The sequence below is a fragment of the Corynebacterium sp. MSK044 genome (assembly GCF_030232825.1).
Classification (GTDB): Bacteria; Actinomycetota; Actinomycetes; order Mycobacteriales; family Mycobacteriaceae; genus Corynebacterium.
This window is the reverse complement of record NZ_JASPJJ010000009.1, coordinates 1-82272: the sequence shown is the minus strand read 5'-3', so window position 1 is coordinate 82272 and position 82272 is coordinate 1. Positions and strand designations below refer to the sequence as shown.

Sequence of the window (82272 nt, the reverse complement as noted above, 5' to 3'; positions counted from 1 at the left end):
ACACGGCGAAGCAGAAGCCCTTCATACCCCCAACAACCTCACCCACGGAGTTGACAACCTATATAGGAACACCCCCCCTGCTCCCCGGGGTCTTCCGCTATCTGAGAACCTTGCTTCACACGGGTTCTCTCATTCTTCACTGCCCGGGGGCAGGGGAACCGTATATTGCTTACGGTGTGAGACCCCTACAGCTCGGGCCATTCACCCGCCCCTTTAAGGGCGGCGACGTGACGTGCGACCGTGGCCCGCGAGAACCCCGTTTCCGCTGGTGCTGTTGCAAAGTTCGGGCGACAAGAAGACCTGCGTGAAATAATCACAGCCATGGGCATCTTCTCCGGTCGTCATTTCCCCGTGAAATCATCCTGTGGGCGGTCCGGTGGTACTGCCGCTACGGGCTCAGCTACCGCGATCTGGAAGAAATGATGACCGAACGCGGCGTACCGGTCGATCACAGCACCATCTACCGCTGGGTCCAGAAATATGCTCCTAAGCTGGACAAGCAGACCCGGTGGTACCGACAAGTCCCGGATTGGCAGGCCCGGTCCTGGCGGGTGGACGAGACCTATATCCGGGTCGGGGGAAAGTGGTGCTACCTCTATCGGGCCATCACCGCGGGTGGGCATACCCTGGATTTTTACCTGTCCCCAAAGCGTAATGTCGCCGCAGCGAAGCGTTTCCTGGCCAAGGCCCTGAGGTCGAACACGATAACCGGGTTCCCGCGGGTGATCAACACCGATAAAGCACCCTCCCTGGCCAGGGCAATCGCCGAGTTGAAGTCAGAGGGAATCTGCCCGCAGACCGTGGAACACCGGCAGGTGAAATACCTCAATAACGTCATTGAAGGAGATCATGGGCGGCTGAAACGGATCCTCGGACCGAAGGGGGCGTTCAAAAACCGGACCTCGGCGTACCGGACGTTGAAAGGGATGGAAGCGATGCACTCATTACGGAAAGGCCAGGGCGCGATGTTTGCCTACGAGCAACCGAACCCGGATGCGGTGATCGTCAGCCGGGTGTTCGAGGCTGCCTGAGAACGCCGACCCGCAGCGAGCATCAGAGGATGAAGACTGGGTCGTCACGGCTCTCCGCCTGAAGTTTGCAACAGCACCAAGGCGCCGTTCGGACGTCGTAGGGGAATAGCGGTGGTGCAGCTCTAGGTGCACTGACATTTCACGGTGCATTTCACACGCCGCTTTGTTGCACATCACCCGTGCTGTTTTACAGTGCAGTGCAGCGGTGCTTTTACTGGCGTTTCTGCTGCGCAATTCACTGCACTATGTAGTGGACGCGACATTTCATTAACACGTAGGTTCCACTGTGTATTGGGCACCCATTTCATCGACACGTTTACTGCGCAATCAAATGCCCTGTCACTTTAATGACATGTGAATCGGGCAATAAAGTGGCTCGCCATTCTATTGACACCTTTACTGCGCAACAGAATGACAACGACATTCTGCCGGCCCTTTTGCGGGCGTCTCTTCTGCGCAGCACATGCGCCGCCGTACACACCGACGTACTGCGCACTATCTCCGCCACTTAACAGGCCAATTCACTGCGCAACGTAGTGACACTGGCCCCGCCTAGCCGAGATTTCTTCGCTTTTCGCCGAATCTCAGCGGTTTGCCCGCCGCCGATGACCGACGGACGCCGACGGCACCCTATACGGCCCTCAGAAGGCCGTACAGGGCAGGGGAGAGCGCCCCTACAGCTCCATGCCGCCGTCGTGGTCACGCTGCTGCTGTTGCTGCTGGCGGCGCTTCTCAATGCGCTCACGTGCGCGCTGCTGCGCCCCGTCCTTCTTGCCTGAGGTCTGCGACTCCCTGAACAGCGTGTAACGCTCAAGCAGCTCCGGGCTACGATGCAGTTCTTGCACCAGGAACTTCTTATCCAAGTGCTCCAACTGCTGTCCTGACTTCACCGCTTCTTCGATGATGATGGCGGCTTCGTCTTCGGCATCCGCGTGCGCGTTGCGGCGGATCTGATCAGCCTCATCGTGAGCATCCTTGCGCGTTACTGCAGCGTCGCGTGTGGCCTCGTCGCGGACGCTCGTGGCTTCATCTCGTGCTTTGTTGCGGATCGTCTCGGCGTCGCGCTCAGCCTGCTTATGGGCCTCGTCGGCCTTGCGAGTTATCGACTCCGCTTCGTTGCGGGCCGTGGCTGTAATCGCGCTCGCCTTGGCCCGTGCAGTCTCTTCGGCTCGTTCGAGCAGCTCGTCTGCTTGCGCTTCGGCAAGGCCCATGGTCTGTTCGGCGTCCTGGTCGGCTTTCTCGCGTGATTCACGAAGTACGCGCTCAGCAACAGCGCGGGCCTGTTCTTCGGCGTGCTGCAGCACACTTTGCGCTTTCTCGTTGGCTTCTTGGGCCTGCTTGAGTTCTTTTGCTGCCTGCTCGCGATCACGCTCGATCGCGTCCATGTCGCGCTGCACGGAGCGCTTCTTGACTTCCACTTCACGTTCGCGGTTCTTGAGATCCCGCTCTCGGTCTTACTGCTCGGTGTAGCGGTCGAGGTTCAGCGACTCGTCGTGTCGTTCAGAGACTTCCAGCTCGACCGGATAACCCAACGAGTGCATGTGTTCACGAAGCCCTCGCTGTGCATCGATGAACTTCTGTTGGCCCGATATCTGCTTGCCCTTCTTCGGGTCGTCTTTGTACCGCACCGTGGGGTCTGTGTTGTACGCGATGCCAGGGCGGCAACGCAGCGTACCGGGCTTGTCCGGATGGGGGGAGAGAGGGTGTCCGCCTGAAACTGGATGTGTGGCGTCGATTCGTCGAAGTTCATGTCCCCGCCGGCGACTGCGTCGATGCCGCCGGGAATGAAGTTCTCGGCGAGCCAACGCATTGACTCTTCGGGGTACTTCTTTGCTTCTTCGTAGTCGCGGGCGACATAGCGCGGACGTTTCACTTCGCGCCCGTCCACCTCACTGGTGTAGTAGTCGGGGATCTCCTTGCACATCGACTTCGGCGGATACACGACGAACAGCGACGTCTCGAAACTGTTCTTCTGCACGCGCACTCCGTCCATCCGAGGCGTCTACGGCCGCCACAGGGCCGTACAGCCGCTGCCACAAAGATGAACCAATCGAGTCGCGGCGCTATGAATTTGTGTCAGCAGCTGCCGCTGGATCTGCTGCAGCGCGGGCGCTGCGAAACACACGTCGCTGGCGGTGTATCTCACATGCGCTGTCGCGCATATGTCCGCCGCGAGCGTGATACGTCTGCACCGATAGTGTGCTTGTTGTACGGGCCGATATGGAGTGTGTTACTTCAGGCCCGTGTCTCAACCCCCGCAGCAGCATCAACACCGCCTTGCGGCGGATAGCTCGCTGCGGGATTTTCACCACCCTGCAATGACCGCCTGACGGCGGTGTCACGGTGCAGGGTGTGGCTGTGCGCACCACTTAGACGATGTCGGTCTTGCCGTTCGGTTAGACACCTTGCGCTCGCAAGCTCGCTGCAGGTGTCTCGATGACGCGGGAAGACGCCGCAAGCGGCGTTTCCACCCGTCATCGGCCCTTACTTTAAGACCGACATACAACGACTGACGCCGTATGTGGTGCGCACAGCGTGGCGACCTGCAGATTTTGTGTAGGCACCATGTGCGCTTCGCGCATCAACGGGCCGTTTCGGGTAAGGGTCGAAGACCACGTAAAGACCCGAAACACGTAGGTCGCAGCCCCCTTCTGTGTCAAAACCCCTATATGTTTGTCGTTATAGGGGTAGAAGGGGGAAAAGGGCATAAGGGGGTGCGACGCCTCCGCTGCGCTCCGGCGCTCGGCATAGCCGAGGCACTGCACCGGGTATTACTGCTCGCTGGCGCTCGCATAACCCGGTGCCCGGCGCTGACGCGCCGCCCCCTACAGCCCCAGACTCAGACCTCGCTCGCTCGGTCTGGCTGGTGCTGTCTTGCCCTCCGCTGCGCTCCGGTCAAGATGCCCAATAGTGCAGCTGGCGCTGCACCTTGTGTGATGACCCATGCTTTACGTCACGACACATCGATGCTGGCAATCCGATATATCCCGTCGATATGTATTCGGATATGCCAGCATCGATGTGTCGTGTTTGGGTCATCACGAAACGCTCCATCACGGCAAGCCTGCCGAGATGGATATTGGCGTATCTCACGACGCGTCCATTATGCGGCATGCGCCGCATACCATCTGCCGTCGCGGTTGCATCTTCAGCAGCACAGCTGCTGAAATCTGCTCTGTCCACGCTGCTGTCTTTGCTGCACCCACGGCCCCGTCTTCGGCATATTTCAAGTCCACACAAGACTATGCCGGCCAGAACCGCGCATAACAGCAGCGCGACATACCGCCAGCCATGTGGCGGATGATCCAGGCGACGGGGCAGACGTGTATATGCCCCGTCGCCGATACCGGCGCAAGCATCGTGACAGTGTCACGTGTAGCGGTGCCGCAGCCACCCGCACACACGCGAAAACCCCGCCCTTGCGAGCGGGGTGTGTGGCGACATCAAACGTGACGGCTGTAGGTCGTCACGCCGCGTGGCCGTACACACATGAGGTGATTGCGTGTACGGCTAAAGGGTTAGTCGGGTACAACTTCTAGATGCCGCTTCGGCTTACTGCCCTCGGTGCTCTCAGGCGTGTCGCCGTCACCGTTCTCAGGTGTATCGCTGTCCCCTTCGGTGCTGGCGGACTTGTCACCGTCCCCTTCGGTGCTGGCGGACTTGTCACCGTCGAGATTCACCTCGAACTCTTCGGCATACTTGCGCAACTGCGCAAGGCGCTCCTTTGTCGCTTTGTGTGCACGGCGCGCCTCGTTCACGGTATCTTTTGCTTGCTGCTCATCGCGCAGCGCTGCTGCGTAATCGTCTCTGAAAGACATGGTTTGTTCTCCTTGGTTGAATGAACTGTTTATTTGGACTCGGGGCACGACGGTGGAGCGCGCGTGTGTAGTAGCACGGCCATCACCCATCAGCCCTCGCACTCAGTTCAAGACCCAGCCTGACTAGCTGAGCTAAGCGGCGGGATCTCGTCGTAGGCGGGTTTGTCCGCATTAGTGCTTCACACCGCCCAGCACCGTGACGAGCTGCTGGCGCTGCTCATCTGTCAGTTGGGGCGCTGCATTCACGACGGCATCGACGAAGCCGTCGAATAGCTGCGGGGCAGGGCGGCGTGCGGCCGTGAGGTAGGCGTCGAGATCGTCTTGGCGAATCCGATAGGCGGTGCCGAAACGGTGGAATGAAAGACGGCCCTCTTTAATAGCTTTTCGCAACGTGGACTCGGAGCCGACGCCGAGATCGGCGAGTTCCTGCAGCGTGTAAAAGCGTGGCGCGACGGCGGTAGTCGTGTCCTTTTCGGACATAGAAAAACGCTCCTGGGCAGATTGATCTGTCCCGGAGCGGGGTGCTTTACCGGCTTGCTATTCAGGCGGCTTGGAGTGCCGTGCTCGACTCGCTAGAACGGTGGTCTGCCGTCCCATCGCTTTACGGGAGCGCTTACTCCCTACCTGACCGCTTTTGTGGTTGGCAATGCCGTTGCCGACCGGTCTATCTCGTCGGAGGAACCGCGCCTATCACGGTCGAGAGGCTGTCTCTTTATGAATTATCCTCGGGGTTATCCCCCGTATGCGGCTGGCTAAACCAAAAACGAATTAAAACGCCACATACGGTCTGGGGGCTATCGTACGGAACTTATGCGTCGCGCACAATAGCCTGCGACCTAATCTTTACGAATCGAACCGAGCACGTTTCTACACGCCTCGTGGCACGGCTGGGGTGTTGTGGTGGGGCAGCTGTTGTGTGGCGGCATGGTGACACGCAAGGGGCGCGCCTTTTTATGACCTGTGACACGTCTGTAGCGCGCTCGTTTCGTAGTTTTGACCTCGTTTCGTAATTTGCCGATCAAAATACGAAAAAATTACGAAACGCTCTACCTGCGGTTTCGTAGAACTACGAAAATCGGAAAACCAAATTACGAAACACGCGATAACGCTGTGACCTGCACAGACACGTCACATTTCGGGGATGTTTCGTAATTTTGCGGCATTTCGACCCAAACCTTTTAAGGGAGAGACACAGACACCACATTACGGGCACATGTCTACGACATAGACCGTCCTCATTGAGGGCACGCTGCAGGGGTTGCGGCTATGTGACACGGCCGGGATACTGCCACGCTGCAACACGTCCGTGGCGCGCCGTTGTGTGACACGCAACACAGGTGTTGTGTGTTCGTTTCGTAGTTTTGACCTCGTTTCGTAATTTGCCGATCAAAATACGAAAAAATTACGAAACGCTCTACCTGCGGTTTCGTGATTTCCGCAAACGAAAAGAACAAAACTACGAAACACGCGATAACGCTGTGACCTGCACAGACACGTCACATTTCGGCGGTGTTTCGTAATTTTGCGGTATTTCGACCCAAACCTTTTAAGAGAGAGACACAGACACGCATTGCAGGCACATGTCTACGACACAGAGCGTCCTCGTTGAGGGCACGCTGCAGGGGTTGCAGCTATGTGACACGGGACACAATCGCAATCAAGGTGTCTCTTCTTATTTAGATTTTCTTCAAAAAGTGGAAAAATTACGAAACGAAAACCATTTACGCTGCTCAACGTATGTTTTTGCGTTTCGTAGTTTTGTTCGTTTCGTTTACGAGATTACGAAATGACCCGCAAATACCTACCGTGACCTGCGGTGATGTGTTTCGTATTTTTCTGCGTAATTTCACGTCGCCCGAAGCAGACACCCTGCCGTGTGCTTGCTGCAGGGCTGCGGCCGTCCCTCCATGTGGAGCGTCAGTGTCGATGCTGTAACTTAAACGTACATACATTTGTGGCGCTCTCGTTACGTGTCTGTGCATTGCCGAGCTCTTTACTGTTGTGTGTGGGCGCGCAGCCGTAGTGTCCGTGCCACTCCGAGTAGGGCGCGTCGTACCCCAAACCCATGTTCAATTAAATTCCAATCCAGAGAGGTCTTGCACTGTTGCGGTGCGGTTGTCTTCTTTCTCACCGTATTGGACCCTGCGAAATTAATTGGATACGATAGGCCCATGTTGATTTCAGGTTCCGTTTTCATGCGGCCGCTCACCAGCCGCTAAGGCGGTTTTCTCCCTCCCGCAGGTTAGAAACCGCTCCGGTCCTTTAGCCGGGCGGCCATTTGCCATGCCCGGCTCCGTTTCAACTCCACGGAGCACACCTGATGTCTACATACGGATACGGCCGTCACGAACATGGCCAAAATTTTCTCACAGACCACAAGATCATCAACTCCATCGTCGATCTTGTAAAACAAACCTCCGGCCCCATCATTGAGATCGGGCCAGGAAGCGGTGCCCTCACTCACCCGATATCCCACTTGGGGAGGGCAATAACGGCAGTTGAGGTAGACGCAAAACTAGCTGCCAAACTCACAAAAAAGACCACCTCGGCGTCGGTCGAAGTGGTCCATGATGATTTCCTCAACTTCCCGTTACCCGCCACTCCCTGCGTCATTGTGGGAAACATTCCCTTTCACCTCACCACTGCCATTCTTCGAAAGTTGTTGCATGCGCCGGCATGGACTGCCGCTGTACTCCTCATGCAGTGGGAAGTCGCTCGCCGCCGGGCCGGGGTAGGTGCAAGCACGATGATGACAGCTCAGTGGTCCCCATGGTTCACGTTTCACCTTGGTTCCCGAGTACCAAGGTCTGCTTTCCGGCCACAGCCAAACGTTGACGGGGGGATCTTAGTGATCCGCCGGGTGGGTGACCCGAAGATCCCGATAGAGCAACGCAAAGCCTTTCAGGCGATGGTGCACACCGTTTTCACCGCCCGGGGACGCGGGATAGGGGAAATTCTCCGAAGGGCAGGGTTGTTTTCATCACGTTCAGAGACACAATCATGGTTGCGCTCGCGAGGAATCGACCCCGCAACCCTACCTCCCAGATTGCACACCAGCGACTGGATCGATCTCTTCCAGGTGACTGGTTCCTCTTCACCGCGCCATCGGCCCATTTCACAATCGGGAAGTAGTCAACGCCCTCCTCAACGGAAAAATCGAGGCCGGCGGCGGTAATCCCCCCACCACCAAAACCGAAATCCACCAGTAGTAGTGAACGACCCATGTTCGTCTACCGTGAGCCGCGTTATGGCAGTGACGTGTTCTCGTCGGGCACAGTCATAGTTCCCGGCGTTGCCAGCGACAGGGTTCTACACCCAGCAGCGGGACCGATCAAAATCACCCGCACGGGGAACGACCCTGCTGGTGGTTTCGATTTTGATGAAAGCGAGGAGACATAGCCCCTCGCCAACTCCCCGTAGCTGGCGAACAGTAGCTCCTGGCGCTGGCGCTCGTTGGTGAGTTTGCGTGCCACATCGAAAGCCTTATCGACTTCCCGGTCCAAGTTGTTGTGAGCCTTGAGCAGAATTGGGTCCATCGATAACGGGTTGTAGTGCTCCGCGAGTGACCGCTGGGGGTGCCGCTCGCGTGCCCGCAGCACCAACTGTCCAGCGTCGATGATTCGCTGCTGCGCCTTCTCATCTAGTTCACACAGAGCTGGTCCGCAGTTGTAGCTCCCGATGTACTCCGAAAAACGGAAAAAATAAATAGTGGGGATACATCAACCTTCCACTTTCCATTCTTCCGGCTCAGAGTATTGAGGGGTCTGGGACCGGGTCCGTAAACCCTTTATGTTTTTCGCGCACAGCGGTTTTTAGCGACGCACCCTATAGGTTTTCCGCAGAACCTATATGTGTTTCTGTGCACCCCCATATGTTGTCTGTTTCTAGCGGTATTTCGTTGTACTTTGCGCATCGAATAGTTATTTATCGACGACACTCCGTCGAATTTAAGTTCAATGTGTAGCTAACGTGTAGTCAGGGTGTACCGCGTCGCGCTCGACTTCCCACGCGAAGCTAGCCCCAGCGATGCGTCCCTGGAACCCGGACATGAACTGGCCGGGCTGGATATGGGCCCGCGCATTCACACCGGGCAGATGACCGGCACGCCGTCGTCGTCGAGGATGCGGGCGCTAATGCCGTAGACCTCGTTGAGGAGCTCAGGGTTGAGCACCGCGGCCGGGGTATCCAGTGCCACGACACGGCCCGCTTTGACCACGAGCAGCTCGTCGCAGAAACGTGCGGCGAGGTTGAGGTCGTGGATTGCAACCAGGGCAAGCCTGTCGGTTCCCACCACTTCATCGCGGATGATGTCAAGCAGGTGCACCTGGTGGCGCAGGTCGAGGGCGGACGTGGGTTCGTCGAGAAGCAAGACGCTCGGGGTGCGCACGAGCATCTGCGCGACGCTGACCAACTGGCGCTGGCCGCCAGACATGTCGGAGACCATGCGGTCGGCGAGGTGCGTGATGTTGAGTCGCTCCATGATGTCCGCCGTTGCCGCGACTGGATCAGTATCGACCGCGCCGCGGCGCTTCGCGGAAACCATGATGGACTCGAACGCGGTGAGTGACGCGGTGGTCAGCATGTCTTGGGGCACGTAGCCGATGGCGGTGGTGCGAGACTTGCCGGTGACTTCGCACCCATCGACGACGATGGAGCAGGTGCCTTGCGACGGCTTCTTAATCCCCGCGATGGTTTTCACCAGCGTGGACTTGCCGGCGGCGTTTGGGCCGATGAGCCCTACGACTTTGCCTTCTTCCAGCGGGCCGAAGGTCATGTCGTCGATGATCGTGGCACGGCCGTAGCCGACGGTGAGGTGCTCAGCGGAAATTACCACGGTTAGCCCCTCTTTCGTGCGCGGGTGAAGATGAGGAAGACGAAGAACGGCACGCCGACCAGCGAGGTGATGATGCCGATGGGGATCGCGAGCCCTGGGATGATGGAGAGCGATACCGCATAAGCCACGCTGAGCAGCATCGCGCCCGCGGCTGCCGCGCCGGGAAGGAAGAACTTCTGGTCCTCGCCCACCAGCATGCGGGCGACGTGGGGGCCGACAAGGCCGATGAAGCCGATGATGCCGGTGAACGCGACCGCCGAGGCGGACAGGAAGGATGCCACAAGCAAGGTAGTGAGGCGCAGGCGTTTGACGTCGATGCCGAGGGCGGCAGCGCGATCGTCGCCAAGCCGTAGTGCCGTTAGGCGCCAGGAGTTGACCACGCAGAAGGGGATCGCTGCGGCGACCACCACAGCGAGGATGACGTTCGCGGTCCAGTTCGCGCGCTGCATCGAACCCATGGTCCAGAACACGATCTGTTGGAGTGCTTCGATGTTGGCGCTGTACTGCAGCAGCGAGAGCAGGGCCTGGAAGAAGAAACTCAGCGCGATTCCGAGGAGGATCATCGATTCGGCGGTGGCGCCGCGCCACACGGACGCGACTGCCACGATAGCGACGGCGAGAAGTGCTGCGATCGCCGCGGTGAGCGCCAGGTTAAACTGCGGGTTCGGGATGAGCGTCCAGCCCATCACAATGGCGATCGCCGCACCGAACGCGGCTGCCGCCGAGATACCGAGGGTGAAGGGCTCGGCAAGGGGGTTGTCCAAGATGGTCTGCATCTGCCCGCCAGCGAGGCCGAGCGCGGCGCCGCACAGCAGTGCCATCACCGCAGCGGGCAAGCGCAGGGTGCGAATGACCACGCGGGTCTGATCCTCCACCGACTCGGGGTGGAAAACGGCGTTGTAGACGTCGGCAAGTGCGATGTCGATGGGGCCGACGACGACGGCGACGAGGAAGCTCGCGAAGGCCGCGATGACCAGCCCCACGATAGCGAACGCTTTGTTGCGCCCGCGCTTGTGGTAGCTCGTAATCGCGGCCTGGCGAGCATCCACGTTTGCGGCGGGCTGCGCGGATACTCGAGTTGTCATGGGTTAGCTCTCGTCCGGGTTCGCAGGATCGTAGAAAAACACGCCGCTGTACTCGAACGGCATCCACTCCTTGTGGAACTCGATGAAGTCCTTGGTGGGGTGGTAGTCAGCGAACTCCTCCGGGTGGATCCACTTGGCAAAGGCTTCAAGCGCGAAGACGTTGAACGGGTTGTCGTAGAACTGGTGGTACACGGCGAAATAGTTGCCGGTCTGCGGCGCTTCGAGCAGCTCGAAGCCGGGCAGTTGCAGCGGGCCGCTGCTAGTTTCTTTCGCCAGCTTGACATCAGACTGGTAGCCCATCTCCACGTGACGGAAGAGGTCGGTCTTGTTCGGTTCGCGCGCCCACTCGCCGCCGGTGACAATGATTTTCTCCGGGTCGAGCTCAATCATCTTCTCTGGGGTGATGGTCTTAGTTTCCGGGCCGAGGACTTCTGGGCCGAGGTTGTGGCCGCCGGCCGCGGTGACCAAGGTGCCCAGGTGCACGTTGCCTGCGATGGCGCAGCACTCGTTGTATCCGGCTGCGGTCCACAGCAGTACGTCAGGCTTCTCGGCAATCTTCGCTGCACGCTCGGAGATTTCCTTGACCTTCGCGTCGTAGAACTCGTTGTATTTCGCGGCGCGTTCGCTCTGGCCGAGCAGGTCACCCAGAAGCTGCATGGATACGGTGGTGTTTTCCAGCGGCTTCTGGCGGAAGTCGATGTAGGCGTAGGTAATGCCGGCGGCATCCATGTCTGCGATCATGCCGGCCTCTTCGGCGGCCTTCTTCTGGTCGAGCGTCATAATGACCACGTCCGGGTCCTGCGCGAGCAGGTTCTCAACGGTGACGTCGCCCTTCTGGATCATCCCGATCGCCGGCAGATCCTTCGCTTCCGGCTGCAGTTCGAGGAGCTTATCGCGGAACGCGCCCGCGTTCTTCACCAGGTCTTGGCCGTACGCAACTATGTTGTCCAGCGGGTTCTCCTGCAGCAGGGCGGTGGCGTAGGCTGCGCGGCCCTCAGCCAGCACGATGCGGTCCGGCATCTCCGCGAACTCGATGGTGCGGCCCGCCGCATCCTTCACCGTCAGCGCTGCGTCCGCAGTGCGTGCCGACGTGGCAACCTCAGAGGATGCCGTGCTGGCGGTGGTGCTGCCGGAGTCGGAGCAGGCGGCCAGGCCGATCGTGGTGGCGAGTGCAACCACGGTTGCGCCGATCTTTTGTGAAAGCTTCAAAACTTCCCCTTTAGTTAAGTAAGCCTAAGCTTAGTTACAGGAACGATGGGAAGACTAAGGTAAGGCTAGGCAAATGTCAACGGTCTGAGTCGTGCATCATGCCACTTGCCCCATAACCATCCCCATGTACCCCATATTTTCGCGGTTCGGCTGCCTACCCAACGCGGGGGCGACATGCGTGGCGAAGCTGTCCAAGATCTTCCCGTTGACGTCCATGCCCAGCCCGGTGGGGATGGTGTTAACGAGAATGTAACCGTGCAACGAGATACCGCCGAGTTCAAATTTAACGTGCAGTTACGCTTCGGGGCTACCCACGCAAAACTCGTTGCCTTCTGGATCCTGCATAACGGTCCAAACAAGTCCCGGTGCCTCATGACGGCCGAGTTCAGTGGCACCCAACATCCTGAGGCGCTCCACTAGGGCTTCGCGTTCAGTGCCGCCGCCGTCGATGTGAATGCGGTTTTTACCGGGGGTGGGGTCGGCAACGCGCGGAAAACCCAGCGCCGGGGTGGAGCCGACCATGACAAAGTCTCCGTAGTCGGCGACAATCTCGCACCCTGTCGCGGAGGGCCAGAATTCGGCGAGCCGAGAGGGATCGTTGCAGTCGAAGGTTATCTGGCGGATAGCGAAAGTTGAGTCACGCATAGTCCGCACCGTATCCGTGCTTCACACTCCACGTCTCGCTTCGTCTTCTTTGAGAATTCGTGGGATGCCCCGAGCCGCCGCACGTTCTCCCCTCAGACATCTGAGCGGGGGGCACGGCTTTTCGGCTGTTGAGGTTCTTTGGTACGAGCCTGCAGGAGTGGTGTTACGGCAGCCGGGGCTTACGCCTCATCGCCTTCAACTCCGAGCGCCGCTTTTTCGCTTCGAGACGGCGCCGCACTGAGCCGCGCGTCGGCTTCGTTTTCCGCCGCGGGGGAGGCGGTGGGGCGAGCGCCTCACGCAATAGGGAGGCCATGCGCTCTCGCGCCTCGGCGCGGTTACGGACTTGCGAGCGCTGCGTCGACGCGCTCACGGTGAGCACAGTGCCGTGCAGGCGGTGTTCGAGGTTGTGGAGGGCGCGGCGGCGTTGGGCGTCGGAAAGCGATGCGCATTCCGCGATGTCGATGGAGAGCTGCACCTTGCTGTCGGTGGTGTTGACGCCCTGGCCGCCGGGGCCCGACGCTTTCGCAAACCGCTCCGTCAGGTCGGCGGCGACGATGACCAGACCCCCAGGGATCCCTGGGCCGGGCGCGATGGTCAGGTCGTTCATACCGCCCAGCTTAGTTAGAGTTGTTTCCGGATCAGACCCGCCGTGCGAGATCAGGGTAGTGTACGACCACTCCGTCACCGTTGACCTCCAACTCGACGTCGACTCCCCTTGTTCCGCTTTCGTATCGGACAGTTTCAGCATCGACGGAGCTGTAGTACTGGTCTGATGTGATCACCTGGAGAGACGGGATATCAATCCAAGCCATGATCAGCTGCGTTTTCGGAACCTGAGTCTCAAGCAGCGTCAAGCGACGAATAGGCATTGTGTTGGTGAGAGGGCACAGACCGAGATCGCAATCGAGTGCGGCGGACCAAAACTCGCCGAGTTTTGAGACACTTGCAATGCCTTGGCGAGCTCATGATTGCTGTATCCGGTAAACACACCGGGTTTCTTCGAAGATATTCGTGCCTAGTCGAGCAGGGTGCGGTACTGTTTGCGTGCCTTCAGGGAGTGAATGATCGTTTCGGTGCCGTCATCCCAGATGAGTACGACAATCTCGAGTAGTCTCATTGAGCCGTCGAATCCGAGGCGCAGTTCCCTTTGAGGGTGTTCCTCATCGAGTGGGGTCTTAAAAACGCAGCCTGAAGTCGCGGCAGTAACGGAGTCGTCTGGCTTGATGCCGTGTTTCGTGGCGCTTCGGCGTACGTCCATTTCTAAATAGCATTCTTTAGCGCTTCGCGGATTGCCTGAGAGCGTGACCATCCGTTTTCAGCCGCAAACTTGTCGAGGTCCGATATCTCGCCGGGGGAAAGCCGAATGGAGATAACCTTCGCAGCATCTTCGTTTCGAGGTTTCCTTCCACGTCGACGAAGTGTCTCTACGTCGTAGCCTTTCTCGGCTTCGGTTACCCACGCATCGATTTGCTCTTCGCTGACTAGCTTCCCGTTGATAGTTTTCATGCATCTAATCGTAATACGGAAAAGGGCTTGGCGGCTAGGGGGAGGTTATATTCTTTCGACAATCCGTGGAGTTCAAGTTCAACGTCTAGGGCCGTGGCAAGACGGTAGGTCGCTTTTTCGATTCGACGCTTTGGGGCACTACCTGGGTTCCCAGTGGTCTTCTTAGATTGAGCGGTTCAGATTTTCTACCCTAAAGCTCGTTTGAGCGTGCTATCCGTTGGTGCGCCTCCGATGCTGCTGTTCATAAGGTGGCGGGCTACAAAGGCGTAGATCAGGCCGAGAAGGGTGCAGCCCCCTGGTTTCTGGTGTACGCGCTAGCCCTGCTCGGGGTAGCGCACGAGGAGATCGTTGCCGATGACTGCGCCGTCGTTGAGCGTTGCCTCGCTCACCTTCGCACCGGCTGCACCCAGGCCCAGAATGTGGCCAACCTCGTCACCGTGGGCGATGAGGTGGTCGGCGACGATACGCCGGTGGCAGCGCCACCACACCGCCTCGGCGCACATGATCGCGGTGGGGGTTTCGGCGGCGTTCGCCCGTAGCTGCGAGATCGCGTCGGAGAACTCCTCGCCCAGCGCATGGTCGGCGTAATTGTGGAAGCTGCGGTTACGCCAGTTGCCGTTAACCTCAAACGGCACCGAGTGAGACACGTTGCGCCGCCCGGTGAGGCCCTCGCTTCTGCTGTAAGTGATGCCACATGTGGGAAGGTGTTCGGCAAGGTGGTCGCCGTTGAACCACGGGTACTTCCTGGACCCGGGTAGCTTGCGCACATCCACGATGGATGCCACACCGGCAGCCTTGATCATTTCAGCGAAGTCCTCGAACTCGAGGTTGGAGTGGCCCACGGTGAAGATGCGCATGTCGCCAATGCTACGCGCCAAGCGGTTACACCCACATCGGCGTACAGGTATCGTGCACTGACAGGTGGTCGGACTGGTAGGCGGGGGTAGCAGGCAGTATGTTTGATGCATTCGCACCTGCCTTTAGTGGCATAGATCCGGCTTACCGCTGAATGTCGGGGCCGGGACCGATTGCTTGAATCTCAACGGGTCACCAGGGCGCCGACGAAACCCTGACCTTCCTGTTTGCAGGTCAAAATCCATGAACTCTTTGTTAAAGGAGCCATCTCCGTGCTCGTTGTTGCACCTGTGGTGCTCACGGAACAGCCCGGTGAGGTTTTCGATGCCGGTGTTGGTGTCGAAAAGCATCGCGGCATCGTCATCCGCGAGGTCGTCCAACGTCAGCGCAAGCACCATGGACGCTGCGCCGTCGTTCGACTTCTGACAGTGATCCTCGTACTGCTCGAGAATGGCGAAGAACTGGTCAAAGCGCCGTTGCGCCGGCGTGCGGGGATCCATCTCGCCTTGCAGCTCCTACAAGCGCTCCATGTCGTGCCGGACGTCCTCGAATGCGAGGTTGGAGGGGTCTTTGAACAGTGCGCTAAGCGTGCGCAGCGCCGTGGAAATCTCGTTGACGCACCGGGCGATTTCGCTGGTCATGGCCCCTCCTTCCTGTCAAGAGTGCGGTTGTATGAAAGTGATGAACTCAATCTAACAACGCGTCCGACACAGCCATTCGAAAGGAGGGTTAATTTAGCACTTCAATGCCCATTTTGGCGTTGTCGTTGAGCATGAGCTGGCTGCCGAAGGGCAGGCTCGCGTCGGACGAGTACGAGAAATGGTTAGGTGAAACCCGCAGCCGCACCCGCTTTCCTACGTACTCGTCCCAGCCATTGGTGTAGTCCGAGGTTCCGAAATCCCAATGCTGCACGGATCCGAGGCGAGCGAAAGGGTTTTCTTGGGCGACCTGGCTTCCCGCCTTATTTGCCGTGATGTTGACGGGGGAGTCGAAGGCCAGCACGTAGTACACGTTGTCCGGGTCTTCGTCGTTCGGAGCGGGGCGGCCCTTCCGAGCCTGCTCCGTCGACCACGCTTCCACGTTGCCGGTGACGAGCAGGTCACCGTTCGAGTCGAAGGCTACCGGTGCCTCCGCATCCCCGCCAGGCTCTGCAACCTCTGCAGACTCCGCAATCGCGCCCGAATCCGGGTCCACCCACTGCGTGGACGTGACCACCACGGGCTCGGGCACGCCACCTCCGGCGCAACCCGTAACCACCCCGACAGAACTAGCTACAATAAGCGCGCACGCACGAGGAAAACGCATGCTCCCATTCTAAACGGAGCGCGCAGGAATTCTCGGCTACTTCCCAAGCTCCTTGCGTCGCTCGGCGGCAAGTTTCAACCGCTCGGCGCGATCAGAACGTTCCTTCTCTAACAGGTCCTCGAGAATCTCGTCCTCCTCGTCGGAGATGTCGAAGACGATGTACCAAGCGACCGCGAGAATGCCCACCACCGGCCACACCACCCAGGCGTAGTCCAGGTCGAACCCAAGTTGCAGCACAAAAAATACCGCCAAACCGCCGATGAGGGTGGTGTAGATCGCGGTGTCCAGCTTCCGCTTCGCTGCGAGTTTCTCATCCAGCTCGAGCTCAGACGGCATCCGCTTCTCCAGTGGGGCCGGTGCGGCCGGGAGGTCGTCGAAAAGCATGGAAAGCTCCCCGCGCGTGCGTGCGACTGCGGCCTGACCTGTGCGTTCTTCGAACTCCCCGACATCCAGGTAACCGTCTGCGAACAGTGTGCCCAGCCGGTCCAGCGCTTCCGAACGCTCGGCGTCGCCCACGCGGACTTCGTCCATGAATGCTCCCAACTTGCACTTACCCCTGCGGCAAGCTGTTCAATCGTAACCATGGTAGATGGTATCGAATACACGATCGGCGAAGCAGCGGAGGCCCTCGGCGTTTCCACCAAGGCGCTGCGCCACTGGGAGGCGCTCGGCCTCATCACACCCGCGCGCACGTGGGCCGAACATCGACGCAACGTTCTTGTTGGCGCCCCTGACGATCACACCCGCGCGCACGTGGGCCGAACACCGCGTTTACAGCGAGGCGGACCTCGAGCGCGGCGCGGCCATCGCTCTCTACCGTTGGGTCGGCGTGCCGCTTGCGCAGATCGCGCAGCTTCTCGACGCCTCCGGCGCGGCCCTCACCCGCGCCCTCAAGCACCACCAAGAAGCACTCGCTTCTCGACGGCGCACGCTCGACGCCCAACTCACATCTGTCCAGCAACTCATTGACAACGCAACGAAAGGATCGATCGACATGGACGCAATGAAGAAGTACCTCGGCGAAGATATTCCCGCCTACCAGAAGGAGGCTGAGCAGCGCTGGGGTGATACCCCGGAGTGGGCGCAGTCACAGAAAAAGCTCGCTCAAATGGGCGAAGGTGACTTCAAACGCCTGCAGGAAGAACAGGACGCACTCGCCGCGGAACTGATCGCCGCACGCGATTCCGGCGTGGACCCCGGCTCCGAGGAAACCGAAGCACTGGTGGAGTGCCACCGCGCAAGCATCGCCCAGTGGTACGAGGTGACCCCGGCTCGCCAGCTCATCCTCGCGCGCATGTACGTTGACGACGCGCGCTTCCACGAAGCCTACGGCGGCGCGCAGGACTACCTGCTCGAGCTGGTCACCGCCCACGTGGCGGCCGAAGGTGTGGACGTGGGCAACCCGCAGTGGGATTAGCAACGGAGCAGTAACCCCGCCGTGCCCTGTTGCTTCTTTGGATTTACTTACTATCTTTCGCGGAAAGATTCCTTTGCGCAGATGCGCCTTGGAGTTCAAGTTCAGTGTGTAACGCGGGTGTTAGGGTGGGGATTGTTGACTACTACTGACAAGCTCTCCCCGTTGGTGAATTCGCGGAGACGCAAAGTGGTCGGGCATGTGCCCGATGAGGTGAGAGGCGTCATGGAGCATCACACGGCCGTCGTCGTTGGTGGTGGCCAGTCCGGCCTAGCCACGGCATACTACCTGCGGCGCTACGAAGTGGACTTCTTGATCTTGGACAATCAAGAGGAAGCCGGTGGAGCGTGGTTGCACACGTGGCCTTCACTGACGCTTTTTTCGGCCGCGGAGTTCTCCAACCTGCCCGGCTGGCCTATGCCGCGGTACCCGGGGTACCCGCCGGCACGTCATGTCATCGACTATCTGACAAGCTACGAACGACGGCACGACCTCCCGGTTCGGCGCCCAGTGCACGTGCGCAGCGTGTCCCATGAGGAAGGGATGTTCTTCCTAGATACGAGCGCCGGTCAATTCACAGCGGACCACGTTGTCGCGGCCACCGGCACGTGGTCCGCGCCTTTTGTGCCCCACTATCCGGGCACCTTCCGTGGACGTCAGTGGCACTCGTCGACCTACCCCGGCCCCGAACCATTCCGCGGCGCGAAGGTCGCGGTGGTCGGTGGGGCGAACTCGGGTGCCCAGATCGCCGCAGACCTCATTGGGACATCGGAAGTCACATGGTTCACACGTGAGCAACCGCGCTGGATGCCTGACGACGTCGATGGCCGCGATCTCTTTCTCCGCAGCCGCCGCCGGATTCTCGGTGGCGATTCCGGCCCGAACCTCGGGGACCTCGGCGACATTGTCGCGCTTCCTCATCTCCGTGAGCTCCGCAACTCCGGCCAACTCACCGCTACTCCCATCTTCGATAGTTTGAGCGAGCTCGACCACGACCATCTGATCTGGTGCACTGGTTTCCGCCCGGCCCTTGGCCCATTCCGCCACCTCATGCGCGACCGCGAACCAGAAGTGGAGAATCTGCATCTAGTCGGTTACGGCAACTGGACCGGCGACGGATCGGCAACCCTGATGGGTGTCGGGCCCTTTGCCAAACACACTGCCCAGGTAGCCGCGGGCCGTGTCGATGAAGCACGGCAGCATGAGTTTTGAAATGGCGCCAACGTAACTCGACTCAGCGTTTCGCTCGTGCAGCCCGCAGGCCGTTCAAGATCACGATGACTTCGGCGACTTCGTGAACCAACACGACGGCGGCCAGGCCGAGCACACCGCTGATCGCCAGTGGCATCAACACGATGATGATGGCCAGAGACAGCACGATGTTTTGGTTGATGATCCTGCTGCCTCGGCGGGCGTGCTGCAGCGCCTGCGGGATCAGCCGGAGGTCGTGGCCAGTGAAGGCGACGTCAGCGGACTCGATCGCGGCGTCAGAGCCGGTCGCTCCCATCGCTATGCCCACCGTTGCGCCCGCCAGTGCGGGCGCGTCGTTGATGCCGTCGCCAATCATCGCCGTCGGTGTCTTGGAGGAGAATTCGGCGACGATGTTTGCCTTGTCCTCCGGGCGCAGCTCGGCGCGCACGTCGTCGATTCCGGCGATTTCAGCCAGCGCCCGAGCGGTGCGAGTGTTGTCGCCGGTGAGCATGCTCACTTGCACGTCGTTGGCGCGCAGGGTCTGCACGGCTTCGGGCACCTCGGGCCGCAGCTCGTCGCGGACGCCGATCGCTCCGGCGAGGGTGTCATCGACGGTGACCAGGACGCAGGTCTGGCCCTCGGACTCCATGCGCTCGACGTCTGCCTTCAGTGGCCCGGCGTCGATCCACCGGGGGCTGCCCACCAGCAGGCGTCGGCCTTCGACGGTGCCGCCGATGCCATGTCCGGCTTCCTCGCTGATGTCCAGGGCGGCGGGCGCTTCGGGCTCCGCTGCCGCGATCGCCGCGGCGAGGGGGTGCGTCGATTGCTGTTCAACTGCCGCCGCGAAGGCAAGCACTTGAGCCCGATCGAATCCCACTGCCGGGACCACTCCGGTAACCTCGGGCTGGTTGCGGGTAAGGGTTCCGGTCTTGTCCACCGCCAGGTGACGGATGCCGCCGAGCCGCTCGAACGCCGCGCCGGATTTGATGACCACGCCGAACTGGCTGGCCGCGCCGATTGCGGCCACGACCGTCAGCGGCACGGAGATTGCCAGCGCGCACGGCGACGCTGCGACCAGGACCACCAGCGCACGGGTGATCCAAGTCTCTGGGTCACCCAGCAGCGAGCCGATCACGCCGACCAGCACCGCCAGGATCATCACCCCGGGCACTAGGGGTTGGGCAATTCGGTCGGCGATCCGGGCGCGGTCACCCTTCTCCGCCTGCGCCTGCTCGACGAGGTCGACGAGTGTGGTCAGCGAGTTGTCCGTTCCAGCTGCGGTCGTCTCTACTTCCAGCACACCGGCGGAGTTGATCGCACCCGCGGGCACCTCGTCGCCGGGTGCAACCTCCTCCGGAATGGATTCTCCGGTGATCGCTGAGGTGTCAAGGCTGGAACGTCCAGACCGAATGATGCCGTCCGTGGCGATCCGCTCTCCGGGGCGCACGAGCATCAGTTCGCCAGCCACGAGGTCCTTCGCTGCGACCTTGACCGACGTGCCGTCGCGCAGCACCGTCGCGGTCTGCGGTACCAACTTCAACAGTGCCCGCAGTCCGCCCTGTGCCCGGTCCATTGCCTTGTCTTCCAGCGCCTCGGCGATCGAGTACAGGAACGCTAGCGCCGCGGCCTCTCCGACGTAACCGAGGATTACCGCGCCGACCGCGCTGATCGTCATCAGCAAACCAATGCCGAGCTTGCGCTTCGTGACAAGGTTTCGGATAGCGCCGGGCGCGAACGTATACGCCCCTAGCAGCAGGCCGACCCAGAACAGTACTGTCGCGGGTGTCTCTACCCCGGACCAGTCCAGTGCCAGGCCTATGCCGAGGGCTACGCCGGAGAAGATCGGCAGTAGCAACTCGGGGTCCTTCCACCATGGCCGATCGAGTTCTTCGATCTCTGTGGCGGGTTCGTGTGCGCATCCACACGCCGAGCTCATGCGTCCGCTCCCTTCTCGCCGCAGCCGGGCACCGAGCATTCAGGGTCGATGCACGGGGCGTTTTCGTCGACAGCCAACGTCGCGTTCACCAGCGCGTTGAGCGCTGCCGCGAGGTGCGGATCGGCGATTTCGTAGCGTGTCTTGCGACCCTCCGGCTCGGCGACGACGATGCCGCAGTCGCGCAGGCAGGTCAGGTGGTTCGAGACGTTCGAGCGGGTCAGGTCCAGGTCGCGCGAAAGCACGGCCGGGTAGCTCGGGCCGTCGAGTAGTGTCATCAGGATTCTGGAGCGCGTCGGATCCGCCATGGCCCGGCCGAGCCGGTTCATGACGTCGAGGCGTGAAGCAATGGTCAGCATGTGCTGAACAATACATCGTGTGCTGAACTATTCAAAATGCGCTGAACTGACAGTTACGCGAAGGTCCTGCGACCTGCAAGAATTAGTCGATGGGATAGCAGATGACTGATCCTTTGTGGTTCGGCTGCCACCCAACGCGGGAGCGACGTGGGCGGCGAGGTTCTCGAGAAAGTAACTTTGCAACTACATACCGTGGAGTTCAAGTTCAACGTTTAACGCGATACGTTATTGACGCTTCGCGTTATGGGAGGGATAGGGTGAAGCATGATCTAGTCGTTCGCCAACAAGGACACTGAGCGGTTGTGGAATCGAGAAGGGGTACGTTCCATTGATTCCCGAATCCATTCGGTCGCCTTGCGCAAGCTGCGACAACTAGTGGCGGATCTGCTTCCGGTGGACGGCAGCTGGTCCAGAGGAGATCGACATCGTTGACTATCACTGACAAGCTTCCACCAGTACACCCCGGCGAGATCCTCATGGAGGATTTTCTCAAGGAGATGGGGATTACGCAGCACAAGCTTGCTGTTTCTATCGGCGTTCCCCCTCGTCGGATCAACGAGATCGTCCACGGGAAGCGGGCTGTTACTGCCGATACTGCACTCCGTTTAGGGAAGTATTTCGGGATGAGCCCGCAATTCTGGCTCGGATTACAGACCCAGTACGACTTGGATGTGGCAGAGGATAAAATCCTTGCCGAGATTGAGAATATCCAGCCAGTCCAAGCTGCATCAGCCTAGGGTCGGTCTAGGGGATCTGAGGCCGTCGCCGCGTGGACTTGAGCTCTGAGCGCCGCTTCTTCGCTTCAAGGCGGCGCCGCACTGAGCCGCGTGTCGGTTTGGTTTTGCGTCGTGGGGGAGGCGGCGGCGCGAGGGCTTCGCGCAGTAGGCTGGCCATGCGGTTGCGTGCTTCGGCGCGGTTGCGGACCTGCGACCGCTGGGTCGATGCAGTCACGGTAAGTACAGTACCGTCCAGACGGGGCTCGAGGTTGTGTAGGATGCGGCGGCGTTGGGCGTCGTTAATCGATGTGCTTTCGGCGAGATCGAGGGAGAGCTGAACCTTGCTGTCCGTCGTGTTCACGCCCTGACCGCCTGGTCCTGATGATTTCGCGAAACGTTCCGTCAGGTCGGCGGCGGCGATGACCGCACCGTCGGGAACCCCCGGGCCAGGCGCGATGATTAGGTCTTTCATGCTGCCCACCCTACGTTCTGGTGTCGTTGTCGATGCCACGTCGCGAAAAGACCGTGGGGTTTGCGCGCGCATACCCCACGGCGATGATCGTGAGGGCGGCCACCGCGCCGAGCATGGTTTCGGCGGTGCGGGCGAGCAGCATGGGGACGACGGGGGCAGCGTCGACAACCTGCACCATCAGTAGTGCGGTCGGGGTGATGAAGCTGGCGGCGATGGTGTAGTTGCGGGTCACGTACATCTCGGTCAGGTATTGCAGGATGATGATCCATACGACGATCTGCCAGCCCTGCAGTGAGTGCGACAAAAGGAAGCCGGTAATCGCGATGCCGGTCAGGGTGCCAAGGACGCGCTCGATGGCGCGGAAATACTGCATCTTGAACCGGGAGTTCACCAGGGGAGCGGCGGCGGCGACCATGGCCCAGTAGGAGTGGGAGAGCGAATCAAAAAACGCCACCGACATCAGCCCCAACGTGCCGGCAAGTAGCGGGGCGAAGAAGAAACGGCTCGCTTCCACGACAAGACGCTGACGTGGCACGCGCCCGGCGTCGGGGGATCGGGTGGGGATCTCATTCTCTTTTGCATCGCCACCTGGACCTTCGCCAATGAGGTGGGAGACCTGCCCCAAAATGAGGCACACCAGAGCCGCACCGCCGGCGATGGCGAAGGCGAGCAGCGGATGAACTGGATTGCTCAGGGAACCGACAGCGGCGATGGAGAAGATGATGAACACCGAACCCGTCGGCTTCATATCGGTGGCTAGCGCAATCGTTGCCCATATCGATGAGGTGATCGCCGTCACGATCATAAGAATCCACGGGCTGACACCAAACCACGCGATGGTCGCACCGAGAGTCACCATCAGGGTAAGCGCAATGCCAGCGAGGACGTGGTGCTTCAGACGGGTCGCACGTGTGGTGTGGCGACCGTACACGCCGGTGAAGGCCCCGAAGTTAGCGTAAATCGCAAGGTCGAGTCGCCCCAGCGCCAACAGCGTGAACATGGGAATAGCCACGCCAAGTGCGGTACGGAAGGCGGGAATGTGGTCGCGCTGCGCAGGCCCCATCGTGAAGAGTGGACTGAAATGACGCAACCGTGCCCTCCATCCCTATTAATCGTTGTGCTAGCGACACTGTAGTGGGCCGCGCCGCGTTTAGCGAAGTTTTGCTAGTGCCTAGTAGAGGTCGGGGCGTCGGTGAAGGTTGGGGAGGATGCGGCGACGGTGTGCGCAAGAAAGCGATGACCACGCCGTCGGGGATTCCCGGGCCGGGAGCGAGGGTCAGGTCTTTCATACAGCCCACTGCACTTTTGACACGGTAGAAGAGAGTCGAGGCAGGAGGCTAAAATCTAGCGATATGTCATCGAATTTCGAACCGTCTGAGATCCGTGTGGGCGACGCCGAGCGGACAGCCGCGCTTGATCAGCTTGGACAGCATTTTGCCAATGGCTACTTGAACGTTGATGAGTTTGAGGAGCGCACGAGCAAAGCTGCAGTCGCGCGGACGCGCGCGGATGTCGAGTCACTGTTTGGGGATCTGCCTGCATCGGAACAAGTGGGCGAGAAGCAATCAAGCAGCACCGAACTTGATGACATGCTGGAGCGTAAAAAGAAGCTCGACCGTGCGATCGGCTTGTTGTGGTCGGTCACGATGGTGGCGTTCTTCGTGGGACTTTTCGTACTCGACTGGGATTATTTTTGGGTGGTATTGCCTATTGCTGGGTTGGCCACGTGGGGCCTGTACGAGTTCTACGGCATCAGCGATGAAGAAGATGAAGTGCTCGAGGGGATCATCGAGGACGAGGGGCTATCCCGCGCCGAACGTCTGCGCATTGAGCACGAACGGCGCAAAGAGTTGGGGATGTAGTTACACAGGCAGCCCACGGGCGCGCCTGCGCTGACGATTGATCAGTGCTGCGGCGGTGCCGGCGCAGAGCAACAATGTGACGATCCAGACGGACTTCACACCGAACACGACATAGCAGCGGCCGCCGAGCAAAGCGCCGCAGGCGAGGGCCGACCACAGTGCGAAATTCATTAGCCAAGCACTGTGCGGGCCGCCGAAGAGGGCCGCGACGAAACGTTGTGCCATCTTGACTAAGGTGCCCGTCATATATGTCAGGGAGATGGAAACTTCGCCGCCTCGTTCAAACGTGGAGTTCATCGCGCCGACGGTGAACGCGAGGAAGAACACCGACAGTCGTTCGTGGTCTAACAGCAGCATCACGGAGGACACACCAGACATGGCGCACACGAATAGCAGCACTGCTTCGCGTGTCCGGGTGGGCGGGAGGTGCCGTGCACCGAGTTGACTGATCAACGCACCTGCGGCCACGCCCAGCAGGAACGTGATCATGAGTCCGCCCGCGATGGCCACGACATCCCACTGGCTGGCGTTCACCGCAGCGGTCAGGCGCGTGGTGTTGCCGGACATGAATGACAAGAAGTAGCCACCCAGGTACATGAACCCGATCGTGTCCACGAAACCGGTGATGGATGACAGATAGATCGCCAGGGCGTGCTCGCCTCGGCGGTAGTCCCTCATGGCACTCATGGTGTGTGTTGCCTCCTACTGCACCTATCGCTGGCAGGCGCAGAACACGTATCAAGCTCTGACGCGGAGTTGTTCCCGCACGCGGTCAGGGCACAAGCCAACGACGCCACGGCGACGGCGAAACGCTTTGTCATGGGATTGAAGCTAGCACGGGGAGGGGCAACGTCGATAAGCAAATGATCCTTGAGCTGCGCTAAACGTTCGGCCATCGAGAGAATCTATGAAACGCTGAAAATTTTTCACGCAATACGTCGCAATTTTTCGTATCCGCATACTATATTCCTCTACAAAGTAATTTTGATCACGTCTTCGCGCCTTGTGTGCTCTAGCGCATGATGGCAAGGCGTTGACAGAAAAGAGGTAATCGTTTGAGCACCGCAGTCACCTCCGGAGGCGACAACGCTTCCCAGGATTCAACTGTTGAGGCCGGGGATATGAACCGCCTGGAGCGCCTCCTCATGTGGCGGCCTTTCTCCACGATGGCGCGCACACTCATCATCCTGGCTCTCGTGGTCCCGTTGCTGTTTTCGGGCTTGTTCATGTGGGCAATGTGGGATCCGACGGGGTCTGTCCCGCAGACCCGCCTCGCCGTGGTCAACGAAGACAAAGGCGTGGACCGTGGGGAAGGCGCCGGGCTGGAGAAATTCGGCGACGACGTGGCAAAAGGCTTGACCTCCCGCGACTACCTCGACTTCACGCAGGTCTCCGCGGAGGAGGCCCGGGACGGTCTAGTGAAGGGTAAGTACCTGTTCACGGTGACGATCCCGGAGGACTTCTCTAAAAACGTTGTCACCGTGATCGATCCGGAGCCGAAGCAGGCCGAGATCCTCATTGACTACAACGATTACAACGGCACGAACGGTGCTGTCCTGACCTCGGGCCTTGTTCCGAAAATTCAGACTGAGGTTGCTTCGCAGGTGGCCAAGACCTACGCGGAGCAGGTTCTGTCCGGTATCAATCAGCTGGGTGACGGCATTCGCGCCGCAGCTGACGGTTCGAAGCAGCTTGATGACGGCGTGGGGCAGCTCCAGGATGGTGCGGGCCGCGCGGTCGACGGCATCAATCAGCTTGACGACGGCGCGAATCAGCTCCACGACGGCACCGGCCGCCTCGTGAGCGGTACTACTGAGCTGAACGATGGTGCTTACCAGCTCAAGGACGGCCTGAACCAGCTCAGTGATGGTACTGACCAACTGGCAGACGGTGCCCGCCAGATCGATGAGGGCGTGAACAAACTCACGGGCATGCTCATCCCCGTGCTTGAGGGCGTCGAGGGTGCTGCTGGGCAGCTGCGTCCGGTGATTGATACGCTGCGCTCCGTTGGCATGCACGATCAGGCTGACAAGATTGAAAGCTCCCTGGGCCGCATCCTGCCGGGCAGTGACACCAACGTGGTGAACGACCTCCGGCGCTTGAGTGCAGGTACCGGTGAGCTCCATGCCAACCTGTCTGACCCGAACATGCCGTACCGCAACGGTTTGAACCGTCTGGTTGATGGTGCCAGCCGCCTCGCTGACGGTACGGATCAGCTGAAAGATGGCGCGACCCAGCTTAACGACGGCACGAGCCGCCTCGTCGACGGCACCGGCCAGCTCGTCGATGGTGGTGCCCAGCTCGAAGACGGCATCGGTCGCCTGAAAGATGGTTCGAATGAACTGTCCACCAAGCTGGGCGACGGTGCGAAGCAGGCCCCCGCTGTGAAGTCCCTCGACGCATCCTCTGAGCAGATCGCTGTGCCGATCCTGTTCCAGGAAGCAAACCTCCACCCGACGCAGGTTGTTGTGGACCCGGCTGACCCGACCGTGAAGAAGCCATCCAGTGGTTTCTCCATCCTCGGTCTCATTGTGATCAACTTCCTGCTCATGGCGGTTGTCTCCATTCTGCTGCCGCACGCGATTGGTCGTCGCCACAAGGCGTCCGGCCCGGTTGGCCCAGTCATGAACGCGTGGGTCCGCATGTTCGGCATCAACGTCGGTCTGACCGCGCTGCTGACCTTCGTGTCCGCATCCCTGGGCTGGCGCCCGAGCAGCTGGATCGTGGCTATCCTCGCCCTGCTGGTCATCGATGCGGCGGGTACGTCTATCTTCCAGTTCTTCCGCATCCTCTTCGGGCGCGTTGTTGGTGCGCTGTTCAACGTTGGCTTCTTCGCCATGGGTCTGTTCGTGGCTGGCGCCGTTTGGCCGTTGTCCACCCTCCCGGCTCCGCTCGCAGCCCTGAACCCGCTGCACCCGATGAGTCACGCGCGCAACCTGTTTGTCCGCTCCGTGGATGGCATTTACGACGGCACCTTCTGGCTCGCCTTCATCGTCCTCGTCGTGGCCGGTCTGGCGGCAGTAGGCGCGTCGATTGTGATCTACGATGCTCGCCGCAAGGCCTTGCACATCCAGGACCCGAACGAGAACGAGCGTCAGCGTGAAGAGTACGCACGTGAGATCCGCGAGGGTGAGGAGCCGCTGGAGTCGGTGTTCTCCCGCAGCTAGACGCCGCAGCGTCTAGCTGGAAGTGAACCGCAGCTTTCCTTTCGGGGACAGCCGCGGTTTTCTTTGTGCGCTGATGCTGGTTGTTTAGGTGACCAGCAACCAGATTGCTACGCAGTGGACGATGGCTGCGACGATGGTGAGCGTGTGGAAGTGCTCGTGGTAGCCGTAGTAGCGTGCTTGCCGGCCCGGCCATTTGAAGCCATAAATGGCCGCGCCAAGGGTGTACAGCACACCGCCGGCGAAGAGGAGCCACAGCACCGCCGCGTTGCCTGAACGCAGCAGCGTGGGGATGAGCGGAATAACAATCCACCCCAACCCAACGTAAATGACGGGGGAGAGCCACCGTGGGTGGTTGATCCAGAAGAGCTTCAACGCCATATTGGCCAGCGCACCACCCCACGCCACGGTGAGGGTGATGGCAGCCATCTTTGGGGGCAGGGCGATGATGCACAGCGGGGTGTACGTGGAGGCAATGAACACAGCGATCATCGCGTGGTCCGCACGCCGCCATGATTCGACGCCCCGCTGCGTACGCCAGGGGAAACGGTGGTACGTGGCCGACACCGTGAACAAGGCAGTCAGGCCCAGACCATAGATAGTCACGCCGAGTGCTTCCCACCAGGTGCGCGTCATCCAGGAGAAAGTGATCAAAACAGTGGCCGCGATGGTGGCTACTTGCGCCGCGAAAAGGTGCGCCCAGCCGCGCACGAGTGGGCGCTCACCGCGGTCAGCGATCCACCGGATTTCCTGGATTTGGGCATTGCTGGTGACGGTCATGTGGTCCATTTTAGGACGCGGACGCCACCTTCAAGTTCGGCACTCTCACCCAAGCTGCTTGCCCGTGTCCCGTACACCACGAGGTTTCCGTAGGGGCGTTTACTCAACACATCAGCGGTGGCGATCATGCCTACCTCATCAAAGACCTCCGCCATTCCCGCGAGTTCTTCCTGCGCCACCGGGTGTCCTGCGCGGTCACCCACATTGGCCAGGTAGATACCGCCAGGGGCCAAAGCTGTTGCCGCCGCGCGATAGAAAGCAGGCGAGCAAACATGCCTCGGGGCCTCGGAGCCTGCGAAGACATCCCGTATGATCACATCGACGGAAACGGCCGGCTGGGCATCCACGGCCGCGAGGGCATCGCCCGGCCGAAACACAATCTGGGGTGGCATATCAAACGTCGCTGCCATGAGATCACACAAGACGCGATCAATGTCCACCACGATATTGCTTGACTGCGGCCACACATCAGCACAAAACCGCGGCAGGGAACACCCGGCGGCACCGAGGTGGAGGAGGGTGGTGGGGGAAGCGTCGATAAGCGAAAAATGGGCGCGCACAGCGGACGCGATCCATTCCATGTAGTCGAAGCCCAGCACACGTGGCGCGCCGAGCACCACGTAGGAAGACGGCACTCGGTTGAGCTCCACGACAAAAGCCCCGTCACGCAATGGATCGGCGATGATCTCCACCGTGCCAGTATCCACCGTGTAGGCGCCGGCAATCCGTTTCTTCGGTGAACGGGGCTTTCCGCGCGCCATCTACCAGACAGACGCGATGCGCACGGCTACGTGCGCCAGCGGATCCGGGAATGGCTTTCGCGTCCACTTCAGCAGACGATCCTGCATGCTCACCGCGTGGTGCTGGACGTACTTGATCCACGGCTGCTTGGAGTAGAGCACCTTGATAGTCTCATCCGCGATGTCGCCGGGGGTGAGGTTCACGCCCATGTTCTTCACGGACTGCGCATTCACGTTAGCCACCTGGGTGGCGGCCCACAGGGGCATCATGTCGTGGACGCGGATATCGTCCTTGCGCCACTCCACGGACAGAGCCTCCGTGATGCCGTTGACGTAGAACTTCGTGGCTGAATAGGTGGAGATTTCAGGCTGGCCAAAAATGGCGGACGCCGAGGACATGGAGATCAACACCGCGCCCTTCGTCGCCTTCAGGTACGGGTACGCAGCCTGTGCGCCGAAGGTGACACCAAGGCAGTTGATATCCAGGATCTTGCGCACCTTGTCTTCCGGCTGATCAACCAGCAGGCCATCGATGATGATGCCAGCGTTGTTGAACAGGAAGTCCAGGCGGCCACCTGTCTGCGCTGTGAACTCTGCCAGCGCCTCATCCCAGTTAGCGCGATCCGTCACATCGAGGTGGCCCGTGATGAGCTGGCCTTCCGGGATGTCGTCCGTGCCCCACGTGGTTTCCTGCACGTCGTAAGAACCGACGGTCCACCCGAGGTTGAGCAGGCGCTGGGCTGTTGCTTTACCAATACCGGAAGCACCACCGGTGATGAACGCGGCTGGACGCTGCTTCGCATCCGCCACAAAGTCGGCGGGCTTCACATAAGGGACCTCAGTGAGGTCTTCGTGAAAGGGCTTTGCAAATGGATTCCACATGCGTTCAACACTAAAACTAAAAAAGGGGCCGTGTGGGCGAAATCACAAAATAATTGTGACCGTCCGCACAGCCCGATGAAACCCGGTGTGAAGGGGAGTTAGCCCAGGAACGCCTTGTCCGACAGCGTTGCGCCCTTGATGTTGGCAAACTCCTGCAGCAAGTCGCGCACGGTGAGCGTTTTCTTCAGGGCCTCATCAGCCTCGTAGACGATACGCCCCTCGTGCATCATGACCAGCCGGTTGCCCACGCGAAGTGCTTGCTCCATGTTGTGGGTAACCATGAGGGTGGTCAGCCCGCCGTCTTCGACGAGGCGCTGGGTCAGCTCGGTGACCAGGGCGGCGCGGCCGGGGTCGAGGGCGGCGGTGTGCTCGTCGAGAAGCATTATCTTTGGCTGAGTGAACCCGGCCATGAGCAGTGACAATGCTTGGCGTTGACCGCCGGAGAGAAGGCCCACTTTGTGCGTGAGGCGATCCTCCAGGCCGAGCTCGAGTGTGGCCAGTTGCTCCTTGAAGAAGGTGCGGCGCTTCTCCGTGAGCGCGGGCCCGAGACCGCGACCTTTGCCGCGCAGGTAGGCCAGCGAGAGGTTTTCCTCGATGGTCAGGTTCGGCGCAGTGCCGGCGAGCGGGTCCTGGAACACGCGCGCAATCGACGCAGCACGCTGGTGTTCTTTCATGCGCGTGACATCTTTGTTGTCCACGCGCACCGAACCGCTATCCGGGCGCAGACGCCCCGACACGAGGTTGAGCAGCGTCGACTTGCCCGCGCCGTTGGAGCCGATGATGGACACGAAATCGCCCTCAGCGAGAGTCAGGTCCACCCCGTCCAGTGCCACGCGCTCGTTGACGGTGCCAGGGAAGAAGGTCTTATGTACGTGATTAATCTCAAGCATGAGCAGCCTTCTTTTCGCTTATCGACGTCTTCTTCCCCGCCTTACCCATTCCCTTGCCCATCCCCTGGAACTTGGGCAGCAGCAGTGCCAGCACAACGAGGACGGCGGAGACGAGCTTCATGTCATTCGGGTTCAGGCCAACCTGCAGTGCCGCGAAGATGATCAGGCGATAGAGCACAGCACCGACGACAACGGCGAGGATTGCCTGGAGCAGGCGGGACTGGCCGATGACGGCCTGGCCCACGATGACGGACGCAAGACCCACGACGATGAGACCGATACCCATGGAGATATCGGCAAAGCCCTGGTACTGCGCGACAAGGGCGCCGGCAGTACCCACCAGGCCATTGGACAGGGCAAGGGCCAGGATCTTCGTGTTGTCGGTGTTCACACCGAAGGACGTGATCATGGGGTCATTATCGCCCGTGGCACGGATGGCCAAACCCAGGTCCGTTTTGAGGAACCAATACACAAGCAAAGCTAGGACGATGACGATGGCTGCCAGCAACGCAACACCACCCCACGTGCCCATGAGCTTGGCCTCACGCAGGGGAGTGAACACCGTGTCCTGGCGCAGCAGTGGCAGGTTTGCCCCGCCCATGATGCGCAGGTTGATGGACCACAGACCAATCTGGGTGAGGATACCGGCCAGAAGGCCGTCGATACCGCCCTTGGTGTGCAGCAAACCGGTGATGATGCCGGCAGCAAAACCAACGACAAAGCCCATCGCCGTGGCCGCAAAAGGGTTCCAGCCAGCGACGATGAGCACTGCGGCTGTTCCTCCGCCGGTAGTGAAACTTCCGTCGACGGTCAGGTCGGCGAAATTGAGGACCCTGAAAGTGAGGTAGACGCCAAGCGCCATGACCCCATATAGGATGCCTAGTTCAAGCGCGCCGATCATACAGTCTCAGCCTGGTCCTTAATCTCCTGCGGAATGGTAACACCCTGGGCCTTCGCTGCGTCCTCGTTGATGACGTAGCTGTACTTCACAGCCTTCTCAACAGGCATCGTGGCCGGATCCTCGCCGTCGCGCAGGATGCGGATAGCCATCTCGCCGGTCTGCTTGCCCAGCTCCTTGTAGTCAATGCCGATGGTGGCCACGGCGCCACCCTCAACGGTGCCTGCTTCAGCAGCGATTACCGGGATCTGCTTTGCCTCAGCAGCCTGGACGAGGGAGGAGATACCGGAGACAACCATGTTGTCCGTAGGGACGTAGAACGCATCTACATCACCGATAGCTTCAACAGCCTGCGGGATTTCGTTGACGGAGGTCACGGTCTGGGTAACAATCTCCCAGCCGCGCTTCTTGGCCTCTTCCTGAGCAGCTTTCACCTGGATTTCAGAGTTGACCTCACCAGAGGAGTACACGATGCCGAGCTTCTTGGTGTCCGGCACCAGCTTGGACACCAAGTCGAACTGCTCCTCCAGCGGCGTCTCATCAGAAGTGCCCGTGGCGTTGCCACCAGGAGCATCCATGGAGTCCACCAGCTGTGCCTCCACCGGGTCAGTCACGGCGGTGAACAGCACCGGTGCGTCCGTGACGTTCTGCACAACTGCCTGTGCAGCAGGTGTAGCTACTGCCAGGACGGCATCCAGCTTGGCGGTAGCAAACTGCTGGGAGATGGTCAACGCGGTGGCCTGCTCGCCGTTAGCGTTCTGCTCATCCCACGTGACCTCGATGCCGGCCTCTTCGAAGGCTTCCTTGAAGCCTGCAGTTGCGGCGTCGAGAGCTGGGTGCTGAACCAGCTGGTTGATACCGATGGTGTAGGAGCCGTCCTTGCCACCAGCGTTATCGCTGGAATCGCTGGAGCAACCAGCCAGGGCCAGGGTTGCCGCCGCAACAGTGGCGGTCACGGCACGGGAAAATGTGCGTTTGAACATGAGTGAGCCTTCCGGTTCGTGGTCTACCGCCTTCATCGCGGAATGACGTAGACCCTAGCCCAGAACCTGTGTAATTCATGCAAAAATCGAAGAATTTTATACAGTTTTATGGAAAAACTGGGTTTTAGGAGTTATCGCTCCACGTCTTCGTCTTGGCAAAGAAGAACGCCACCACGACGCCCACTGCCAACACGCCGGCGGGCAGCAGGAGGGAGTGGCTCATAGCCACCGCGAGGGGTGCCCGGGCTACTTGTGCCGACATCATCGCCGCGATCGCCGCCGAACCGATCACCGCACCTACCTGTCGCAGCGTGTTGTAAATGCTCGAACCGGCCCCGGCCAGCGCCGGATTGAGGTTCCGCGTGGCAATCATGGACAGCGGACCCCACATCATGGCATTGCCCAGGCCGTAGAACACGGAAATCAGCAGCATCCAGTTCGGATCAATGTCCGGATGCGTGATCAGCGCCGATGCCCCGATACTCGCCGCCGTCACCGCAAGCCCAGAGATAGCGATCGGCTTCGGGTCCCGCGTATTAGTTAATTTGCCTATGCGCGATGACAGCGCCCCCGACACCACCCCCGACGGCAGAATCAGCAACGCTGCCTGAGTGGGTGTCAGCCCTTGGACCTGCTGCACATAGATCATCCACGGAATGGCAAAAGTGGATACCCCAAAGCCGACGCAGGCGATGGTGAGGGAGGCGAGGGTGAAATTATGGTCGTCGAAAAGCGAAAGGGGCACGAGTTGATCGCGCGTGGTGCGTGACTGCCACACCATGAAAACAGCGAGCAACACAAGACCCACGACGATGAGACCGATCGCGCGATAGTCCCAGCTGAGTTCCTCACCTTCCTGGATGCCGAAGATGAGGCAAAACATGCCGGCCGCGGACATGGCCACGCCGAGCCAGTCCAGTCGGCGTGCTGTGAGCGGGAGCGTGGGCACGTTCTTGGCTGCGAGGAACAGGCCGATGATGCCCACAGGCACATTAATGATGAAGATCCACTCCCAGCCGCCCAGATCAACGACGAATCCGCCGAGGAGTGGACCGACGACCGTGGCCACGCCCGCCGTGGCGCCCCACACGCCCATGGCGGTGCCACGCTGCATGGGTGGGAACGTGCGGATCATCACCGACATCGTTTGAGGTGACAGCATTGCTCCGCCGAGCCCCTGGAATGCGCGCGCAATGATGAGGAGTTCCACTGTCCCCGCGAGGCCACAGGCGAGAGACGCCAGAGTGAACACCGCCAGGCCCGCCAGATAGAGAACCTTCGGCCCGAAGCGGTCGCCCAACCTGCCGGTGATGAGCAGCGGCACCGCGTACGCCAGCAGGTAAGAGCTGTTGACCCAGATGACCTCGTTGTAGCTGGCATCCAAATCGGCTGAGATGGCGGGGATGGCCACCGCCACGATCGTCGAATCAACGAGGATGATGAAGAATCCGAGCATCATCGACCACAGCGCCGGCCACGGGTTGTTTGTCTGCGTCACACTCACTCCTTGCTGCCGCTGCTACCTGTCAGCGGGTTCTGACGGGGGAAATGTACCCCCTTTGCGGGCGGGAGTCGAGTGGCGCGAAAGCGCGGGGCCGGAGGCAGCCCCGCACCAGTTTTACGGCAGCAGTGCCTTGATCTGCTTCTGAATCTCCTCCACGAACTGCGGGTTGAAGAAGGCGAAGCCACCGATCAGTGCCGCGATGGCGGCCAGCACACCGAAGAAACCGAGCACGCCCTTGGCTGCAGGGGAGGAGCCTTCGCCCAGGGTGTCCTGCCCGGAGCCTGCGCCGGTGGTCTTCACGGGGAGGAAGACGTCAGTCTTGGCGTCGGTGGTGATGCGCAGGCGGGCGTCTGCAGGAGCATCGGCTGGGACAGCCAGGGTGACGGTAGCCGTGCCGGCTTCACCGAGGCCTGCTTCGCCGAGGTCGGGGTTGATGGGGGAGGAGGCCTCCGCCAGGTTCTTGCCGTCAGCGTCCTCGAGGGCGACGGTGACCGTGGTGGCGGTGTCATCCTGCGTGTAGATGAGGGAGGACAGGTTGATCGTGTTGTCCTCACCGGCCGTTAGTGGTTCATCCAGCTTGACGCCCACTGCGGACTGGCCGCGGGGTGCCTTCTCTTCGTCGCTCTTGAGATACTGGATGAAGGCATCGACGTCCACAAGCCCAATGTTGGTCATCGGGGAGCCCTTCTTGAAAGCGTCGAAGCTGTCGCCGCCACCGAGGAGGAAGGTGGAGCCAGCGATGACGTAGTCTTTCTCCGGAGCCAGCGGCTTGCCGTCAATGATCACCGAGGTGATGCGGTTGCCGTGCTCAGCATCCGGATTGTAGGTGTAGGACACGTTGTTGGACAGGCCGAGCGCCAGGCGCGGGCGGTCAGCGCCCGGCTTCCACTGCTGCTCGAGGGCTTCCTTGAAGTCTGCGCCCTTGATGGTCTTGTAGGAGTTCTCGTTGCCAAACGGCTGGACGGAGAAAGCCTGCTGGTAGGTGACGTCGCCGGCTGCCAAATCGTCGCGCACGCCACCAGCGTTCATTACACCGATGTCGGGCGTGACGTTGGAGTTCGCCGCGATCGACCACTTTGCGGCCTCAGCCAGCAGGTTGTTGAGGGAGGATTCCACACCACGGTTGGAGCCAGAATCTTTACCCTCGTTCTTGCCGCGCGTGAAGGCCTGATCGATGGTGGCAACCTGCTTCTCGCCCTCCGCCTTGGCTTCTTTTTCAGCTGCGTCGACGATGGCGGCGATCTCCGGGTACTTCGTATCGCACGCAAGAATCGTTGCATTATCGACGACCTTCGCCTCATCCACCGTCACCTTCTTCGTCGCACGGTCGATGCTCAGGTCCACGTTGGCAAAGCCCTGAGAGTACTGGCCTGCCTGCAGAACAACCGGGGTGTCAGTGCCAGTCGGGTTGACGTAGGCGTGGGTGTGGCCGAGGAATGCAACGTCGACGTTCTGGAACTTGTCCGGGGTGATGTCACCGGCGTGGACGAGAGCCACAACGACGTCTGCTTCACCGGATTCCTTGAGCTTTGTTGCCACTGCGTTGGTGGTGGCTACCGGATCATTCCAGGTAATGCCGGCGATGCCGTCGGGGCTCACCAGATTCGGCATATCGGCGGTAACGGTGCCGATGAAGGCCACCTTCACGCCGTCGAGTTCCTTCACCTCGTACGCCTTGGTGCCCTTGACGGTCGCAGTGTTTGCAGCCAGGTAAGAGAACTGAGCATTGGGGATCACGCGGTCCGACAGGTCAGCAGCACCCTTGTCGAATTCGTGGTTACCCACCGCGGAGACCTCCAAACCCATGGTGTTGAGGACGTCGATCGTGGGGGCGTCGTCAAGCAGCATTGCTTCAAACGGGCCGGCGCCGATGTTGTCGCCCGAAGAGGTGAAGATGTGCGCGTCGCCGAACAGCTCCGCTTCCTTGTCGATGGCGCACTTCAAACGTTCCGCGCCGGGGACCGAATTCTCAGGCTTGCGGGAGTCCTCTTTGTACTGGAAGCGACCGTGAAAGTCGGTGATGTTGGAAATGGAGATCTTAGCTGTAGTCTCGTCGGCCGACGCAACAGGGACGGTCAGTGCAGTGACGGACAGTGCGCTGATCGTCGCGGCTGCGACGGTGGCACGCAGGGAACGGAAGCTCATGCGGAAAACCTTTGGTCTAGGGGGATTAACAGGTCAACCACAGACGCTAAGAACGCAAAGTATCCCGGGAGTGAATCTGACGTGACACTTCCATGAAAAACCGGCCCGCAGGTTGCGGGCCGGTTGAATCACGTCAGAACGGGGTATTTACACGCCGTCAGTCTCCTGCGGGTCGCCGTCAGCGTCCGCCTTGGTCTCGTGGCGGGTGCCCGGCTTGTGCTCTGGCGGAGCGTAGATGGAGTACAGCTTCGCCGGCACGGAACCTTCATTGGTGAAGTTGTGCCACTTGCCGGACGGCACGAATGCCGCCCAGTCGGGGCCGACAACCTGGTCAACTTCCAGGTCATCCTTGCTCGGGCCGATCATGGCACGGAGCTCACCGGCTTCGAGGCGCAGGAACTGGTCGTGGCCACCGTGGATCTCAGCGCCAATCTCGCCTCCTGGCGGAATGGTCATGACGGTGAGCTGGAGGTACTCGCCGGTCCACAGGGTGTCACGGAAAGCCTCGTTGTCCAGGGTCGCCTTCTCAATGTCGACGACGTATGGGTTCGGTCCTTGGTCGTTATCAGTTGCCATGGTGTCCTCCTTAGGTGACGAATAATCAGGCACCTCCCATGGTAGTCCCGTTTCCACTCTTAGGAGCCGAAAAATATTCTGCAGGTATCGTGCGGGCATGAGCAATGACAACGTCCCTGAGCGCATCAAGCAGGCCGACTCGCGCCTGGCGCACATCACCCGCGCGAACGACACATGGGAAGAGGTGGGGGATCGCCTGGAGGAGGATTGGGCGCAGTTACGCACGCTCATTGAGTACTACGAGTCGCAGTGGGGCGCGGACATGGAGCAGTACCCGCTTGCCCCGTACGGCGTGCTGTCGGAGGACGGCGTGTGGAATGAGATGGGGCGTTTCTACGAGGCAATGAAGGAGATCCGGGACGTGTCCACCCGCATCGTGCGCGAATATGAAGGCGACTACGAAGGCGACGCCTAGAGTACGTTCGCTGCCTCTTCCACGGCGCGCTCGTCGCTGAGCTTCGCCTCCACGTCCGGGGTGACTTGCTCCTCAACAGTGCTCACAGCGTCCTGGTTACCCACTTCTTGTGGCGCGGCCGGCTTAATACCGAAGAACGTGTCCAGCCCCTTCACGTTGAATTGCGTGGCCATGTAGCGCGAGTTGTTCGAGGTGTTCCACTGTGACACCACGAGGTCAAGGTTGTCCAAGGTGGAGCCGGGAACGATATAGCCGCCGTAGAGCTGCGTGAAGTTGTTTTCATTCTGTGTGCCATACCAGCCGCGTTTACCGGCGACCACAGCGTGGGCAGGTGTAATCGCGTTCCAATCGGTCGCGATGGTGGGGGAGATGCGCACTTCAATCGAGGCGGTTCGCTCGTTGAACATCGCCAGCACCCAGTGGCCTTGGATGTAGCGCAGGGACATTTCGCCGGCACGGACGTTGTCGCTCAGAATCGGAACCAGGTCGCCGCCCCACGTTCCGGTGCGCGGGTTGAAACGCTCCCACCGCGCCGGGCTCGCAATATCAGCCTCACGGAACCGCGACAGATACACCGGGTGGTTGCGCTTAAATTCAGAGGACACCACGTAGATGTACCCGTCTGGCCCCATCTCCCAGCTGATCAGGTTGCCCATCCCATCAAGGTGGTTCGCGGGGCTTTTGCTTATCGACGTCCACCTCGCACCCCCGTCCACCGACCTCCAGATCTCCGTCTGCAGCACGTTGCCGATGCCTCGGTTCCACATGCCCTGCATGTATAGAGTCCCGCCTAGGTTGATCACGTCGGAAGGGATGAGGGTGAGGCCGTTGTCGTGGTGGTAATCGACGAGCTGTTGGACCTTGTCGCCGCGGTTAAGCGGAGCGATGAAGCGGATGCGGCCGTTCTCATCGCGCACGGCGCGGACCCCGACGGGGCTGAGCCACTCACCTTGACCGAATCCGGGACCGGTAAAGGAATCGCCGAAGATGACGCCGAATTGTTTGCCTAGTTCTTCCCCGATTCCCAGTGGCACCATGATGCCCAGGTCCACTGCGCCAAGCCCCACGACGTGCTGGTGCCTGCCCAGCAGATCTCCGATGAGCTTGACGGTGAGGCCCTCGCTGATGGTCTTCGGGGTGTTGTTTCGGTGGTGGGGCACGGAGCTGCCCGGGAAACCGGAGCTGCCGGAACTCAACTGCGCGAAACCTGAGCTTTGGGCCTGCGCGGTCGGCATACTCACGGCGCTGGCAGCCAGTGTGACGGTAAGGACGGCTCCCGCCAAGCAGGAAAAAGGGGTGTGCAGGCGCTGAGGCATGGTGGGGACAGCTCGTTTCTATGTGAGGTGCGAGTTTTCTGGAGAGACTCTAGCAAGGACCAACGGTGGCGACCCGTTAATCGGTGGCGCGGTGGCGTCCGGCGTTGGTGCCTCTGTCAGAGTGATCGCGTTGGGCGCGGCGCAGGCGGGCTTTCTCCACCTCGGAGAGTTCTTCTTCCAGTTCTTCAGGTTTTTCTGGCGGGGCGACGGTGGTGGGGGTGTCCACAGTGCGCGCGGCACCCGTCGGCTTGGGCTGGTCTTCTGGGGCGACGGCGGCTGTACTATCCACGGTCACCGCCATCGTCCCATCCCCGAACTCATACACGTGGAACGCCTCGGGGGCGGGTATCTCCGTTACAGGGAGCGAGGGAAGATGCCGCAGTGTCTTGGCTGTGGAGTGGCGGGCAACATCTAAGGTCACAGCCCCATCGATGAGCATGGCACGAGCGAGGATCGGGGCGGGATCGCTGGTGAGTGTTTCCAGTAATACCCGCACCTCGGCACTGTCCTGCTCGCTGAGCGTGCCTAGGACACGGCCATCGCAGGTGACTACGACAGTGTCCTCATGCGTGCTCAGTTCCACCAACCATTGGCCGGGGGACATGCGCAGTATTTCCGCCTCGGTGTATTCACCGGTTGTCACGTCGACCAAGATGTGCTCGTCGGCACTGATTCCTCCCGAAGGCAACACGCCAGCGCCGTCTGCTGGATTGTTCCGGGGCACCACAAACTGGGGAAGGGCGAGGTGCACGGTGACGTCGTAGGTCCCCGTGAACCGGTCGAGTGCAAAGGTCGCTTGCGCAGTGGGGATGAAGCCACACTCGTGGATGACGTCCGTCAGGGCATAGTCAGTGCGGGTTGCCGCGTCGATCTCCCCGATGATGGCGCCGAAGGCGAGTGGCCAGCGCACCCGCCACGTGCCAGTTAGGGGGTATGGTTCAAGCTCCACGGAGGTGGCCAGGTTGTGTTCGGGACCGGCGGCGGTGGAGATGTGCTCAAAAAGAGTTGCCTGAACGGTGTTGCCCACGCGCACGTTCACGCCATTGCCCAAAGCGGCAGGGGTGAGTGGGTATCGAGGGGTGGGCTCCATGAGGAACCACTTTAGTCCGATGTGCCGTGGCCCGGCACAGTCGCAGAGCGCACAAAACTGCCAAAAGTGTTGCAAATGTTTCTAAAGTGACTAAAGTTATTCGAGTTATCGCGTTATTTTCCCAACGCAAAGGAATCTCTTGCAGATGATGCTGATGCTCAAGCGTCCCCGCACGTCCCGTATTGCCGCACTCGCCGGCGCTGGTCTTTTGGTCGCCTCGGCCTTAAGTTGTGGCGTTCCTGCTGCGTCTGCCGCGCCGGGTAACTCGTCGCTGCCACACATCCAGGTTCCCAACCTTGTGAGCCCTCTCGGTCAACCGACGCCGGAGGTTCAGCGCGCCGTCACCGATTTTGCCAACCAGCCGTGGGTGCCGGTGCAGGTGCGCGATGCACTGTTGCAGGGTCTGGCCTTCGCCGCCGGCACTGGTGAAATTGGTGGCCCGCCGCTTCCGGATAGTGCGCCGCATTTCCGTCAGGCTTTCTGGCCAACGGTGTCCCCGCATTGCATGGGGCCGGGGATGAACTCTACGGGAACTGCTATCGCCGTGCCGGGACCTGCTGATTTGCCTGTCCCGGCACCCAAGGCGGGGCAGGCCACGTTCGTCTTCACCGCACTGGGCACGCAGCCGGCTGCACGCGAGCAAGGGCAGATGCACGTGTACTGGGTCAACCTGGGCACTTTCCGCACGGGTGTAACGCCACTCCAGACCAACGGGATTAACCCAACAGGACCGGCAACTCTGTCTGGGGTTGCGGACACTGGGTCCGGCACGATCCTCGCGGTGGTTGCCGGTTCAGTGAATACAGGCGGCAAGAGCTGCGGGTTCGCACCCACGGCACTGGCGGCGAAAGTCAAGTAATGGCCATGAGCAACGGTTACGAGAGGGGAGACACGATGACTGTGGACCTTCACCCGGTGAAGCAAGAGACATTTGACATGAGCTCTAAGACCAACACGGACCCGAAGGGGTATCTCCGTGAGGTGGACACGTTCAAGGTCACGGATTTCGGCCTGTACATGGCGCGCGGGGCGAATCACCCGAAGTTCGGCTACCTCGAGAGTTGGTTGCTGCCCAAGCTGAATCTGCGCGCCAACATTTTCCACTTCCGTGAAGGAGTGGAAGCGGAGCAGGACTACTACTTTGACATCGCGGAGATTGATATCCAGGGCAAAGTGTGGCGCACGCGCGACCTCTACGTTGACCTGGTGATGGTGCAGGGGGAGGCCATCGATGTGCTTGATATTGATGAGCTCGCCGCCGCCACCTCCGCCGGCTTAATCAGCGCGGAAGACGCGGAGAAGGCCATTGACGCCACGCTCAACGCGGTGGAGGGCATCACCCGCCACGACGATGATGCGATGGAGTGGCTCCGAGCCCAGGGCATCGAGTTGACGTGGGCTGACCAAGTGGAACTCATGCCAGTCGCATAGACTGCGCTGAGAAAACCACTCTCCGAAAGGTTGGCTCATGGCCGGAGGCCTACTTGCACTGCTTGACGACGTCGCCCTGATCGCCCGCACCGCCGCCTCCAGCGCGGACGACGTTGCAGCTATGACAGCAAAAACATCGGCCAAAGCTGCCGGTGTTGTTATTGATGATGCTGCCGTTACCCCGCAGTACGTCACAGGGGTGACACCGGCGCGTGAGCTGCCGATGATCTGGAAGATCACCAAGGGCTCGCTGCGCAACAAACTGATCTTCATTCTCCCGGTGGTGCTCCTGCTTAACGCGGTTGCGCCGTGGGCACTCGTCCCCATCCTGATGCTGGGTGGGGCGTATTTGTGTTTTGAGGGGGCGGAGAAGATCGTCGATAAGCTTCTGCATGATGCGGAAGAACAAGCTGACCGTGCCGTCAACCGCGACGCGGAAGATGAGGACACCCTGGTCAAACGTGCCGTGACCACGGACCTGATCCTCTCGACGGAGATCATGATCATTGCCCTCGACGAAGTGGCGGACCAGCCGTTGTGGATGGAGTTCGCCGTGCTTGTTGCCGTGGCCCTGTTCATCACGGCGGCGGTGTACGGCGCGGTGGCGTTGCTGGTGAAGATCGACGATATTGGGCTCGGCATGATCGACCGTGGCCATGCTCCGGCGGTGGGCAGAGGCCTGGTCAAGGGTATGCCGTACGTGTTGCAGGCGATCGGCATCATCGGCACAGTGGCCATGCTGTGGGTCGGTGGGCACCTGATCATCCGTGGGCTGCACGAGGTGATTGGGTGGCACTGGCCGCATGATGTGCTGCAGCGTGGCGCGGAAGCCGTTGGTGGGGGAGCAGCCGGCTGGTTCGTGGACACCGGCGGGTCCCTCGTAGCGGGCCTGATGACAGGTTTTCTTGTGCTCTGCGTTGTGGAAGGCGTGCGAAAGATCGCGCATAAGAGCAAGGCGGAGTAGGGTTTAACCGTTCAAGGCCTGCCCGCGCGTGAGCGGGAGGCACATCCCACGCAAAAGGAGAGCGCGTGTCCCACCCAGAGTTCCGCAATGTAGCCATCGTCGCCCACGTTGACCACGGCAAAACCACCCTCGTCAACGCAATGCTGGAGCAGTCCGGCGTCTTCGGTGATCACGGCGAACACGGCGACCGTGTCATGGACTCCGGTGAGCTTGAATCGGAGCGCGGCATCACGATTTTGGCGAAAAACACCGCCATCCGCCGCCAAGGTGCCGGCAAGGACGGCCGCGACCTGGTGATCAACGTGATTGACACCCCGGGCCACGCCGACTTCGGCGGTGAGGTTGAGCGCGGCCTTTCCATGGTCGACGGTGTTGTCCTGCTTATCGACGCCTCCGAGGGCCCCCTCCCACAAACCCGCTTCGTCCTGGGCAAGGCCCTGGAAGCGAAGAAGCCGGTGATCATCTGCGTGAACAAGACGGACCGCCCGGATGCGCGTATCGACGAAGTCGTGGAAGAAGCCCAGGACCTGCTGCTGGAGCTCGGTGCTGGCTTGGAGGATCCGGAGGCTGCCGAGGCCGCTGAGAACCTGCTGGAGCTGCCGGTGCTCTACACCTCCGGCCGTGCGGGCCGCGCCTCTCTGGAAAACCCGGGTAACGGCTCACTGCCCGACAGCGAAGATCTGCAGCCGCTTTTCGACGTCATCTACGACGTCTTGCCTGAGCCCTCTGCCGACATTGACGCCCCCTTCCAGGCGCAGGTGACCAACCTGGACTCCTCCTCCTTCCTGGGCCGTATCGCGCTGATCCGCGTGTTCCGTGGCTCCGTGAAGAAGGGCGACAACGTTGCCTGGGTCCATTACGACGAGGACGGGGAGCAGCACGTCAAGAACGTCCGCATCGCGGAACTCCTGGTCACCGAGGGGCTTGAGCGTGTTCCGGCGACCGGTGAGGTCGTGGCCGGTGATATCGCCGCCGTGTCTGGCATCGACGAGATCATGATCGGTGACTCCCTGTGTGACCCGAACAACGTGGAACCGCTGGACCGCATCAAGATCGATGACCCGGCGATCTCCATGACCATCGGCGTGAACACCTCCCCGATGGCCGGCCGCGGTGGCGGCGACAAGCTCACCGCCCGCCTGGTCAAGGCGCGTTTGGATCAGGAGCTCATCGGTAACGTGTCCATCAAGGTGCTGCCCACGGATCGTCCGGATGCGTGGGAAGTCCAGGGGCGCGGTGAGATGGCGTTGACGGTGCTGATTGAGACGATGCGTCGTGAAGGCTTCGAGCTCACCGTGGGCAAGCCACAGGTGGTGACGAAGGAGGTCGACGGCAAGACCTACGAGCCGTATGACCACATGATCATCGATACCCCGGCCGAGCACCAGGGCGCCGTCACCCAGCTCATGGCTAACCGCAAGGGCCAGATGACAGCCATGGGCAACGCCGGCTCCGGCGACTGGGTCCGTATGGAATTCGACGTCCCGTCGCGCGGCCTCATCGGCTTCCGCACGACCTTCCTCACCGAGACCCGCGGCGCCGGTATCGCGAACTCTTACTCCATCGAGCACCGCCCGTGGGCCGGCGAGATCAAGGGTCGCCCCACCGGCTCCCTCGTCGCAGACCGTTCCGGCCAGGTCACCGCCTACGCGCTGCAGCAGCTCTCTGACCGCGGTGAGTTCTTCGTCGAGCCCGGCGCGGAAACCTATGAGGGGATGGTCGTCGGCGCGAATAGTCGTGATGAGGATATGGACATCAACATCACGAAGGAGAAGAAGCTCACCAACATGCGCGCGGCGTCCGCCGACACGACGGTGACTCTGGCCAAGGCGAAGACTCTCTCGCTCGAAGAGGCCATTGAGTTCTGTGACGACGACGAATGCGTCGAGGTCACCCCCAACGTCATGCGCGTGCGCAAGCTGATTCTGGGAGCCACGGAACGCGGTCGCGCCCGCTCCCGTGCGAAGCAGTTGAATAAGTAAGCATGAAGGGAGCACTTCGCCTATCGACGATCCCCCTTCTCCTCGTCCTTTCCGCCTGCACCGCTAACCCCGGTCCACCGCCGATTGTGGAGGAGGAGACGACCACCACCTCGACTACTGCGCCCGCCCCGGCGGAGCGTTCTGAGGTCCGCGTGGGGGTCGCGCCACTGCGCAATGGCTTCAACCCGCATCTGGCTGCGGATGAGAATGCCACGGTGAATGACATTGCGGAGCTGACCCTTCCCAGTCCTTTCATGCGTGGCCCGGAGGGGGAGTGGCTGCTCAACACCAATGTGGCGGAGAGCGCTGACCTAGTTCCGGACACGGAGCAGATGACGGTGCGCTACCAGATCAATCCCGCCGCCCAGTGGTCGGATGGCAGCCCGCTCACCGGCGCGGATTTTGTGTACTTGTGGCGCGGCATGGTGTCCACCCCAGGCACGGTCGCCTCAGCTGCGTACCGCGCTATCAGCGACATCCGGGTGAGTGGTTCCGGTAAGACCGTCGACGTGGTGTTCGCGGAGCCGGTGCAGGAGTGGCAGTTCCTGTTCACGCACCTCCTTCCGTCGCACCTGCTGGATTCTGGGGCGAGCGATTTCGCCACTGCCCTTGCCAGCACTATTCCTGCTTCTGCTGGCCGCTACATGGTGAATTCCGTGGATCAGGCCGCGGGCGTCATCGTGTTGAACCGGAATGACAGGTTTTGGGGGGAAGGTCCGGCGGGGATCGATATCCTCACCCTCGCCGCCGCGCGTTCGACGGATCAGGTGGCGGATCGTCTCCGCTCCGGCCAGTACGCCTTTGTGGATCACGTGCCGGGGGAGACCTCCCTGGACACGTACTCTCTCATCCCAGACACCCAGGTGGAGATGCGGGAAGGCCCGCGCGAACTCGGCGTGACCATGTCTGTTGATTCGCCGGTCCTTGGGGAACTCGCCGCGCGTGAAGCTCTGACGTCGCTTATCGACGTCCCCCTTATCTCCCGCATCGCCTCCGGCCGCACCTCCACCCCTGTTGAGTCTTCTCGCGCCGCTTCTGCTGACCCGGCGGAGTCCGCCGCCGCGATTCCTGCGACTCAGAAACGGCCGCTGCGGATTGCTGCGGACCCGCGCGATAGTGAGGCGATGCCCGCGGCGCGCGCCATCGTGGATGTGCTCAATGGCCACGATATTCCCGCGGAGGCTGTTGCTGCGGACATGACCGACATCGCAAAGCGTCTGCCGGGCGGTGAGATTGATGCCGTTGTTGGCTGGTCCCTGCCCACTAGTCCAAGTGCGTGGGCGAGCGCAGTTCAGTGCCCAGCCGAGGACGGCATCGTGGCCGGCAACTTGAGCGGGTTGTGCCTGCCGGAGACGGAAGCCTTGGCGACAGACATCCTTCAAGGTGACACTGACGCTAAGCAGGTGGCTGACCTATTGAAGAAGGAGGCGGTATGGCTGCCACTGCTCCGCGAGGAACACATCGTGGCAATGGGCACTGCCTTGTCTTCCCCCTCCCGCATTGATGAACCTGATGCACGTCTAACCGCAGCCCCTGCTTGGGTACTTAAGAGCCCGGCAGGCAACCTCGAGAAGGAGACCGAACATGTCCCGTGATCTCACAGGTTTCAGAGTCGTGGCTGTCCACGCCCACCCGGATGATGAGTCCCTGTTCACCGGTGGCGCCCTTGCCTCCTTGGCACGCCGTGGTGCAGATGTCCTCGTGGTCACCTGCACACTGGGTGAGGAGGGAGAGGTCATCGGGGAGCGCTACCAACACCTTGTCAATGACCACGCCGACCAACTCGGTGGGTTCCGCATCCACGAGCTGAACGCGGCCCTGGACATCCTGGGTGTGCGTGGGGAATTCCTCGGCGGCGCTGGCATGTACCGCGATTCGGGCATGGCGGGCTCACCCGCAAGCCGGAACCCCAAGGCTTTTGTGAATTCAGGCCAGCGCGCCGTCGACGACCTCGTGGCGGTGTTTGAGCGTGAGCGCCCCCACTTGGTGATCACCTACGACCCCAACGGTGGTTACGGACACCCCGACCACATCCGTGCCCATGAGATCACCCATGCCGCAGCTGAACGCGTGGACATCCCGCGCATCCTGTGGTCAGCGCTTCTGCGCAGCGAGCTTGACGGGATGATCCCCACCCATATCCCCGCCGGCTGGACCCAGCCGAAGCCCGGCGAACTTGACGCCGTCGACACAGTGGACACGTGGGTGGAAATGGACGACGCCACCTACGCCGCCAAAACCGACGCGATGCGCGCCCACGCCACCCAGATCTGGATCGCAGACGGCTCCGTGTCCACCACCAACCCTCACGCCGCTTTCGCCACCGCACCTGATCCCACCGTGGTCACCTACGCACTGTCCAACCTCATCGCCCAACCCATCCTGCGCCGCGAACACTACTGCGTCGGCGCGGGCCTTCCGCTGGAACCCGGCGCGGACATCGCCAGCGGAATCCTCCGATGAACCCCCAGCCACAGCCACGCACCGACTTCACACCCGCAGAAGCTCGCGCTGGCATCACCTGGCTCAGCGTCGGCGCACTGGTGGCGCTGCTGGTGGAGGTCGGTTCCCTCGACGTGCTCTGGGGGATTCCGGCCATTATCGCCGCCTGGGTGTTGGGTGGAGTGGGGACGAAGACGGGGAGACTGTGGTCGCAGAAAAGCATCATTGCTTTCGTACCCACCTTGACGTGGCTGGTGGGCCTCGTACTGCTCTACATCGGGCCCGAAGTGACCCGTGAGCTGCTGCGCACCCACCATATTCAGGCGCTGCTCTTGCCTGTCGCGGGTACGGCGGGAGGCATTTGGCCCTTACTGCGAGCCAAGTGACATACTGGACCCAACCGATTAAAACCGGAGGAGACCCCTTGACCTACATCATCGCTGAACCATGCGTTGACGTGCTCGACCGTTCATGTGTGGAGGAATGCCCCGTCGACTGCATCTATGAGGGCAAGCGCATGCTCTACATTCACCCCGACGAATGCGTGGACTGTGGCGCCTGCGAACCTGCCTGCCCCGTCGAAGCCATCTTCTATGAAGACGACCTTCCCGATGAGTGGAACGACTACTACGACGCCAACGTCGCATTTTTCGACGACCTTGGCTCCCCAGGTGGCGCCGCCGCCGAAGGCCCTTACGACTTCGACCACCCCTTCGTGGCCGCGTTGCCACCGATGAACCAGGAGTAGGACATGGGCCCGCGCCAATCGCTCAGCCAGGTCTTGCCGGACTTCCCGTGGGACACCATCGCCGACGTGAAGGCGCGCGCCGCGTCCCACCCTGACGGCCTCGTGGACCTATCCGTGGGCGGGCCCGTTGACCCCGTCCCGCCGCCTATCCAGCTCGCACTGGCGGAAAACTCAGCCGCGCCGGGGTACCCACAAACCACCGGTACGCCTGAACTGCGGGAGGCGATCGTCTCCGCGCTGACGCGTCGCTTCGGCATTGAAGGGCTGAGCGAGAACGCTGTGTTGCCCACCATCGGGCTAAAAGAAGTCGTGGCGTGGTTGCCCACGATGCTGGGGCGGCGGGGGCAGACCGTTGTGATTCCGGAGGTCGCGTACCCCACCTACGAAGTCGGCGCGCTCATTGCTGGGTGCAACGTTGTGCGTTGCGACGATCCCTCCCAAGCCCCTCGCGACACCGCCCTCGTCTTCCTCAATTCCCCCTCCAACCCGACCGGTGCCGTGGCCTCTGTGGAGCAGCTGCGCGCCTGGGTCGCGTTTGCGCGGGAGACCGGTGCCATCATCGCCTCCGATGAGTGCTACCTGTACCTCGGGTGGTCCGTTGAGCCGGTGTCGTTGCTGCACCCGTCTGTGACGGATGGTGATAACACTGGGCTGTTGGCGCTGCACTCCCTGTCTAAGACGTCCAATATGGCGTCCTACCGGTGCGGCATGGTCTTCGGCGACGAGGCACTGGTGCAGGAGCTTCTGGAGGTACGCAAGCACACCGGCCTCATCGTCCCCGGACCGATCCAACACGCCATGGTTGCTGCACTGGAGTCCGACATGCATGAGGAGATGCAGCGCTCCACCTACGCCATGCGGCGCCTTGAGTTGCTCAAAGCTCTTCCCACGGCTGGCTTCACCGTCGACTATTCGGATGCGGGCCTCTACCTCTGGGCACGCCGCGATGGCATGGATGCTCGCCAGGCCCTCGACTGGCTCGCCGAACGCGGCATCCTCGCTGCCCCCGGTGATTTCTACGGTCCTGCCGGCGCCCAGCATGTCCGTATCGCCCTGACAGCGACCGATGAGCGCATCGCCGCCGCAGCTGCTCGCCTGGGTTCCTAAAACACGCCCAACAAGCGTGGGGTTTCGGCAGGCTGTGTCTCACGGAGTAAGATTGCCGGGAGTTTAACGCGCCCTAAACAACCCGGCTTAAACAACCCGGACTGAGGAGAGATGCATGGTGGATGCGGTTTCGTCGTCGCCCGGGAAAGCGAGGAAAGCGGGGACGATCGTTGATAGTGCCCGCGAGTTCATCAAGTTCGGCATCGTGGGTGGCTCGGGTGTGCTGGTGAACCTGCTCGTGGTGTTCATCGCCACGAAGAGTTTCAGCGTCGGGTGGGGCATCCATGAGAATGATGTATTTTTCAACCTCTTTGGCACCCGGTGGAATATTCGTTGGTACCACGTGATCATGACGATCGCCTTCGTCGTGGCTAACACCTGGAATTACCAGTTGAACCGCTCATGGACGTTTAAGAATGTGCCAAAGCGGTCCTGGTTGCGCGGGTTTTTCCCTTTCCTGACCACGGGCATCGTGGCATTTGTGGTCAGCCAAACGGTGGCGACATTGCTGATGAACCCGACATCGCCGATCGCGCTGCCGGATCACATCTTCGATGGCTCCACCGGCCTGCGCACCAAGTTCTACTGGTCCGCAGGTATCTCGACGTTGGTGGCTATGCCCGTGAACTTCATCATCAACAAGCTCTGGACTTTTGGGCGCCCCAAAGTCATCCGTATTGAAACGGTTGAAACGGTTTAAACGGTCTAAACAGCACGTTCAACGCGCCCCATTCGCTGTGTTTGTTGGGCACCGCGTACCCGTTGGGTGAGCGCCAGATGGGTTGAGGGCCGATCGTGTCCACTCGGCCGCGGCGCACAACACCAGGGTCGTCGTCATTGGTGCCGTTGTGGTAGCGGCAGAGGGGGACGAGGTTAGCAATGTTCGTCTCACCACCATGTTTCCACGCCTTGATGTGGTGGATGTCGCAGTTATCTGCACCATGCCGGCACCCAGGCACCGGACACACCGGCATCACAGCCTTAGCTAGGTCCCGCTGCTTCTGGTTGGCAAAGCGCTGCGTCCGGTAGAGATTCACGGCGCCTTCCTGCGGGTGGAACAGCGCTACCTCAAGCTCGGCACCGTGGTACTTGGCCAGGTAGTGCGCACCGGTGATGGTGGTGCCGTCGGTAAGCCCGAGCACAGTCTCGTCGCCCTCGCCCCGCAAGATGCGCACAAACGACGGCAGCGGAATAACCACCAGCGGACGGGGAGCCGCGGGAGGAACCCCGGAGCCTTCGCCACGCAAGAGCTCCAAGAGAGGGACGACCATCTGCTCCGCGGCCGGCTTCGCCGGATCGATGTGTGAGAGCAGCGCATGCTCCAAGTCCGCCATATCGCGCGCCGGGGCAATCAGCGTCATGCCGCCCATTTCCTCGCGCGGAGTGTGGAATCGCACTTGCGGCTTCGGTTTCGGGGGCTTTGGGCGGGGGATGAGGCGGTCGGCGCGACGTCGTAAGGCCTCATACGTGCAATGCGACGTCAAGAGGGCGCGGCGCAGGCGCATACGCTCACCGAAGGGCTCAATATGCGCAATTCGCTTCTCGACGAACACCAGCTGCTCCACCGTAAACCCACCCGCCAACGCCTCTTCCCGGGCGAGCTTTTGCTGCTTCGGGGTGCGCGTTGGCCCCCAGTAAGCGTGGTGGACTTTGCTGAGGTCGGCGACCTGGCGTGGCGACATCCCAGCGGCGATGGCACGGTCGCGGTCAAAGCCCTCGAGGGCGGTGAGCGCGGCGCCGGAGAGGGCCTCTAGGAGTTCGTCGAATGTCATGCCTCGGACGCTATGCGGAGCGAAGTGGCCCCGCAAGCATCACGTGGCAAGGCTGTGGATAACCGTAGTGACACGTCTACAAAACGGCGTTTTATCCACAGAAACGGGCGCTGGGCTAGTTTTTGTGCAGCTCCTCATTGAGTTCCACGGCCTTGGCGCGGGTGGCTTCGACGGCACCGGTGAGGGAGTTGCGGCGGAACAGGAGACCATCCTTGCCGGACAGCTCCAGGGCTTTTACTTCTGTTCCGTCGCTGAGACGGACTTTGGTGCCGGCGGTGAGGTAGAGGCCGGCTTCGACAACGCAGTCGTTGCCAAGCGAGATACCCACGCCCGCGTTGGCGCCGAGCAGGCAGCGCTGTCCGATGGTGATGGTTTCTTTTCCGCCGCCGCTCAACGTGCCCATGATGGACGCGCCACCGCCGATGTCCGTGCCATCGCCGACAACGACGCCGGCAGAAATGCGACCTTCGACCATGGAAGCGCCGAGGGTGCCGGCGTTGAAGTTCACAAAGCCTTCATGCATGACGGTGGTGCCTTCGGCTAGGTGGGCACCTAGGCGGACGCGGTCAGCATCGCCGATGCGCACACCGGACGGCACAACGTAATCCACCATGCGTGGGAATTTATCCACGGAGTAGACCACTACCGGTCCCTTCGCAGCGAGTCGCCCCCGCGTCATCTGAAAATCGCCGACAGCGCAGGGTCCGTAATTCGTCCACACGACGTTGGACAACAGGCCGAAGATGCCGTCCATGTTCGCGCCGTGGGGGCGGATGAGGCGGTGGGAGAGGAGGTGGAGGCGCAGGTAGACGTCGTAAGCATCGACGGCCGGCTGGGTCAGATCCGCGATCGTTGTTTCCACCGCTACGCGCGCTACACCGCGCTCTTCATCAGGGCCAACCAGCGCGGCGAAACGGGCGTCAGGTTCCTCGAGGCGCTGTGTCCCCGTGGCACTAACCGCCTCCCCAACCTTGGGGGCTGGGTACCAGACGTCGAGGACGGTGCCGTCGTAGGTCAGTGTTGCTATGCCACGGGCGTGTGCAGTAGTCGGGGAAGTCATGCCCACTACTTTAGGGCGCTGCGCTTCTTCGTCAGGAGCGACAAGCCGACCAAAACGGCCGACAGGATGGTGACGGAGATGACTTGGGAGCGGGCGGAGTCGTCGAAAAGCATGAGCACGGTGAGCCCGAGCAAAGCGGCCAGAGTGACCCACGGGACCCACGTGGCGCCGCGCACGCGGACGGCGGACGAGGTTATGCGTGGGTGCAGTTTGATGAAGCTGAGCGTGATCATGATCCACGTGATAATGAGGCAGCCACCGGTGGCGGACATGATGAAGTCGATCATGCCTGGCGGGTTCCACCACTGCAGACCCACAGCGAGGAAGGCGAAGAACACGGAGATGAGCACCGAGTTCATGGGCACATTGTTGGCGTTGGTTTTAGCCATCCACTTCGGGGCGTCACCTTCGAGGGCTTGCTGGTAGGCGAGGCGGGAGGTGCCGTAGATCTGGGCGTTAAACGCAGACAGCAACGCGAGTACGATGACCACTTCCATGAACGCGGCGGCGCCCGGGATGTTGGCCATGTCGAGCACAGCGGTGAAGGGCGAGTCCGCGGCGGAATCCGCGCCATCGATGGAGGCGTAGGGCAGCAGCAGCGTGATCACGGCGACGGAGCCGAGGTAGAACACGGCGATGCGCCAGATGATGGAATTCACGGCGCGCTTGACGTTGTTGGCCGGGTTTTCGGACTCGGCGGCGGCGATGGTGACCACTTCGATGCCACCAAAGGCGAACGCGACGGCGAGAAGACCAGCGGCGATACCTGCGATGCCGTTGGGGGCGAAGCCGGATTCGCGTACATTGTCAAAGCCAACGAACCCGCTCGCTGGCAGTACGCCGAGCCACAAGAGTACGCCGATGATGAGGAAGCCCACGATCACCGCGATCTTGATCATGGCGAACCAGTATTCAAACTCGCCGAACCCCTTGACTTGGGCGAGGTTCACGGCGGTGAGAATGACAACAACGATGAGTCCCGGAATCCACTGCGGCACGTCGAACCAAGAGGCCATCATGGCGGATGCGCCGGTGAGCTCGGCACCGCACGCCATGATCAGCAGGAAGTAATACAACCATCCGAGTAGGAATCCAGCCCAGTGGCCGAAAGCCATGCGCCCGTAGGTGGCAAAAGACCCCGACGAGGGGTGCGCGGCCGCCATCTCGCCGAGCATGCGCATGACAGCGATGACGATGAGCCCGGCGATCGCGTATGCAACAAGAATCGCGGGGCCCGCCGCGCGGATGCCCACACCGACGCCGAGGAACAGGCCGGCACCCACTGCGGTGCCCAAACCCATGAGGGTGAGGTGGCGGGATTTCAGGCCGGTGCCGAGTTCGCTTGTCTGCGCCCCCATTAACCCGCAGTCGTCCCTTCCGGCTTACGCGTCCACAGGAGACCGGCGAGAGTGATGACACCGACGACGACGGCAACGGCGAACATCTGGAAACGCCCGTCCGGATCGGAGAGCATCAGCAGGATGACACCGGCGGTAAGCGCAATCATGATCCAGGGGAGGACGTTGGGTGCCCACATGCGGACATCGGTGATTTCGCCATTGTCGACGAGTTTCGGGTGCAGGCGCACAAACGACAGTGCAACGGCGATCCACAGCACGATGAGGCAGCCACCGACAGCGTTGAGCAGGAAGGCGAGCAGCCCCGGCGGGTTCCAGTACTGGAGTGCCACGGCGACGAAGCCGAAGAACACGGATACGACAACGGCGCGGACGGGAACACCGCGGTTATCGGTCTGGGCGAAGGCCGTGGGGGCGTCTCCACGCACGGCGAGGTTCTGCAGGAAGCGGGAGGAACCGTAGATCTGCGTGTTGCAGGCAGACAGTAGCGCCACGACGATGACGGCTTCCATGATGCCCACGGCACCCGGGATGTTGGCCATTTCGAGGACGGCGGTGAAGGGGGATTCAGCGGCAGAGTCGGCGCCACCGATCTGGTCGAAAGGCAGTAGCAGAATGATCAGGAGGACGGAGCCGATGTAGAACACGGAGATACGCCAGATGATGGAGCGGATCGCGGAGTGCACGCCGGCCTCTGGGTTTTCGGATTCAGCGGCAGCAACGGTGACAAGCTCAATTCCGCCGAAGGCGAATGCCACAGCCAAAAGCGCGGTAGCCACACCGGCCCAGCCGTTTGGCATGAAGCCGACTTCGCTGACGTTGGTCAGGCCAACGAAGCCCCCCGACGGCAGCAGGCCGAGCCACAGTGCCGCGCCGATGGCCAGGAAAGCAACAATGACGAGCACCTTGATCAGCGCGAACCAGAATTCGAATTCGCCGAAGTTCTTCACCGCTGCGAAGTTGATCACGGTGAAGACAGCAATGGCAGCCAGCGCCGGAATCCACGGGGAGATGCCAAACCAGTGGGCGACGATAGCGGAGGCACCGGTGATTTCAACGGCCATGATCATGATCATCATGAACCAGTACAGCCAGCCAATGGCGAAGCCGGCCCAGCGGCCAAAGGCCTGCTCAGCGTAGATGGAGAAGGTGCCGGAGGAGGGGCGTGCGGCAACCATCTCCGCGAGCATCTGCATGAAGCACACGGTGATGAAGCCAGCGACGATGTAGGCAAGGAGGACGGCGGGGCCCGCAGCGGCGATGCCAACGCCGGTGCCGAGGAAGAGTCCGGCACCGATGGCTGAGCCGAGGCCCATCATGGTGAGGTGGCGCGTTTTCAGACCGCGAGCAAGGGCGGTGGAATCGGCGACGGGGGAAATAGGTGTCGACATGTCCAACACTTTAAACCTCGCTGCGCAGAAGCTGACATTGTGCTCCGGTTTAGCGGTGTTGTGGGTGCCCTAGGTACGCCAGCGAAGAACGGGGATAGTGGAATACGGCTCGTTCTGGATGCTCACGCTGTCCGAACCGGCGATGTTGGCAGCGGGGAAATCATTGCCCGTTGTGGGGTCGAAGATGGGAGTCTGTGGTTCCAGGATGACGCCGGCACCAACGCTGCAGTTGTTGCCCAAGCTGATGCCGTTGATGCTGGCGGTGGGGTGGAAGTAGCAGTTGTCGCCGATGCGCATGGGTGCGCGACCAAGATCGGTGGTGCGGGTAGCCATCAGCGCACTGCCACGCTCAAGGGTGCTGTGCGCGCCGACGACGACGAAGGAGGAGATGGTGCCTTCTACCCGCACTGGCCCGAGTGTGCCGGCGTTGTAGGAGACGTAGCCTTCGCGCACGACGGTGGTGCCTTCCGCGAGGTAAGCGCCCAGGCGGACGCGTTCAGCCTCCGCAATAGTGACACCGGTGGGCACCACGTAGTCCACCATGCGGGGCAGCCGTTCGATGCTGTACACGTGGATCGTTCCGCGGGAGCGCAGGTTTGTGCGCACGTATTCAAAATCATCGGGCAGGCACGGGCCCTTGTTGGTCCACGCGACGGGCACGAGCAGGTCCAGTGCGTCCGTCATGTTGATCTCCAGTGGCCGTACTTTGCGGTGGGAGAGCAGGTGGAGGCGCAGGTAGACGTCGAAAGCATCAATCGCAGGGGCGTCTAGGTCGGCGATTTCGGTGAGGATGGGAACCACTTCGACGTGCCTGTCCCGGTCCATGCCCACGAGGTTGAGCAGGCGCGGGGAAAGTTCGTTGGCGCTGACGCGGCGGGTGGAGGGGGTGGAGGCATCGTCGATAAGCGAAACTGCGGGGAACCAGGAATCGAGGACGGTTCCGTCGGCGGCGATGTGAGCAATTCCTAATGCGCGGGCTCCAACTGGCATATGCGTCATCGTACTAGGCTCGCTCGCGTGAATATTTTCGCCGACCCAGTTGAGCTGACCAAGCAGCTTATCGACGTCCCGTCCCCCTCCCACCACGAACACGCCCTCGCCGATGCCCTTGAGGGACCTCTGCGGGAGTTGCCTGGTGTGGAGGTCGTGCGGCGCGGCAATACGCTGGTGGCGCGGACGGACCGGGGGCTGCCGCGGCGGGTGGTGTTGGCGGGGCATATTGATACGGTGCCACTGGCGGACAACGTCCCGCATCACATGGAGGGGGACGTGCTGTGGGGGTGTGGTTCCGTGGACATGAAGTCCGGTATGGCGTGCTACATCCATGCTTTTGCCACGCTGTGTGATGCGGATGAGCTTGCTTTTGATTTGACGTTGATTTGTTATGAGGCGGAAGAGGTGGCCGCGCAGTACAACGGCCTAGCGCTGCTGGAACGCGATTGCCCGGAGCTTTTGGCGGGGGATTTGGCGCTGCTTGGCGAGCCATCGGGCGCCGTCATTGAAGCCGGCTGCCAGGGCAGCATCCGTGTTTTTATCACGGCGCGAGGCACTCGTGCGCATTCCGCGCGGGCTTGGCTGGGGCACAATGCGGCGCATGATCTCGCAGGCGTGCTGGCACGCATCGCAGCCTACGAGCCGCGCACTGTGACTATCGCCGGCTGCGAGTACCAAGAAGGCCTCAACGTCGTTGGTCTGTCAGGTGGCGTGGCCACGAACACCATCCCCGATGAAGCGCAGCTCACCGTGAATTTCCGCTTCGCACCCGACCGCAGCCTGGCAGACGCCAAGGCGCACCTGGAGGAGGTGCTGGCCCTCGAAGAAGGCTTGGAGCTGACCTACGACGACGCCGTTGGCGGCGCACTGCCCGGCCTGGAGAATCCGGTTGCGCAGGGGCTTTTGGCGGCTGTCGGTGGCGTTTACCGCGCCAAGTTCGGATGGACGGATGTAACCCGCTTCTCTAGTCTGGGTATTCCGGCTGTGAACTTTGGCCCAGGCGATCCGGGTTTTGCCCATAAGATCGACGAGCAATGCCCCGTCTCGCAGATTCAGGATGTTGCGAACGCCCTGATGGCATATCTCACCGGGGCCTAAGAGAACAGACAAGCACGACAGTATGAAGGCGAAGAATTTCCGTGGCTCCACACAAAACTCCCCGTCAGTCTTCCGGCCCTGGCCGTGACCGCACGCTCCGCGGCCCCATTTTGGCGCGCGATAGGGACGGGTTTGACCCGTCCACCTATGACCAGCGTCTGCTGGAGATGGGTCGCGCTGACCATGATTGGAAGCACGCTGATCCGTGGCGCGTGATGCGCATTACCTCAGAGTTCATCGCTGGTTTTGATGCGCTGCATGATCTGGATTGGGCAGTCACCGTGTTCGGTTCCGCACGCCTGGGCGAGGGGACCCCGGAGTATGAGCAAGCCCGCCAGCTCGGCACGGCATTGGTTGAGGCGGGCTACGCCGTGATCACCGGTGGCGGTCCTGGCCTCATGGAGGGGCCGAACCGTGGGGCGCATGACGCAGGAGGGACGTCGGTAGGCCTGGGCATTGAACTGCCGTTTGAGCAAGGGCTCAACGAGTGGGTCGATCTGGGGCTGAACTTCCGCTACTTTTTTGCGCGCAAGACCATGTTCCTCAAGTACTCCCAGGCCTTCGTGTCGCTGCCGGGTGGATTCGGCACAATGGATGAGGTTTTTGAGATCCTGTGCATGGTCCAGACGGGCAAGGTGACTAATTTCCCCATCGTCCTCCTCGGCACTGAATTCTGGGGTGGTCTGGTGGATTGGATCCGTTCACAGCTGCTCGGCCGTGGACTCATCTCGGACGGCGATGATCAGCTCTTCCTAGTCACAGATTCGGTGGATGAGGCGGTGGAGTACATCGTGCAGGCCCACTCCACGATGGCGGATCCCCGGAATATCCAGTGACCTCGCCTGCGCTACCGAGGGTGATGGCGATTGTGAACCGCACCCCGGATTCTTTCTACGATCGCGGCGCGACCTATCAGTTCGATGATGCTCTCCGCCGCTGCGCCGAGGTGGTGGAAGCAGGTGCTTCCATCATCGACGTCGGTGGTGTCAAGGCCGGTCCAGGCCAAGAGGTTGACGTCGTGGAGGAAACCGAGCGGGTTGTGCCCCTCATCGCGGCGATTCGTGAGCAGCACCCGGCGGTAGACATCTCGGTGGACACGTGGCGCGCCGCTGTCGCCGATGCGGCGGTGGATGCTGGAGCCACGATCATCAATGACACGTGGGCGGGCTTCGACCCTGAGCTCGTCGAGGTCGCCGGCGCGCGCAAGGTCGGCTACGTGTGCTCTCACACTGGCGGGGCCACGCCGCGCACGCGTCCGCATAGAGTGCTTTACGACGACGTCGTTGCCCACATCATCCACACCACCACCTCCCTGGCCGAACGTGCTGCTTCCTGCGGTGTCCCAGAGGAGAAAGTGTTCATCGATCCGACCCACGACTTTGGCAAGAACACCTTCCACGGCCTGGAGATCCTGCGGCGTATTGAGGAGGTCACCGCGACGGGCTGGCCGGTGCTCATGGCGCTGTCGAACAAGGACTTCATCGGGGAGACACTTGACCGCCCGGTGGGTGAGCGTGTTGCCGGCACCCTCGCGGCGACGGCATGGTGCGCTGCCCGGGGTGTGGCGGCATTCCGGGTGCATGAGGTTGCTGAAACCGTGGACGTCATCCGCATGACCGCCGCCATCCAGGGCACCATCGCGCCCCTGAACACCGTGCGGGGTCTGGCATGAAGGTCTCCGTTGTCATCCCGGCGCTGAACGAGGAAGCCACCGTCGCCGGTGTTGTGACCGCTGCGCGTGCGTCCTGCGCCAGCGAGGTCATCGTGGTGGATTCGGACTCCACGGATAACACCGCCGCCGTCGCCCGCGACGCCGGCGCCACGGTGCTTAATTGGAAGGCCATCGCCCCCGACATCCCTGTTCGCCCCGGCAAAGGCGAAGCGCTCTGGCGCGGTGTGCGTGCCGCCACCGGCGATGTCGTGGTCTTCCTCGACGCGGACGTGACCACGGTGGAGCCGGAGTGGGTGGACAAGCTGGCGGGCGAGTTCGCAAGCAAGCACGTACAGCTAGTGAAAGCGACTTATCGCCGCACGCTCGACGGCGTGGATCACGGCGGCGGGCGTGTGACGGAGTTGACCGCGAAACCGCTGCTGAATCTCCTGTTCCCGGAGATCCCCGCGCTTGAGCAACCATTGGCCGGCGAGTACGCCATCCGGCGCGACGCGGCTTTGAGCCTGCCGTTCGTGGCAGGCTACGGCGTGGAGGTGAGCCTGCTCATTGACATCGCCACGGCTTACGGGCCGAATGCGATCACCCAGGTCAACCTCGGCGTGAAAACGCACCGTAACCGTCCGCTGGCGCAATTGGCAGGCATGTCTGACATCGTGGCTCGCACCATCCTGAGCCGCGCCGGGGTCGCTGATACTGCTGTGGAAGAACGCGAGCCCTGGGTGGGATAAACTCGCCTCATGCTGTCTTGGATACTGCTGATCCTGGTGATCGCCGCCGTTGCCGTTTTTGGCATTTGGGCTTCCGCAAGCCTCTTCGGGCGCGGTGAAGTTTTGCCGCCGCTGGATGAGCCTGCAGACGTGATCGCCGCCAACCGCGCTGCCGTGGCTGAAGGGCGCTTCGATGACATCGTATTAGATGTGGTCAGGCGCGGTTACCGCCAAGATCAGGTGGACGCCCTCGTGGAGGACCTCAGGCAGTTTTCTGCCGGTGCGCGTACTATTGATCTAGTTGACACTGTTGAAGACAAAGGAGTGACACCGCATGGCAGCAATGAAGCCTCGCACTGGTAACGGCCCGATGGAAGTGGTCGAGGAGAGCCGCAAGATTGTGATGCGCATCCCGTCTGATGGTGGCGGCCGTCTCGTGGTTGAGCTCAACAACGAGGAAGCAACGGAGCTGGGCAACCTGCTGTTGTCCGTGGCAGGGGAGTAACTGGAACTTTATGCTCCACCACGTCATTGACGTTCTCGCCGATCCGATTGATGGGTCGGCGCTTTCTGGTGCGGACGAGTTTTCGCGGTTGGTGTCCACCACGGGTCACTCGTATGACGTGGCTAAGCAGGGCTATGTCACGTTGGCGTCCGGCGCGGGTTTGAATCATGAGGGCGATAGCCCGGCGATGGTCTCCTCGCGTGAAGCTTTCTTGTCGCGCGGGCATTTCGCGCCCTTCGTGGAAACCGTGACGGAGCGCGTGCTCGATGCGTTATCGCACGGCCCGCTTGTCGACGATGCCCAGCCCACCATCCTCGAAGTCGGAGCCGGCACCGGCTACTACCTGTCACACACCCTCGACGCGGTGGAGAATTCCCGCGGTGTGGGTGTGGATATTGCTGTCCCGGCTGCGAAGCACCTGGCGAAGTCCCACCCACGCGTGGGTGCTGTGGTTGCCGACGTATGGGCAGGCCTGCCTCTGCAGGATAAGTCCGTGGATGTGATCACGGTGATCTTCGCTCCACGTAACCCGGCGGAATTTGCCCGCGTGCTCAGTGATGACGGTGAGGTCATCGTCCTCACCCCGCAGCAAGGGCACCTGGATGAGCTGCGTGAGCCGCTCGGCATCTTGGGTGTGGAGGACGGCAAAGTTGACCGCCTCCTCGAACAAGCCCGCGGATACTTAGAGCCGGTGGGCGATGGTGAACTGATTGAGTTCCCCATGCGCCTGGACCGTGACGCGATTGCCGCGCAGGTGGGCATGAGTCCCTCCGCACGCCATATTGAGCCTGCGGTGCTCGCTGAGCGCGTGGCGCAGCTGCCGGAGATGATGCAGGTCACCGCGCGTGCACAGCTAACCCGCCTAGGTAGGGCGTAGAACGCCCTACCTAGAAGGATCTACCCAGCTTGCTATCTCTCCCTAGGTAGGGCCTCTATCGTTTCGCTCTACCCGTCGATAGGGCTTACGCCCTATCGACGCCACTGATCGTTGATCTCCGCATCGCCTTCAACGGTGGTGCGGATGCCTGCCACGCCGTTTTCGGGCCAGAACCGGCTGGAGAGGGTGACGGCGCCGCCGCCGGCGAAGATTTCGATGGCGGAGCCGTCGATAAGCACGGAAATGTGATCTTCGTCTTCGTCGTCGAGTTCGGCGATAGCGGGCTGTCCGTCGAGGCGGTCGAGCGTGATTTTGTCACCGGAGTGGACGATGGAGGCGCAGACCTCACCCGCGTTGTCCAGCACGTCGACGGTGACGCTGGAGCCGACGGGGATCTCACACATGCCGGTCCACAGAATGGCGCGCTCGGTGGCGTCTACTGCGCCGGGCAGGCCAGGCGCTGGGGTTTGGTAGAGCTTGCCGCCGGCGAGGGTGACCACGCGGGGGAGGGACAACGCATTGGCCCAGCCTTCCGTGGCCCAGGTGGGCTGGGTGGTGGGGTCGCCGCCGCGGCCGGTGGAGGCAAGCAATCCGAAGATGCGGGCTTCGGCGTAACGCTCATCATCGGTCTGGGTGCCGGTGACAACGTTGGTGCTGCGCGGGCGTGTGAAGTCGTGGCCGTGGTCGAGGCGGGTGAACGGGGTGGTCACCTGGAATTCGGAGCCGTCGAGAGTGCCCACGAGGTAGCCGGAGATTTCCCCGCCCTCGCGCTCTTGGGTGAGGAACAGCACGTCATAGATGACGCCATCCACCTCATCGCGCAGGCGGATGATGCGGGGAGCGACTGTGCGGGCATCAGCCGGGATCCCGGATTCACCTGCGAAAGCCAAGGGGCCGATGATGGTCCACGTCTCTTGGTCCGTGGATTCCAGCACCACCGGAACGGGTTCCTCTTCCGGGCCGGTGGAGGCGAGCATGAGCCAACCGGCTTGGCCTTGGTCGCGGTCGTTGTTTTCCTCCCAGTCCGGCACAACGCAGGGGGAGCGGAAGCGGACGAAGCGTCCGGTGTCCTTCACCACAGGGCCAAGGCGGCGAACACCGGGGTCGACGTCGTCGGATTCGTCGAGGTGCTCGCACAGCGCTTCAATATCGTCCACGTGCGCGACCTGGATGGTGGTGCCAGCGGATGTTTCAGAGGTGAAGTACAGGTTGGTGCCAGTTTTGCTGGCCACCACGGAGCCGGCGAGCACCCGGGTTTCACCACCGACGGGAGCGATAACGTCGTCGCATTCGTAGAAGTCGAAGGGGTTACCTTCGGAGAATTGGTGGGCCCAGCGGGTGGGGGCGCCTGGCTCGGTTTCGTACTGGTAGAACAGGTGCCAATCTTCGCCGTTGCGGAGCATTCCGGCGGCAGCATCGAGGATGCCGCGCTCGGCGGTGACGTGCAGTTCTGGTCGAAGGGTGCTCACTGTCAGGGTTCCTTTGCGTGCTGTTGTGGGGGCGGTGCTACATGAGCGAGGCGTAGACGTCTACGGTTTCTTGGGCGATTTTGTCCCAGGTGAATTCTTGTTTCACGCGAGTCAGGCCGGCGGCTGCGTACTTTTTGGTCAGGGCGGCATCGGCGGCAAGGGCATTGACAGCAGACGCGATGTCTTTTTCAAAGGTGGTGGTGTCTGCTTCGTCGTAATGCACGAGCGTGCCGGTCTCCCCGTCGATGACAACCTCGGGGATGCCGCCGACGTCGGAGGCAACAACGGCGGTTTCACACGCCATGGCTTCGAGGTTCACAATGCCCAATGGTTCGTACACTGACGGGCACACGAAGATGTCCGCGGCGGAGTAAATCTCACGGATCTGTTCTTTCGGCAGCATCTCAGTTACCCAGTGCACGCCGTCGCGGGTTTCGCGGAGCTTGTCCACGAGCCCTTCGGTCTCCGCCGCAATTTCCGGCGTATCGGGCGCACCGGCGCACAGGATGATCTGGATGTCCTTGTCAAAGTCCTGGGCAGCCTTCACCAGGTGGGGGACACCCTTCTGGCGGGTGATGCGGCCAACAAAGGCGACGATCGGTCGGGAGGTGTCCACACCGAGACGCTCGATGATGCCGGTGGATTCCGGGGTGTCGGGGGAGACGTGGAACCACTCGGTGGTGTCGATGCCGTTGAGGATGACGTGGACCCGTGATTCGTCGATACGCGGGTAGGCGCGCAAAATGGCGTCCTTCATCCCGGAGGACACACCGATCACCGCGTCGGCGTTTTCCATGGCGTTCTTCTCGGACCAGGAGGAGACATCGTATCCACCGCCGAGCTGCTCGCGCTTCCACGGGCGATCCGGCTCAAGCGAGTGTGCGGTGACCACGTGAGGGATGCCGTGCAAGAGGCCGGCGAGGTGGCCGCCGAGGCCGGAGTACCAGGTGTGGGAATGGACCACGTCGACGTTGGTGGCGGCATTGGCCATCCGCAGGCCCGTCGACAAGGTTTTGAGCGCGCTGTTTGCTTCCGCAAGTTCGGGGTCCACGCCGTGCACATACACGCCTTCGGCATCACGGGGCGCACCCATGCAGTGGACGTCCACCTCCACGCCGTCGAGCTGGCGCATAAAGCGGGTCAGCTCCGTGACGTGCACGCCAGCACCACCGTAAATTTCCGGTGGGTATTCGCGGGTCATCATTCCGACTCTCATGATCACCGACACTAGCTACGTTTGCGCGTCAGTGCATGAGCGCGACCCGCGAGGGTAATTTCGGGTGTGATGCGCTGCGAGAACGAGCCAAGTTACCTAGTCTTAATGGTGTGATACGCCAGCCGAATGTTCTTGCCATCGTCCTCGCCGGTGGAGAAGGAAAGCGACTGTTTCCGCTGACTCTCGACCGCGCCAAGCCAGCCGTCCCGTTCGGCGGTAATTACCGCCTGATCGATTTTGTGCTATCGAATCTGGTGAACGCGGGCTATAACCGCATCGCCGTGTTGACGCAGTACAAGTCACACTCGCTGGACCGCCACGTTGCTACAGCCTGGAATTTCTCGGGTCCGACGCACCAGTACATTGCGTCGGTGCCAGCCCAGCAGCGTTTGGGTAAGCGCTGGTACCAGGGTTCTGCGGATGCGCTGCTGCAGTCGCTGAACCTCATTTTTGATGAGTCCCCGGATTACGTTCTCGTCTTCGGCGCGGACCACGTGTACCGCATGGATCCGTCACAGATGGTGGAGGATCACATCGCGTCGGGTAAGGCCTGTACCGTCGCGGGCATTCGTGTGCCGCGCAGTGAGGCCTCGCAGTTTGGCTGTATTCAGTCTGATGAGGATGGCACCATCACGGAGTTTCTGGAGAAGCCGGCTGATCCGCCGGGCACTCCCGATGATCCGGATACGACGTTCGCGTCAATGGGCAATTATTGCTTTTCGACGGAGGCGTTGATCCAAGCCCTCCGCGACGACAACGAAAACGAAAGTTCTGACCACGATATGGGCGGGGACATCATTCCGTACTTCGTGGAACGCGGTGAGGCGAATGTCTATGACTTCTCCTCGAACGAAGTACCGGGGGCAACGGAACGCGATAAGGCGTACTGGCGTGATGTAGGGACCATCGATAGTTTCTACGAAGCACACATGGATCTCATCTCCATCCACCCCGTGTTCAACCTGTACAACAAGGCGTGGCCAATCCACTCCACGGAGGATGAGAACCTGCCGCCGGCGAAGTTCGTCTCCGGGGGTCTTGCGCAGGAATCCATCATCGCGCCGGGGTCCATTATTTCCGGTTCGACGGTGCGAAATTCGGTGCTGTCTACGGATGTGTACGTCGAGGATGGGGCAGTGGTGGAATCTTCTGTTCTCATGCCGGGTGTGCGCGTGGGCAAGGGAGCGATCGTGCGCCACGCGATCTTGGACAAGAACGTCTACGTCTCCGATGGTGCTGCTGTGGGCACGCACCGCGCGGACGATGAACGCCGCGGCTTCACCATTTCCGCCGAGGGAGTGGTGGTTGTGGGCAAGGGCGAACTCGTCGAGTAGCCCCTAAACCAGCTCTTACTGGGCGCGGGTGATCAGCGTGACACCCGCATCAAGTGGCAGGCGTGTGACCAGGGCACCGTCGAGGGTGTCAATGAGCGCGTCGGCTTCACGGGCGGCGGTGGTGTTGCGGTCGGTACGGGACGCGTCGACAAGCGTGCCGTCTAGCAACGAGCCAAGCAGAACGAGCGTGCCACCTGGCGTGAGCAGCGGCCATGCGGCTTCAACAACGGCGGGGAGATCCACCGGCTCCACATCCGCGACAACGAGGTGATACGACTCCGTAGCCAGGCGCCCCAGCACGTCCAGCGGGCGCGACGGCAGAAAACGGGTGCGTGAAGGGCCAAAGCCCGCATCGCGGAAGGTGGCCTTGGCACGCGCCTGGTGGTCTGCTTCCGGGTCGATACAGGTCAGATTCGATTTCTCTGGCAGGCCAGCAAGGATGTGCAAGCCCACGACACCGGCGGCCGGGGTCATAGCTACAGCTCCGCCCTCACCGACAGCAGCCAGTGTGCCCAGCAGGCTACCCAGCGCCACGCCCGGGCTGGACAGACCGTACTCGCTGGCATCCGCCCGTGCGGTGTCAAGCGCTGCCTGCAGGTCAGCCTGGGTACTGCGGCCAGCGGCGGAGGAAATGTATGCGTTCAGAGAAGAAAATGCAGAGTCGCTCACACCGGCCATCCTACGAAACACAGGGGGACTTCGACGGGTGGGGCACGCCGTGCGGATACCTCACAGGAATTTCCTAGGGCCTGGCTACACCTGTGTGAGGGCGATAAGGAACAATAGTGCACATGGATGCGCCTGCTGAGTCCTTGGAGCCCTTGAAGCCACTGACCGGAACCGCCGCTTTTGATGCGGGAGAAGGTGCCATGCCTACGTGGGCGGAGCTCGTGGAGGAGCACGCGGATAGCGTGTACCGCCTCGCCTTCCGCCTGTCCGGCAATCAGCAGGATGCAGAAGACCTCACTCAGGAAACCTTCATGCGTGTCTTCCGCAACCTGAAGTCGTACAAGCCCGGCACGTTTGAGGGCTGGCTGCACCGTATTACCTCCAATTTGTTCTTGGACATGGCGCGCCACCGCAGCAAGATCCGCATGGAAGCGCTGCCGGAAGACTACGAGCGCGTGCCAGGTACAGAGATGACGCCGGAGCAGGTATACAGCGTGGCCAACTTGGACCCAGCACTGCAGGAAGCGCTGGATGAGCTCAGCCCTGAGTTTCGTGTTTCCGTGGTGCTGTGTGATGTGGTGGGCATGAGCTACGAGGAGATTGCTAAGACCCTCGGCGTGAAAATGGGTACTGTGCGTTCGCGAATTCACCGTGGGCGCAGCCAGCTGCGTGATTCCCTCGAGGCAAAGGCACAGACGAACGAAGGTGCACGCGAGCTCATCCGCGCGCGTTAGGGTGGTGTCTCGTGTCACGTTTTGATTCGACTGATCACCTGAGCTTCGAAGCGGTTGCAGCGCTCGTGGATGGTGAGTTGTCGCGCACCGCGGTGCATCGCGCTCGCCTGCACCTGGCGGCGTGCCAGCTGTGCCGGGATGAGGAGTCCCGTCAGCGCGCCGCAGCGGCAGCAGTGCGCGAGCACAACACGGACGGGTGCTTGCGTGCGCCACGCTCGCTGGTGGAAAAACTTGCTCACATGGAGGGGACAGAGGAGCTTCCTGTGCAGAAGCCCGAGGCGAAGAGCAGCGGGTTGAGCGCTACGTGGTCAAAATTGCGCGGGGGGTTAAAGTAGGGGCGTGTTTAACATTGGCTGGGGCGAGATCTTCGTCATCATTCTCGTCGGCCTGATTGTGGTGGGGCCGGAGCGTCTCCCTGGCGTGATCCAGGATGTCCGCGCCGCCATTTTTGCTGCGCGTAAAGCGATTGCCAATGCAAAACAGGAGCTCAACGGGGAATTTGATGGCTTGGATGAGTTCCGCAAGCCAATGAGCACCGTCACGGAGTACGCGGCGATGGGCCCGAAGAAGGCCATTGCCAAAGTGCTTTTCGACGAAGATGAGGCCTACCTTGACGCCCTCAAACCCAGCGCGATGATGGATGGGAACCCCGTCCCGGCTGCTGGTACGCCGAAGCCGTCACGACCCCGGCGGAAGCAACCGGGTGTGAGCCAGCCCGAACCGCCAGCGACGAGCGGTGGCGGTTTTTCCTGGGCTGACGTTACGTAGCTGTTCGTAGCTGCTAGTTGCTAGTTGTGTGTCACGCCGAGTGACAAGTTTTTACCGGCGAGGGATTCGCGGCGCACTTTGAGTTTCTTCGCGATGTCATTGATCGCCTTCGCTGCAGGGGAGTCCGGTGCGGAGACGGCGATGGGGGTGCCGTCATCACCATGTGCGCGTAGCTGCGGGTCGAGGGGGATAGAGCCAAGCAATGGAACCTCTTCTCCGGTGATGCTGGTGAGGCGCTCTGCTACCTGCTCGCCACCACCGCTGCCGAAGATGTCCATGGTGGTGCCATCTGGCATGACCATGGCGGACATGTTCTCAATGACACCGGCCACGCGCTGGCCCGTCTGCTGGGAGATGGAACCGGCACGTTCTGCCACCTCGGCGGCAGCGGCCTGCGGGGTGGTCACGATGAGCAGCTCCGCATTCGGCACCAGCTGCGCCACGGTAATAGCCACATCACCGGTTCCCGGTGGCAGGTCCATGAACAGGACATCCAACTCAGACCAGTACACGTCCGCGAGGAACTGCTGGATTGCGCGGGTGAGCATCGGGCCGCGCCACACCACCGGGGCGTTGCCTTCCACGAATTGTCCGATGGAGATGTGGCGGACGTTGTGGGCGATGGGGGGCATCAACATGTCGTCGACAAGCGTTGGGCCTTGCCCCACAGAACCCATGAGACCGGGGATGGAGTGGCCGTAAATATCCGCGTCGAGAATGCCCACGGTGAGCCCTTGTGCGGCAAGTGAGGTGGCTAGATTCACCGTCATGGAGGACTTACCCACACCACCCTTGCCGGATGCTACCGCGAACACGCGCGTGGTGGATCCGGGCTGCGCGAACGGAATAACAGGCTCAGAACGGTCGCCCTTGAGACGCTGCGCGAGATTGCGGCGCTGCTCATCGCTCATGGTGTGCATGGTCACGCTGACCTCACCCACGCCTTCGAGCTCCTCAACCACCGCGCGCACATTGCCCTCGATGTTGTCACGCATCGGGCAGGCAGCAATGGTGAGGTAGATACCCACCGCGACATCATTGCCATCAATCCGAACGGATTCAACCATGTCCAGCTCAGTGATCGGCTTGCCAATCTCGGGGTCATCCACCCGAGACAACGCGTTACGGACGGCTGCTTCAGAAATTCCTGGTGTAGGGCTTGAGTTACTCATCACCGGTCAGTATATGACCCCCACCCGCGGGAACACTACACTCGACCATGTACGTGACAGATGAAGCGAGGTTTTCAAACACCATGACCCAGCCGTACAACGCGCGCACCACCCCTCAACGCCCCTCCGGGTGGCCCGTGGGCAGCTTCCACACCTACGCCGAAGCGCAGGCCGCAGTGGGCTACCTGTCGGACCAGGAATTCCCCGTGGAAGAACTCACCATCGTGGGGGTGGACCTCATGCAGGTGGAAAAAGTCACTGGTCGCCTGACCTGGGGGCGCGTGCTGGGAGGCGGTGCACTGTCCGGCCTATGGTTCGGACTGTTCGTTGGTCTTCTCTTCGCGCTGTTTAGCCCGGAGCCGATGTTGTCCATGCTCACCGCCGTTGTCATTGGCATTATCTTCGGCGTGATTTTCGCCAGCGTGGGGTACGCCATGACGCAGGGCAAGCGCGATTTTTCCTCCGCCACCACGATTGTGGCGGGACGTTATGACGTCCTCTGTGAAGCCAGCCAGGCTCCCCGTGCCCGCGACATGATCTCCAAGAACCTCCCGCAGGCAGGCCAGTAAATGCGCAAGATTCTCGTGGCCCTTGCCGGTGTCAGCCTTTTGACCCTGAGCGCCTGTGCTCAACCCACGACTGAGTCGGATGCCACAGTGAAAATTGCGGTGGACCCCACCGATGAAGAACAGATGGTGCTGGCAGAAATTTACCGTCAAATCATTCAGTATGACGGCCGTAACGTAGGCATCATCCCCATGGAGATCGCCGATGACAGCACGAAGCTTGATGTCCTTCAAACCGGTGAAGCGAACTTTGCTGTAATGTGCGCCGGCTCCCTGGTCACTCAGACGAACCCAGGTGAAGCTGCGGAACTCAACCGTGCTGCCAATGAGGCCGCGGAGGAGGGGCACTCGGACAACGTGGATAACCTCCCGCTGGCTACCTATGACGCTGCCGTGGCAACCCTGCCCACCTTCTTACGCACCATCGACCCTTCACCGGCTGAGTCCTGCGAGAACCAAGAACACGGCGACCTGCCCAACAACATCATCCCGGTATTCAAAGCCCAACTTTTTGAGCGCGGTGTTCTCCGCGCCATGAACAAGGCAACCCGCGCGCTAAGCACCGAGGAATTCAAAGAACTCGTTGAGGAAGCCGCGAAGGATCCCGATCCATCCCGCGCAGTCAGCGAATGGATCCAAGAGAAAACCGGCATGGGTGTTGCGCTTGAGCGCGCCGTGGACGAAGACGAATCTGGAGACGCCTAAAAGCCTCTCACCAGCACACAAAAGGAGATAGATGTGTCTGTATTTGCAGTGATCATGGCCATCACGTGGTTGCTCTGTGGCGGTGTTTTGGTCTGGGTAGGAGTTAAGGCAGGCCAAGGGGCTTTGCCGAAGAACAACTGGGTGGGTATTAGGACCCCAGCTCTCCTCGCGAGTGATGAATCTTGGATCACTGGCCACAAGGCTGCGGCAAGTCTGCTCACCGCCAGCGGAATCCCGCTGATCATCGGCGGCATCGTGTGTCTTTTCGTGGATGATTCCATCATCGGCTGGGTGAGTATCGCCGTTGTTGTGGTTTTGGTCGTCCTGGTGATGCTCGCTGCGAAGAAGGCTGAAGCTGCCGTGAGGTAGGGGCCTGTAAGCGCTCGCTCCGGCGGACATCTGTGTAAACGCTTACATTGCGCCGGTAACTACCAAATAGTAGAAATTTTCTACAAGGGACTTCATTCGAGCCAATCTTTCGCGAGGTAACTGTTTACACACACTTAGCGAAGGAAAGCGACGAAGGGTGACCCTTGCTCCCCTTGATCCTCCACGCTGTGCCGCGGTAGCAGGCACACTTTTTGCTACTTATCCCGGAACTTCCTACGAAGGAAAACAAAAAAGGGGAGCTGCGCAAAGCAGCTCCCCTTCGCCTTAGCGGATTAGTCGGCGAATGCCTCGTCCAGCAGTGCCTTCTCCTCCTGCTGGTGGATCTTGGTCACACCGGTAGCAGTGGTGGACTGTGCACGGCGCGAGATGCGGCGCATCGGCGGCATGTTGTCCACGAAGTTGGCCAGGTGCTCGTTGTAGAACGGCCACGGACCCTGGTTGGCGGGCTCGTCCTGCACGAAGCGGATCTCCTTGGCGTTCGGGTAGTTCGCAAACGCGTCGGACAGGCGGTTGAACGGGATCGGGTGCAGCATCTCCACACGGATGATGGCAATGTCCTCGCGCTCGTCCTGGGCGCGGCGCTTCTCCAGCTCGTAGTAAATCTTGCCGGAGCAGAGCATGATGGTGGTCACCTTGTTGGCATTGCCGATGACCGTGTTGGTGGCGTCCACCAGACGCGGGTCGTCGATGACGGAACGGAAGGACTTCTGCTCGGTGAACTCATCAACCTGGGAGACCGCAGCCTTGTTGCGCAGCATGGACTTCGGGGTGAAGACAATCAGCGGGCGCTTCATGTCGCCGAGTGCCTGGCGGCGCAGCAGGTGGAAGTAGTTAGCCGGGATGGTCGGCTGAGCGATGGTCATGGAACCTTCGGCCACCAGCTGCAGGAAGCGCTCGATGCGTGCAGAGGAGTGGTCTGGGCCCTGGCCTTCGTAGCCGTGGGGGAGCAGCATGACCAGCTTGGACAGCTGACCCCACTTGGTCTCACCGGAAGAGATGTACTCGTCGATGATGGTCTGTCCACCGTTGGCAAAGTCACCGAACTGTGCCTCCCATGCGACGAGTGCGTCCGGGTTACCCACGGTGTAGCCGTACTCGAAGCCCAGGCCACCGAACTCGGTCAGAGCGGAGTTGTAGATCCGGAAACGGCCACCGTTGCCTGCCTCAATAGCTGCAGCGTCGAGTGGGTTGAACTGCTCGCCGGTGTTCGGATCGAACAGGACGCCGTGGCGCTGGGTGAAGGTACCGCGCTTGGAGTCCTCACCGGCCAGGCGGACGAGCTTGCCTTGCTTAGCCAGGGAGCCGAAGGCGAGGAGCTCGGCCCATGCCCAGTCGATGTTGCCGGACTCGAAGGAACCCCCACGGTTCTTCAGCACGGACTTCAGGCGCTTGTTCGGAGTGAAGTCCTCCGGCAAGTGTGCATACGCGTCCGCGAGAGCCTTGAAGGTCTTCTCGTCGATGGAGGTGTCCAGACCGCGGGTGAGGGACTGGGATTCGGTGATGCCGTGTTGCTCGCCTGGCTGTCCGCCACCTTCCTTGACGTCGTTGAACACGGAGTCCAGCTGGTCGTGGAAGTCCTGTGCCGCGATTTCGGCCTCTTCCTGCGTGATGTCGCCACGGCCAATGAGGTCCTTGGTGTAGCGGGTACGCACGGACGGGTGGGACTCGATGCGCTCGTACATGAGCGGCTGGGTCACGGACGGATCATCTGCCTCGTTGTGGCCACGCAGGCGGTAGCAGATGAGGTCAATGAAGACGTCCTTGCCAAATTCACGACGGTACTCGGTAGCCAGCTGGCCAACCCAGGCTGCTGCCTCCGGGTCGTCGCCGTTGACGTGGAAGACCGGGCAATCAAAGCCCTTAGCCAAATCGGTGGCGTAGTAGGTGGAACGGCCCTGGTCCGGGGTGGTGGTGAAGCCAACCTGGTTGTTTACCACGATGTGGACGGTGCCGCCCACGTCGTAGCCGGTCAGCTTGGACATGTTCAGGGTTTCCTGGACAACGCCAAGGCCTGCGAAGGATGCGTCACCGTGGAGCATCAGCGGAACAACGGTGTGATCATCAGCATTCTTGCCGTGGTTGATCAGGTCCTGCTTAGCGCGGGCCAGACCCACGAGGACCGGGTCGACGGCTTCAAGGTGAGACGGGTTAGCGGCCAGGGTGAGCTTGATTTCGCCATCGCCGAACATCTGCAGGTGCTCGCCCTCGAAGCCCAAGTGGTACTTCACGTCACCGGAACCACCCTGCTGGGCGGGCTGCAGGTTGCCTTCGAACTCGCTGAAGATGGTCTTCACCGGCTTGCCCATGATGTTGAACAAGACGTTGAGGCGACCACGGTGTGGCATACCAATGACAACTTCATCCAGCCCCTGGCCAGCGGCAGTGTCAATGATGGAATCCATCAGTGGAATCAGGGTTTCAGCGCCCTCGAGGGAGAAACGCTTCTGGCCCAGGTACTTGGTCTGCAGGAAGTTCTCAAAAGCCTCAGCGGCGTTGAGCTTCTGCAGGATGTACTTCTGCTCAGCGTTAGTCGGCTTCGGCATACCCACCTCGAGGCGGTCGCGCAGCCAGTCACGCTCATCACGGTCGAGGACGTGGGTGTACTCAGCACCAACGTGGAGGGTGTAGGCGGCGCGCAGGCGGGTGAGCACCTCGCGCAGAGTCATTGTCTCCTTGCCACCGAATCCGCCGACGTTGAAGGTGCGGTCCAGATCCCAGAGGGTCAGGCCGTGGGTCTCCAGTAGGAGATCGCGGGCATCTGGCTTGGGCAGACCTGGCTGGTGCCAGTTCAGCGGGTTGGTGTCCGCCATGAGGTGGCCGCGGGAGCGGTATGCCTCGATGAGGTTCATCACACGGGTGGACTTGTCCACGCCAGAGTTCGGGATGTCCTGGGCCCAACGCATTGGTGCGTAGGGGATCTGCATGGCTTGGAAGATTTCGTCCCAGAACTTGTCGTCGATAAGCAACTGGGAAATATCACGCAGGAACTCGCCGGACTCTGCACCCTGGATGACGCGGTGGTCGTACGTGGAGGTCAGCGTGGTCAGCTTGCCCACACCGAGCTCTGCCAAACGGTCCTCGGAAGCACCAGCGAATTCGGCTGGGTAGTCCATGGCGCCGACACCGACGATGGTGCCCTGGCCCTTGGTCAGGCGTGGGATGGAGTGGCGGGTGCCAATGCCACCTGGGTTGGTCAGCTGGATGGTGACACCCTGGAAGTCCTCGAGCTTCAGCTTGTTCTCGCGGGCACGAGCGACGATGTCCTCGTAGGCCTTAACAAACTGGTCGAAGCTCAGCGTCTCGCATTCCTTGATGGCTGCGACGACGAGGGCGCGGCTGCCGTCCTTCTGCGGAAGGTCAATGGCAAGACCCAGGTTGATGTGCTCCGGGGTGACAACGAACGGCTTGCCGTCCACAACCTTGTAGTTCACGTTCATGCCCGGGTGGAGCAACGCTGACTTCACAATCGCCCAGCCGATGATGTGGGTGAAGGAAATCTTGCCACCGCGGGTGCGCTTGAGGTGATCGTTGATCTGCGCGCGGTTCTCAAACATGAGCTTGACCGGCATGTCACGCACGGTCGTCGCGGTGGGGACAGTCAGGGACTCGTCCATGTTCTTGGCAATAGCCTTGAACATGCCCTTGAGCTGCTGCTCACCAGCCTCCGGCAGGGTGCCAATCTTGTCCAGTGGGGACGGCTTCGGCGCTTTTGGCTGCTTGCGGGCCGACGGGGCGGTGGACTCTGCGACAGCCTTGTCCACCTTGGTCAGGCGACCGTCCTGGCTCGGTGCGCCGGTGGTCTGTGCAACCTTCGCCTCAGTGCGTGCGCGGTGCGCGGTTTTATCCGTGCTGTCCGCGGCGCCAGAAGCGAGCGGGCTAGACCCACTGGTGACACCCTTCTTTTCAAACAAGTCCCGCCACTCCGCGTCTACGGAGTTGGGGTCCTTCTTGTACTGCTGGAACATCTCATCAACCAGCCAGTCGTTTTGGCCGAATGTGCTCTCGCTGCTCACGGCAGTTACTCGCCTCGCTTCTGTGCTCTACTACTGCGTTTTGCTCTTTGTACGTTGCCCACGTTACTCGGGGTTAACCGGGGCGTGGATCATTGTTAACAGCCCACAATACTGCATACTTTCCGCTGTTTCGGGGAAGGTGGTTGCGGGCACTGTTATTCATGATACGTCCTTGTTCCGTATCGAGTATTCGCTCGGTCTACCTATCTTGTTACGGCAGCTCAATACGGTGCAAGGACGTGCTTTTCGCTGTGGGCCAAGAAGAGTCCCTTAGTCAGGTGTCTCCTCCGCGTCATCGCGGTTTTTCTCAAACACGTCCATCACGGCTTGGAAGCGGGACTTCCATGTTTTCTTTCCGTCTGCGGCTTCGGCCAGTTTTTCTTCCTCGTTGCTCTTTGGCGGCAATGGTGCTGCGAACTCGGCCGGGGCCGGCCCGAGATTTCGCGCGGTGTTTTCCACGACCTTCTTTGCCAGCGCGCGGTTGGCGGTTACACCCGCAATAACACCGATGCCCAGGGGCATGATTTTGCCGATCCACATGCGGCGCAGCCTGCGGTTGATGCTCTTCATCACCGTCCGCGTCATCATGTTGTTGGCCTGAGTCAGGGTGGGCCCGGTGAATTTAGCCAGAGACTTCGTTGTGGGCAATGCGCTTGCTTCAGGGCCGACAAGCGTATCGACGATCGCCGCGCCCTGCGCCCCCGACAACGCCAACAGGACGATCGCCCGACGGCGCTCTGCATCAGCAATATCCTCCCCGCGCAGGTACGCCGAGCCCACGGTGTATACGGCTGCCATGTCCACGAAGAGGAGGGACTCCGCCGCGATGGCAGCAGAGCCGGTAACAAAACCAACACCTGGCACAGCAGCCGCGCCACCGGCGCCAGCACCGGAGCCGGCAGCCGCATTCATGAAGTGCTTGCGCATGATCTCTTGGATCTCCGCGGGTGTGGCATCTGGGTTAGAACGGCGCAGCCAGTTGACGTAGCCCTTGATAAACCCGGATTGCAGGTGCACGGCTTGGTCCAATCCCTTGATGAAGGTACGGCCGATGCGGGAGGCATTCTCCTCACTGATAGCAGTGGCAGCGGTGTTCGCTTCCACCACCGCGGTGTCCTTCTGCTTCTTCTTCCTGCCAAAAACCACTCTGGGGTATCTCCTTAAAGTTTCGCGAGCAATCACACCATCCTAGGACGGAATAGATTTCCGCGGTTAGAGTTGCGTTATGGCCAGCGACCCAGTTGTGATGACCACTGCGGGAAAGATCCGCGGCGTTGTGGATCCGGCAACTGGCATGCGCACGTGGCGGGGCGTGCCGTATGGGGAACCCACGGGTGGGAAGAATCGTTTTTCCGCTCCTCATGCGCGGGAGCCCTGGTCAGGCACCATCGACGCCAGCACCTTTGCTGAGCCTGCCATGCAAGGCACCTACGGCTGGAATGACAAGGTGATGGGCACGGAGGATTGCCTCACGCTGGACATTGTCCGCCCAGATACGGATGAGGAATTACCGGTGGTGGTGTACATCCACGGCGGGACGTTCCTCACCGGTTTTTCCAACGAGAAGGTTTTTCAGGGCCACCAGTTCGCGCAAGCGACGAACATCGTTTATGTCTCCATTAACTTCCGCTTGGGGGTGCTGGGGTATCTGGATATGCGCTCTCTCGGCGAGGATTGCGTGGCCACTCCCGCCACCCATGATCAGATCCTTGCGTTGCAGTGGGTGCGTGACAATATCGCCGCGTTCGGGGGCAACCCAGACCGCGTGACCATCATGGGGGAGTCCGCCGGCGGAAGTGCAGTCACCGCTCTCATGTCATCACCGCACGCGAGGGGCCTGTTCCACGGGGCAATCGCGCAGTCCGCACCCGTCGCCGCGGTGCACTCGCGCCTCCAAGCAGCAATGTGGGTGCGCGCACTGCTCGACGGGATGGGCATGTCTCGCTTATCGACGATTACTGATCTCCGCGCCGTCCCCGCCGAAGACCTCGTCAGAGTGGGCAACGCCTTGCTCATTCGCTCCGGTGAGATCCAGTACCTGAATCTCTCCTTCATGCCCACGGTGGACAACTCAGTCCTGCCGCAGCACCCGATCGACACATTCGCTGCGCATGAGGAAGCCCCGGTGCCGTTGATCATTGGGTCGAATTCGGGTGAAGCCAGCTTCACCAAAGCGATGTTCATGTTCAGCCGTACGCGACAAAAAGCAGCCCGCAGGATTTTGGAAGTCTTTGATCCGGAGAACGCCGACGCGATCTTGGCTGCCTACAACAACGCCACCGACCGCAGTGACTTCGCTGAACTGATCGCTGATGCTGTGTTCTGGGCGCCTTCCGTAAGCATTGCCTCCGATCACCGTCATGTGGCACCGGTGTGGATGTATCACTTTGACTTCGCCGGGGCACCCCTGCAGAAACTCGGTGTGGGCGCGGTTCACACCGCTGATCTGGAGGCGGTCTTCGGCGCCCGCTTCACCACTCATGCCGGCATCTTGCAGCATCTGAGCTCGCGGGAGGACTTTGACACAGTCAGTGAGATGATGCAGCGCCACTGGGGCTCCTTCTTCCACACCGGACGCCCCGGCGACATCTGGCCGGAATACGGCTTCAGCTCAGACACCGCGCCGGGTCGCGCCACGGCGGTGCTGCGCACCGACTCCACGGTGGTGTGGGACCCCAAGGCGGAGAAACGTCGCGCGTGGGAGGGTTTCAACTTGACGCAGTGGGGGACCGGCCGGCGCGATATTGCAGAGAGTCTCGCGGATTTCTTGGGCATTGATCCGGATGATCCGGCGTGGAATCCTGCTGCGCCTGAGCCCACTGATGGCTAGGCTGGTTCCCGCTACCAGAGGCAACCCCCAGGGCGTCGGAGCGGCGCTGCGGGCAACCAGAAGGGAACCCCACGTCATGAGCTTTTTTGAGGATATTGCCGCCGGTCTTGACCGGGAGGGAATTGAATCCCGCGTGCACGATGACACGATGTTCGTGCCCATCACATCCGATGTTGAAATCCATTTTGTGGAGATTGACCAGCATCTCCCTGCCGCGAATGTGTACATCGCTGCGGCGGATGTGGATGCGGATGATGATGAGTTTGAGGCCGTACTCGTTTCCGTTGTCTTCTCCGTGGAGGATGCCGTGGCTACGGTGGCACGGCACATGGCCACCGATCAGGTGATCACAGTGCTGCGTGATCTGCTGGAGGGCACGGACGAGCGTATTGGGGATGTGGAGTTCTACCAGGACCCAGTTGACCCACACTTGGTACGCGCCGAGGTGGGCGACAATGCTGAACTACAAGTTCAGGTGGAAGAAGTCGATGGCACGCCCTGCGCAACCGTCACGTTTGTAGCCCTGCCTGATTCCTACGATGATCTCCTAGACGATGCCATTGGGGAACTTTGGGATTCAGATGGGGATGCGGAGCTCACCGATGAAGACCGTGAGCATCTTTTTGCCACTCTGCATGCCGAGGTTGCTTCCCAGGCTGAAACCCTGGATCTGGGTGTGTTCCACGATTTTGACCGGCTCTTCGACGTCCTCTCCCTGGCCGCCGATCACGCCGAGGAATGGGAAGCTCAGCTCCTCCCATTCGATGACGATGATTTTGATGAGCCGGACGTCTACGACATCTTCGGCGCCGACGACGGCGATGAGGACGATGACATCGACTTCGATGACGAAGACGATGACGATGACGATGACGAGGACGTCGAGCAGTAACTACGCCGCCGCGATCCCCTCAAACATGGAAGCGGGGGAGTAGACGGGGGTAAACGTGCCGTCCACGAGCCAGACGAAGGTGGCGCCGGTGGGGGAGTACACCTCGTGCACTGCGCTGGCCATGTCGGCGGGGACAAGGGCACGAACCCAGGCTTCGGCCACTTCGCGGTCAACGGTGTACCCGGATGCGTCGGTAAAGCGGACCTCAATGAGGTAGGCGGGCACATGTGATTCGCCGAAGCCCTTGATGCGGGCTTGTGCGCGGGGGCCGACGCGGCGGCGGGTGATCGCGGCCTTCAATGCGGGGCCACCCGCAACGCGGGGCAGTTCCCTGGTTGGTGGACGCCACGTGGGGTTGGGCCGGGCCAGGGAGCGCGGGTGGTGGATCACGGCTTCAAAGCGCTCGAGGGCATCGGCATGGTTGGAACGGATGATGCGGGCAATTTCTCGTGTGTTAATCATGCTTCACAAGATAGGAGCCCCCTGCGACACCCAAAGGGGAAAATTAGAACAACTATTCGAACGGGTTGTTTGAAACGTTCTCCTCTAACACTTCTCTTGAGGTGCCACCTTCCGGCGTGTCCGGACTGATCACCGTGCCCAGGATGTACAGGACAACAGACAGTGCTGCGACTAGTCTCCAGCGCCGGTTTTTCGGCCGGGGCTTTTCCAGTTCGTCCATGCCTCGAAGAAGGATCATGTCTGACACAGTCAACAATTGCGGCGTTTGCCCGCGAACCTTCATAGCCTCTTGGTAGGCATGTAGTGACCTTTGATCGGCGTTCTCGCAGTAGAACCACCAGAGACTAGGGATGAGAAAAGCAACACCCAGCAAGACGTTGCTGAAGGCTGCGTTAGTGCCACCGCCACCACCGCTGAGCGCGCCAACGATGGTGAGGGTGCCTACTGCCACACCAGCAATGGCTAAAAGCCGTCGACTCTTCTTTGACGGTTGCTCGCCGCCGGAGGCGTTTGTGGGATCAGCAGCATTCGGCGATGGTGTGGTCATCGTGGCATGGCACCTTTCGCATTGGCTGGTTCTTCGCAGGTGATAGTAGTGTATGCGGATACATGAGCACGCCGGAACCGATTCCCGGAAGCCCGCTGGCACGGGCACCGGAAGTATCACCATTGCCCGCCATACCCAAGGAAATTTGGGTGCTGGTGGCTGCGGCTTTTCTGATTGCGCTGGGGTACGGGATTATTGCGCCGGTGATTCCACAGTTTGCCAGCAGCTTCGGGGTCACTATGGCGGCGGCAGCAGCGGTGGTGTCTGTGTTCTCCGCGGCACGGCTGGTGGGGGCACCGGGGGCGGGGAGGCTCGTGGATAAGCTTGGCTCCCGCAAGGTGTACATCACGGGCCTTGTCATCGTGGCGGTGAGCACCGGGCTGGTGGCTGTGGCGCAGGAGTACTGGCACATGCTGGCGCTGCGGTTCGTTGCGGGGCTGGGGTCCACGATGTTCACTATTTCCGCGCAGGCACTGATTGTGAAGGTGGCGCCGCCGCAGATCCGCGGGCGGGCGAGCTCCACGTACGCGACGGCATTTCTGCTGGGCAACATCATTGGCCCGATTATTGGTGCGGCGCTGTCCTTCATGGGCATGCGCTGGCCTTTTGTTATTTACGGCACGGCCGTGGCGCTCGCCGCGGTGGTGGTGTGGGTGGCGCTGCCGAATTCGGATACGGATGTGTCGATGCTGAAGCGCCCACCGATGCGCCTCCATGAGGCTTTCAGTAATCCGAGCTACCAGTCCTTGCTGGCTTCCATGTTTGCCAATGGCTGGGTGAACATGGGCGTGCGCGTGGCTATTCTGCCGCTGTTTGCAGCATCGGTGTTCACGCACGGCGCGGCTGCTTCGGGCTTAGCGCTTGCGGCTTTCGCCTTCGGCAATGCGGTGACCCTGCAATTCTCCGGGCGCTTGGCGGACAGCATCGGCCGCAAACCGCTCATTCTCACAGGCCTTACGGTCACCGCTCTGGCCACGGGCACCCTCGGATTCGCTACTGCCGTATGGTCCCTGATCACCCTGTCCATCATCGCGGGCGTGGGCGGTGGCCTCATCGTGCCTAGCCAGCAGGCGAGCCTCGCGGACATCATTGGCAATGATCGCTCCGGCGGCAAAGCTCTCTCCGCATACCAAATGTGTGGCGACGCCGGCCAGGTCCTTGGCCCCATCATCATCGGTGCGATCGCCCAATCCCACGGTTTCCCCGCCGCGTTCATGGTGTGCGGTGCTATCGCCGCTGGTGCGTTTATCGTATGGGCAACCCTTGGCAATGAAACCCATCCAGACAAAGCATCCCGATAGAACAAACGGAAAGACATCATGAGAGTCATCTACGACTGCGATCCCGGCATCGACGACACCTACGCGCTGATCTACCTCGCCGCCTTGGCGCACACACAGGACATTGAGCTTGAGTGCGTGACCACCAGTGCCGGCAACGTGGATGCTGACCAGTGCGCACGCAACGCCGCCTGGATTCTCACCCTGTGTGGCCTGCCCACGATTCCGCTTGCCGCGGGGATGCAGGCCCCACTTGAGTGGGAGCTCACCACCACGCCGGATACCCACGGGGACACCGGCCTGGGCTATGCCACCGCACCTACGCGCCACGTTGAGCATGATTGGGCCATGCTGTGGTGCGACGCCATCGACCGCAGCATGGACGATCTTCACCTCATCATCACCGGCCCCATGACCAACTTGGCCGCGTTTGCTCACCTGCACCCGCAGCACTACGCCAAGCTCAAGCACATCACCGTCATGGGCGGGGCATTCCTCTACCCGGGCAACACCACGCCCACCGCCGAGTGGAATTTCTGGGTCGACCCGCACGCCGCCAAGCACGTCTTTGCCACCACTCCCACGCCGATCACCGTGTGCCCCCTCAACGTGACCGAACGCATGATCCTCACCCCGGACCACCTCGATCGCATCATTGCCACCCTGGGCACCTCACCGCTGGCCGAGCACCTTGAGCCCATCACCCGCTTCTACTTCGAATTCCACGAAGACACCGGCGACGGCTACCAGGCCCAAATCCATGACCTGCTCACCGTCATGGTCGCACTCAAACAGGTCTCATCGGAGTTTCGCTTATCGACGGTCGACCTCGAACCCAATTCCCCCTTAACCCGCGGCACCTCCATCGCCGACGACACCGGCATGTGGGACCGCGACCCCAACGCCCACATCCTCACCGACTCAGACCCCACCACCGCCTGGCAGCTTTTCGACACCGCCTGCACCACCCACGCCCGCATCACCGCCGGCGACCCCGCCCTGGAACGGCTCCGGCATATGCGGGCGGATGATTAGGGTGTTGCTGCGCGTTGGCTGCTGACCTTTGTAGATAACAATGATCGGTTACAAGTCGGCGGTTCTCGCTGCAGAAAACTATTCGAAACTCGGCTGTGCGGCGTGATTGAATGCAACCTCACGATTTCTGTACCAGTAATGGCTAGCTGCGCTGTAGGTTTGTGTTTCTTTGTAAATGATCACATACCCGGGGAGGGCTGTAGCTTGCCAACCTTCTGGTAAACACTCAAATATGGCTGTAATCCATTCTTTGATTGTTTGAGGAATCTTGGAGTGCGGTAATAGGTAGAAAGGCTTATCTAGATCCGGGTGGCTCTGAAAGCGGATAGTGAAGGGTGTTGCTCTTTTTAGAAGGGATAGAGCACTTTCTATCTGTGCATTTTCAGATAATCCCATCTCCTGTTCGTCAAGAGGATACTCGAGATTGATCGGATACAGTGCGTCGAAATGATTGCCCTTGACAATTGTCTTGTCCCGGTTTCGCCCCGGATCCTTATTGCCAAAACCGTTAGTATTCCATGGTACAGAGCCCCCTTTTCTGTAGTGGTCAATCAACATTTTTTCAGGTGCAGCTGCATCTAAATCTTCGTCAACATAGACTGCTTTGAACTCAATATCTTGAAGGCAGATTCCTTTTCTACCCGAGATTTTGATCCGATGTTGATTTAACCTGGATCGCAAATCAGATTTGGCCTTTCCCACGTAAACTCTCGTTAGAGAATCACCCTCGGACTCGAAAAGTTCGTATACACCGGAACGAGCTTCGAGTTTATCCACGTTGCTTTGCTCCAACGTTGCGGTATCGATTTGTTGGAGCGTTGCATGTAACTGATCTGCTAGAGCTTTGGTGATGCTGAGCTTGAAGTCCGCGATAAAATGTTGATTCGAGTTCCGCATTAGACCGCCCAAACTGGAGATTCGTGGTTTGTTGCCGCAGGATGTGTCAGAGCTGCGTGGACAGATGACGTGACGATATGGCCTAGATCAACCGGAACTGCGTTTCCAAGTTGACGCATTACTTCACCCCAAGCGCCATGAAGGGCGTAATCATCAGGGAAGGTCTGGATTCTGGCGGCTTCACGGACAGTAAAATAGCGCACTGAACCGTTTGGGAATCTAATCATATTTTCGCCGCCAGGAACTCCATGAGCTCCAGCTTTCAGTGCTTTGCTGGGTTCATCAATGGGAGACCCAGTATGTCCTGGGTATACTTTTGCTCCTGGTCTAAAATCATGATCAGGCCATTCCATAGCAAGCTCTGTCGTAGGATCCGGGAGATCCCGCAGTGCATCGCGGACGGTGAGCCAGCGTTTAAAACCATCAATGCTTGGCCGAGTTCTTATGCTTATGCGGTCTTGTTTAGCGACTTTATGTTCATCCCAGTAGCTTCCATCTGCTTGCGCAGCGGCTAGCGCTTTGCCGCTATGTGTTTGCTTCGGAAATTCCCAATCAACGTCAACATCGCTCCGGAATCCGATCAAAAAGACCCTATGTCTGTGCTGGGGTATCCCATAGTCAGCTGCGTTAACTAACCGTGACACAACGTTGTATCGGAGATCACTCTGGACATGTAAATGTTCTTTCTCTAATCGAGAAAAATGCTCGTGCCACATTTCCCCTTCGCGTGAACGAAGTTCTGGATGGCTTAAGCGAAGTTTTACGTATTCAAAGTAATCTGCAAAAGTTGAACGGGTTAGCCCTTTTACATTCTCGATAACAAATGCCTTTGGTTTGAGCTGATCAATAACCGAGGTTGCAGCGGGAAACATGTCACGGGGGTCGTCAGCACTGCGGGACAGGCCACCTAAGGAGAAGGGCTGGCAGGGCGGTCCTCCGGTAACGATGTCGACTTCCTCAGGCTTAACGTAATCTTTCCACTTGACATCTCGAACATCACCTTCAAGGACTTGAACTCCCTGAATCAAAGGGTGCCCGTTATTCGCGTTCTCTCTCATAGTTTTGCATGCCCACTTGTCCCATTCCGATGCGACCAGGTGAGAAATCTCGGCTTTAGATGAACCAAGAAGGAGTCCGCCTCCTCCAGCAAAAAGTTCAACGCCTTTCAGCGTACGAGCTTGCGTACTGGCGTTCCTTGTTTGAATCATGGGGCCATTCTTACATATGAAGTTAACGATGAAGGCGTTTCAGTCGTTGATTTGTTCGATTTCACCGGGCGTGCAGTGTTTTGGCGCAAGCTCGGAGGATTGGTTCTTTTCAAGTTGTGTTCGGTCAAGGTTTTATTGCAAATGCAATCTGGCCGGGCTGGCGGCTTTTGGATAAAAACAACCTATTTTGACGATTTTATAATTGTTTTACTTTGTTCCTTGAAGCGTCCTGGGTTTAGTTCCGATCGTTTCTAGAGGAGGATTGGATCATGCCTAGGAAGTTCAGTGACGAGTTCAAGGCCAAGGCAGTGCGTTTGGCTGAGGACCTCGTTGAGCTCGAAGGGTGCTCGAAATGGAGTG

At 60.8% G+C, this 82272-nt stretch carries 85 protein-coding genes and 1 pseudogene; 37 read left to right on the top strand and 49 right to left on the bottom strand.

The window, feature by feature from the left end:
• The first annotated feature begins 321 nt into the window (after nucleotides 1-321).
• Nucleotides 322-1031, top strand: a pseudogene (locus QP994_RS07170) (IS6 family transposase).
• 674 nt (nucleotides 1032-1705) lie between these two features.
• On the opposite strand, the gene QP994_RS07165 reads toward QP994_RS07170, so the two are convergent.
• From QP994_RS07165 to QP994_RS07150, 4 genes are all read right to left on the bottom strand, one after another.
• The gene (locus QP994_RS07165) at nucleotides 1706-2449 is read right to left on the bottom strand and encodes a hypothetical protein (protein WP_210399957.1); all 744 of its coding nucleotides are present in this window, start codon (nucleotides 2447-2449) and stop codon (nucleotides 1706-1708) included.
• A gap of 62 nt (nucleotides 2450-2511) precedes the next feature.
• Nucleotides 2512-3009, bottom strand: coding sequence for a plasmid recombination protein (locus tag QP994_RS07160; protein WP_284855099.1), 498 nt, complete (start codon nucleotides 3007-3009; stop codon nucleotides 2512-2514).
• A 1540-nt stretch (nucleotides 3010-4549) separates the two neighbouring features.
• Entirely contained in the window at nucleotides 4550-4849 is a 300-nt protein-coding gene (locus QP994_RS07155; protein WP_024058949.1) for a hypothetical protein, read from the bottom strand.
• A gap of 171 nt (nucleotides 4850-5020) precedes the next feature.
• Nucleotides 5021-5329, bottom strand: coding sequence for a helix-turn-helix domain-containing protein (locus tag QP994_RS07150; RefSeq protein ID WP_070574078.1), 309 nt, complete (start codon nucleotides 5327-5329; stop codon nucleotides 5021-5023).
• Between the two features lie 1840 nt (nucleotides 5330-7169).
• On the opposite strand from QP994_RS07150, the gene erm reads away from it, so the two are divergent.
• Nucleotides 7170-8024 carry a 23S ribosomal RNA methyltransferase Erm gene (gene erm, locus QP994_RS07145; RefSeq protein WP_284865877.1) on the top strand — a complete coding sequence of 285 codons (855 nt, stop codon included), beginning with the start codon at nucleotides 7170-7172 and terminating at the stop codon, nucleotides 8022-8024.
• Between the two features lie 70 nt (nucleotides 8025-8094).
• Here erm and QP994_RS07140 read toward each other — a convergent pair whose 3' ends face one another.
• The 14 genes from QP994_RS07140 to QP994_RS07075 form a co-directional block, all read right to left on the bottom strand.
• The gene (locus tag QP994_RS07140) at nucleotides 8095-8448 is read right to left on the bottom strand and encodes a type IIL restriction-modification enzyme MmeI (protein ID WP_016423158.1); all 354 of its coding nucleotides are present in this window, start codon (nucleotides 8446-8448) and stop codon (nucleotides 8095-8097) included.
• 482 nt (nucleotides 8449-8930) lie between these two features.
• Complete coding sequence (locus tag QP994_RS07135) at nucleotides 8931-9623, bottom strand: ABC transporter ATP-binding protein (protein WP_052092559.1); 693 nt, start codon at nucleotides 9621-9623, stop codon at nucleotides 8931-8933.
• A 62-nt stretch (nucleotides 9624-9685) separates the two neighbouring features.
• Nucleotides 9686-10768 carry a FecCD family ABC transporter permease gene (locus tag QP994_RS07130; protein WP_084576451.1) on the bottom strand — a complete coding sequence of 361 codons (1083 nt, stop codon included), beginning with the start codon at nucleotides 10766-10768 and terminating at the stop codon, nucleotides 9686-9688.
• Nucleotides 10769-10771: 3 nt separating this feature from the next.
• Nucleotides 10772-11977, bottom strand: coding sequence for an ABC transporter substrate-binding protein (locus QP994_RS07125; RefSeq protein WP_034662599.1), 1206 nt, complete (start codon nucleotides 11975-11977; stop codon nucleotides 10772-10774).
• A 294-nt stretch (nucleotides 11978-12271) separates the two neighbouring features.
• Nucleotides 12272-12622, bottom strand: coding sequence for a VOC family protein (locus QP994_RS07120; protein WP_034662596.1), 351 nt, complete (start codon nucleotides 12620-12622; stop codon nucleotides 12272-12274).
• A 163-nt stretch (nucleotides 12623-12785) separates the two neighbouring features.
• Complete coding sequence (gene arfB / locus QP994_RS07115) at nucleotides 12786-13229, bottom strand: alternative ribosome rescue aminoacyl-tRNA hydrolase ArfB (protein WP_034662593.1); 444 nt, start codon at nucleotides 13227-13229, stop codon at nucleotides 12786-12788.
• A 31-nt stretch (nucleotides 13230-13260) separates the two neighbouring features.
• Complete coding sequence (locus QP994_RS07110) at nucleotides 13261-13572, bottom strand: putative glycolipid-binding domain-containing protein (RefSeq protein ID WP_269544833.1); 312 nt, start codon at nucleotides 13570-13572, stop codon at nucleotides 13261-13263.
• A 65-nt stretch (nucleotides 13573-13637) separates the two neighbouring features.
• Nucleotides 13638-13880, bottom strand: coding sequence for a hypothetical protein (locus QP994_RS07105; RefSeq protein WP_034662591.1), 243 nt, complete (start codon nucleotides 13878-13880; stop codon nucleotides 13638-13640).
• Nucleotides 13881-13882: 2 nt separating this feature from the next.
• Nucleotides 13883-14128, bottom strand: a complete 246-nt coding sequence (locus QP994_RS07100) for a ribbon-helix-helix domain-containing protein (RefSeq protein WP_034662589.1) — start codon at nucleotides 14126-14128, stop codon at nucleotides 13883-13885.
• A gap of 314 nt (nucleotides 14129-14442) precedes the next feature.
• On the bottom strand, nucleotides 14443-14985 hold the full coding sequence (locus QP994_RS07095; RefSeq protein ID WP_284865887.1) for a DUF488 domain-containing protein: 543 nt from the start codon (nucleotides 14983-14985) through the stop codon (nucleotides 14443-14445).
• Nucleotides 14986-15108: 123 nt separating this feature from the next.
• Nucleotides 15109-15483, bottom strand: coding sequence for a hypothetical protein (locus QP994_RS07090; protein WP_284865876.1), 375 nt, complete (start codon nucleotides 15481-15483; stop codon nucleotides 15109-15111).
• Between the two features lie 15 nt (nucleotides 15484-15498).
• Complete coding sequence (locus tag QP994_RS07085; RefSeq protein ID WP_257997210.1) at nucleotides 15499-15624, bottom strand: hypothetical protein; 126 nt, start codon at nucleotides 15622-15624, stop codon at nucleotides 15499-15501.
• Between the two features lie 88 nt (nucleotides 15625-15712).
• Nucleotides 15713-16288 (bottom strand): hypothetical protein, encoded by a 576-nt coding sequence (locus QP994_RS07080; protein WP_284865875.1) that lies wholly within the window; start codon nucleotides 16286-16288, stop codon nucleotides 15713-15715.
• A 36-nt stretch (nucleotides 16289-16324) separates the two neighbouring features.
• The gene (locus QP994_RS07075) at nucleotides 16325-16819 is read right to left on the bottom strand and encodes a DUF1707 SHOCT-like domain-containing protein (RefSeq protein WP_034662582.1); all 495 of its coding nucleotides are present in this window, start codon (nucleotides 16817-16819) and stop codon (nucleotides 16325-16327) included.
• A gap of 51 nt (nucleotides 16820-16870) precedes the next feature.
• Here QP994_RS07075 and QP994_RS11200 point away from each other — a divergent pair, with 51 nt between their 5' ends.
• From QP994_RS11200 to QP994_RS07060, 3 genes are all read left to right on the top strand, one after another.
• Nucleotides 16871-17257, top strand: a complete 387-nt coding sequence (locus tag QP994_RS11200) for a MerR family transcriptional regulator (RefSeq protein ID WP_350338200.1) — start codon at nucleotides 16871-16873, stop codon at nucleotides 17255-17257.
• A gap of 25 nt (nucleotides 17258-17282) precedes the next feature.
• Complete coding sequence (locus QP994_RS11195; RefSeq protein WP_350338199.1) at nucleotides 17283-17705, top strand: TipAS antibiotic-recognition domain-containing protein; 423 nt, start codon at nucleotides 17283-17285, stop codon at nucleotides 17703-17705.
• 222 nt (nucleotides 17706-17927) lie between these two features.
• Nucleotides 17928-18914, top strand: a complete 987-nt coding sequence (locus QP994_RS07060; RefSeq protein ID WP_284865874.1) for an NAD(P)-binding domain-containing protein — start codon at nucleotides 17928-17930, stop codon at nucleotides 18912-18914.
• Nucleotides 18915-18936: 22 nt separating this feature from the next.
• Here QP994_RS07060 and QP994_RS07055 read toward each other — a convergent pair whose 3' ends face one another.
• Nucleotides 18937-20829 (bottom strand): heavy metal translocating P-type ATPase, encoded by a 1893-nt coding sequence (locus QP994_RS07055; RefSeq protein WP_284865873.1) that lies wholly within the window; start codon nucleotides 20827-20829, stop codon nucleotides 18937-18939.
• Nucleotides 20826-21185 (bottom strand): Cd(II)/Pb(II)-sensing metalloregulatory transcriptional regulator CmtR, encoded by a 360-nt coding sequence (gene cmtR, locus QP994_RS07050; protein ID WP_034662574.1) that lies wholly within the window; start codon nucleotides 21183-21185, stop codon nucleotides 20826-20828. The genes QP994_RS07055 and cmtR overlap by 4 nt, the downstream gene beginning before the upstream one ends.
• A 476-nt stretch (nucleotides 21186-21661) precedes the next feature.
• Between cmtR and QP994_RS07045 the strand changes: the two genes are divergently transcribed.
• Nucleotides 21662-21922 (top strand): HigA family addiction module antitoxin, encoded by a 261-nt coding sequence (locus QP994_RS07045; protein ID WP_502870026.1) that lies wholly within the window; start codon nucleotides 21662-21664, stop codon nucleotides 21920-21922.
• Nucleotides 21923-21929: 7 nt separating this feature from the next.
• Here the strand turns inward: QP994_RS07045 and arfB (QP994_RS07040) are convergent, their stop codons facing one another.
• Both arfB (QP994_RS07040) and QP994_RS07035 read right to left on the bottom strand, forming a co-directional pair.
• Nucleotides 21930-22373, bottom strand: coding sequence for an alternative ribosome rescue aminoacyl-tRNA hydrolase ArfB (gene arfB / locus QP994_RS07040; protein WP_284865872.1), 444 nt, complete (start codon nucleotides 22371-22373; stop codon nucleotides 21930-21932).
• A 10-nt stretch (nucleotides 22374-22383) separates the two neighbouring features.
• On the bottom strand, nucleotides 22384-23436 hold the full coding sequence (locus tag QP994_RS07035) for an FUSC family protein (RefSeq protein ID WP_284865870.1): 1053 nt from the start codon (nucleotides 23434-23436) through the stop codon (nucleotides 22384-22386).
• A gap of 289 nt (nucleotides 23437-23725) precedes the next feature.
• Between QP994_RS07035 and QP994_RS07030 the strand changes: the two genes are divergently transcribed.
• The gene (locus QP994_RS07030) at nucleotides 23726-24235 is read left to right on the top strand and encodes a DUF1707 SHOCT-like domain-containing protein (protein ID WP_284865869.1); all 510 of its coding nucleotides are present in this window, start codon (nucleotides 23726-23728) and stop codon (nucleotides 24233-24235) included.
• On the opposite strand, the gene QP994_RS07025 is transcribed toward QP994_RS07030, so the two are convergent.
• A complete protein-coding gene (locus QP994_RS07025) occupies nucleotides 24236-24922 on the bottom strand; it encodes a YoaK family protein (RefSeq protein WP_284865868.1) in 687 nt (228 codons plus the stop codon).
• A gap of 368 nt (nucleotides 24923-25290) precedes the next feature.
• On the opposite strand from QP994_RS07025, the gene QP994_RS07020 reads away from it, so the two are divergent.
• Nucleotides 25291-27402, top strand: coding sequence for a YhgE/Pip family protein (locus QP994_RS07020; protein WP_284865867.1), 2112 nt, complete (start codon nucleotides 25291-25293; stop codon nucleotides 27400-27402).
• 84 nt (nucleotides 27403-27486) lie between these two features.
• Here the strand turns inward: QP994_RS07020 and trhA are convergent, their stop codons facing one another.
• From trhA to QP994_RS06975, 9 genes are all read right to left on the bottom strand, one after another.
• Entirely contained in the window at nucleotides 27487-28179 is a 693-nt protein-coding gene (gene trhA, locus QP994_RS07015) for a PAQR family membrane homeostasis protein TrhA (protein ID WP_284865866.1), read from the bottom strand.
• Nucleotides 28176-28940: a spermidine synthase gene (locus tag QP994_RS07010; RefSeq protein ID WP_284865865.1), complete on the bottom strand. Its 765-nt coding sequence runs from the start codon at nucleotides 28938-28940 to the stop codon at nucleotides 28176-28178. Before QP994_RS07010 ends, trhA begins: the two co-directional genes overlap by 4 nt.
• Nucleotides 28941-29801, bottom strand: coding sequence for an SDR family oxidoreductase (locus QP994_RS07005; RefSeq protein WP_284865863.1), 861 nt, complete (start codon nucleotides 29799-29801; stop codon nucleotides 28941-28943).
• Nucleotides 29802-29899: 98 nt separating this feature from the next.
• Nucleotides 29900-30691 (bottom strand): ABC transporter ATP-binding protein, encoded by a 792-nt coding sequence (locus QP994_RS07000; RefSeq protein ID WP_284865862.1) that lies wholly within the window; start codon nucleotides 30689-30691, stop codon nucleotides 29900-29902.
• Complete coding sequence (locus tag QP994_RS06995; protein WP_284865861.1) at nucleotides 30684-31592, bottom strand: ABC transporter permease; 909 nt, start codon at nucleotides 31590-31592, stop codon at nucleotides 30684-30686. The genes QP994_RS07000 and QP994_RS06995 overlap by 8 nt, the downstream gene beginning before the upstream one ends.
• Nucleotides 31589-32572 (bottom strand): ABC transporter substrate-binding protein, encoded by a 984-nt coding sequence (locus QP994_RS06990; RefSeq protein ID WP_284865860.1) that lies wholly within the window; start codon nucleotides 32570-32572, stop codon nucleotides 31589-31591. The genes QP994_RS06995 and QP994_RS06990 overlap by 4 nt, the downstream gene beginning before the upstream one ends.
• 124 nt (nucleotides 32573-32696) lie before the next feature.
• Complete coding sequence (locus tag QP994_RS06985; protein ID WP_350338198.1) at nucleotides 32697-34070, bottom strand: DHA2 family efflux MFS transporter permease subunit; 1374 nt, start codon at nucleotides 34068-34070, stop codon at nucleotides 32697-32699.
• 120 nt (nucleotides 34071-34190) lie between these two features.
• Nucleotides 34191-36221 carry a bifunctional metallophosphatase/5'-nucleotidase gene (locus QP994_RS06980; RefSeq protein WP_284865859.1) on the bottom strand — a complete coding sequence of 677 codons (2031 nt, stop codon included), beginning with the start codon at nucleotides 36219-36221 and terminating at the stop codon, nucleotides 34191-34193.
• A 147-nt stretch (nucleotides 36222-36368) separates the two neighbouring features.
• Nucleotides 36369-36797: a cupin domain-containing protein gene (locus tag QP994_RS06975; RefSeq protein ID WP_284865858.1), complete on the bottom strand. Its 429-nt coding sequence runs from the start codon at nucleotides 36795-36797 to the stop codon at nucleotides 36369-36371.
• Nucleotides 36798-36894: 97 nt separating this feature from the next.
• On the opposite strand from QP994_RS06975, the gene QP994_RS06970 reads away from it, so the two are divergent.
• A complete protein-coding gene (locus QP994_RS06970; protein ID WP_284865857.1) occupies nucleotides 36895-37212 on the top strand; it encodes a DUF4298 domain-containing protein in 318 nt (105 codons plus the stop codon).
• Here QP994_RS06970 and QP994_RS06965 read toward each other — a convergent pair.
• Both QP994_RS06965 and QP994_RS06960 read right to left on the bottom strand, forming a co-directional pair.
• Complete coding sequence (locus QP994_RS06965) at nucleotides 37209-38447, bottom strand: DUF4185 domain-containing protein (protein WP_284865882.1); 1239 nt, start codon at nucleotides 38445-38447, stop codon at nucleotides 37209-37211. The genes QP994_RS06970 and QP994_RS06965 overlap by 4 nt on opposite strands.
• 157 nt (nucleotides 38448-38604) lie before the next feature.
• On the bottom strand, nucleotides 38605-39618 hold the full coding sequence (locus QP994_RS06960) for a hypothetical protein (RefSeq protein WP_284865856.1): 1014 nt from the start codon (nucleotides 39616-39618) through the stop codon (nucleotides 38605-38607).
• Nucleotides 39619-39763: 145 nt separating this feature from the next.
• Here QP994_RS06960 and QP994_RS06955 point away from each other — a divergent pair, with 145 nt between their 5' ends.
• The 10 genes from QP994_RS06955 (at nucleotide 39764) to QP994_RS06910 (ending at nucleotide 48992) form a co-directional block, all read left to right on the top strand.
• Nucleotides 39764-40477, top strand: a complete 714-nt coding sequence (locus tag QP994_RS06955) for an Rv1157c family protein (RefSeq protein WP_284865855.1) — start codon at nucleotides 39764-39766, stop codon at nucleotides 40475-40477.
• Nucleotides 40478-40512: 35 nt separating this feature from the next.
• Nucleotides 40513-41049, top strand: a complete 537-nt coding sequence (locus tag QP994_RS06950; RefSeq protein ID WP_284865881.1) for a ribonuclease FAU-1 family protein — start codon at nucleotides 40513-40515, stop codon at nucleotides 41047-41049.
• A 37-nt stretch (nucleotides 41050-41086) separates the two neighbouring features.
• Nucleotides 41087-42013: a DUF808 domain-containing protein gene (locus tag QP994_RS06945; RefSeq protein WP_284865854.1), complete on the top strand. Its 927-nt coding sequence runs from the start codon at nucleotides 41087-41089 to the stop codon at nucleotides 42011-42013.
• A gap of 65 nt (nucleotides 42014-42078) precedes the next feature.
• Nucleotides 42079-43995 (top strand): translational GTPase TypA, encoded by a 1917-nt coding sequence (gene typA, locus QP994_RS06940; RefSeq protein WP_284865853.1) that lies wholly within the window; start codon nucleotides 42079-42081, stop codon nucleotides 43993-43995.
• Between the two features lie 2 nt (nucleotides 43996-43997).
• Nucleotides 43998-45590 (top strand): ABC transporter family substrate-binding protein, encoded by a 1593-nt coding sequence (locus QP994_RS06935; RefSeq protein WP_284865851.1) that lies wholly within the window; start codon nucleotides 43998-44000, stop codon nucleotides 45588-45590.
• Nucleotides 45580-46458, top strand: a complete 879-nt coding sequence (gene mshB / locus QP994_RS06930; protein ID WP_284865850.1) for an N-acetyl-1-D-myo-inositol-2-amino-2-deoxy-alpha-D-glucopyranoside deacetylase — start codon at nucleotides 45580-45582, stop codon at nucleotides 46456-46458. The genes QP994_RS06935 and mshB overlap by 11 nt, the downstream gene beginning before the upstream one ends.
• The gene (locus QP994_RS06925) at nucleotides 46455-46823 is read left to right on the top strand and encodes a hypothetical protein (protein ID WP_284865849.1); all 369 of its coding nucleotides are present in this window, start codon (nucleotides 46455-46457) and stop codon (nucleotides 46821-46823) included. Before mshB ends, QP994_RS06925 begins: the two co-directional genes overlap by 4 nt.
• Before the next feature lie 38 nt (nucleotides 46824-46861).
• A complete protein-coding gene (gene fdxA / locus QP994_RS06920) occupies nucleotides 46862-47185 on the top strand; it encodes a ferredoxin (protein ID WP_034662523.1) in 324 nt (107 codons plus the stop codon).
• Nucleotides 47186-47188: 3 nt separating this feature from the next.
• Nucleotides 47189-48292: a succinyldiaminopimelate transaminase gene (gene dapC, locus QP994_RS06915; RefSeq protein WP_284865848.1), complete on the top strand. Its 1104-nt coding sequence runs from the start codon at nucleotides 47189-47191 to the stop codon at nucleotides 48290-48292.
• Between the two features lie 115 nt (nucleotides 48293-48407).
• The gene (locus QP994_RS06910; protein ID WP_284865847.1) at nucleotides 48408-48992 is read left to right on the top strand and encodes a GtrA family protein; all 585 of its coding nucleotides are present in this window, start codon (nucleotides 48408-48410) and stop codon (nucleotides 48990-48992) included.
• Here the strand turns inward: QP994_RS06910 and QP994_RS06905 are convergent.
• The 5 genes from QP994_RS06905 to QP994_RS06885 form a co-directional block, all read right to left on the bottom strand.
• Nucleotides 48961-50064, bottom strand: coding sequence for an HNH endonuclease signature motif containing protein (locus tag QP994_RS06905; protein ID WP_284855072.1), 1104 nt, complete (start codon nucleotides 50062-50064; stop codon nucleotides 48961-48963). The genes QP994_RS06910 and QP994_RS06905 overlap by 32 nt on opposite strands.
• Before the next feature lie 115 nt (nucleotides 50065-50179).
• A complete protein-coding gene (gene dapD, locus QP994_RS06900) occupies nucleotides 50180-51124 on the bottom strand; it encodes a 2,3,4,5-tetrahydropyridine-2,6-dicarboxylate N-succinyltransferase (protein WP_284855071.1) in 945 nt (314 codons plus the stop codon).
• Between the two features lie 5 nt (nucleotides 51125-51129).
• A complete protein-coding gene (locus tag QP994_RS06895) occupies nucleotides 51130-52482 on the bottom strand; it encodes an amino acid permease (protein WP_284865845.1) in 1353 nt (450 codons plus the stop codon).
• Entirely contained in the window at nucleotides 52482-53861 is a 1380-nt protein-coding gene (locus tag QP994_RS06890; protein WP_502870025.1) for an amino acid permease, read from the bottom strand. The genes QP994_RS06895 and QP994_RS06890 overlap by 1 nt, the downstream gene beginning before the upstream one ends.
• Nucleotides 53862-53942: 81 nt before the next feature.
• Nucleotides 53943-54863: a DapH/DapD/GlmU-related protein gene (locus QP994_RS06885; protein WP_284865844.1), complete on the bottom strand. Its 921-nt coding sequence runs from the start codon at nucleotides 54861-54863 to the stop codon at nucleotides 53943-53945.
• Here QP994_RS06885 and dapE point away from each other — a divergent pair, their 5' ends adjacent.
• Genes dapE through QP994_RS06850 form a run of 7 tightly spaced genes read left to right on the top strand, consistent with a single transcriptional unit; the run spans nucleotide 54864 to nucleotide 59725 of the window.
• Nucleotides 54864-55964, top strand: a complete 1101-nt coding sequence (gene dapE, locus QP994_RS06880; protein ID WP_284865843.1) for a succinyl-diaminopimelate desuccinylase — start codon at nucleotides 54864-54866, stop codon at nucleotides 55962-55964.
• A gap of 41 nt (nucleotides 55965-56005) precedes the next feature.
• Nucleotides 56006-56800 carry an LOG family protein gene (locus tag QP994_RS06875; protein ID WP_284855066.1) on the top strand — a complete coding sequence of 265 codons (795 nt, stop codon included), beginning with the start codon at nucleotides 56006-56008 and terminating at the stop codon, nucleotides 56798-56800.
• A gap of 23 nt (nucleotides 56801-56823) precedes the next feature.
• Nucleotides 56824-57636, top strand: coding sequence for a dihydropteroate synthase (gene folP / locus QP994_RS06870; protein WP_284865842.1), 813 nt, complete (start codon nucleotides 56824-56826; stop codon nucleotides 57634-57636).
• A complete protein-coding gene (locus QP994_RS06865) occupies nucleotides 57633-58364 on the top strand; it encodes a glucosyl-3-phosphoglycerate synthase (RefSeq protein WP_284865841.1) in 732 nt (243 codons plus the stop codon). The genes folP and QP994_RS06865 overlap by 4 nt, the downstream gene beginning before the upstream one ends.
• A gap of 9 nt (nucleotides 58365-58373) precedes the next feature.
• Nucleotides 58374-58706 (top strand): cell division protein DivIVA, encoded by a 333-nt coding sequence (locus tag QP994_RS06860; RefSeq protein ID WP_284865840.1) that lies wholly within the window; start codon nucleotides 58374-58376, stop codon nucleotides 58704-58706.
• Nucleotides 58678-58848, top strand: coding sequence for a DUF3117 domain-containing protein (locus QP994_RS06855; RefSeq protein ID WP_084576442.1), 171 nt, complete (start codon nucleotides 58678-58680; stop codon nucleotides 58846-58848). Before QP994_RS06860 ends, QP994_RS06855 begins: the two co-directional genes overlap by 29 nt.
• Nucleotides 58849-58858: 10 nt before the next feature.
• Nucleotides 58859-59725, top strand: a complete 867-nt coding sequence (locus QP994_RS06850) for a methyltransferase domain-containing protein (RefSeq protein WP_284855062.1) — start codon at nucleotides 58859-58861, stop codon at nucleotides 59723-59725.
• A gap of 92 nt (nucleotides 59726-59817) precedes the next feature.
• On the opposite strand, the gene QP994_RS06845 is transcribed toward QP994_RS06850, so the two are convergent.
• Nucleotides 59818-61194 carry a GH32 C-terminal domain-containing protein gene (locus QP994_RS06845; protein ID WP_284865839.1) on the bottom strand — a complete coding sequence of 459 codons (1377 nt, stop codon included), beginning with the start codon at nucleotides 61192-61194 and terminating at the stop codon, nucleotides 59818-59820.
• Nucleotides 61195-61231: 37 nt separating this feature from the next.
• Entirely contained in the window at nucleotides 61232-62410 is a 1179-nt protein-coding gene (glgA, locus tag QP994_RS06840; protein ID WP_284865838.1) for a glycogen synthase, read from the bottom strand.
• Between the two features lie 110 nt (nucleotides 62411-62520).
• Between glgA and glgC the strand changes: the two genes are divergently transcribed.
• A complete protein-coding gene (gene glgC, locus QP994_RS06835) occupies nucleotides 62521-63744 on the top strand; it encodes a glucose-1-phosphate adenylyltransferase (RefSeq protein ID WP_284865880.1) in 1224 nt (407 codons plus the stop codon).
• A gap of 15 nt (nucleotides 63745-63759) precedes the next feature.
• On the opposite strand, the gene QP994_RS06830 is transcribed toward glgC, so the two are convergent.
• Nucleotides 63760-64413, bottom strand: coding sequence for an O-methyltransferase (locus QP994_RS06830; RefSeq protein ID WP_284855058.1), 654 nt, complete (start codon nucleotides 64411-64413; stop codon nucleotides 63760-63762).
• 122 nt (nucleotides 64414-64535) lie between these two features.
• Here QP994_RS06830 and sigE point away from each other — a divergent pair, with 122 nt between their 5' ends.
• From sigE to tatB, 3 genes are read left to right on the top strand one after another with little or no spacing between them, the layout of a single operon-like run.
• On the top strand, nucleotides 64536-65147 hold the full coding sequence (gene sigE, locus QP994_RS06825; protein WP_284865837.1) for an RNA polymerase sigma factor SigE: 612 nt from the start codon (nucleotides 64536-64538) through the stop codon (nucleotides 65145-65147).
• An 11-nt stretch (nucleotides 65148-65158) separates the two neighbouring features.
• Nucleotides 65159-65482, top strand: a complete 324-nt coding sequence (locus tag QP994_RS06820) for a hypothetical protein (protein ID WP_284865836.1) — start codon at nucleotides 65159-65161, stop codon at nucleotides 65480-65482.
• A 4-nt stretch (nucleotides 65483-65486) separates the two neighbouring features.
• Nucleotides 65487-65915: a Sec-independent protein translocase protein TatB gene (gene tatB / locus QP994_RS06815; protein WP_284855055.1), complete on the top strand. Its 429-nt coding sequence runs from the start codon at nucleotides 65487-65489 to the stop codon at nucleotides 65913-65915.
• 20 nt (nucleotides 65916-65935) lie between these two features.
• Here the strand turns inward: tatB and QP994_RS06810 are convergent, their stop codons facing one another.
• Nucleotides 65936-67087, bottom strand: coding sequence for an Mrp/NBP35 family ATP-binding protein (locus tag QP994_RS06810; RefSeq protein ID WP_284855054.1), 1152 nt, complete (start codon nucleotides 67085-67087; stop codon nucleotides 65936-65938).
• 83 nt (nucleotides 67088-67170) lie between these two features.
• Between QP994_RS06810 and QP994_RS06805 the strand changes: the two genes are divergently transcribed.
• The 3 genes from QP994_RS06805 to QP994_RS06795 are packed head-to-tail and all read left to right on the top strand — an operon-like array spanning nucleotide 67171 to nucleotide 68727.
• Nucleotides 67171-67656, top strand: a complete 486-nt coding sequence (locus QP994_RS06805; protein ID WP_284865835.1) for a YflT domain-containing protein — start codon at nucleotides 67171-67173, stop codon at nucleotides 67654-67656.
• On the top strand, nucleotides 67657-68358 hold the full coding sequence (locus QP994_RS06800; protein ID WP_284865834.1) for a hypothetical protein: 702 nt from the start codon (nucleotides 67657-67659) through the stop codon (nucleotides 68356-68358).
• Between the two features lie 33 nt (nucleotides 68359-68391).
• Entirely contained in the window at nucleotides 68392-68727 is a 336-nt protein-coding gene (locus QP994_RS06795) for an SdpI family protein (RefSeq protein WP_284855051.1), read from the top strand.
• Between the two features lie 293 nt (nucleotides 68728-69020).
• On the opposite strand, the gene QP994_RS06790 is transcribed toward QP994_RS06795, so the two are convergent.
• Both QP994_RS06790 and QP994_RS06785 read right to left on the bottom strand, forming a co-directional pair.
• Nucleotides 69021-72761 carry a multifunctional oxoglutarate decarboxylase/oxoglutarate dehydrogenase thiamine pyrophosphate-binding subunit/dihydrolipoyllysine-residue succinyltransferase subunit gene (locus QP994_RS06790; RefSeq protein WP_284865833.1) on the bottom strand — a complete coding sequence of 1247 codons (3741 nt, stop codon included), beginning with the start codon at nucleotides 72759-72761 and terminating at the stop codon, nucleotides 69021-69023.
• A 270-nt stretch (nucleotides 72762-73031) separates the two neighbouring features.
• Nucleotides 73032-73907 (bottom strand): hypothetical protein, encoded by an 876-nt coding sequence (locus QP994_RS06785; protein WP_284865832.1) that lies wholly within the window; start codon nucleotides 73905-73907, stop codon nucleotides 73032-73034.
• Nucleotides 73908-73986: 79 nt separating this feature from the next.
• Between QP994_RS06785 and QP994_RS06780 the strand changes: the two genes are divergently transcribed.
• Nucleotides 73987-75591, top strand: coding sequence for a carboxylesterase/lipase family protein (locus QP994_RS06780; RefSeq protein WP_284865831.1), 1605 nt, complete (start codon nucleotides 73987-73989; stop codon nucleotides 75589-75591).
• Nucleotides 75592-75667: 76 nt separating this feature from the next.
• Nucleotides 75668-76483: a hypothetical protein gene (locus tag QP994_RS06775; protein ID WP_284865830.1), complete on the top strand. Its 816-nt coding sequence runs from the start codon at nucleotides 75668-75670 to the stop codon at nucleotides 76481-76483.
• Here QP994_RS06775 and QP994_RS06770 read toward each other — a convergent pair whose 3' ends face one another.
• The gene (locus tag QP994_RS06770) at nucleotides 76484-76945 is read right to left on the bottom strand and encodes a hypothetical protein (RefSeq protein ID WP_284865829.1); all 462 of its coding nucleotides are present in this window, start codon (nucleotides 76943-76945) and stop codon (nucleotides 76484-76486) included.
• 52 nt (nucleotides 76946-76997) lie between these two features.
• Nucleotides 76998-77492, bottom strand: a complete 495-nt coding sequence (locus QP994_RS06765) for a hypothetical protein (RefSeq protein WP_284865828.1) — start codon at nucleotides 77490-77492, stop codon at nucleotides 76998-77000.
• A gap of 62 nt (nucleotides 77493-77554) precedes the next feature.
• Here QP994_RS06765 and QP994_RS06760 point away from each other — a divergent pair, with 62 nt between their 5' ends.
• Together QP994_RS06760 and QP994_RS06755 are read left to right on the top strand one after the other, a co-directional pair.
• Nucleotides 77555-78793, top strand: coding sequence for an MFS transporter (locus QP994_RS06760; RefSeq protein WP_284865826.1), 1239 nt, complete (start codon nucleotides 77555-77557; stop codon nucleotides 78791-78793).
• 15 nt (nucleotides 78794-78808) lie between these two features.
• The gene (locus QP994_RS06755) at nucleotides 78809-79807 is read left to right on the top strand and encodes a nucleoside hydrolase (protein WP_284865879.1); all 999 of its coding nucleotides are present in this window, start codon (nucleotides 78809-78811) and stop codon (nucleotides 79805-79807) included.
• A 78-nt stretch (nucleotides 79808-79885) separates the two neighbouring features.
• Here QP994_RS06755 and QP994_RS06750 read toward each other — a convergent pair whose 3' ends face one another.
• Nucleotides 79886-80704, bottom strand: a complete 819-nt coding sequence (locus tag QP994_RS06750; RefSeq protein WP_284865825.1) for a GIY-YIG nuclease family protein — start codon at nucleotides 80702-80704, stop codon at nucleotides 79886-79888.
• A complete protein-coding gene (locus tag QP994_RS06745) occupies nucleotides 80704-81912 on the bottom strand; it encodes a DNA cytosine methyltransferase (RefSeq protein WP_284855041.1) in 1209 nt (402 codons plus the stop codon). The genes QP994_RS06750 and QP994_RS06745 overlap by 1 nt, the downstream gene beginning before the upstream one ends.
• Nucleotides 81913-82272: the final 360 nt, after the last annotated feature.

What these genes read in the sequence shown, in the direction of transcription:
- QP994_RS07135 (WP_052092559.1), bottom strand. Translation starts at nt 9,623, where the DNA reads ATGACCTTCGGCCCGCTGGAAGAAGGCAAAGTCGTAGGGCTCATCGGC.
- sigE (WP_284865837.1), top strand. Translation starts at nt 64,536, where the DNA reads ATGGATGCGCCTGCTGAGTCCTTGGAGCCCTTGAAGCCACTGACCGGA.
- dapE (WP_284865843.1), top strand. Translation starts at nt 54,864, where the DNA reads ATGCGTCATCGTACTAGGCTCGCTCGCGTGAATATTTTCGCCGACCCA.
- QP994_RS06965 (WP_284865882.1), bottom strand. Translation starts at nt 38,447, where the DNA reads ATGCCGACCGCGCAGGCCCAAAGCTCAGGTTTCGCGCAGTTGAGTTCC.
- arfB (WP_034662593.1), bottom strand. Translation starts at nt 13,229, where the DNA reads ATGAACGACCTGACCATCGCGCCCGGCCCAGGGATCCCTGGGGGTCTG.
- QP994_RS06865 (WP_284865841.1), top strand. Translation starts at nt 57,633, where the DNA reads ATGAAGGTCTCCGTTGTCATCCCGGCGCTGAACGAGGAAGCCACCGTC.
- QP994_RS06850 (WP_284855062.1), top strand. Translation starts at nt 58,859, where the DNA reads ATGCTCCACCACGTCATTGACGTTCTCGCCGATCCGATTGATGGGTCG.
- dapD (WP_284855071.1), bottom strand. Translation starts at nt 51,124, where the DNA reads ATGACTTCCCCGACTACTGCACACGCCCGTGGCATAGCAACACTGACC.
- cmtR (WP_034662574.1), bottom strand. Translation starts at nt 21,185, where the DNA reads ATGCTGACCATTGCTTCACGCCTCGACGTCATGAACCGGCTCGGCCGG.
- QP994_RS06760 (WP_284865826.1), top strand. Translation starts at nt 77,555, where the DNA reads ATGAGCACGCCGGAACCGATTCCCGGAAGCCCGCTGGCACGGGCACCG.
- QP994_RS06800 (WP_284865834.1), top strand. Translation starts at nt 67,657, where the DNA reads ATGCGCAAGATTCTCGTGGCCCTTGCCGGTGTCAGCCTTTTGACCCTG.
- QP994_RS06855 (WP_084576442.1), top strand. Translation starts at nt 58,678, where the DNA reads ATGGCAGCAATGAAGCCTCGCACTGGTAACGGCCCGATGGAAGTGGTC.
- QP994_RS06770 (WP_284865829.1), bottom strand. Translation starts at nt 76,945, where the DNA reads ATGATTAACACACGAGAAATTGCCCGCATCATCCGTTCCAACCATGCC.
- QP994_RS07085 (WP_257997210.1), bottom strand. Translation starts at nt 15,624, where the DNA reads ATGACCAGCGAAATCGCCCGGTGCGTCAACGAGATTTCCACGGCGCTG.
- QP994_RS06750 (WP_284865825.1), bottom strand. Translation starts at nt 80,704, where the DNA reads ATGCGGAACTCGAATCAACATTTTATCGCGGACTTCAAGCTCAGCATC.
- QP994_RS07055 (WP_284865873.1), bottom strand. Translation starts at nt 20,829, where the DNA reads ATGAGCTCGGCGTGTGGATGCGCACACGAACCCGCCACAGAGATCGAA.
- QP994_RS06935 (WP_284865851.1), top strand. Translation starts at nt 43,998, where the DNA reads ATGAAGGGAGCACTTCGCCTATCGACGATCCCCCTTCTCCTCGTCCTT.
- QP994_RS07025 (WP_284865868.1), bottom strand. Translation starts at nt 24,922, where the DNA reads ATGAGTGCCATGAGGGACTACCGCCGAGGCGAGCACGCCCTGGCGATC.
- folP (WP_284865842.1), top strand. Translation starts at nt 56,824, where the DNA reads ATGGCGATTGTGAACCGCACCCCGGATTCTTTCTACGATCGCGGCGCG.
- QP994_RS06775 (WP_284865830.1), top strand. Translation starts at nt 75,668, where the DNA reads ATGAGCTTTTTTGAGGATATTGCCGCCGGTCTTGACCGGGAGGGAATT.
- erm (WP_284865877.1), top strand. Translation starts at nt 7,170, where the DNA reads ATGTCTACATACGGATACGGCCGTCACGAACATGGCCAAAATTTTCTC.
- QP994_RS07100 (WP_034662589.1), bottom strand. Translation starts at nt 14,128, where the DNA reads ATGAAAACTATCAACGGGAAGCTAGTCAGCGAAGAGCAAATCGATGCG.
- QP994_RS07155 (WP_024058949.1), bottom strand. Translation starts at nt 4,849, where the DNA reads ATGTCTTTCAGAGACGATTACGCAGCAGCGCTGCGCGATGAGCAGCAA.
- QP994_RS07035 (WP_284865870.1), bottom strand. Translation starts at nt 23,436, where the DNA reads ATGGGGCCTGCGCAGCGCGACCACATTCCCGCCTTCCGTACCGCACTT.
- QP994_RS07150 (WP_070574078.1), bottom strand. Translation starts at nt 5,329, where the DNA reads ATGTCCGAAAAGGACACGACTACCGCCGTCGCGCCACGCTTTTACACG.
- glgA (WP_284865838.1), bottom strand. Translation starts at nt 62,410, where the DNA reads ATGAGAGTCGGAATGATGACCCGCGAATACCCACCGGAAATTTACGGT.
- QP994_RS07075 (WP_034662582.1), bottom strand. Translation starts at nt 16,819, where the DNA reads ATGGACGAAGTCCGCGTGGGCGACGCCGAGCGTTCGGAAGCGCTGGAC.
- QP994_RS07030 (WP_284865869.1), top strand. Translation starts at nt 23,726, where the DNA reads ATGTCATCGAATTTCGAACCGTCTGAGATCCGTGTGGGCGACGCCGAG.
- QP994_RS06895 (WP_284865845.1), bottom strand. Translation starts at nt 52,482, where the DNA reads ATGGGGGCGCAGACAAGCGAACTCGGCACCGGCCTGAAATCCCGCCAC.
- QP994_RS06810 (WP_284855054.1), bottom strand. Translation starts at nt 67,087, where the DNA reads ATGAGTAACTCAAGCCCTACACCAGGAATTTCTGAAGCAGCCGTCCGT.
- QP994_RS06955 (WP_284865855.1), top strand. Translation starts at nt 39,764, where the DNA reads ATGATGCTGATGCTCAAGCGTCCCCGCACGTCCCGTATTGCCGCACTC.
- QP994_RS06860 (WP_284865840.1), top strand. Translation starts at nt 58,374, where the DNA reads ATGCTGTCTTGGATACTGCTGATCCTGGTGATCGCCGCCGTTGCCGTT.
- QP994_RS06905 (WP_284855072.1), bottom strand. Translation starts at nt 50,064, where the DNA reads ATGACATTCGACGAACTCCTAGAGGCCCTCTCCGGCGCCGCGCTCACC.
- QP994_RS06805 (WP_284865835.1), top strand. Translation starts at nt 67,171, where the DNA reads ATGACCCAGCCGTACAACGCGCGCACCACCCCTCAACGCCCCTCCGGG.
- QP994_RS06910 (WP_284865847.1), top strand. Translation starts at nt 48,408, where the DNA reads ATGGTGGATGCGGTTTCGTCGTCGCCCGGGAAAGCGAGGAAAGCGGGG.
- QP994_RS07000 (WP_284865862.1), bottom strand. Translation starts at nt 30,691, where the DNA reads ATGCTTGAGATTAATCACGTACATAAGACCTTCTTCCCTGGCACCGTC.
- dapC (WP_284865848.1), top strand. Translation starts at nt 47,189, where the DNA reads ATGGGCCCGCGCCAATCGCTCAGCCAGGTCTTGCCGGACTTCCCGTGG.
- QP994_RS06745 (WP_284855041.1), bottom strand. Translation starts at nt 81,912, where the DNA reads ATGATTCAAACAAGGAACGCCAGTACGCAAGCTCGTACGCTGAAAGGC.
- QP994_RS07095 (WP_284865887.1), bottom strand. Translation starts at nt 14,985, where the DNA reads ATGCGCATCTTCACCGTGGGCCACTCCAACCTCGAGTTCGAGGACTTC.
- QP994_RS06990 (WP_284865860.1), bottom strand. Translation starts at nt 32,572, where the DNA reads ATGTTCAAACGCACATTTTCCCGTGCCGTGACCGCCACTGTTGCGGCG.
- mshB (WP_284865850.1), top strand. Translation starts at nt 45,580, where the DNA reads ATGTCCCGTGATCTCACAGGTTTCAGAGTCGTGGCTGTCCACGCCCAC.
- QP994_RS06960 (WP_284865856.1), bottom strand. Translation starts at nt 39,618, where the DNA reads ATGGAGCCCACCCCTCGATACCCACTCACCCCTGCCGCTTTGGGCAAT.
- QP994_RS06950 (WP_284865881.1), top strand. Translation starts at nt 40,513, where the DNA reads ATGACTGTGGACCTTCACCCGGTGAAGCAAGAGACATTTGACATGAGC.
- QP994_RS07045 (WP_502870026.1), top strand. Translation starts at nt 21,662, where the DNA reads ATGGAGGATTTTCTCAAGGAGATGGGGATTACGCAGCACAAGCTTGCT.
- QP994_RS06780 (WP_284865831.1), top strand. Translation starts at nt 73,987, where the DNA reads ATGGCCAGCGACCCAGTTGTGATGACCACTGCGGGAAAGATCCGCGGC.
- QP994_RS11200 (WP_350338200.1), top strand. Translation starts at nt 16,871, where the DNA reads ATGGTAGATGGTATCGAATACACGATCGGCGAAGCAGCGGAGGCCCTC.
- QP994_RS06765 (WP_284865828.1), bottom strand. Translation starts at nt 77,492, where the DNA reads ATGACCACACCATCGCCGAATGCTGCTGATCCCACAAACGCCTCCGGC.
- QP994_RS11195 (WP_350338199.1), top strand. Translation starts at nt 17,283, where the DNA reads ATGGACGCAATGAAGAAGTACCTCGGCGAAGATATTCCCGCCTACCAG.
- QP994_RS06995 (WP_284865861.1), bottom strand. Translation starts at nt 31,592, where the DNA reads ATGATCGGCGCGCTTGAACTAGGCATCCTATATGGGGTCATGGCGCTT.
- QP994_RS07080 (WP_284865875.1), bottom strand. Translation starts at nt 16,288, where the DNA reads ATGCGTTTTCCTCGTGCGTGCGCGCTTATTGTAGCTAGTTCTGTCGGG.
- QP994_RS06970 (WP_284865857.1), top strand. Translation starts at nt 36,895, where the DNA reads ATGAGCAATGACAACGTCCCTGAGCGCATCAAGCAGGCCGACTCGCGC.
- QP994_RS07120 (WP_034662596.1), bottom strand. Translation starts at nt 12,622, where the DNA reads ATGCGTGACTCAACTTTCGCTATCCGCCAGATAACCTTCGACTGCAAC.
- QP994_RS06925 (WP_284865849.1), top strand. Translation starts at nt 46,455, where the DNA reads ATGAACCCCCAGCCACAGCCACGCACCGACTTCACACCCGCAGAAGCT.
- QP994_RS06975 (WP_284865858.1), bottom strand. Translation starts at nt 36,797, where the DNA reads ATGGCAACTGATAACGACCAAGGACCGAACCCATACGTCGTCGACATT.
- QP994_RS07090 (WP_284865876.1), bottom strand. Translation starts at nt 15,483, where the DNA reads ATGGATCCCCGCACGCCGGCGCAACGGCGCTTTGACCAGTTCTTCGCC.
- QP994_RS06945 (WP_284865854.1), top strand. Translation starts at nt 41,087, where the DNA reads ATGGCCGGAGGCCTACTTGCACTGCTTGACGACGTCGCCCTGATCGCC.
- arfB (WP_284865872.1), bottom strand. Translation starts at nt 22,373, where the DNA reads ATGAAAGACCTAATCATCGCGCCTGGCCCGGGGGTTCCCGACGGTGCG.
- QP994_RS07060 (WP_284865874.1), top strand. Translation starts at nt 17,928, where the DNA reads ATGGAGCATCACACGGCCGTCGTCGTTGGTGGTGGCCAGTCCGGCCTA.
- QP994_RS07105 (WP_034662591.1), bottom strand. Translation starts at nt 13,880, where the DNA reads ATGGACGTACGCCGAAGCGCCACGAAACACGGCATCAAGCCAGACGAC.
- QP994_RS07005 (WP_284865863.1), bottom strand. Translation starts at nt 29,801, where the DNA reads ATGTGGAATCCATTTGCAAAGCCCTTTCACGAAGACCTCACTGAGGTC.
- QP994_RS06885 (WP_284865844.1), bottom strand. Translation starts at nt 54,863, where the DNA reads ATGCCAGTTGGAGCCCGCGCATTAGGAATTGCTCACATCGCCGCCGAC.
- QP994_RS06980 (WP_284865859.1), bottom strand. Translation starts at nt 36,221, where the DNA reads ATGAGCTTCCGTTCCCTGCGTGCCACCGTCGCAGCCGCGACGATCAGC.
- QP994_RS07010 (WP_284865865.1), bottom strand. Translation starts at nt 28,940, where the DNA reads ATGGCGCGCGGAAAGCCCCGTTCACCGAAGAAACGGATTGCCGGCGCC.
- trhA (WP_284865866.1), bottom strand. Translation starts at nt 28,179, where the DNA reads ATGACCGTCACCAGCAATGCCCAAATCCAGGAAATCCGGTGGATCGCT.
- QP994_RS07130 (WP_084576451.1), bottom strand. Translation starts at nt 10,768, where the DNA reads ATGACAACTCGAGTATCCGCGCAGCCCGCCGCAAACGTGGATGCTCGC.